The 95,422-nt window shown below is 62.7% G+C and carries 80 protein-coding genes and 2 pseudogenes (1 of these 82 cut by a window edge); 33 read left to right on the forward strand and 49 right to left on the reverse strand.

Features of this window, described 5'->3' with window-relative positions; translation table 11 throughout:
• Together AC1D2G_RS11500 and AC1D2G_RS11505 are read left to right on the forward strand one after the other, a co-directional pair.
• Positions 1–889: the 3' portion of a WD40 repeat domain-containing protein gene (locus AC1D2G_RS11500; RefSeq protein ID WP_477414014.1), read on the forward strand. 239 nt of this gene lie to the left of the window's left edge; 889 of the gene's 1,128 nt are visible here — the last part of the coding sequence; its start codon lies beyond the left edge, outside the window; it ends in the stop codon at positions 887–889.
• Between the two features lie 31 nt (positions 890–920).
• Entirely contained in the window at positions 921–1,094 is a 174-nt protein-coding gene (locus AC1D2G_RS11505; RefSeq protein ID WP_167458684.1) for a hypothetical protein, read from the forward strand.
• A 102-nt stretch (positions 1,095–1,196) separates the two neighbouring features.
• Here the strand turns inward: AC1D2G_RS11505 and AC1D2G_RS11510 are convergent, their stop codons facing one another.
• A complete protein-coding gene (locus AC1D2G_RS11510) occupies positions 1,197–2,624 on the reverse strand; it encodes a hypothetical protein (protein WP_477414016.1) in 1,428 nt (475 codons plus the stop codon).
• A gap of 550 nt (positions 2,625–3,174) precedes the next feature.
• Between AC1D2G_RS11510 and AC1D2G_RS11515 the strand changes: the two genes are divergently transcribed.
• From AC1D2G_RS11515 to AC1D2G_RS11525, 3 genes are all read left to right on the forward strand, one after another.
• The gene (locus AC1D2G_RS11515; protein WP_095080680.1) at positions 3,175–3,399 is read left to right on the forward strand and encodes a hypothetical protein; all 225 of its coding nucleotides are present in this window, start codon (positions 3,175–3,177) and stop codon (positions 3,397–3,399) included.
• Between the two features lie 452 nt (positions 3,400–3,851).
• Complete coding sequence (locus tag AC1D2G_RS11520; RefSeq protein ID WP_477414018.1) at positions 3,852–4,610, forward strand: LuxR C-terminal-related transcriptional regulator; 759 nt, start codon at positions 3,852–3,854, stop codon at positions 4,608–4,610.
• 385 nt (positions 4,611–4,995) lie between these two features.
• Entirely contained in the window at positions 4,996–6,417 is a 1,422-nt protein-coding gene (locus tag AC1D2G_RS11525; RefSeq protein ID WP_477414020.1) for a glutamate-1-semialdehyde 2,1-aminomutase, read from the forward strand.
• Between the two features lie 220 nt (positions 6,418–6,637).
• On the opposite strand, the gene AC1D2G_RS11530 is transcribed toward AC1D2G_RS11525, so the two are convergent.
• The 4 genes from AC1D2G_RS11530 to AC1D2G_RS11545 form a co-directional block, all read right to left on the reverse strand.
• Complete coding sequence (locus AC1D2G_RS11530) at positions 6,638–6,976, reverse strand: hypothetical protein (RefSeq protein WP_477301049.1); 339 nt, start codon at positions 6,974–6,976, stop codon at positions 6,638–6,640.
• A gap of 146 nt (positions 6,977–7,122) precedes the next feature.
• On the reverse strand, positions 7,123–7,776 hold the full coding sequence (locus tag AC1D2G_RS11535) for a PIG-L deacetylase family protein (RefSeq protein ID WP_095080666.1): 654 nt from the start codon (positions 7,774–7,776) through the stop codon (positions 7,123–7,125).
• On the reverse strand, positions 7,773–8,588 hold the full coding sequence (locus AC1D2G_RS11540) for a sugar phosphate nucleotidyltransferase (protein WP_477301052.1): 816 nt from the start codon (positions 8,586–8,588) through the stop codon (positions 7,773–7,775). Before AC1D2G_RS11540 ends, AC1D2G_RS11535 begins: the two co-directional genes overlap by 4 nt.
• Positions 8,585–9,880 (reverse strand): methyltransferase domain-containing protein, encoded by a 1,296-nt coding sequence (locus AC1D2G_RS11545; protein ID WP_477301054.1) that lies wholly within the window; start codon positions 9,878–9,880, stop codon positions 8,585–8,587. The genes AC1D2G_RS11540 and AC1D2G_RS11545 overlap by 4 nt, the downstream gene beginning before the upstream one ends.
• 353 nt (positions 9,881–10,233) lie before the next feature.
• Here AC1D2G_RS11545 and rfbC point away from each other — a divergent pair, with 353 nt between their 5' ends.
• Positions 10,234–10,785, forward strand: a complete 552-nt coding sequence (gene rfbC / locus AC1D2G_RS11550) for a dTDP-4-dehydrorhamnose 3,5-epimerase (protein WP_095080649.1) — start codon at positions 10,234–10,236, stop codon at positions 10,783–10,785.
• On the opposite strand, the gene AC1D2G_RS11555 is transcribed toward rfbC, so the two are convergent.
• From AC1D2G_RS11555 to AC1D2G_RS11575, 5 genes are all read right to left on the reverse strand, one after another.
• Positions 10,780–12,099 (reverse strand): DUF4910 domain-containing protein, encoded by a 1,320-nt coding sequence (locus tag AC1D2G_RS11555; protein ID WP_477414022.1) that lies wholly within the window; start codon positions 12,097–12,099, stop codon positions 10,780–10,782. The genes rfbC and AC1D2G_RS11555 overlap by 6 nt on opposite strands.
• Positions 12,100–12,104: 5 nt before the next feature.
• On the reverse strand, positions 12,105–13,166 hold the full coding sequence (locus tag AC1D2G_RS11560) for an NAD-dependent epimerase/dehydratase family protein (protein ID WP_477414124.1): 1,062 nt from the start codon (positions 13,164–13,166) through the stop codon (positions 12,105–12,107).
• Positions 13,167–13,445: 279 nt separating this feature from the next.
• Complete coding sequence (locus AC1D2G_RS11565) at positions 13,446–14,756, reverse strand: glycoside hydrolase family 140 protein (protein WP_477414126.1); 1,311 nt, start codon at positions 14,754–14,756, stop codon at positions 13,446–13,448.
• A 41-nt stretch (positions 14,757–14,797) separates the two neighbouring features.
• Positions 14,798–16,108, reverse strand: coding sequence for a DUF4214 domain-containing protein (locus AC1D2G_RS11570; RefSeq protein WP_477414024.1), 1,311 nt, complete (start codon positions 16,106–16,108; stop codon positions 14,798–14,800).
• Between the two features lie 282 nt (positions 16,109–16,390).
• A complete protein-coding gene (locus AC1D2G_RS11575) occupies positions 16,391–17,458 on the reverse strand; it encodes an acyltransferase family protein (protein WP_477414026.1) in 1,068 nt (355 codons plus the stop codon).
• Between the two features lie 320 nt (positions 17,459–17,778).
• On the opposite strand from AC1D2G_RS11575, the gene AC1D2G_RS11580 reads away from it, so the two are divergent.
• Positions 17,779–19,236 carry an oligosaccharide flippase family protein gene (locus AC1D2G_RS11580; RefSeq protein WP_477414028.1) on the forward strand — a complete coding sequence of 486 codons (1,458 nt, stop codon included), beginning with the start codon at positions 17,779–17,781 and terminating at the stop codon, positions 19,234–19,236.
• Positions 19,237–19,296: 60 nt separating this feature from the next.
• Here the strand turns inward: AC1D2G_RS11580 and AC1D2G_RS11585 are convergent, their stop codons facing one another.
• From AC1D2G_RS11585 to AC1D2G_RS11605, 5 genes are all read right to left on the reverse strand, one after another.
• Positions 19,297–20,232 carry a glycosyltransferase family 8 protein gene (locus AC1D2G_RS11585; protein ID WP_095080638.1) on the reverse strand — a complete coding sequence of 312 codons (936 nt, stop codon included), beginning with the start codon at positions 20,230–20,232 and terminating at the stop codon, positions 19,297–19,299.
• An 80-nt stretch (positions 20,233–20,312) separates the two neighbouring features.
• Positions 20,313–21,290, reverse strand: a complete 978-nt coding sequence (locus AC1D2G_RS11590) for a glycosyltransferase family 2 protein (RefSeq protein WP_477414030.1) — start codon at positions 21,288–21,290, stop codon at positions 20,313–20,315.
• 125 nt (positions 21,291–21,415) lie between these two features.
• Positions 21,416–22,732, reverse strand: coding sequence for a polysaccharide pyruvyl transferase family protein (locus tag AC1D2G_RS11595; protein WP_477414032.1), 1,317 nt, complete (start codon positions 22,730–22,732; stop codon positions 21,416–21,418).
• Positions 22,733–23,000: 268 nt separating this feature from the next.
• Positions 23,001–24,161 (reverse strand): glycosyltransferase, encoded by a 1,161-nt coding sequence (locus tag AC1D2G_RS11600; protein ID WP_477414034.1) that lies wholly within the window; start codon positions 24,159–24,161, stop codon positions 23,001–23,003.
• Positions 24,162–24,200: 39 nt separating this feature from the next.
• Complete coding sequence (locus AC1D2G_RS11605) at positions 24,201–25,478, reverse strand: glycosyltransferase family 4 protein (protein WP_477414036.1); 1,278 nt, start codon at positions 25,476–25,478, stop codon at positions 24,201–24,203.
• Between the two features lie 136 nt (positions 25,479–25,614).
• On the opposite strand from AC1D2G_RS11605, the gene AC1D2G_RS11610 reads away from it, so the two are divergent.
• Complete coding sequence (locus tag AC1D2G_RS11610; protein WP_477301075.1) at positions 25,615–26,805, forward strand: glycosyltransferase family 4 protein; 1,191 nt, start codon at positions 25,615–25,617, stop codon at positions 26,803–26,805.
• Here AC1D2G_RS11610 and AC1D2G_RS11615 read toward each other — a convergent pair.
• Positions 26,798–28,030: a glycosyltransferase gene (locus AC1D2G_RS11615; protein WP_477414038.1), complete on the reverse strand. Its 1,233-nt coding sequence runs from the start codon at positions 28,028–28,030 to the stop codon at positions 26,798–26,800. The genes AC1D2G_RS11610 and AC1D2G_RS11615 overlap by 8 nt on opposite strands.
• 245 nt (positions 28,031–28,275) lie before the next feature.
• On the opposite strand from AC1D2G_RS11615, the gene AC1D2G_RS11620 reads away from it, so the two are divergent.
• The 3 genes from AC1D2G_RS11620 (at position 28,276) to AC1D2G_RS11630 (ending at position 30,973) form a co-directional block, all read left to right on the forward strand.
• On the forward strand, positions 28,276–29,148 hold the full coding sequence (locus AC1D2G_RS11620) for a glycosyltransferase family 2 protein (RefSeq protein ID WP_477414128.1): 873 nt from the start codon (positions 28,276–28,278) through the stop codon (positions 29,146–29,148).
• Between the two features lie 14 nt (positions 29,149–29,162).
• Positions 29,163–30,473, forward strand: coding sequence for a polysaccharide biosynthesis/export family protein (locus tag AC1D2G_RS11625; RefSeq protein WP_095080625.1), 1,311 nt, complete (start codon positions 29,163–29,165; stop codon positions 30,471–30,473).
• A 263-nt stretch (positions 30,474–30,736) separates the two neighbouring features.
• Entirely contained in the window at positions 30,737–30,973 is a 237-nt protein-coding gene (locus AC1D2G_RS11630; RefSeq protein WP_477225777.1) for a hypothetical protein, read from the forward strand.
• A 12-nt stretch (positions 30,974–30,985) separates the two neighbouring features.
• Here AC1D2G_RS11630 and AC1D2G_RS11635 read toward each other — a convergent pair whose 3' ends face one another.
• The 3 genes from AC1D2G_RS11635 to AC1D2G_RS11645 form a co-directional block, all read right to left on the reverse strand.
• Positions 30,986–31,780 (reverse strand): sugar transferase, encoded by a 795-nt coding sequence (locus AC1D2G_RS11635; RefSeq protein ID WP_457155505.1) that lies wholly within the window; start codon positions 31,778–31,780, stop codon positions 30,986–30,988.
• Between the two features lie 121 nt (positions 31,781–31,901).
• Positions 31,902–33,785 carry a GumC family protein gene (locus AC1D2G_RS11640; protein WP_477225776.1) on the reverse strand — a complete coding sequence of 628 codons (1,884 nt, stop codon included), beginning with the start codon at positions 33,783–33,785 and terminating at the stop codon, positions 31,902–31,904.
• Positions 33,786–33,991: 206 nt separating this feature from the next.
• Complete coding sequence (locus tag AC1D2G_RS11645; RefSeq protein ID WP_457154860.1) at positions 33,992–34,327, reverse strand: hypothetical protein; 336 nt, start codon at positions 34,325–34,327, stop codon at positions 33,992–33,994.
• Positions 34,328–34,544: 217 nt separating this feature from the next.
• On the opposite strand from AC1D2G_RS11645, the gene AC1D2G_RS11650 reads away from it, so the two are divergent.
• The 4 genes from AC1D2G_RS11650 to AC1D2G_RS11665 all read left to right on the forward strand — a co-directional run bounded on the left by AC1D2G_RS11650 (position 34,545) and on the right by AC1D2G_RS11665 (position 39,916).
• On the forward strand, positions 34,545–36,065 hold the full coding sequence (locus tag AC1D2G_RS11650; RefSeq protein WP_477414040.1) for a phosphomannomutase/phosphoglucomutase: 1,521 nt from the start codon (positions 34,545–34,547) through the stop codon (positions 36,063–36,065).
• A gap of 27 nt (positions 36,066–36,092) precedes the next feature.
• A complete protein-coding gene (locus tag AC1D2G_RS11655; protein WP_477414042.1) occupies positions 36,093–38,399 on the forward strand; it encodes an AGE family epimerase/isomerase in 2,307 nt (768 codons plus the stop codon).
• 332 nt (positions 38,400–38,731) lie between these two features.
• A complete protein-coding gene (locus AC1D2G_RS11660; RefSeq protein WP_477414044.1) occupies positions 38,732–39,013 on the forward strand; it encodes a hypothetical protein in 282 nt (93 codons plus the stop codon).
• Between the two features lie 183 nt (positions 39,014–39,196).
• Complete coding sequence (locus AC1D2G_RS11665) at positions 39,197–39,916, forward strand: Crp/Fnr family transcriptional regulator (RefSeq protein WP_477225773.1); 720 nt, start codon at positions 39,197–39,199, stop codon at positions 39,914–39,916.
• Between the two features lie 255 nt (positions 39,917–40,171).
• On the opposite strand, the gene AC1D2G_RS11670 is transcribed toward AC1D2G_RS11665, so the two are convergent.
• On the reverse strand, positions 40,172–40,333 hold the full coding sequence (locus tag AC1D2G_RS11670; RefSeq protein ID WP_477414045.1) for a hypothetical protein: 162 nt from the start codon (positions 40,331–40,333) through the stop codon (positions 40,172–40,174).
• A 296-nt stretch (positions 40,334–40,629) separates the two neighbouring features.
• Entirely contained in the window at positions 40,630–41,127 is a 498-nt protein-coding gene (locus AC1D2G_RS11675; protein ID WP_245330955.1) for a hypothetical protein, read from the reverse strand.
• A 303-nt stretch (positions 41,128–41,430) separates the two neighbouring features.
• Here AC1D2G_RS11675 and AC1D2G_RS11680 point away from each other — a divergent pair.
• A pseudogene (locus AC1D2G_RS11680) lies at positions 41,431–42,200 on the forward strand (alpha/beta fold hydrolase).
• Positions 42,201–42,311: 111 nt separating this feature from the next.
• Here the strand turns inward: AC1D2G_RS11680 and AC1D2G_RS11685 are convergent.
• Entirely contained in the window at positions 42,312–43,298 is a 987-nt protein-coding gene (locus tag AC1D2G_RS11685; RefSeq protein ID WP_477301087.1) for an aldo/keto reductase, read from the reverse strand.
• Between the two features lie 162 nt (positions 43,299–43,460).
• On the opposite strand from AC1D2G_RS11685, the gene AC1D2G_RS11690 reads away from it, so the two are divergent.
• From AC1D2G_RS11690 to AC1D2G_RS11710, 5 genes are all read left to right on the forward strand, one after another.
• On the forward strand, positions 43,461–44,675 hold the full coding sequence (locus AC1D2G_RS11690) for an ABC transporter substrate-binding protein (protein ID WP_477225770.1): 1,215 nt from the start codon (positions 43,461–43,463) through the stop codon (positions 44,673–44,675).
• Between the two features lie 120 nt (positions 44,676–44,795).
• Positions 44,796–45,677, forward strand: coding sequence for a branched-chain amino acid ABC transporter permease (locus AC1D2G_RS11695; protein ID WP_095080594.1), 882 nt, complete (start codon positions 44,796–44,798; stop codon positions 45,675–45,677).
• Positions 45,674–46,711, forward strand: coding sequence for a branched-chain amino acid ABC transporter permease (locus tag AC1D2G_RS11700; protein WP_477414047.1), 1,038 nt, complete (start codon positions 45,674–45,676; stop codon positions 46,709–46,711). The genes AC1D2G_RS11695 and AC1D2G_RS11700 overlap by 4 nt, the downstream gene beginning before the upstream one ends.
• Complete coding sequence (locus tag AC1D2G_RS11705) at positions 46,708–47,430, forward strand: ABC transporter ATP-binding protein (protein ID WP_477414049.1); 723 nt, start codon at positions 46,708–46,710, stop codon at positions 47,428–47,430. Before AC1D2G_RS11700 ends, AC1D2G_RS11705 begins: the two co-directional genes overlap by 4 nt.
• Positions 47,427–48,146 (forward strand): ABC transporter ATP-binding protein, encoded by a 720-nt coding sequence (locus tag AC1D2G_RS11710; RefSeq protein WP_477414051.1) that lies wholly within the window; start codon positions 47,427–47,429, stop codon positions 48,144–48,146. The genes AC1D2G_RS11705 and AC1D2G_RS11710 overlap by 4 nt, the downstream gene beginning before the upstream one ends.
• Positions 48,147–48,157: 11 nt before the next feature.
• Here AC1D2G_RS11710 and AC1D2G_RS11715 read toward each other — a convergent pair whose 3' ends face one another.
• Positions 48,158–48,898, reverse strand: coding sequence for a FadR/GntR family transcriptional regulator (locus AC1D2G_RS11715; RefSeq protein ID WP_184871733.1), 741 nt, complete (start codon positions 48,896–48,898; stop codon positions 48,158–48,160).
• Positions 48,899–49,025: 127 nt separating this feature from the next.
• Between AC1D2G_RS11715 and AC1D2G_RS11720 the strand changes: the two genes are divergently transcribed.
• On the forward strand, positions 49,026–49,931 hold the full coding sequence (locus AC1D2G_RS11720; protein WP_457152744.1) for an NAD(P)-dependent oxidoreductase: 906 nt from the start codon (positions 49,026–49,028) through the stop codon (positions 49,929–49,931).
• 11 nt (positions 49,932–49,942) lie between these two features.
• On the opposite strand, the gene AC1D2G_RS11725 is transcribed toward AC1D2G_RS11720, so the two are convergent.
• From AC1D2G_RS11725 to AC1D2G_RS11735, 3 genes are all read right to left on the reverse strand, one after another.
• On the reverse strand, positions 49,943–50,824 hold the full coding sequence (locus tag AC1D2G_RS11725; RefSeq protein ID WP_477414130.1) for an AraC family transcriptional regulator: 882 nt from the start codon (positions 50,822–50,824) through the stop codon (positions 49,943–49,945).
• A gap of 211 nt (positions 50,825–51,035) precedes the next feature.
• Complete coding sequence (locus tag AC1D2G_RS11730) at positions 51,036–52,799, reverse strand: adenylate/guanylate cyclase domain-containing protein (protein WP_477414053.1); 1,764 nt, start codon at positions 52,797–52,799, stop codon at positions 51,036–51,038.
• A 103-nt stretch (positions 52,800–52,902) separates the two neighbouring features.
• Positions 52,903–53,082 carry a hypothetical protein gene (locus AC1D2G_RS11735; protein ID WP_477225763.1) on the reverse strand — a complete coding sequence of 60 codons (180 nt, stop codon included), beginning with the start codon at positions 53,080–53,082 and terminating at the stop codon, positions 52,903–52,905.
• Positions 53,083–53,182: 100 nt separating this feature from the next.
• On the opposite strand from AC1D2G_RS11735, the gene AC1D2G_RS11740 reads away from it, so the two are divergent.
• The 3 genes from AC1D2G_RS11740 to AC1D2G_RS11750 all read left to right on the forward strand — a co-directional run bounded on the left by AC1D2G_RS11740 (position 53,183) and on the right by AC1D2G_RS11750 (position 54,673).
• Positions 53,183–53,497: a hypothetical protein gene (locus tag AC1D2G_RS11740; protein ID WP_477414132.1), complete on the forward strand. Its 315-nt coding sequence runs from the start codon at positions 53,183–53,185 to the stop codon at positions 53,495–53,497.
• A gap of 68 nt (positions 53,498–53,565) precedes the next feature.
• On the forward strand, positions 53,566–54,138 hold the full coding sequence (locus AC1D2G_RS11745; RefSeq protein ID WP_477414055.1) for a hypothetical protein: 573 nt from the start codon (positions 53,566–53,568) through the stop codon (positions 54,136–54,138).
• A 46-nt stretch (positions 54,139–54,184) separates the two neighbouring features.
• Positions 54,185–54,673: a hypothetical protein gene (locus AC1D2G_RS11750; RefSeq protein WP_477414057.1), complete on the forward strand. Its 489-nt coding sequence runs from the start codon at positions 54,185–54,187 to the stop codon at positions 54,671–54,673.
• A 20-nt stretch (positions 54,674–54,693) separates the two neighbouring features.
• Here AC1D2G_RS11750 and AC1D2G_RS11755 read toward each other — a convergent pair whose 3' ends face one another.
• Positions 54,694–55,407 (reverse strand): SOS response-associated peptidase, encoded by a 714-nt coding sequence (locus tag AC1D2G_RS11755; RefSeq protein WP_477414059.1) that lies wholly within the window; start codon positions 55,405–55,407, stop codon positions 54,694–54,696.
• Positions 55,408–55,497: 90 nt separating this feature from the next.
• Between AC1D2G_RS11755 and AC1D2G_RS11760 the strand changes: the two genes are divergently transcribed.
• Positions 55,498–55,683 carry a hypothetical protein gene (locus AC1D2G_RS11760; protein ID WP_477414061.1) on the forward strand — a complete coding sequence of 62 codons (186 nt, stop codon included), beginning with the start codon at positions 55,498–55,500 and terminating at the stop codon, positions 55,681–55,683.
• A 54-nt stretch (positions 55,684–55,737) separates the two neighbouring features.
• Here the strand turns inward: AC1D2G_RS11760 and AC1D2G_RS11765 are convergent, their stop codons facing one another.
• Positions 55,738–56,286: a hypothetical protein gene (locus tag AC1D2G_RS11765; RefSeq protein WP_477414063.1), complete on the reverse strand. Its 549-nt coding sequence runs from the start codon at positions 56,284–56,286 to the stop codon at positions 55,738–55,740.
• 33 nt (positions 56,287–56,319) lie between these two features.
• Between AC1D2G_RS11765 and AC1D2G_RS11770 the strand changes: the two genes are divergently transcribed.
• A complete protein-coding gene (locus AC1D2G_RS11770) occupies positions 56,320–56,625 on the forward strand; it encodes a hypothetical protein (protein WP_477414065.1) in 306 nt (101 codons plus the stop codon).
• 90 nt (positions 56,626–56,715) lie between these two features.
• A complete protein-coding gene (locus AC1D2G_RS11775; protein WP_477414067.1) occupies positions 56,716–57,747 on the forward strand; it encodes a hypothetical protein in 1,032 nt (343 codons plus the stop codon).
• Between the two features lie 152 nt (positions 57,748–57,899).
• On the opposite strand, the gene AC1D2G_RS11780 is transcribed toward AC1D2G_RS11775, so the two are convergent.
• On the reverse strand, positions 57,900–58,685 hold the full coding sequence (locus AC1D2G_RS11780) for a FadR/GntR family transcriptional regulator (RefSeq protein ID WP_477414069.1): 786 nt from the start codon (positions 58,683–58,685) through the stop codon (positions 57,900–57,902).
• A gap of 7 nt (positions 58,686–58,692) precedes the next feature.
• Complete coding sequence (locus AC1D2G_RS11785; protein WP_477414071.1) at positions 58,693–60,132, reverse strand: FAD-binding oxidoreductase; 1,440 nt, start codon at positions 60,130–60,132, stop codon at positions 58,693–58,695.
• Between the two features lie 161 nt (positions 60,133–60,293).
• Between AC1D2G_RS11785 and gloA the strand changes: the two genes are divergently transcribed.
• Entirely contained in the window at positions 60,294–60,707 is a 414-nt protein-coding gene (gene gloA, locus AC1D2G_RS11790; RefSeq protein ID WP_095080570.1) for a lactoylglutathione lyase, read from the forward strand.
• An 83-nt stretch (positions 60,708–60,790) separates the two neighbouring features.
• On the opposite strand, the gene AC1D2G_RS11795 is transcribed toward gloA, so the two are convergent.
• From AC1D2G_RS11795 to AC1D2G_RS11810, 4 genes are all read right to left on the reverse strand, one after another.
• Positions 60,791–61,759, reverse strand: coding sequence for an ABC transporter permease (locus AC1D2G_RS11795; RefSeq protein WP_477414073.1), 969 nt, complete (start codon positions 61,757–61,759; stop codon positions 60,791–60,793).
• A gap of 153 nt (positions 61,760–61,912) precedes the next feature.
• Positions 61,913–63,415, reverse strand: a complete 1,503-nt coding sequence (locus AC1D2G_RS11800; RefSeq protein WP_477226407.1) for a sugar ABC transporter ATP-binding protein — start codon at positions 63,413–63,415, stop codon at positions 61,913–61,915.
• 5 nt (positions 63,416–63,420) lie between these two features.
• Positions 63,421–64,404, reverse strand: a complete 984-nt coding sequence (locus AC1D2G_RS11805) for an ABC transporter permease (protein WP_477414075.1) — start codon at positions 64,402–64,404, stop codon at positions 63,421–63,423.
• A gap of 154 nt (positions 64,405–64,558) precedes the next feature.
• Positions 64,559–65,641, reverse strand: coding sequence for a sugar ABC transporter substrate-binding protein (locus tag AC1D2G_RS11810; RefSeq protein WP_477414077.1), 1,083 nt, complete (start codon positions 65,639–65,641; stop codon positions 64,559–64,561).
• Positions 65,642–65,852: 211 nt separating this feature from the next.
• Between AC1D2G_RS11810 and AC1D2G_RS11815 the strand changes: the two genes are divergently transcribed.
• On the forward strand, positions 65,853–67,448 hold the full coding sequence (locus tag AC1D2G_RS11815) for a GMC family oxidoreductase (RefSeq protein ID WP_477414079.1): 1,596 nt from the start codon (positions 65,853–65,855) through the stop codon (positions 67,446–67,448).
• 5 nt (positions 67,449–67,453) lie between these two features.
• Here the strand turns inward: AC1D2G_RS11815 and AC1D2G_RS11820 are convergent, their stop codons facing one another.
• Positions 67,454–68,284, reverse strand: coding sequence for an NAD-dependent epimerase/dehydratase family protein (locus AC1D2G_RS11820; RefSeq protein WP_477414081.1), 831 nt, complete (start codon positions 68,282–68,284; stop codon positions 67,454–67,456).
• 158 nt (positions 68,285–68,442) lie between these two features.
• Between AC1D2G_RS11820 and AC1D2G_RS11825 the strand changes: the two genes are divergently transcribed.
• The gene (locus tag AC1D2G_RS11825; RefSeq protein WP_095080558.1) at positions 68,443–69,174 is read left to right on the forward strand and encodes a FadR/GntR family transcriptional regulator; all 732 of its coding nucleotides are present in this window, start codon (positions 68,443–68,445) and stop codon (positions 69,172–69,174) included.
• Between the two features lie 33 nt (positions 69,175–69,207).
• Here the strand turns inward: AC1D2G_RS11825 and kdgD are convergent, their stop codons facing one another.
• The 4 genes from kdgD to AC1D2G_RS11845 form a co-directional block, all read right to left on the reverse strand.
• Positions 69,208–70,140 (reverse strand): 5-dehydro-4-deoxyglucarate dehydratase, encoded by a 933-nt coding sequence (gene kdgD, locus AC1D2G_RS11830; RefSeq protein ID WP_477414083.1) that lies wholly within the window; start codon positions 70,138–70,140, stop codon positions 69,208–69,210.
• Between the two features lie 85 nt (positions 70,141–70,225).
• A complete protein-coding gene (locus tag AC1D2G_RS11835) occupies positions 70,226–71,053 on the reverse strand; it encodes an ATP-binding cassette domain-containing protein (protein ID WP_477414085.1) in 828 nt (275 codons plus the stop codon).
• Complete coding sequence (locus AC1D2G_RS11840; RefSeq protein ID WP_477414087.1) at positions 71,050–72,123, reverse strand: ABC transporter permease; 1,074 nt, start codon at positions 72,121–72,123, stop codon at positions 71,050–71,052. The genes AC1D2G_RS11835 and AC1D2G_RS11840 overlap by 4 nt, the downstream gene beginning before the upstream one ends.
• Positions 72,124–72,254: 131 nt before the next feature.
• Complete coding sequence (locus AC1D2G_RS11845; RefSeq protein ID WP_477414088.1) at positions 72,255–73,346, reverse strand: substrate-binding domain-containing protein; 1,092 nt, start codon at positions 73,344–73,346, stop codon at positions 72,255–72,257.
• Between the two features lie 184 nt (positions 73,347–73,530).
• On the opposite strand from AC1D2G_RS11845, the gene AC1D2G_RS11850 reads away from it, so the two are divergent.
• Positions 73,531–74,559, forward strand: coding sequence for an aldo/keto reductase (locus tag AC1D2G_RS11850; protein WP_477414090.1), 1,029 nt, complete (start codon positions 73,531–73,533; stop codon positions 74,557–74,559).
• Positions 74,560–74,627: 68 nt separating this feature from the next.
• Here the strand turns inward: AC1D2G_RS11850 and AC1D2G_RS11855 are convergent, their stop codons facing one another.
• Positions 74,628–74,783: a YjiS-like domain-containing protein gene (locus tag AC1D2G_RS11855; RefSeq protein ID WP_477414092.1), complete on the reverse strand. Its 156-nt coding sequence runs from the start codon at positions 74,781–74,783 to the stop codon at positions 74,628–74,630.
• Positions 74,784–75,019: 236 nt separating this feature from the next.
• On the opposite strand from AC1D2G_RS11855, the gene AC1D2G_RS11860 reads away from it, so the two are divergent.
• Positions 75,020–75,889 (forward strand): LysR family transcriptional regulator, encoded by an 870-nt coding sequence (locus tag AC1D2G_RS11860; RefSeq protein ID WP_477414094.1) that lies wholly within the window; start codon positions 75,020–75,022, stop codon positions 75,887–75,889.
• Between the two features lie 41 nt (positions 75,890–75,930).
• Here the strand turns inward: AC1D2G_RS11860 and AC1D2G_RS11865 are convergent, their stop codons facing one another.
• The 9 genes and pseudogenes from AC1D2G_RS11865 to AC1D2G_RS11905 form a co-directional block, all read right to left on the reverse strand.
• Positions 75,931–77,565: a tetratricopeptide repeat protein gene (locus tag AC1D2G_RS11865; RefSeq protein WP_477414096.1), complete on the reverse strand. Its 1,635-nt coding sequence runs from the start codon at positions 77,563–77,565 to the stop codon at positions 75,931–75,933.
• A 152-nt stretch (positions 77,566–77,717) separates the two neighbouring features.
• Positions 77,718–79,130: an HlyD family type I secretion periplasmic adaptor subunit gene (locus tag AC1D2G_RS11870; protein ID WP_477225746.1), complete on the reverse strand. Its 1,413-nt coding sequence runs from the start codon at positions 79,128–79,130 to the stop codon at positions 77,718–77,720.
• A 21-nt stretch (positions 79,131–79,151) separates the two neighbouring features.
• A complete protein-coding gene (locus tag AC1D2G_RS11875) occupies positions 79,152–81,458 on the reverse strand; it encodes a peptidase domain-containing ABC transporter (RefSeq protein ID WP_477225745.1) in 2,307 nt (768 codons plus the stop codon).
• Positions 81,459–81,673: 215 nt separating this feature from the next.
• Positions 81,674–81,850, reverse strand: coding sequence for a hypothetical protein (locus AC1D2G_RS11880; RefSeq protein WP_477414134.1), 177 nt, complete (start codon positions 81,848–81,850; stop codon positions 81,674–81,676).
• Between the two features lie 20 nt (positions 81,851–81,870).
• Positions 81,871–88,665, reverse strand: a complete 6,795-nt coding sequence (locus AC1D2G_RS11885) for a hypothetical protein (protein WP_477414098.1) — start codon at positions 88,663–88,665, stop codon at positions 81,871–81,873.
• A gap of 388 nt (positions 88,666–89,053) precedes the next feature.
• Positions 89,054–89,644: pseudogene (locus AC1D2G_RS11890) on the reverse strand (DUF4347 domain-containing protein); the annotation flags it as partial.
• Between the two features lie 3 nt (positions 89,645–89,647).
• A complete protein-coding gene (locus AC1D2G_RS11895) occupies positions 89,648–90,424 on the reverse strand; it encodes a DUF4347 domain-containing protein (RefSeq protein WP_477225743.1) in 777 nt (258 codons plus the stop codon).
• An 842-nt stretch (positions 90,425–91,266) separates the two neighbouring features.
• Entirely contained in the window at positions 91,267–91,446 is a 180-nt protein-coding gene (locus tag AC1D2G_RS11900) for a hypothetical protein (RefSeq protein WP_246461232.1), read from the reverse strand.
• Between the two features lie 20 nt (positions 91,447–91,466).
• A partial coding sequence (locus AC1D2G_RS11905) for a hypothetical protein (RefSeq protein WP_477414100.1) occupies positions 91,467–95,422 on the reverse strand: 3,956 nt, incomplete at its 5' end.

Genomic DNA, 95,422 nt, shown 5'->3' on the forward strand with positions numbered 1-95,422 from the left:
CCCATTGATCGCCACGGCGGCGTTCGGCGATGGCGACGTCCCCCTCGCCGCCCATGCGCATTCCGGCTTTCTGGTCGGCGCGGCCAGCGGCGAAGCGTTGCCTCTGACCGCCGGCGGTGAAGTCGCGGAACCCCTGGCCAGGATCGACGGGCCGATCGTGGCCATGGATCACAGCGCCCGGGCGACGCTGACGGCCGTCAGCAACGGAAAGGATGTCTTCCTGTCGAGCGGCCAGGGCGATGCGGTGAAGCTGAAACATGCCACGACATCGTCCATCGACGCCCTCGCGTTCTCGCCTGGCGGGAGACGCCTCGCCTGCGGCCTTGATGAGGGGCTGTCGATCTGGTCGGTCGAAGGCGACGCTGCCTTGATACGAGACATTTCTCTTTCATCGCGCCCGGTATCGATCCGCTGGAGCAACGACGGGCGCTGGTTGGCCTGCGGGCTTGAGACCGGCGGCTTTGCGCTGATCAGCCTGGCCGATGGCCGAGCCGATATCGTCTCGGGATTTCCATCGCCCGTTCGGACGGTGTGCTGGAGCGCGCCGGCAAATGCGCTGTTTGCCTCGGGTGCGTTCCGGATCGCCGGCTGGTCGATGACCGCCCCACCATTTGGCGGCGAAACCTCGGGCGCATTGGAGACGGGTCGCGCCGGGCTGGTTCTGGTCGAAGCGGTGGCGGCGCACCCCGAGAAGAAGCTGGTTGCCGCGGGTTACGCCAACGGCCGTATCATCGTCGCCCAGATCGGCTCGCGCGACGAGTTTCTCGTCAAGCCCTTGGGCAGCGCTGTCACCGCTCTCGCCTGGTCCGGCGACGGGCGGCATCTGGCGATGGGCACCGTCGACGGCACAGCCGCGATCGTCACCTTTCCCGCGCAGATGTTCAAATAGCGGACCAGTCCACATGAAACAGGAGGATGACATGCAGACCGAACTCACCGCCGAGGACGAGAGCAAGGACGAATTCTTCGAACGGCTGGCCAAACTGTCGGAGGAGATGGTCGCCAGGCATGGCAAGGATTTCAGCATGGGCGCGCTTGTGCTGGCCGCCCGCTGGATCGCCGAAAACCGGGTCGGCAAGCTGAAGACCAACTAGGCTGGCGGGACTGTCCGTTCCTCAGCCGACGAGGCGATCCCGTGGAGCGGAGCCGCCGGCGTTGCTACGTCATGGTTGCACCGTGCCAGACGGCGAGATCGTTCATGCTGCAGCTGCCGCTGTCTGATGCCAGGCGGTTCGCTCAAACGCAGTCAACGTACGCCGAGCATGGACCTTCGTGGCGCAAACCACGGCAAGTGCGATGAAGAAGAGGATGCCTGGATCGGCGCTGCCACCCGACAGTGAGCTGGCAATTATGCCGGCGAGGGAAGCATTCCTGACGCTCGTCACGACTGCTTCGGTTTCCGGGTCCACCCATTCCCGCATCCGTCCCAATCCGCCGACCAGGACGCCGAGCAGGATCGCCATCATCAGCGATCCGAACAGGCCAAGTTGGGAAAGGACTGCGATCGGCCAGCTCGATGCCCTGGAACTGCCGAAACCGACGCCAAGGCCGCTGGTGTCCAGGAAGGACTGCAGGCTCTTGACGTTCCAATAGGTGCGCTCATGGCCTGAGGCAGAATCCGCTTTGTTGATGATGGTGCTGTTGATCAGCCTGACGAAAGGCTCCAACGCTCCGGCATGGTAGAGGCTGACGCCCATGATGGCGACCACGCCAATCGCCATCAGAGCGGTTACCATTATGTCCTCGCGCTCAACCCGCCCCCTGAGGACTGAAACCAACATCGAGAAGGCGACCGGAAGGCACAGGAGGGTAAGACCGACGTAAGCGGTCGATGAAGTCGACAGAATGGTCAGGAAGAGCAGGATGCCCGCCAGCCACTGGGCAAGGCGTGACTTGGTCTTTCGCCAGTAGGTGTAGCAAAATGCCAGGCAGGCAAGGGAAACGCTGGCGAACGAAGAGGCCTCCGCAAAAGGTCCCGTGATCCGCACGAATCCTTGCTCGACCGCTTCCGTTATGAGTGCGTAATTGGCGGTTCTGATCGGTGCCAGCAAGTCTCCCAATCCTGCATTCTTGCCGATAAAATCGACCAGCCCCATGCCCGTGTGCAGACCGCACCACAAGAAGAAGCCGCGGCGGACTTGGTCGATCCTTTGGGAGTGGAGCAGCAGCACACAAAGCGCGATGGCGGTGAGCCCGCCAAGAATGAAGTAGCCCGTCTGTGAGGTGTTGGCCGAAACCGGGGCCAAGGACGCTTCTACGACAGCGCCTCGGGTTTTCGACTGCACGAAGACGGCGGTCTGTCCTGCGAAGAATCTTGGAAACAGCCATGCCCCGATGATTGCGTAAGCCATGAGGCTTGTGAGAACCCAGACCGGGCGGATGCTCCCGAATACACTTCCAAGATCGAGCCAGATGCGACGCCTGACTGTCACGGCCATGACGAGCAGGGCCGCAAACATGGTGTAGATCAGTGGGGACGACCCTCCTAGAAAGGTAAGCGTCACGATGGCGGTCGCACCGAACGCCTGGGACGCGATCAGGCCGATGATCAGCATTCCCCTGGAATAGCGTGCAACGGTCAAAATCGCCGCGCACACCAGCAGCCCGACCAAAGAGACCTGCATTGTTGATCGAGCCTCCCGCTTGGTTTGGCCCTAGACTCTGCGGACGCAGGAAGCCGTCCGACCACCCATCTTTCGGCAGATGGATATCGCGGGCAAGAGAGCCAAAGGACGTAGCCTGACACCCGCATCCGCAGGACGTGCAAGTGCTCCTCCCCGGGTGGGTGCCGAAGCGTGATCGTCCGCCCGGCGTACGCTCAAAGGTTGAATAGCTGAATGTCCCGGTCACGGCTGCTGCGTTGTAAAATTCACGGCGGCAGATCGGAGGATATGAAAGGAGTGCCTTTTCGTTTTCGAGCGAGGGGTGACCAGCAGGTCGGTGGGCTTCTTTGTTTCGCGATGGCAGTCCGGCCTACGCCTCCTGCAAACGGCTAACCCTCGGTCCGCGAACGCCTACTAAAGAACGCCTCGACCAAAGAAAATAGTAATCTTACAGTACGGTTGCAGGCTTGTTTTTGCTTTCAGTTGCAAAATCCTGTGTTAATGATGAAATTGTGGGAGCGCTGGGCAAAGGGCGGGTTGTTTGAGTTCCAGCACCAGGAGGAGAAGCGGTATGACCACTCAGGTTGTACAGAGCGTATTCGGTCCCAAGCAGGTCACGAAACTCAAGGAAGTTTACGAGCGGGCGCGGGTAGTGGAGGCAAATTATCCCGAGTCCCACATTGCCAGCAAAGCCGCCAAAAGGCTTATAGAGGCCTTCGAAACCGTGATCCACGTTGACGGGACGGTTCTGGATGTGAAGTGGCTCAGCGAGGCCAATCCCCAGGGAAACGCCTGAGACCAGGCCCCGTCTTGGGGTCTGTAAAGCTATATAGTGAAGGACTTCATTTCTCCCACGTCAGCCTGCCCGCAGGCGGATCCTGCTTGCCGTTCCAAATCAACCTCTTGGGACCTGGCTCGACGCGGGTTCCCCGCGTGGAGCTGCGCCATGGGAATGGCCGGGCCGTCCCATCCAAGGTCTCGCAGCGCTCGGGACCCACTGTGTACGTTTCATACACAGACTTAAAAATTTTACCGAAAATTAACCTAAGTTAGAGACTGCTTATGGATAGCCCATAGACTGCCCAAGCTGCTGTACATGTCGGCAGCCAAGAACTGCTCAAGGCTCCAGGTTGGGGTAACGGCCTGAAGCTTTAAAATGGGTTGGGTATCAAACTTTCAATTCAAGAGATGAGGGGCTTTGTTGGGCGCCGCTAAGCGGCTTTCGTTGGGGAAAGGGTGGGTATAAGTATGGGTTCAACAGTAGGACTGCACAACTACACTTCGACAAATCAATCGGGAGTTCCGTCTAGCGGAATAGAAAATGTCCACGAGCAGGTAGGCAAGCAATACCTTCTCATGCTGGACGGAAGGGCACTAGACCGCGAGTGTCTTGCATCGGCCCTCGAGGATCACGAACTCGGCATGGCGGTCGTCGCCATGGGCTCGATCGAAGAATGGCGCATGAAGAAGGGGGCAGCCCCTCCACTTGCAGCTATCCTCTTCAACCTTGGCGGCCGGAAGGTCACCGATCATGGCATCGCCGACGAGATCAGGCATATTTCGTCCGAGTTCAAGTCGGTCCCCGTGGTCATCCTGGCTGACACCGAAGACCTTGGACAGATACTGACGGCTCTCGAATGCGGCGCACGCGGCTACATTCCGACCTCGGTCGGGATCGACGTCTGTGTCGAGGCGATCAACCTTGCGGCAGCGGGAGGCATCTTCGTCCCGGCGAGCAGTGTCCTTTCCATGCGGCACCTTATAGGTACAGGTAGCCGCGACACGCAGCCTTTGACGGGCATGTTCACACTCAGGCAGGCAGAGGTCGCCCAGGCGCTTCGGCGCGGCAAGGCGAACAAGATCATCGCCTACGAGCTGAACCTGCGCGAAAGCACCGTAAAGGTCCACATCCGAAACATCATGAAGAAGTTGAAGGCCAGCAACCGCACCGAAGTGGCCTACAAGGTCAATGATCTCTTCGCAGAAGGTGCTCTGGCCGAAGAGTGATCGCAGACAATAAGACGACCCGCTTTGGCTAGTCCTGGCGGGTCGTATTCTTACCGCACTAAAGATCATTCAGTGAAGGTCGATGGATCGCCGATGCCGCGAATTGCGTCGGGAGCCGTCCGAGCTATACGGCCGCGCTCCGACGCGGATCGTTGCCCCTAACTCTCGACAGTGTGCCGCAGGTGGGCATTTGCGGAGTGCTCCGAAACGCCTCGATCCGTTGCGATGATCTGGTTCCGTAGCACCCTGAAAAACTGTTCCATTTGCTCGGTATCAGTCGGTGCCCGCGTTGTGTATCCACCATAAGTGCTAAGCGCTGACCTTATGGAGAACGCGAAATCCTGAGCCCAGCATGTAGACTTGCTGCCGGAATGGAGTGGTCGGCATGTCTGAGCAAAGCCTTCGTTTTCGCAAATCCGTCCGCCTGCAGGAACGTGGTCGTGAACTGATCCCGGGCGGTAGCCACACCTACGCAAAAGGCGAAGACCAGTATCCCGTCCTCGCGCCGGGCTTCATCGAGCGTGGTTTGGGATGCCATGTCTGGGACGTCGACGGGAACGAGTACATCGAATACGGCATGGGCAACCGTTCCGTCGGGCTGGGACACGCCTACCCGACCGTGGTCAGAGCCGTGGAGGCAGCCCTCCAAGGTGGATCCAATTTCACGCGGCCGGCCAGGATCGAGGTCGACTGCGCCGAGACGTTCCTGGAGCTCATCGGCGCGCAGATGGTGAAGTTCTGCAAGGACGGATCGGATGCGACTTCGGGAGCCGTTCGCCTTGCCCGCGCCTACACGGGTCGCGATCTCGTTGCCTGCTGCGCCGACCATCCCTTCTTTTCGACAGACGATTGGTTCATCGGGACCACACCGATGAATGCCGGAATTCCGGAGGCGGTCCGAAAGCTCACCGTCACTTTCCGGTACAACGATATCGCCAGCGTAAAGGATTTGTTCGACAGGCACCCCGGCAAGCTGGCCGCCCTGATCCTCGAGCCTTCCCGCGGCGACGATCCGGTGGACGGATTCCTGCATGAAGTCCAGCGTCTCTGCAGGGAAAAGGGCGCACTGCTCATTCTCGACGAGATGATCACCGGGTTCAGATGGCATGCGTCCGGGGCGCAGAAGCTCTATGGCATAGAGCCGGACTTGTCGACATTCGGCAAGGCGCTTGGCAATGGGTTTTCGGTCTCGGCCCTGGCGGGCAAACGCGAATACATGCGGCTCGGCGGCCTCGAGCATACGGACCGCCCAAGGGTGTTTCTGCTGTCGACCACGCATGGCGCCGAGACCCATGCGCTTGCGGCGGCGATCGCGACCATGCGGACTTACCAGAACGAGTCCGTGATCGAACACCTGCACCGTCAGGGGACGAAACTGAGGGCCGGGATCGCAGAGGCTGCCAGACGGCATGGGGTGGATGGCCACTTCAAGGTTGTCGGCCGTCCCTGCTGCCTGGCCTATGCCACGCTCGACCCAAACGGCAAGCCGTCACAGGCATACCGCTCGCTGTTCCTGCAGGAGACGATCAGGCGTGGCGTGCTCATGCCGTCTCTCGTCGTCAGCTACACCCACGACGACGCGGCCGTCATGAAGACGATAGAGGCCGTCGACGGCGCCCTGGCGGTCTATGCGCAGGCCCTGGAATCGGGAACGAGCCGTTTCTTGGTAGGTCGCCCCACGCAGGTTGTCTTCCGCCGTTATAACAATGGTGACAGCCGAGCTGAAATGACCGCTCCAGAGAGCCCTCCAGCCGCGAACAATGCGACCATGGGGCAATCCGAAGCCCGGCTCGCGGTAACATCCTGACGCCACGAAGGCGTTGCTTTCTCGTTCTCTTGGAGCAAGGACGGACCCTTATGCGGCAATCCCGCATTGTTTCCGCATGAGAGGATGGGACAGGATCTCACTTCCATTGCGGAAGCAGCAAGGTGCGGGCTTGTCAAGGCCCTTCAGGCGAGGTCGGCACAGGACGGGCCGAAGCCATCGCTGGCTTGCACAGGCGCCTTGCTGCCGCGGAATCCGCCGATCAATCTACAGCAGGAACTGGCTCGGGGAAGGTGTATATCCCTACCCATTTAACGGCTTCCTCGATCGTATCGAAGTTCTTGTGCAGCCCGCTCAGCAGGCCGAAGCCTGTCTCTAGGAACCACTTGCCTTTCGTGCAGTAGGCTTCCTCGTCGATCTGGGTAAGGACGGCGACCAGTTGGTCGGATTTCCACACCAGAACCCCGGATTCTCCGCCCTCGACCGTTCCGATGCGAGCTTCGCTGAAAGAGAATCCCGGCGCAATGATTGCATTGCCCATTTTGATAAAAATCCCTTCAATTTCAAAATGGAAGGCAGAAAAAGACAGAAGGTAAGCCATAGGACCGATGGCCAGCTTCTGTTGTATTTTTAACCCAGTGGTAGCGATTTAAGTAACAGATCGTCCGGTCAGTTCAACCCCCTTTTCACCCGTTTCATTCGGTCATCCACCATTCTCTTCTCGGCGAAAATATGTGTGAAAAGCCGCTAAAAAATCTTGACCTTTCGAAGCGTGAACGCCTCGGCGAAATGCTCGGGTGCCCGACATTCCATCCCGCGCAACCTGGCAAGGCCGGCGAATGTTTCGCGGTCGAACCAGTCCTTGGAGCGCTGCGTCCCGAAGTGCTCGTGAAGGAGTTCGATCTTGCGTTCCAGCACGTCGGCCGTAAGCGGCACGTAGGCGTTGGGCTGGCAAAGATCACCGTCCCATTTCGGAATCTCGTATTCGAGCACCAGATGGTCGCGGAAGACGTTCCAGGTCAGTTGGTTGACCTCCCGGTGGTCCTGATGGGCGTCGAACCTGGCGTGGGTCAACACCACGTCGGGATGAACCCGCGATCTTAGATCCACCAACCACTGCTTGATGGATCGACTATGGGTCGGAAAGTAGCTGTCTTCGAAATCGGCGACGTGGACTGTGGACGAGTGCGATCCCTGGAGAAAGGCCTCGGCCGAAGCCCTGGCTTCGGCAGACCGCTGGCCGCCGGCGCTCAGCACGCACCAATCGACATCCAGTTCGACCCCCGACGCGATCAGCCCGAGGATCGTACCTCCCGCACCGATCTCTATGTCGTCGGAATGGGCACCAAGGCAGAGGATCGAGAGTTTCTCCCCGCGACGTGCGAGGCCAAGTCCCCTCATGATGCAGCCATCACCATGCTGCGCCTGATTTTCTCCGCGGTGACCCTCCTATTCCAAGGCATGTCCCCCTTTTCGACCATGTCTTCGAGCGATTGCCAATCACGCAGCGTGTCCATCGAACGCCAGAACCCGTCGTGCTTGTACGCCATCAGCATGTTGTCATCGATCAATCGCTTGAAAGGTTCGATAACGAGTTCCTCGCCGTCACGCATGTAGTCGAAGATTTCGGGACGGAATACGAAGTAGCCGCCATTGATCCAGATCTCGGACGTCTCCGTCGTGCGGAACTCGCGCACGCGACCGTCTTCAGCTATGTCGGCCAAATGGTATGTCAGCGGCGCCCGCACGGCGAGGAAGCAGGCGATCTTGCCGCTGGCCTCGAACTTCGCGATCACATCGTCGAGGTCTACATTGGTCAGGCCATCTGAGTAGTTGGCCAGAAACATCTTCTCGTTCTTGACGTGATCCTTCGCAGCCCAGAGGCGTTCTCCGATGTTGCGCCAGATGCCCGTATCGAGCAGGGTGATGCTCCAGTCCTTGACCGTGTCACCCAGCAGCTTCACGTCCTGGCCTCCGTGCGTAACCACGCAATCGGAAAAGGTCTGTGGCCGGGTGTTCAGGAAGAAATCCTTGATGACGTTGGCCTTGTAGCCCAGGCACAGCACGAAATCGTCATGCCCGTAATCGCTGTACCACTGCATGACGTGGCGCAGGATCGGCTGGTGGCCGAGCGGAATCATCGGCTTTGGTATGCTTTCGGAATAGTCGCGGATCCGGGTCCCGCGGCCGCCGCAGAAAAGGACGACTTTCATCTCCGTAACTCCGATAGATCGATCACTGTCACAAAAGGAATTGGCACCACGAATTTCGCGCCCCAGGCGGCGACATGGTGCATCTGCTGAATGATCTCGTCCTTCAGGTTCCAGGGAAGGATCAGGATGTAGTCTGGCTTGGCCTCGTCGATCGCGTCGATGGGCTTGATCGGGATGTGCATGCCCGGCGTGAAGCGGCCGTGCTTGTAAGGATTGCGGTCCACCGTGAAGTCGAGGAAGTCGGTGCCGATGGCGCAGTAGTTGAGCAGCGTGTTGCCCTTGCCAGGCGCGCCGTAACCGCAAATCGTCTTGCCCTCGTTTTTGACCGAAACCAGGAACGCCAGGAGATCGCGCTTCGCGCGCTGCGCCTTGTAGCCGAAAGAGGCGTAGGTCGTCATTTCCGTAAGCCCATGCCTTTTTTCGCGCTCGAGGAGTTCGGCGACACTGTCATTCGTGGCCCGGCTGCTGTCCTCGTTGGCGAGATAAACACGCAACGAGCCGCCATGGGTGGGCAGTTCCTCGACGTCGATCAACCGCAGCCCGTGGCGGGCCGCCATCAGGTCGATCGTCAGCAGTGAGAAATATGAAAAATGCTCGTGGTAGATGGTGTCGAACTGGTTCTCCATCATCAGCCGCTCGATGTGCGGGAACTCGAGAGTGACCACGCCCTCCGGTTTGAGCAGGATTTTTATTCCCGCGACGAAGTCGTTGAGGTCGGGCACCTGCGCCAGGACGTTGTTGCCGATGATCAGATCGGCGCGGAGTCCCTCGGCCACCATCTGAAGTGCCAGCCGCACCCCGAAGAAGTCGACCCGGGTGGGCACGCCCTTCTCGACCGCCGCGCGCGCAACGTTGGCCGCCGGCTCGATGCCAAGCACGGGAACGCCGAGCGGCAGGAAGTGCTGCAGCAGGTAGCCGTCATTGCTTGCGAGTTCTACCGCGAAGCTGTCGGCGCCAAGCCCAAGTCGCTTCGTGATCGCTTCGCAATAAGCTTTCGAGTGGGCCACCCAACTTGTCGAGAAGGACGAGAAGTAGGCATATTCGTTGAAAATGGTCTCGGGGCTGACATACTCCTTGAGCTGCACCAGGTAGCAGCGCTCACAGACCAGGACATTGAGCGGATAGTAGAGTTCCATCTGGTCAAGCTGGTCGGCCTGCAGGAAGCTCTCGCAAGGTGGCGACATGCCCAGGTCGACCAGACTGTGGCGCAGGCGCGATCCGCACAGCCTGCAGCTGACATTGCGGCGTGCCGTGTTCTGGTCGCGAGCAATTTCGACAGCCTGAATATTCATTCCGTACCCCTCTGTCGCCCTGGTTTGAAAAAACGGAGACGCGGTGGCCTGACGATGAACCTGTGCCCGCCGCGCTCCGCAGGGAGTGCATCTTTTCAACGCAGGTTAGGACGGGGCGCCCCCCGAGTTCGATTTGCCAATCCGTTGGGTGTCTTAATCCTTATAGGGAAACGGCGGGGGCAATGACTGCGCAAGGACCTCCGAACGGGGTAATGCGGTCGGCCCGGCATACCGCGATCGGAGAAGCCACCTAAGGCTTAGGTAGCTCTTCCAGCCCAGGCAGTCGGTGCCGACAATCCGACCGCGGTGCTAGCCCGGCTAACTGGGCCCGGCTACTGGGGATTTAGGCAGACATGCGGTTTACCGAAACGGAGCTGAAGGGTGTCTGGCTGATCGAGCCGACACCGGTGGTTGACGATCGCGGTTCCTTCACCCGCACATTCTGTGAAAAGGAGATGGCCGATTGCGGGCTGGCGACGCGCTTTGTCCAGCACAGCCGCGCGCATTCGGTCAAAAAGGGAACACTCCGGGGCCTGCATTTCCAGGACGACCCGTACGCCGAGGTGAAACTCGTCTCCTGTGTCCACGGCGCGATTTTCGATGTCGTGGTGGACCTGCGCCCGAACTCGCCGACACGCTACAACTGGCTTGGCTTCGAGCTGACGCCCCAGAACATGAGGCAGGTCTACATACCAGCCGGGTTCGCCCACGGGCTGCAGACCCTTACGGACGATGCCGAGGTCTCGTATCTCATATCGCAATTCTATACGCCCCATGCGTCGACGGGCGTCCGCTACAACGACCCTGTCTTTTCGATAGCCTGGCCTTTGATGCCGACGGCGATGTCGGAAAGGGATAAGGCGTGGCCGTTGCTCAAGCAAAGAACGGCGGCTGGAGCCTTATGAAGGCGCGGCCAGCAGACCGTGATCCGACAGCATTCTGGCGGCGGCGGCCAGTTCCCTGAACGGCAGACCCGAGCGCTCCGCCATCGCGAGAAGCGAATGCTGGCCGTCGGCGAGATTGAGCACCCAAAGCAGGGACATCGAGGTTGCTCCCGAAGACGCCTGCCCGCCCAGGGCGGCGTAGAGGCCGCGCCTGCCGAGTTGTGGTTCGCCCTTGGGGCGGAGGTTCAACGGCGTCCAATCCCCTTCGACGATGTCGATCACGTCCGTCAGGATACGGAAGGAATCCTCCAGGTACTCCGGCTTGATGAAGTCGAGATTGTCAGCTGAGGTGTGGTATTCGGGGAAGGTGCCGTGGACACTCCGCTGGAACATGCCGACCGGAAGATTGAAGCCCGGCGAACAATATTGCCTCTCGTCATAGCCGTAGGGGGAGAAATCCATCAACTTTGCCCCGGCTTCACGCCCCAGCACGTGAGCCATGGCGCGATCAATGACGGCATCGCCACGACGGCTGCGCTTGTATGCAGGGCGTCCCGCGTCCCCCACGCATGACAGCACCAGACCGTGTTCGATGAGATGTGTCCGGCCCTCGTTGCGAGACAGCCACGTGATCGACCCGATCGTGCCCGGAGCGAACAGGAAGCGGTAGCTGTATCGTGTTTTTCTTGCCTTCATGCTTTTCGCAAGGGTTGCCAGCAGGGCAAGGCCCGAACAGTTGTCGTTGGCCAATGAGGGATGGCAGATGTGCGCCGAAAGAAGGAATTCCCGCTCGGTCTGCCCGCGGTGCAGGTATTCGCCGTAGGTGAGGCTGCCGTCCTTGAGCTCGGCATCGATCTCCACCCGGTAGAGACCGTCGGGCATTTTGGCGACACGCTCGTAGGCGACGCAGAAGCCCCATGTCGGGGCGTAGTAGGAGGTGCGGTAGGGGATTACTCCCGGCTGGTCCGGCAGCGTGTGGATATGCGACATCAACTCGTTGAGCGGCAGGATCCCCTTGAAGGGTACGCTGTAGTTGACGACGTGCAGGTTGGAGTCGGCAAAATCCACGACCGTTTGTCCGTCCGGGCCAATGATGCTGGCCGAGCGGACGTTCCATTCCTTTGGAACAGTCCAGTCGAACACCTGCGTGCCGGTGGGCACCTCATGCCGGTCCAGGTCGACGTGCCCCGACAGGATATCCAGCGTCTCCCGCACACCGTCCCCGGTGATGCTCCTGCAAATCGGAAACAGACGTTCGGCCAAGGCATAGATTTCCTGGCCGAGGTCGGTGGGAGACGGCGGCGCGCCGAGTCCCTCGGGGGTTATGTGTTCCATTCCGGTTAGCTTGCCGCTGCCTCCAGCTTTCGCGAGGGTTCAGTGACCCGCATCCGCTCGTCCAGAAGCCGATTGGCCAGAAGATACCGGATGTGGCCGATACGCTGGAAGCGCGGTCCTTCGAATTCCTCGAGAGTGACATTGGACTTGCCGTAGGCCTGGTAAAGTTGCTCGGCGCCCTTGCGCGCATCCCACTGCGGCTTGAAGGCAGGAAGGGAGCGCGCGATCTTGCCGAAGTCGACGCGGTAGGACCGCTTATCGGGTCCAGCATCCGACGCGAATTCAAGCCGGCAGCCCGGCACGACTTTGGCTACAATCTCGGCTATGTCGCGGATCCTGTAATTGTGGTCCGTTTGTCCCACATTGAAGGCCTCGTTATGGACGACCTCGCGCGGCGCTTCCAGTCCGGCGATGAACGCCCTGGAAATGTCCTCGATGTGGACGATCGGCCGCCACGGTGTCCCGTCCGACTTCAGGAGGATCACGCCTTTGGTGACGGCCCAGGCGACCAGATTGTTCAGCACGATGTCGAAGCGGAGCCGGGGGGACACGCCGTAGGCGGTGGCGGGCCGGAAATAGGTCGGAGAGAAGCTGCTGTCGGCCAATTCCGAGATATCCCGCTCCGAAAGCACCTTGGACCAGCCGTAGGGCGTGACCGGGTTCAGCTCGCCCGTTTCATCGACCATCCCCTCGCCCGCCTGGCCGTAATTGCTGCACGACGAGGCGAAGAGGAAGCGCGACACGCCGGCCTCCTTGGCCGCCTTCGCGAAACGAACGCTGCCCTTGTGATTGATCTCGTAGGTGATATCCGGATCGAGGTCGGACAGCGGGTCGTTGGAAAGAGCCGCCAGGTGGATGACGGCATCGAAACCCTCAAGGTCGCGCGCATGCACGTCCCTGACGTCCTTTTGGATGGAGGGAACGGAAGCCTGCTCTCCGCCCGAAGCAAAGGTGCAGCGCCGGTAGAGATCGCTGTCGTAACCCGTAACCGAATGCCCCGCGCGGAGCAGCATAGGCACCATCACCGAGCCGATATAGCCTTGATGGCCCGTTACCATGACTTTCATCGCACACCTTTCCCCAACGGATATGATCGCGCAGAGGCTACTTGGGCTGAAAACAGTGAGGGAGAACGCCAATAGGCGATCAGGATGGCCCGTTGGACGAAGCCTTGCCGGGCGCTACCTCTTTCGGGTGGTGCGCGCCTAATCCTTTCGGCGATCGGCATGAGCCGGATCCACCCCAGTTGGCGAACGCCGCTGCCTCGCCTTGCTGTCTCGGCGCACACCTGGCCTTCGCAGACTGCGCGCAGCTTGTGCACGGCGTTGGCCTTGCTCCATAGGACCCTAAGGCGTGAGTTCCAGAATCCAGTCCGGGTAGCCGCGGCTGTTTAGCTCTGGCGGCTTGAAAGCTGTGCGCTCCGCCTTGAAAGGGGAACCTTCGACATCCGTCAATTCCCCGCTTGTGGGATCGCGCCAGCGGGCGTGGACGATAGTCTCCGAAAGCTGCGCGAGGTCGACGGTGACGGCCTCGTTGCTGGGCATGTAGACGACGGCGTAGGAGCCGTCCTTGGCCATCGCGGCGACCGCCCTCCCCATGTCCTTGCCCATGCCATCGACAAGTAATCTGTTCTTGCTGTCGGGTTCGAGCAGCCACCATTTTATCGACGAGATGAAGGCTATAAGCACCTCCATGCTCTTTGCGCCGGGACTGTCGAGGGCCTCCTTCCACTCCATGGTCTGCCGATGGAGGCCGGGCCCCTCGAAATGCCATATCGGGTTGTTGCCATAGAGATGCCCGAATGCGCCCGAGAGGATCGCCTGGTAAGCCTGGACGCGGATCCGGTACTCGTCGGCATCGTATTCGAATTCGTAGGCAGTCTCGATCAGGAAGAAAGGCATACCCCTGGCGAGATCGTACTCCCTGATCGCTGCCGTATAGACCGGGCCATAGGTGAAGACGTTGTTCACCTTCAGCCAGGTTTCCTGACCCCAGAAATCGAGCGGCGCTGTATCGGAATGGCCATGGAAAGTGCTGAGAGCATCGGGGTCCTCGTCCATGATGCCTTTGGCGAGAGCCCTGACCAGATCCTTGTCCGCAGGATTGTAGTCGCCGCCGTTGACCCACATGATGTTATCGAAGCGTCGGTAGCGACGTCCAACAAAATGGCCATAGGCCGCAAGCTCCCCTGCCCCTGCAGCCGCCATTTCCTGATACCAGCCGTCACCGCCACCGCCATATCCGAGATATGCCGGAGCGAGCAGCACCAGGAAACCAAGATCGCAAGCCCTCTGCAGGATGCGATCGGCATGGGCGAAGTATGCCTCGTTGGGAACAACGAAATCTTGGTTGTCGGCGAATGGTCTGTCGCCATACGCGTCTGCAGGCGCGTTGCGGGAAAATCGGTGCTCGATGAGGTTGACCAGCACGGTGTTGAACCCGCGAGCCTTGCGGTCCTCAAGGTAGAGGTAAGCGTCCTCGTCCGTCAGGTCGCCGATCAGCGACCAGGGCGAGTCTCCGTGCATGAAGAACGGATGACCTTCCCTGTCGACCGGGTAGTTTTTTCCGGATTCGATCCGCAGAGGAAACTTTGTCCCGCCAGAACGCTCACAGGCCAAGCTTCCGGTCGCCATAGCCGCCAAAAGGGCGCCGGCCATCAGAACAGATTGGAGGCGCACTGCCTTGACGCTCCTCTTGCTCACCCGGGGGGCGGCGCTGCGGACACTTCGCGGGTGGCAGCGTGTTGGGATCTGAATTCCGATGAATCGATGATGCCGAAGGCCAGGTCCTCGCGTGTCATGGTCCCCGCGCGCAGTTGCCGGGAATAGGTTTCTATCCCGTAATCGTCAGCGGGACGGTTGAGAAACAGCATGTAAAGGAACCCGATGTAGGCGCGGTCCGTAAGGCCAATCGTAGCATAGCTGGTCTGGAACTCGTCCGAGCGCATGAGTTCCACGGCCATTCCACCGATCGTCCTGTCCCCGCTTTCAAGAGCAGCCGACCACTGATCCACGCTTTCGGTGTCGCCCTCACGCCCAAGCACGAGGCAGTAGGCGAGGCTCGCCTGCCTCACATATACGGACTTGTTCGCGGCCGTCGCCTCTGGGTCGCACTCCCGATGCGGCTTGGGCAGCGGCTGCGGGCCGCGGGTGAAGTCACGCACCGTCTTGTAGGCGGGTTTCGGCTCGCCGACCCTCCATTTGCCTTCGGGTGCAGCGGTGAGCCTCACCAGTCCCATATTGGCTTCGAAGCCGGGGGCCCAGTAGGTCTCATCGAACAGTTCGTAGATTTGCGCGGCCTCGACCTTGTACTTCTCGTTGAGCTCGCGAAGCCGCGTCATTGTCTGCTTGATACCATCGGCCTGCTGCCGCTCGCCGCGCTGACTTCCATTGGGACTGTTGAATTCGGTGACCCAGATCGGCTTGCCGTATGCCGAGATTTCGCGGAAAGCCCATTCCGGGTCGTCGCCGTACATGTGCCAGACCGAGATGTCCCAGGCGATCCCGTCCTGCTTCATCCGCGCGAACGCGCCGGTGTGGCCCCATCCGGCGGTGCCAATCGCCTTCCTGATGCCTGGATCGACCTCTGTCATGCCGTCGGACAGACCTTTGAGGACGGCGCTCACCTTCACCCAGCGCGGGCCGTAGTAATCGAGCGCTCCCGTTCCTCCTGCGGGTCCCCATTCACATGGATATTGCGAGCCGTCGTCGCGTTTCTCGCAGGGCTTGATGATGGCGTAGTTCTCCATTTCGTTGCCAAGTTCCCAAACGCGGATATCGCTCTTGAACCTGGTGCCAAGGGCGATCGCCAGTTTCCGGGTCTTCCCGTAGAGCTCTTCCGGAGTATCCTTGTCCAGGTCGATGCCCGCGGGGGTGATCAAAGGCAGGATCTCGATCCCTCTGGTCTTTCCGGCGTCGACAAGGGCGGCAAGCGTATCTGCGTTGTCTTCGCTGGTTATGTTGACCCTGTATGATTTCAGGCCGAGATTCTTGACGAAGTCGAGCTGCAACTCAACCGGGATGCCCGGATAGGCGGTTATCGGATGGCCGTTGACGCCCCAGAGGACTTCTGCGGAAGCAGGCGCAACGGTCACCAGCAGGCAGGCCGCAGCGGTTGCGAAACGAAAGGACATGGCAACAGCCTCCGCTGCCCGATTTCAAATTCAGCCCGGATTGTCCGGCATGTGATCGGGGGAAGCAATTTGCTCATACGGGTGAACAGGGTACTTACACTACCCCTTTCGGAGACGGCTCCTTAGGCCCGTGTCGTCAACGGACAGCCGCCGGTTGGATTACCTTGGCAAACTGCCAGCCTCCAGCGGCGGCGGCCTCCGCTGAAGTATTGGGACCTTCCGTACCAGCTCCAGAATTGGCTTTTCCACATAGAGATGCGTCAGAACACCGACAATAAGGCACAAGCATATGATCATAGGAGCGAAGGAAACCTGCGATACTCCCCCAACGAATGTCGCCTTGATTAGCCAGCCATACCCCAGCATGACAAAGATGTGGGTCAGGTAGATGGCATAAGATGCATCCCCAAGCAGGATCACTCCCCGGCCGGCCTTCGATCGCGGTCGCTTGGTCTTGAGGAAGGCCCCCACTATCAACGTTGCTGGAAGGCCCCATGCGATGACCCGCAATATGGCTGTATCGCCGGGATGGCTAACGAAGACTGGAGAAACAATTATCAAGAAAAACCCGAGCGCGCCGAGTGCCGGCGGATATTCCCATTTACTTCTTGAGATAAACAATAGCGCTATGGCAATACCGAAGCAAAACTCAAGCACGATAGGGCTAGAGATAAATTCAGAAAAACTCGAATCCTGAATCCAACGCCCCAACACAATTCCGCAGATCATAAGTAAAACTGTCGAGATGGACGTTTGAATAAGCTTCCCAAAAATGAGACATATCGCGAATGCGACATAAAAATACATCTCATACGAAAGCGTCCATGCGACAAATATTAATTTGTCTCCTGGAAGCAAAAATATGGAATTTAATATTGAAAACTCGCCTATGTTTTTGTGCTTCAAAAACCCAACCAACGATATCGCCAGTATCCCAGCGCTGCAGATCCAATACAACGGGAATATTCTTCTCGCCCGTTTGATCATGAAACGCCCAGGTGTATCCGCAGCCCGACCAGGCGGAAAGCTCACATACACCATGATGAAACCGCTAATTACGAAGAAAAGATCTACGCCTGCCGCACCGAAGGTCGCCATCCAAACCGGGCTGAACCGCCCAGCTTCCGATCCATCGGACATGTCGAGGGTGTGGCGAATGACGACGCCCGAGGCTGCGATCGCACGGAGCATTTGCAGTCCATACAGTTCGCGATCCTGCTGGTCCATCCCATCCGGTCCTATGAGAAAGAGGGGTCACTGACCCTACGTCTAACCGGCCTTAATACAAGGCATCCCTCCGACGTGGCCCTACTACGTCCGACGAATGATCCCTGCTTGCTCGTTCGGCAAATATTCCGCCAACCGACCGCCCCGGCGACTTCAGCCGCTGGCGGGCCGGCTCAGGCGCAGACGGAGCACTTGGGTTTGCGCTACCGCTTTAGGCGGCTGTATTCCTCGCCTATTGGACGCCATGACTTTCGACTGGGTTTGTCCGACTATCCGTCGGGACGCAGGCGGCGGGTCGCCTCGGTCGGGAAGGTACACGCATGCTTTCGGTAAAACGCGCATTGCTGATGAGCGTGGGCGAACGCTACGTGCTGCTCGTGACGAACTTTGCCACTGCAGCCTTGGTTTCCCGGATATTGACGCCCAAGGAGATCGGGGTGTCGGTGATCGCCATGGCCATCATGGCGATGGCCCTGTCCCTAAGGGAGTTCTCCAGTGCGAGCTTCCTCATCCAGCGCGAGGAACTCAGCCGTGAAGATATCCGCGGCGCCTCTACGGTAATGTTCATCCTCACCGGGGTCATCGCCGTCGCTCTCGTCGTCGTTTCCCCTCTTCTGGCCTCGTTCTACAGCGAGCCGACCCTCATCCCCTACTTCAGGGTTGTCGCGGCCTGTCTCTTTCTCGACACCTCTTTGACGCTGATAACCGCTCTGCTGCGGAGGGAAATGTCCTTCGGCAAGGTTGCGGCCATCGACATAGTGGCAGCGGTCACGAATTCCGCGGCCACGATCATCCTGGCACTGGCGGGCTTCAGCTACATGAGTTTCGTCTGGGCGTGGTTGATCGGCAGCGGTCTTGCCGCAGGCCTCGCCTTCGCCCTATGGCCCCATTTCTGGATGTTCAAACCGTCCCTCGCCAACTGGCGAGGAATGGTTTTGTTCGGCGGATACAACGGCGCCATTGCCATTCTTTTCCGCATCTTTGATGCGCTGCCCCTACTCCTGCTCGGCCGCTTCATATCGCCGAATGCTGCAGCCTTGTTCAGCAGGACGCTCTGGATCGGCCAGATCCCCGACAAGCTGGTTATCGGAGGCGCCATGGCGGTCGTGCTGCCCGCCTTTTCGGCCGAGGTCAGGCAAGGCAGGGATTTGAAACGTCCCTATCTATCCGCACTTTCCCTCATCACCGCGCTCCACTGGCCGGCGCTCCTCGTGCTGTCGGTTTTGGCGTACCCGACCGTGAACATCGTGCTCGGCCACCAGTGGACCGAGGTCGCACCGCTCGTGCAAATCGTCGCAATCGCGTTGCTGTTCTCCTTCAGTTTCGAACTCAATTACCCCGTAATGGTTGCGATGGGGGCGATCCGCGACTTGTACATCCGCGCGCTGATCGCCTTCCCAATTTCGGGCATTCTCCTCGCCGCAGCCATTGTCTTCGGCGGATTGCAGGCAGCCGCCTGGTGCATGCTAGTGACTGTTCCCTTCCAGGCATATATTGCCCTGAGCTTCGTCCGGCGCAGCCTGGGACTTGGACGTATGGAGATCGCCGCAGCGCTTGGCAAAAGTGCTGTCGTTGCCTTCGCGAGCGCGGTGCCCCCCCTCGCAGCCGTGGGGATTTCCGGTTCCGGTTTCGACCTCTCCAATATGGAAGCCATTGTGGCGGGACTGTTGGCGTTCGGGGGATGGTCGGCTGGATTGATCATCACCCGGCATCCCCTGCTCGATGAGATCATCAAGATTTTCCCGGGACTCCGGCGGGCACGGGTTTCGGTAGGTTGATACCGAAACTTATCCGAGATCCCGCGCCACCAACTCGCGGCAAGTCGACGGGAGGACTGCTCAGACGGAGGGCCCCGGAAGCTGTCCAATGAGCCTGGAAATTCTGATCCGATACGCTCTCCTGCGCAATCTGTTGACCTTGTAGGTTAACCCCAGATACGCAGGGGGAATATTCAGACCGAGTTCCCCGCAGTTGCAAGATATACGGCCGAGTACAGACCGTTCCTGGCTGTCGATGCGATGTGCCACCGCCGGCAGGAATTTCTCCGGCCCCGTATAGTGGCGGATCAACGCCCGATCCCAATAGCTTGTCTGGAATGCCGACTTCTGCACGTTGAACTCCACGGGAAGCGTCTCCCATGCACCTTGGGCCGCGATGTTGAAGGCGCATTGGTCGATATGGGTGCATGAGCCGTCCCAATAGGGACAGAAGTACGCGTGCGACTTTAGAGCGGACGAGAACCGTTCGGGAATTCCCGACCCAATCCATCGAGACACATCGATGGCCATAAAGCCGGAATTGAAGTAACGCCGTTCGAGGCCATGCTTGTCGCAGTTCTCAAAGAATGCGCGGTTGTCGAGACCTGTGCAGATGGAAAGGTCGGGCACGGCCGCGAGAGGTCGCGTCGTCGGGGCGGCAGCTGCCAGATCAAGAGGCCGCACGGCCAGTGTATCATTGTCGAGGTAACAGACGACATCGTGATCGCCCGAGACGGCGGCGATCGCTGCGGTTTTTTCATAGGCAGTCGATGTTATGTGGCCATGACCGGGTAAACCCCGGTCGACCGTCGGAAGGCTGTGGGTCGCCAGCCGATGACCCTTCGCCTGGAGGATCCTGAGCACCGTCGGCGGGGGGGCCGAGCTGAACCCCGATTGCACGATATGGATGTCTATCCCCCGTGCATGATTTAATCCCAACGCCACCGCGCTGGCATAGGTGAGGTCATCACGCTTGCCGTCGGTCAGGTAAACGACCCCGATGCGCTTTTCGGTCATGCGTTATCCTCTACACGGACGGCATCCGATCCGAGGCTGAACCAGCGTGATGGCAGCCACATGGCCGGTCACATCGTTTCTCAATGCCGGCTCCAGGCCTCCGCCAGGCGCGTGCGGATGTGGCCTAGCGGATTGGGCATATGGGCCAGGTAGTCTACAGGCGGAATGTAGGCCAAGCTTGGCGAGAGCTGAGCCGCAAATTTAAGCAGATCAAGACCGGCTGCTCGCTCACCGCGCGCGATGTGTGAAAGGCCGGACCAGTATGCGCGCTTTCCGAGGTTTCGGTAAACGCCCCTGCGCAACCGTTCCACCCCGGGCACGGAGGCTGCCTCGTGCGAGAAAAAACTATCGAAGGTGAGTTTCTTCTCGATCATGTCCCGCTTGAAGTCCTGCCAGAATATGGCGGATAGATTCGCGCCGTGCACGCGCCGTATTCCGTGAATCGCCTTTGTCAGCGCTGCTCTCCGGCCCAGCGAGAGCCGCAGGAACATTTCCAAGTCCTCGCTGAACGATATCTCCGGCCTGAAATGGCCAACCCGTTTGAGGTCGGCGGTTCTCATCACCGCTGCGCCGCCTCCAAACAACACCTTGCTGGGAAGCGACCGTTCCAGGGCGAACGATTCCATGGACAGAAATCGCCAGTCATGTGCGTCTGAATTCTCCACGGCCGGGAAGGGCCGGTCCTCATGCCAAACCAGTTCGCCTCCACACGCAAAGGAAACATCGGGTTCCCGCTCAAGAACCGACAGGGCACGTTTAAAACAACCCTCGACGAGTAGATCGTCGGCACAAAGTATCACAAAATACTTCGAGACGGCCCAATCGATGCCCTCATTGCAGGATGCGTGCAACCCGAGATTTTTTTTGCGTGCGATAACCGTTACCCGCCTGTCATGGCTTGCCAGTTCATTTGCAACATCGACACTGTCGTCGGTTGACGCATTGTCAACGATCAGAATCCTGATGTCTTCTACTTTCTGGCGCACGATGCTCTGGACGGACTGAGGCAAGTAGCGCCCGTAGCAGTAATTTGGAATCACAACGTCGATTAGTGGCATTGATCAACCTTCACGAATTTGTTGAACGTGGGAGCATCTGCTCATCTGTTTCACCAAGACGGCGATCCGACCTTCGGTGTCGCTTTCATGGATTCTTGCGTCGTCCATGCCCGCCGCTCTCAGCTTCACGACAAGATCGGACGAGACACCGCATGGGCGAAAACTTGTGTTCGAAGAAGAACCTCCTGGTCCAAAAGTTGTTGCCGGTATCGCGAAACCGTTTCGCGAACTTCCTGCGCTCGCAATTCCCGCTCGGCAAGGAGTGCGTCCAGCCGCGACTCCAGCCATTCGACGCTGAAGGTTTCGACGCTGGTGCAAAAGGCCGATAGACCGGTGTCGGCAGCAAGTGCGTCGTGCTTTTCGAGGTATCCGAGAGATATGACAGGGAGCCCGACCCGCAAGGCGCAAACAACATTGTGAAATCGGGTGGCGACCACGACGTCAGTCGTCTGCATTTGCGCCATGACGTCGTGCAGCGATGCAGACCGACTGAAAACCACCCGGGCCAAATCAGCGTCGGACAGCCGGCCGCGGAGTCGCTCGATGAGATCGACCACCGCAACCTCGTCATTGTCCTGGCCCAGGATAAGTCGAATGTCGAAGCCTCGTGTCACAGTGCGTGCGACAAACTCCGCGAGCTTGGCAAGGTACGTCTCATAGATCGAGTCATCTCCACCCGTGCGACCGCGGTAGTTCATCACGCCCACGCCAACAACAGTGGTCTCGGAGACCTCACGCTCGACGTTCAGGATTGGTAGTCCGAAAGCAAGATCGGGAAAAACCCGGTCGTTCGCAACATCAACCCCGAGGCTTCCGACGAATTCGCGTGAAATCCTATCGCGAAACGAACGATATGACGCGCAGCGGGCAGTCCAGGCGAAGAACACGCGACTGAGGGGGTGGTAAGCAGGCCCGGCGCCGATGCTCGCAAATGCGACCACACAGCCCCTTAGCCGCGCCATCAGGAACCACTTAAGGAAAACGTAGGGCATTCCAAACGGAGTGTCGCCAAAATCATCGAAAGCGCCAGTTCCGGGCAGTATGACAGCATCAAAGCCACGAAGTTTGCGGAAGGCGCGGACCGGTCCCCACATTTTGTAGGGCACTCGACCGAGCATGCGGTTCGCCAAGTCGAGCCAACGCGACTTGATGGCCGGCCGCGTCAATCTGATGGTCTCCACGCCGAAGGCTTTCTCGACGGATTCGGGCCATGTGCAAATCACGGAAAGTTCGGCCTCGGGGCAAATCCGCCTGAGCGTGTCGATCATTGCCTCGAGTGAGCCGTCATTGCCGAAGTTGCCGACGCCAAACTGCCCTAACAGGCCAATCCGAATTCGCTTGGTGTTTGGCACTGCATGCGCGTGGTCGTAGCCATTGACCCATCGATGCGATCGGAGCTGAGGCTCAAGCACGGTTTCAGTTTGCGTTTTTTGGGACTGCATAAGAACCCGTGGCTTTCAAGTGAGTGATTGAGTGCAGTGCACTATAGAACCACCTGTCCGTTTCTTCGCCTCAACCTATGGGCTGAAGAACACCTCTTTTTGGGTGTGTCAGCGCCTGCGGGTGGCCGGGTGTCCGGCAATCGAAGCCTTGTCCGGCGGCGCACCTTATGAGGCTGATCTGCGCCCAAAAAGCCGGTTGACCCGACCCGCTGCGGGATACCATCGCCGCAAAAATCCGTCAGCTATGCGAGCCATGCAAGGTAACGGGCTAGCCGAGCATTTCAGCCAATGGGCTTTGTGCTGCGTCTGCGATCAGCAAATCGCTCCATTGCTGGAGAAACCGATCCTTGGTTGCAGCTGACGCCGTGTTGCGCAGCGAGCGGCTTGTTTCCGCCTTCTCCGCAGGGCTTCGGGAAAGTGCTTTTCGCATCGCGTCCGTGATCGCCGGCGGATCGTTCGGCGGCACCTGCAAGCATTGGCCTCCCACCGCCTCCACGAGCGCACTGTCCGCGGACACTATCGGCAGCAATCCCATGTAAGCCGCCTCCAGTGCCGGCATCCCGAAACCCTCGAGAAGGCTCGGCAGCACGAATGCCTCGGCGTTTGCATAGAGCCAGCGCAGCTGTGCATCGGGCACGTAGCCCATGAGCCTTACTCCGGCGATGGATCCCGCGAGCTCCGCAGTCTCTGCATGACCATCGCCGCGCGACCCACACAAGACGTATTCTATTCCCTCACGATGGAACCCACCGTCCCGATACGCCTTCAGGGCGGCGATCTGGTTCTTGCGGGTTTCGAAAGCGCCCACGGTAAGAAAATACCGACCGCTCAAGCCGGAGATTGCTTCCGCCGGGCCGTCAAACAGTTCGGTGCGCAGATACAGCGGGATTGTCGTCAGGAACCGGAAACCGGAGCCAAAAAGAGACTTGAATTGCTGTGCAGAGAAATTGCTGACGAAGACGACCCCCGGCTTGATGCGCCGGATCTTCTCGTAAGCGAGGTGGTAGTTGGCGCAAGTCCGTTCGCCGTAGAGGTCTTTGTGCGTCAGCGGACCGACATCGTGGCACAGGACGATATCATTCTCGGTCAGGCGTGACCTCAGGACGTAGAGCGGATCCAGGAACAGCCGGAAGCCACGCTCTTCGACCCCGTCACGGATCAGGAGAAACTCGCTGTCGCGGAGCCAGTTGATTTCCAGCATCATCAGCCGGGCGACTATCTTGCGGACAAGACCCTCGGGAGCGAAGGAACCGAGCCGCCAGTAGCGGACCCTGGCCTGGCTCGGGACAAATTCCCCGGTGAGGTCCTTGGCAATGTGGTAGGCGCCAGTCCTGTTCAGGATCGACAGGGAGTTGTCGAAAAGAAGCAAGCTGGCGGATGCCTGTCTGCTCGCGGCGCGTAGGTCGTGCGGGTCGGGCCGCTCGTTCATCGTGCTCTCCTGGAGATCAATCCTTGTACTGGCTGCCGGTCAATTGCCGTACTCCCCGAAATCGGCGTCGACCTGAACCATGAGTTCGAGGTATTTCCACGCTATCCACCGCCAGGAATAACTGCTCGCCCTCGCGTGCCCCTTGGTGACTAGCCGTTGCCGCAAGTCCGGGGCAAGCATCAGCAGGCGGATGGCTTCGGCCCATGACTGGACGTCGTCGGGATCGGCATAGAGGGCCGAATCCCCGCAGATTTCGGGAAGACACGGCGAGGTCGAGGCCACGACCGGGCAGCCCGAAGCCATCGCCTCGACAGCGGGCAGCCCGAAGCCCTCGATCCGTGACGGGAACAAGAAGCACAGGGCGCCTTCGAGCGCCTTCTTGAAGTCGTCATCCCCTATGCGGCCAGGGAGGATGATGTTTCCGGGCATTTCCGGGACGTACCTCAGGACCGTGGTCTCGTCGACATCGCCTGGCATCCAGAGGTCGAGACCCATCCCGTCGAGGAGTGGGGCCAGCCTGGCGAGAAGCCCCATGTTCTTGTATTCCTGGTCCCGCCTGCCAAGGCAAAGGACATACGGCCTGCCCCGGTCGACGACCAGAGACGATCTCGCGGCATCCCATCTCTTCGCATGGTCGCTGCCGTTGTAGGTGACGACGATGTTTTGCTGTGGCGCGATCCCGAAATCGACCAGATGGCTGCGCGAGAGTTGCGAGACCGTGGTGATGCGGGCGGCCCGCCTGCCGAGTGCCGGCAGGATCAGGCGGTGCGCCCACCGGAACCCCCGCGCGTAGCTCGACGGCATGAGCCTGGTGTGCATGTCGTGGATGCACGCGATCTGGCGCCTCAGCACGACCGGAGCAAGGTTGCAGAAGCTCAGCAATCCTCCGGGCACATGCCAGGGCAACTGCGCCTGCACCCAGAATTGGGGAAGTCGCGGCCTGTTGAATTCGGGAACGACACGCACGGAGATGGCATCGAGGCTGAGAGGTTCGGAAAGCGGGCGCGGCACCACGAGATCGATTTCCAGGTCGCGACCGAGGGGATGCCCTTCCGAAATGAGGGCGTCGAGAGCCAAGGTGACCTCGCGGGCGTAACGGGCCACTCCAGTCGGCCGAAGCGTCGTGAAGTCTCCGTTTATCGTCCAGCGTCGTCTCGGCGCTTCCGGGTCCACGCACACCGCAGCCGAATGCCCGATCAGGAATTCGGCGCCGTCGGCAGCAGATCTGGCCAGGGGTGTATCGGCTCGGTGTCCATTCACCCGTCTGACCCGTCGTGGTGGCGGCGACTCCGTCGTGTCGAACTCGAGTTTGCCCATGTCCCCCTTCCCCGGTCCTTCCCGCACCTTGGGCCAGACTAGCATCCCCGGGGGCACCAAGGCCCTCAAACGTTTGAGGTAGGCACGCTGTCCGACCTCGCCTATCCGGATGATTGCCGCTTAGCCGGATGACCCGATGGCCATGGTGACCTGGCGTCTTTCCGGCTCCACATTGATGGTTCGAAAGGGGGACGACATGGCGCGGCGTTGGACCATCAATGGGCGTTTTCTTTCCCAGCCGACAACAGGTGTCCAGCGTTATGCGCGCGAGGTCGTCCACTCTCTCGACGCCTTGATCGCGGAACAGGAGCCGCTCGCCCGCGGCCTGGAACTCAGTCTGCACTGTCCGCCCGGGTCCGGGGACATCCCGCTAGCTTTCATCGAACGTCGCGAGATCGGCCGCACGAGCGGGCATGTCTGGGAGCAGGTGCAACTCGCCTCATCCCTCGATGGCAGCGGACTGCTCAGCCTCTGCAACACCGGGCCGCTGCTTTCCCGCAAGCATATCGTCTGCATCCATGATGCAAATGTCTGGAACGCCCCGCAGAGCTACTCCCTTGCCTTCAAGCTTCTCTACAGGAACCTGTTGCCCGGCCTCGGCAAGACGGCGTGCGGAATTTCTACAGTTTCCAACTACTCCCTGGATGAACTGGTTCGCCGCGGCGTCATCCCGGCAGAACGGGCTTTCGTCGCGCCGAACGGCCATGAGCATGCCTTGCGATGGAAGCCTGAACACTCGGCACAGACACGGCTGGCGGCCTCGCGGGAAACCGTTGTCCTGATCGGCAGTGCCGCGCCCCACAAGAATGTGGATCTCCTCCTGAACATGGCTGATCGTCTTGGCGAGGCCGGCCTCAGAATAGCGATCGTCGGCATGTCGGATTCGCGCGTCTTCAGGTCAGGGACGGCCAGGACCGAAGCTCGAAACATCCACTGGCTCGGCCGCGTTTCCGATGGCGAATTGGCGGCCCTGCTCAGGGACTCGCTATGCCTGGCTTTCCCCTCGCTCACCGAGGGCTTCGGTCTCCCGGCCCTTGAGGCGATGGCCGTCGGCTGCCCCGTGGTGGTTTCCGACCGCGCCAGCCTGCCTGAAGTCTGCGGCGGCGCAGCCCTGTTTGCACCTCCCGACGACCCGAACGCATGGTTCGACAGTTTCGCGCAGCTTCGCGGTTCCCAGGCCTTGCGACTGCAGATGATAGGCAAGGGAAGGGCGAGAGCCTCGGCATACAGCTGGAGGGCGACGGCCTTGCGTTATCTCAAGGCGATGGCGGCCGCGGACGGCGTCGATGCGGAAGCGAAGATCGTCAGGGCTCGCGAATTCACATGATCTCGTGAAGTGCCTGGACGGCCCCGAGTGATTCCAGGATCGCGCGGTCGAAGTTTTCCTCGGAAAAGCGTCCGGCATTCCTGGCGCAAGCGCGGGGTGTGATGGCATGGCTGTTCGCTTCGAACCGTTCGACGGCCTCCTTGAGGTGCTCGACGGTCTGAGCCTTGAACAGGACCCCTGTCGGCTCGGGGGATGATCCCAGGCGCTGTACGATGTCGACGGCCCCGCCGCGGCCGAAGGCGACCAGCGGCGTCCCACAGGCCTGCGCCTCGGCCAGCGCTATGCCGAAATCCTCGCAGCCCGCAAAGACCATCGCCTTCGCCCGCGCCAGGGTGTCCACATAGTCTTTCCGGGGCAGGTAACCCGAGAAGGTGATGTTGGGACCAGCAAGCGCCCGCAAGCTGGCTGATTGCTGTCCTTCGCCAACGATGACCAGTCGCCGCGACGGCATCTCGTTGAAGGCCCGGATGACGAGGTCGGTGCGCTTGTAAGGGGCGAGGAAGGACGCCGAAACGTAGTAATCGTCCTTGTCCTCCACACAAGGCAGTTCCCCCAGTGAGACCGGCGGGAAAACGACGCGCGCCGCGCGCCCGTAAATATGCTGGATTCGGGAGCGGACATAGTTCGAATTCGCCAGCATCAGGTCCGGACCGTGCGCGGTTCTCGTGTCCCACGTCCTCAGGCGATGCAGCATGTACCGATAGAGCATTCCCTTGGGCCCGAAGCCAAGCCGCCCTTGCTGAAGATACGAAAACTGCTCGTCCCAGGCGTAGCGGACGGGGCTGTGCACATAGCATAGATGCGGCTGGTCCGGCCTGGTGATCACGCCGCGCGAAAATGCGGCCGAAGACGAGATCACCGCATCGTAGCCTGTCACGTCGAACTGTTCGATCAGGAAGGGACAAAAGAAGAAGAGTGATCGATAGAATTTCTGGACCATCGGGATCCGGTTGGCCGCGGACGTATGGAATTCCACGTCGTGGAAATATTGCTCCTTCACCTCGGGCGGCAGGAAATCGAAAAGCGTAAAGACTTCTGCATTGGGGAACTGCTTGCAGATTTGCGCCAGAACCCGTTCCCCTCCCCGGAAATTCGGACACCAGTCATGAACGACCGCTATCCTCGCATACCTGTCGACGCCGAGCCCCGGCGCGGCCGGGAACTCCTCGATGGGCACATCGACCTTGGCCGCGACCGCCAAATCGGAAGAGCGTTCGTGGAGCATGGTTCCCCCTAGCCTCGTCAGGCCAGCAGTCTCCATTCCATCTTGTTGCCCCGGCAAGTTGTACGATCGGTTACAGGCTGTTCCGGACGCATGCCTATCTAATACTTATGGCTGTGGGTCGTTTACAGGGATACTCCGAAAGCCTGTGTCCGGGGGTAGGCCAAGCTCGTTCCGTCACCTTTTATGCAGGCTGTTTCGGTCCCCTCGTCGGTCTAGGTTCGGCGGGAACCGAAACTGGATCGAGCATGAGACTCGCAGTGATCATCCCGACCCTTGGCCGCCGCGGACAGGTCGCGCGCTTGCTTCGGTATTTGGGTGACCAGACGAGACTTCCTGACGAGGTCATCGTGTCTGCGCCCGACGCCACGCATGTCGAACTGCCGGAAGATTGTCCTTTCCCCTTGTCGCTCGTTTTCGGACCGATGGGATCGTCTGCCCAGCGGAACACGGCTCTCGTACCTTCCCTGGCGCGCTTCGACATCATCACATTCTTCGACGACGATTTCGTTCCGTCCACCGAATACCTGGCGCAGGTCGAGAAAGCTTTCGTGGAGAATGACGGATGGGCGGTGGTGATGGGCATGGTCGTCAGGGACGGGGCCACGAACGCCGGCCTCACCTGGGAAGATGCCGAAGCCGCCTTGCGGGAAGCCCGGGGCAAAAAACATGATGGGCCACCGGTGGTCGATCATGTCGGTGCGTACGGATGTAACATGTCCTTCCGGTCCTCGTTTGTGGGAGATTTGCGCTTCGACGAGCGCCTGGTCCTGTACGGCTGGCAGGAAGACATCGACTTCACCAGCCAAATGAGATCCAAAGGCCGCGTGGTCTGCGTCACCGCAATCACGGGCGTCCACCTCGGTATCAAGTCAGGCCGGGTCAGCGGAAAGCGGTTCGGCTATTCCCAGGTTGCGAATGCGATCTACCTGATCAGGAAGGGCTCCGTTCCGGCCTCCTTCGCGCTTCCCCTGATGTTCAGGAATATTGCGGCCAACCTCGCAAAGAGCCTGCGGCCCGAGCCGTATATCGATCGCAGGGGCAGGCTCAGGGGCAACATGCTGGCGATCCTGCACATCGCCATGGGACGAATCGAACCCGAATACATCCTGAAAATCTGACGGCGGGAAAGACAATGCGGAAATGGCTTTTGACGGTGGCGGCGGCTTCATTGGCGGCAGCAGCTGCCTGCCCCTTGCCGACGATGGCTGCCGAGTATCTCCTCGGCCCCCAGGACAAGGTCAGGCTCAAGGTTTACGAATGGCGCGCATCACGCGACGTGATCTTCGAATGGACGGCTCTCAACGACAGCTTCGTTGTCGGTGCCGACGGCACGCTCTTCCTTCCATTCGTCGGCCAGATACGAGCGCAAGGCACCGCCCCCGGCGACCTCGCCCGTGCGATCGGCGACCGCCTGATGCAGCAGATGGGACTCGGCCGCCAGCCGGATGTCGCCGTCGAGATTGTCCAGTACAGGCCGTTCTACATCGTCGGCTACGTCACGCAGCCCGGCGAGTTTCCCTTCAGGCCCGGACTGACGGTCTTGCAGGCGATGGGAATCGCCGGCGGCCTGCGAACACGCGAGGAGGACATGTCGAGGCTCGAGCGTGAAGTCATCGCGGGCCAGGGCGACGTGGGTCTGCTGGCGCTGAGCAACGTCAGTCTGCTCGCCCGCAAAGCGCGGCTGGAATCGGAACTGGCTGGCAGCGACGACATCGCCTTCCCTGCGCAACTGATGGACAGAGCTTCGAACGAGACGGTCGCGGTGGCGATGGAGCAGGAGCGCAAGATCTTCGCTGTCCGCAAGGACGCCATGGCGACGCAACTCCGTGCGCTGCGCGAACTCAAGGATTTCCTCGAAAAGGAACTGACCTCGCTCGGCCAGCAGATGGCCTTCCACGACCAACAGATCGAACTCATCCAGAAGGAACTCGCGGGTGTTTCGGCCCTTGTCCAGAAGGGGTTGGCGGTTGCACCGCGGGAACTCTCTCTACAGGGAACGGTCGCACAGATGCAGAGCGACAGGTTGGTTGCCGAGACCTCGCTTTTGCGAGTCAGGCAGGAGATAAGCAAGACCGACATCGAGATCCTCAACCTCGCCAATAGCCAAGCCAGCGAAGTCGCCGCTTCCTTGCGCGAGACGCAGCTGCAGCTCAACGAAGTGACCAGCAAGGCCAACACCGCGGTGCAGTTGCTGCACGATACCGAGGTCACGGCACCTGCTCTGCTCGCCCTTAGAGAGCGCGGCGAACGGGCCAAGCCGATCTTCAAGATCGTGAGGATGACGGACAGCGGCTCGCAAGAGCTCACGGCTGAGGAAACGACGCCGATCGAGCCAGGCGATACCGTGAAGATCGATATCCCCCCGCCCCCGTCCGGCTTGGCTGCCCTCCCTGCAGGCGGCAGCGTGCAGGCAGAGACGCTCCCGATTCAGGGCACCAACTGATCAAACTTGCATGGTTCAGTGAGGTCCTCACCCGTCGCACCCATTGGCGTGCGCTTCGGAAGCTGAAATTGCGGCTGGAAGCCGCCTGCAAGCACGAAGAACAAGGGCGCAAGAAAACTGGGGGCTATGCCTAACCGGATCGTCTGCGCAATACCCTGGCACTTGCCATGCACTTTGAGGCCGCATATCAGTGAGCACACGCTGACGAAACCTTCCCTGCCGCAGTGAGTCGATCAGTGCTGCGGGTATCACTGGAGATTTCGGTGCTCATGAGTGTCGTGGCTGTATCGGCGGGGGGCGTTCTGTTGGGACTGCGGTTCAAGGCTCCCGCCCTGATCGCGGCTACCGCACTGCTTGTGATCGGAAGCTTTGCCTGGAATGGCCTTGGGTTGCCCGGCCATGTGACCGTCACCAAATTCCTGATCCTGGCATTCGTATTGGCTTGCGCCTACATCGTCGGCCTGTCGCTGTCCGTCCACTGGAAGCGGACGGAAGGGTGAGCGGTCGGGACTTCAGGCAGCCCTGTCGAAGCGCATCACTGCGAAAATCGTCCTGAACAAGATCACGATGTCGAGCCAGATCGACCAGTTCCGCACATACTGGCTGTCGAGCGCCACGCGGTTGGCGTAGTCCATGCTGCTTCTTCCGCTCACCTGCCAGAGACCGGTGAGTCCCGGCCTTGTCCGAAGGTATTCCCCCAGGTGGTCGCCGTAGCGTATGAGTTCGTCCTTTACGATGGGCCTTGGGCCCACGCAGCTCATGTCGCCACGGATGATGTTGAAGAGCTGGGGGAGTTCGTCGAGGCTCGACTTACGCAGCATCCACCCAAGCAGCGTGACGCGAGGGTCGTTCCTGATCTTGTGGGTCTCTTCCCACTCCTTGCAGACATGCGGGTTGGCTTCGAGATATGCTTTCAGAACTTCTTCCGAATTGGCAACCATCGAGCGGAACTTATAGCAATCGAATGGCTTTCCGCCGAACCCGATACGGCTGTGCGAGAACACTGCCGGGCCTCCTGCCGTGATCCTGATCAGCAGGGCAACGACGATCATCACAGGCGCAGCCATGACAAGCGCCGTGCCCGCTATGACCAGATCCATGAGCCGCTTCAGGAGACCTCCGATGGGAGGGTTCGTCGTTCCCGTCCTGATGGCGGGCGACAGGTCTGTCAATACTGCCCCGGCACTGTTGTGGTCGGGCGCAGGAACAACGTGCAGGACTGCCGTTCGGCTGTCAGCCGCCACGGGAAGAGGCGGCTGAACCCAGATCGGGGTTCCCTGATGCGACTCGAAGGTGTTTGTTGACATGGGACGGTTGCTGTTCGAATTGTTCCGATCACTCTTCCAAGGTCGGGGCTTGTCGGCAAGAAAGGCAAAGGAGGTAGCGTGACGCTCCAGGGCTACCCCCTAATCCCAAGGAATGATCCCCCTACACGCTTTTGCGACCTCCGAGGGAGGAATGTCTCGCCACCAGTTTCATGCGGGGCTTGGACTTCATCGCGCGGGCCTTCGTCAGGAGCACGCCCAGGATGGGCGTCCTGCTGGCCTGCAGCGTCCTGACGAGTTCCCGCAGCGTTTGGACATGTGTCTTGCCCCACTGGGCAACGACGACGACGCCATCCAGGACGGATCCGACAATCAGTTCGTCGGCTCCCGAGGCAAGCGTCGGCAGGTCCAGGATGACAATGTCGTAGGCAGCAAGTTCGTAGGCGGCAAGGTCGCGAGCGGTCAGATCCAGGAGGAACGCCTCCATGTTGCTTGGTGACAGCAGGTGCCTGGCATCCACCACCGAACTTGGAAGCAAGTCGAACGGCCGCCCAGGAGCGCGGACGATATTAAGCCGGACGGGGTCCTGGCACGGTTTGTCGAGGGCGCCCGACGGGCCGAGCAGCCGCGTAGTCAGTGTCGGTCGCCTGATGTCGGCGTCAATTACCAGCGTCTTCAGCCCGGACATCGAATACAGCGTGGCAAGATTGCTGGCGACTGAGCTCTTCGAACTGTCGTTGGATACAGCCGTCAGCCCAAGCAACTTGATCGGGCGGCTGGTTTCCGCAAGGCTGATTTCGGTTCGCACTTTCCTGAGACTGTGGCTGTATCTGGAGTGCGGATATCTTGCGACTTCGTCGAGGTGGCCGGATTCCCTTCTCTTGGTGGTGGGCGGCAGCTCTCCGACGCATTCGACACCCAAATTCTCCCGGATGAGTCGTGCTGACCTGATGGTCCAGTCGAACGTATGCCTCACAAACGAAAGTCCGATGCCGAAAATGAGGCCGGCAACCGCCGCGAAGGCCAGCATCAGCTTCGGCCTTGGAGTGCTCGGATAGAGCGGCGCCGTCGCAGCTGTGATCACCCTTGCGTCGGCGACCGGGTACGACTGCTGGCTTACCGAGTTGGTGTAGGCCTGCAGGAAGCTCTCGTACATCTTCTGGTAGGTTTCAGCAGTCACCTCGAGTTCTTCGAGCGTCGGCACTGCGTTCGCCCCACCTTCGTCCGTGGCTTCACCGCCGACGCTGTAGTCGTGCCGTGACCGGAACTCTTGCGCCTTCGCCATGGCCTCGTTCATCTGGGTGCGCAGTTGCTTAAGGCGCATCTCGAGCCACGCGCCGCCTTCCCTTGCCGCGTCGGCCTTGGTTTCGATCTGCTCACGCACGAAGGCATCGGCCGTGGCGTTCGCAACCTTGGCTGCACCTTCGGCATCGAGAGAGGTGAAGGATATGTCTATCGCGTAGGAAACGCCGACTCTGCGGACGTCGAGGCCGTTGCGGAAAATCAACATGCTGCGCCGGGACTTTTGGTAATCGGTCAGCGTCACGGGTGTTTCAGGCACGCCTTGGCCAAAATGCTGCGCAAGCGACGTCAGCCAGGCGCTCTTCCTAAGCTCGGAAGCATCGAGCAGGACTGATCCTATCTTCTTGAATCTCTCCCGCAAAGTCGGAGTCTGCGGACGGTTGAACTGGGGGTCGTCGACGAGTTTCAACTGGTCGAGGACCATCGCGGCGATCTTTTCCGACTGCATCACTGCTATCTGGCTTTCCACCTGGGCGGTGTCCAACGACAGATCTACTTCGCCACCCTCCTGCAAGTGTTGTGGCAATTTCGGCTCGATCAGAATCTGCGCGCTGGCGATGAAAGTTGGGTCGGTGGTCGAATTGTAGAACCCGGCCACCAAGAGAGCCGCAGCAAGGCAGGCGAAGATGGTTCCAACGTAGTGCCGCAGAAATTCGGTTATGTCGGAGAGGCCAATAAACTCCTGACTGACGGAAGCCTGCTGGTCCGCTGCCGGAGGCCATTGATTGGGAAACATGCGGTTCATTCAAATTCTCCTGCAGGCGTGCGGGAAATCCTGCGCGCACGCCGTCCCCATGCAGGCGGTTCCCATGCAGGCGGTCCCCATGCTGGCGGTCGATGACATTCAGCCGATGTTTTCATTGAAAGCTGAGGCCCCTCGATCCCAGACTTGCCGCGAAAAGACTACGCCTGCGTCAGGGAAGGTTAAACGCCGCCAATTGGCGTAGGGACCTACGCCCTATGGGAAGGGAGAATGCCCGGCAGCCCTGCTCTGGTCCTGTCGACAAAAGACTTCTGCTGTTCCAGCAAGGCCTGCCGTCCGCGGCTGAGTGCCAGGTCGCGCGCAAGGGAATCGATCCGCTCGGATATGCATTCGGGGCTCTCGCCATTTTCCATGGCCTCCAAAGCGAACGCGGCGCAGTCCGTCATCCTTTCCACGGACGGACGCAGTGCCGCGGATTCCCTTTCGATTTCCACTTGAATGAGCTCAAGAAGCCGAGCCAGGCGACCGAACCGCCTTTCGTCGACATCCTCGCGGAACGGGTACTTGAATGCGGTCAGCGGCATCTTGCAGCCCACCTTTCTCGTCGGCGCCCGAGCAGGACGCACCTTATAGAATACAAGACCTCATTGCCTGGACGAGACATCCTTTCGGCCATCGGCGGTCATGCTCCTATTGGATGAGGGGGTGCAAACCAGCGCGTTAGGGCTACTCGAATTCATGAAGGGGGCTGCGTCCGGCAGCGTGCTAGGACTATTCGCCTGTAACTGCTGAGCGGAAACCGTGACCGTGACCATAGTCGGCCAAGCCAGGCCAAACACATTCGCCTTCGAAACCAGCGCCCTGGTCAAAGCCACTGGCTTCCGGGAATACGACGCGCGCTGGTGGTTCGGGCAGCCAGGTTCGGACAAAGAACCCGAACTCAATCTGATGGGCGTGCAGGCGATCGGCATGGGGCTCGGCACCCTGATCCGCCGAATGGGTGTTGGCCCGGACATCGTCACTGGCCATGATTTCCGCAGCTATTCCATGGCGATCAAGATGGCGCTGGTCTCCGGCCTGATGGCGGCCGGCGCGCGCGTCAAGGACATCGGCCTGGCACTTTCTCCCACCGCTTATTTCGCCCAGTTCGCGCTCGACGCTCCGTCGGTGGCCATGGTGACGGCCTCCCACAACGAGAACGGCTGGACCGGCGTGAAGATGGGAGCGCAGAGGCCTCTGACATTCGGGCCTGATGAGATGACCGCTTTGAAAGCGGTCGTGCTGGACGGCGATTTCGATCTCATAGGCGGGGGAAGCTATGAATTCGTGTCCGGATTTCGCGAGAGATACATCGAAGACCTGACTGCAGGAAGGAACCTCGGTCGAAAGCTGAAGGTGGTGGCGGCCTGCGGCAACGGAACCGCCGGTGCTTTTGCACCGCAGGTTCTGGAAGGCATCGGCTGCGAAGTCATCCCGCTGGACGTCGAGCTCGACCACACGTTTCCGCGTTACAACCCCAATCCCGAAGACATGCAGATGCTGCACGCGATCCGGGACAAGGTTCTGGAGACGGGTGCCGATGTCGGGCTCGGCTTCGACGGCGACGGCGACCGCTGCGGCGTGGTCGACAACGAAGGCAACGAGATTTTCGCGGACAAGGTTGGCGTCATGCTGGCGCGGGACATCTCCGGCCTGCATCCGAAATCCGCCTTCGTCGTGGACGTCAAGTCGACGGGCCTTTTCATGACGGATCCCGTCCTCCTGCGGAACGGTGCAAGGACGGATTACTGGAAGACCGGGCACTCCTACATCAAGAGGCGCGTTGCCGAACTCAATGCCATCGCTGGTTTCGAGAAGTCGGGGCATTTCTTCTTCAACCCGCCGATTGGACGCGGCTACGACGACGGGCTCCTCACCGCGATCGCCGTCTGCGAGATGCTCGACCGCAACCCGGGTAAGACACTCGCCGACCTTTACCACGATCTGCCGCTGACCTTCGGCACCCCGACCATGTCGCCCCACTGTCCGGACGAGGTGAAATACGGCGTGGTCGCGAAAGTTGTCGGGGAATTCACGAAAATGAAGGGGGACGGGATCGAGTTCGCCGGCCAGCCGCTGGCCAATCTCGTCACCGTGAATGGGGTGCGTGTGGTTGCCCAGGACGGCACATGGGGTCTGGTCAGGGCTTCGTCGAACAAACCGGAGATTGTCGTCGTGGTGGAAAGCCCCGTCTCGTCGGAACGACGTCGCGAGATGTTCGAGGCTCTCGATGCCGTGCTGCGCCGCAATCCAGAGGTCGGAGCCTACAACCAGACATTCTGATGGGTATTGGCTGAGAGGAATTGGACCATGCCGGACCGGATCGTAAGTTTCGTCATGAGCGGGGGCGTCGGCTCACGGCTGTGGCCGCTTTCGCGCGAAGACAATCCCAAGCAATTCCACGACCTTTCGGGCGACGGCTCCATGCTTGCGAAGACTGTTCGACGCCTCAAGGCGCGGCCGGACGGTGAGACGCCGATCTACCTGATAGCGTCCGAACGGCATGCCGACCGCGTCATCTCGGACATTGCTCCGCTCGGCCTGAACGGCGGCAGACCGATCTTCGAGCCGGTCGGCCGCAATACCGCCGCCGCGGTCGCCATAGCCACCCTGCAGACGATCTCCGAACATGGCGCCGACACGCTTGTGCTGGTGGTCCCGTCCGACCATCAGATATCGACGGAAGCGCAATTCTGGGAAACCGTCGAGGCGGGCGTGCCTGCCGCCGATGCAGGAAGTATCATCGTGTTCGGCATCAAGCCGACGCATCCCGAAACCGGATATGGCTACATCGAGGCCACGGCAAATGGTGACCGAGTAGCCTCCGTTTCGCGTTTTGTCGAAAAGCCAGACGCCGAGACGGCCCGCCAATACCTGGCGTCGGGACGATTCTACTGGAACGCCGGCATCTTCCTTTTCCGTGCCGACGCCATGCGGCAGGCCTTTCTCGATTTCCAGCCGGACATCTGGGAGACTGCGGAACGGGCCTACAAGACAGCGCGGACCGAGGTCTCGGGTCTGTACCTGCCACAGGGCTTCTACCTGGCTGTCCCCTCGACGTCGATCGACTACGCGATCATGGAGCATGCGGGCGACATCGCGATGGTCACGGCTTCCTTCCGCTGGAACGACCTTGGATCTTGGCAATCGCTGCTGGAAGCCAGCCCGACCGACGGCGACGGCAACGTCGTCATGGGCGACATCGTCGCCATGGATTGCGGCAACTCCTACCTCAGAAGCCAGGGCAGGCTGCTGACCGTCGTCGGAATGAAGGATGTAGCAATAGTGGCGACGCCGGACGCGGTGTTCGTCGCCCCGGTCAGCCACAGCCAGCACGTGAAGAAAGTCGTCGAACAGCTGGAGAAGAGCGGACGCCTCGAAACGAAATTCACCGCCTCGGAAGACCGGGTCATCATCAGCGGCTCATGGCGCAAGCGTGTCGAACACTGGCTCTTCGAAGAAACCCTGCCACTGTGGTCCACCGCCGGTGTCGACGATGTGCATGGCGGCTTCCACGAGGCTCTCGGCTTCGATGGAAGGCCGTTGGGCAAACCCAAGCGCATGCGGACGATGGCTCGCCAGATCTATGCTTTCGCGGTGGCCAAGGAACGCGGCTGGACTGGACCGGCCGACAAACTCATCGACCACGGTATCGACTTCATCGCGAAATACGGCCGCACCGACCGCGGCGGCTGGGTGCGCACGCTCAATGCCAACGGCAGCGTGGCTGACCCGACCGAGGACGCCTACGATCATTCCTGCGTGCTCCTGGCGCTGGCTCATGCTCATCGATGCGGCCATCAGGACGCCCTGCGGCTTGCACAACAGACATTTCATTTCGTCGACACCCATCTCGAGGACGACAGCCTGAGCGGGTTCCTCGAGAGCCCCGGCTCCAACGGGGCACGGTTTTCGAACCCGCACATGCACATGCTGGAATCCTTTCTTGCCTGGTACGGCGTCACCGGCGACCGCGCCTATCTGCGTCGGGCGGCACGCGTCATCGATCTCTTCCGGTGCCATTTCTTCGACCAGGAAAGCTGGACGCTTGGGGAATATTTCGACGTCGATTGGCTGCCCTTGCCGGGAGACAAAGGACAATGGACCGAACCAGGGCATCATTTCGAATGGGCCTCGCTCCTTGTCGAGTTCGCGCGGGCGAGCGGGCAAAAAGACCTGGTCGCCTACGCCAGGAAGCTCTATTCATCGGCGGTCGCCAGTGGATTGAACCGAGCCACAGGTCTGGCCTACGCGGCCGTATCGCGGCAGGGAATGCCTCTCGACCGGTTCTCCCGCAGCTGGCCGCAATGCGAAGCCGTCAAGGCAGCCGCCGCCCTGGACGGCATTGGCGGGCCTGATCTGAAACCCGAGATCGAAGCTCGTGTCGCGCGCCTGTTCAGATGGCATATCGATCCCGCACCGCTTGGCTTGTGGGTCGACAGGATCGACGAGCGCGGAAGATCAGTAGCGACGGAAGTCCCGGCAAGCATCTTCTACCATCTGGTGACGGCGTTGATGCAGTATCTGGACAAGACCGGTGGACAGGTCGAGCCTTTCCCGCGTCCAGCTTTGGACGTGGGCAAGCCAGGTCTGAAGCAGGTCCTCAGCCGCCGCTAATGCGCCGATCCTGGGATACGATGTTCGTGCCACTGTGGTCGTGTACGGCGAACCAAAGCGACGCCAATCCAAAGAGGCTAAGAGCAGCTATGCTTTCTCCTGCGTCTGCTTGTAACCACGGTAGCCCAGAGGTGGTAGGGAGGTAGTAACTACGGCTAATTCGGTATCCCATGCCTCTGTGTCGTGGCTGCAAACCGGGATAGTATGCTTACAGGATGCCTCAAAGAGAGGCATTGGGCGACCTCTTCCGATCTTGGAGTTGCGGCTAACTCGTCGAGGCGTTGTAATTTTGAGCCTATGAACCTTCATGTCCGAACGGTTGAGACGCAACTATGGCAAAAAAAAAAGCGCGTGCCAGGCCCAGCGGTGACCTTCTAAAACTGCTTGCTACCAGGCCGAGAGCGGTGGCGCTTGCCGCGCTGCACGTGAGTGAATCCGTGCTGCTGGAACTCGAAGCATCCGAGCTGTTGTCAGCGGCCGAGATCAGAGGATTGCTGAAGGACGCGTCGACGACGTTACGAAATGCCGCCGATCAGGTCGACAATCGCAGCTGCCTCATTGCCAGCGAAATCGTCGACTCCATGCGGGAAAGTTTCAAGAGAAACAAAACCTAGTCCTGCCGCCACGTGCCAATTTCGTAGCGTGCCGGCGGCGAGTCGGTGGAACCTGCGCATTTTCATCGAAAAGCGCCGTCGCTACACCGATCGATAGTTTGCCATCAACGGATACTCATCACATCAAATTTGATGTACATTCCATCAGAGGGAGGTATTTTGGGGCATTGGGCGGGGCTATAGATGACGTACGCTTCACATCCTTTTTCGCGCGGGAATGAAAATCGTCCATCGTATGTCGGACTTAACGACGACGATGCGGCGCTTATCAAGACGTTGGGATTCACGCCGAAGCGCTATCTGGCGGAGACGGTCATCGTCAATCAGGGCGAGGACAGCGATCGCATGTTCATAGTCGAGTCGGGCTGGGGCTGTAGATCCCATGAACTCGCCGGCGGGCAGCGACAGATCCTGGATTTTGCACTGAGAGGCGATATCGTCCTGCCTCAATCGTACTCGGGCAGCGCTCTTGAAACGTTCGTGGCTCAAACCGAACTTACGGTGCTGGTGGCTTCGACCAAGACATTTACCCTTGCCGCCATGCAATCGCCCCATCTCTTCTCCCTTGTTCTCGAAACCCTCGTGCACAACGGAGCGGTTCTCGCTCAACATCTCACCAATGTAGGACGACGCAGCGCCTTGGCGCGGACAGCGCATCTCTTCCTCGAACTGAAGGCGCGTCTGGAACGGACCGGCTCTGTTACCCAGAACAGCTTTGAATGCCCTCTCACCCAGTACGATCTCGCCGACGCTCTCGGCCTCACTCCGATTCATGTCAATCGAATGCTGCGGGAACTGCGCGAGCGCAAGTTTCTCGAGTTCCGCCAGGGCCAGGTGCGCGTGCTCGATCAACCGGGCCTGACGAAGTTTGCTGGATTCGAGCACGAATATATCGAAAGCTAGGGCGTATCGGCATACGACGCCTGGTCCCTCGAAGTCTCCCGTCGAGAACGCAAGTGTCAGGGATAGCGGGCACCAAGCCGCCATGTGCGTCGGCGGCACCCCACTGCGGGGTCCACCAGTGTCCGGCCCTGCTTCCGCGATAACACCATAGGCGCCAGCGGTCCGTCTGTTAGATTATTCGGGTGGCGGACCTGTTCCGCCTGGCCGGCGCCTTTACCCCAACCAGGCCCCCCGCCCAACAGGTGCCGGCCATTTTCAGTTTTCGCTTCTTGGCGTGATCTCTTCGGTCCGCACCTCGTCTCCGATCTCCCTGGCGAGATCAAAGGCCTTCGCCTCGTCCTTCGTCGTCAAAACGGTACGCCAGCGAGGCTTCTCGAACACGCTCGCGATGCAGGTCGTCACCGGTTTGTCGATCATTGCCGGACCGTTGCGTTCCCTCGTTCGGATGGCTTCACTTTACATTAGCGGAGGCGCATAAATTATCCAGCCGGCGGCATTGTTCCTCACAGGCATTCTGTCGGTTAGGCCCGGTGTCCTAGCTCATCCCAACAGAAGGGATGCCGGGCCGCTCTCATCAAGCCGCGGGAAGAAGGCATGTGACACGACGATGGCGTCTGTTGCGCCCTTCACGGTGACCATCGGAACGCTTGAACAGTCCGCGAGGAACCGGAAGACGATCCGCAATCAATGCGGCCGGTTGGATGGTTCTGTGATCATTGCTTGATGAACGGGCCCGTGTAGGTCTGGCCGGCAAGCGCAACGGTTCCGGCCAAGGTTCCTTCGGGCAGCATCACAAGACTGACGTCCGCGCCATTCGGGAGGCGCTTGAGCTTCAAAGTATTCCCCGAAATTCTTCCAGCGCCGGCTGCCTCTCCGGGACTGTTGTCGCCCAGATTGCCCCACGCAACGGTGGCCGTCACATCGCCTCTGGGAGAAATCGTCTGCACAGCGACTTTGGCTTCGGACGTCCCCTCCAACCGTCCAGCCCACATGCCCGAGAATGCGGCGTACTTTGCAGGAACGCCCTTCGCTGGCGGGGTGATCGTTGTGGATTGATCCATTGTGGCCGAACCAGGAGCAGCAGCGGCGGGATCCAAGGTAGATAGGGGAGCAATGGCCGCAGGTTCAGGAGCGGCCGATTGCGGCGCTTCAGGAGCCGATTGGCACGCGGCCAGGATAAGTGCCGTGAAGCCCAGCATCGTGTTCCGCATTCAAGCTCTCCGCCTCGTTCCCAAGCCATCGGCGGGCTACAGACCCGCCGAATTATATGTCATTCTACGCCACCGCCCCACGCATCGAAATAGCCGGGCGAACCTGTGGATAGTCGCGGGGACAATGCATTCCTGAAGGAGGCAGCCCGTGGCAGGCGATCACGAAGCGGTGACGTCTGTAATGAAGGCGCAGTGGGCTGCGAAGATTGGACGTGAGCGCCGCACAAAGCGCTTGCGACTCGTCTCGGCCGAAGTTTCGGCACAAACCAGATCCCCATCTGCCAACCGCCCAAGGAATTCACGATCATGATAAATCGGCGTACTTCTCCACCGCACTTGTCGCCGGGGTGGCGACGGGCCTGTTGGCCGGCTCCCACAAGTCGCAAGCGCAGACAGGCCCCAAGGCCCGCAATGTCGTGCTGGTCCATGGCGCTTATGCGGATGGCTCGTGCTGGTCGGAAGTGGTTGGCATCCTGCAGCAGGCCGGCTTCAGGGCAACCGTCGTCCAGCACCCGCTGACCACGCTGGAGGCGGGCGTCGATGCAACGCGGCGAGCGATCGCGCTCCAGGATGGACCGACGATACTTGTCGGGCATTCCTTTGCCGGCATGATCATCACCGAGGCGGGCATGGATCCCAAGGTTTCCTCGCTCGTCTATGTCGCGGCGCGCGCACCGGACGCGGGCGAAGACTACACGGCGCTTGCCAAGACCTTTGCGGCGCCGCCTGCCTCCGCTGGCCTTATCTGGTCCGAAGGCTATGGCAAGCTCAGCGAGGAGGCTTTCCTGAGGGATTTCGCCGGCGACATTGCTCACGAGAAGGCGCGCATCCTCTATGCCGTCCAGGGGCCGATCTCGGACCAGCTTTTCACCGGAAAGACGACGCAAGCGGCGTGGCGCTCGAAGCCAAGCTGGTATGCCGTCTCGACCGAGGATCGAACGATCAACCCGGATCTCGAGCGCTTCATGGCAAAGCGCATGAACGCAAAGACCATCGAGGTGAAGGCAAGCCATTTGTCGCTGATCTCTCACCCGCAAGAGATCGCCCAGCTCATCTCGCAAGCCGCCGGGTAGCTCAGCTAGGCGAAGTCGGCTGGGGCGGGGAAACTGATGGAGGGCGAACACGCCTGCCCCAGCCATAAGGTCCGCCGCGCCGTGAACTGACGAGGGCTTGCGGGCCTTCGATCACCAGCGCTGGTGCACATGGGGCTTGATGTCCTGGTCGTAGATATCCCGGATCTTGCCCATGAGTTCATCCGACAGCGGGGGAAGGTCCGCCGCTTCGGCATTGGATATCGCCTGCGCCGGATTGCGGGCGCCCGGGATGACCACCGTGACCGCGTCGAACATCAGGATCCAGCGCAGGGCGAATTTGGCCATCGTCGTGTCGCCGGAAACCAGCGGCCGGATGCGCTCGACCGCCGCCAGCCCGACCTCATAGGGCACGCCCGAGAAGGTCTCGCCGACGTCGAAGGCCTCGCCATGGCGGTTGAATTTGCGGTGGTCGCTGTCCTCGAATTTGGTATCGGCCTTGAACTTGCCCGACAGCAAACCGCTGGCCAGCGGGACGCGGGCAATGATCGCCACATCGTTCTTTTTCGCCAGGTCGAAGAACAGTTCCGCCGGCCGCTGGCGGAATGCGTTGAAGATGATCTGGACGCTGACGACGCCGGGATACTGCATCGCCTTCAACGCCTCCTCGACGCGCTCGACGCTGACGCCATAGTTGCGGATCTTGCCTTGCTCGACGAGCCGGTCGAGCCGCTCGAAAACTTCCGGGTGGTAGTAGAGGTCGGTCAGCGGGCAATGCAGTTGCACCAGATCGAGCGTGTCGGCCTCGAGATATCTCAGGCTGCGGTCGATCCAGTCGGTCAGGTTCTTCTGGCTGAACCCCTCGACAGTTTGCTGCGGCAGGCGCTTTCCGGCCTTGGTGGCGATGAACGGCCGCTCGCCGCCGCGCTCCTTCATCACCCTGGCAATGAGTTTTTCGGAACGGCCGTCGCCATAGACGTCGGCGGTGTCGATGAAGGTGACGCCGGCGTCGAGGGCGGCATGCAGGGCGGCCACCGCATCGTCGTCATTGACTTCGCCCCAGGCGGCGCCGATCGCCCATGAGCCAAAGCCGATCTCGCTGACGTCGCGGCCGGTACGGCCGAATTTCCGTGACTGCATGTCCTGTTCCTAACTGCGGCTTGGTGGTGATTCCTGATCTGCGGGCCGCCTTTTATCGCATGGCAACGCGATTGACATCCCCGTTCGTTGGATTTACCAGATAACAGGGTTGTATGACAACCCGGTAAGACTGCAATGATTTGGAGTCGGGAGGATCTCAAATTGAAAACCGTTCTGAAAATGGGCGCGTCGGCGGCCTTGTGCCTTGGCGTGCTTGCTCATCCGGCACTCGCCGAGGACAACATCGTCAAGATCGGCGTCGTCGCGGCGGAGTCGGGCTCGTTCGTTTCCGCCGGCCATACCTTGCCGGCGGGCGTCGGACTGGCCGTGAAACAGATCAACGACGCCGGCGGCATCAATGTCGGCGGCAAGAACTACAAACTGGAAATGGTCAAACGCGACGACCGCACGGATATCGCGACCGCAATCGCCGCCACCCAGGAACTGGTGCGCGACGTGAAGGTGCAGGCGATCTTCGGATCGGAAACGCATGACTTCACCCTGGCCATGGCCAAGATCACGCAGCCGGCCAAGATCATCCATTTCGCCGGCAATTCGACGCTGGCGAAAATCCTGACACCGGACTCGGTCAAGCCGGGCGGCGAGGATCATTATCTCTTCCAGTCCGAGCCGCAGGAGTTCCAGCGGTCCGGATCGACCGCGCGCGGCGTGCTGACCCTGCTCGAGCCGCTGCTTGGCTATAAGCCGAAGAAATCGGTCATGATCGTCGGCAACGACGCCACCGGCCAGTTCCTGTCGTCCTACTATTTCAAGGCGCTGAAGGCCGAGGGGCAGGACGTTCCCGACATCATCTTCTATCCGCCTGACACGACCGACTTCTCGCCGTTCCTGACCCGCGCCAAGAGCCTCAATCCGGATATCATCCACTTCTGGTACAATGGCGATTCAACGCTGACGGCGCTGCCGCAGGCGCTCGAACTGGGAGCCGCCAAGAGCTATTTCCTGTTCGGCGTCGACCCCGGCATCTGGAAGGAAAAGCAGCTTTCAGCCGACGTGCCGGTGGCGATGAGCTGCGTGCCGGTATGCTGGGGCGAGTCGTCCAACCCGAAAGCCAAGGCCTATTTCGACGCTTACTTCGCGGCCGGCGCGCCGCACGGCGTGACCTCGTCGGTGTCGCTGCTTTACCACGACTATGTCCACTTCCTCGCCGAAGCGTGGGAGAAGGCGGGCAGCTTCGATCCGGACAAGACGGTCGAGGCGCTATTGACGCTGCACCATCAGGGCGTGGTCTCGGATGATCTGACCTTCAATCCAACCCATCAGGTCACCCATGCCACCGAGGTCTGCGCCGCGGCACCCGGCGGCGCCATCTCCTGCTCGATGCAACAGCCACCGGCTGAAGCACCGAAGAGCTGATCTGGCGAACCTATCTTGAGTTGGCGGCGTCACTCACGCCGCCAACCTCTCCTTCTCAGAAATGCAGGCAGGGCTTGAAAGCCGGCCACCACGTGAAAAGCGCCATCACTTCGACAGAGAATGCGAGCCGTGGACATTTTCATCCAGCAGATCCTCAACGGGCTTTCGATCGCCAGCGTCATCACGCTGATCGCCATCGGCGTCACCCTGATCTTCGGCCTGACCGGCATCATCAACTTTGCCCATGGCGAATTCCTGATGATCGGCGGCATCGTCACCTGGCTTGCGGTCAGCGCCGGCCTCGGCTTCCCGCTGGCGGTGGTGCTGGCGATCCTGGCGGTCGGGCTGATGGGCTACATCCTCGAGCGCGGCCTTTTCCGCTTCACGCTGGAGCGACCGACCAATGGCTTCATCGTCTCGCTCGGCCTCATCGTCGTGCTGCAGCATGTCGTCGTGCTGTTCTGGAACCCCAACCAGAAGAGCATTCCGCGCCCGCTGACCACGGTCTGGGAGGTCGGCGGCGTGCGCATCGCCTCGGTGCGGGTCATGGTCATCGCGATCACCATTGCCGTGGTGGCACTCAGCTTCCGCATGATCACGGCCAGCCGCTACGGCCGCGCCTTGCGGGCAAGCGTCGAGGACCGCGACACCGCGGCCCTGATGGGCATTCCGGTGCGCCGCTACATCACCGGCGTGTTCGTGCTCGGCAGTGCGTTGGCCGGGCTCGGCGGGGCGCTGCTGATCGCGCTGTTTCCGATCACGCCGTTCACCGGCGGCACCATGGTGATGAAGGGCTTTGCCGTGGCGCTGATCGGCGGGCTCGGCAACATCTACGGCGCCGTCGCCGCAGGGCTTATCCTCGGCATCGTCGAAGGCTTCAGCGCCGGCTACGGCTTCTCGCAATGGACCGATGCCTACTCCTTCGCCCTGATGATCCTGGTGCTGATCGTTCGCCCGCATGGCCTGTTCGGCGGCACCAGCGGACCCCGGATGGCGTCATGACGGCAGGCCTCCACGAGGATCGCGCCGGTTCCGGCCTCAAGGCGTTGCGATCGCTGCTGCCGGTGCTGGTCATCCTGGCATTGATCGCGCTGGTGCCGTTGTTCTCGCCGAGCAACCGCTTCCTGTCGCTGGCGATCTCGGCCGGCATCAACGTGATCGCGCTCTACGGCCTGTCGGTTCTGTTCGGCCAGACCGGCATCCTGTCGATGGGGCACGCGGCGCTGGTCGGCGTCGGCGCCTATGCGGCGGCGATCCTGGCGCGGGACTTTGGCGTGGGGTTTTGGGCAGCACTGCCGGCGGCGGCCTTGGCAAGTGCCGTGTTCGCGATGATCGTCGGCATTCCGTCGCTGCGCGTCGGCGGCCATCATTTTGTCATCATGACCTTTGCCTTCGGGCAGTTGCTGGCCATCGTGCTCACCAATGGCGGCGACTATACGGGTGCGGCGACAGGACTTGACCTCGCCGGCCCGGTCACCCTGTTCGGCGCCGATATGAGCGATTTGACGCGCTACTACCTGATGGTGGTGGCCTTCGTGACGGCCGCGGCGGTGGCGAGCTGGGCGATCATCAACTCGTCCTATGGCCGCACGCTGCGCGCCATCCGGGAGAACGAGAAGCTTGCCGCCTCGCTCGGCATCAATGTCGGACGGCACAAGATCGGCGCCTTCGTCGTCAGCGGCGTCTTTGCCGGCATCTCCGGCGTGTTGCTGGCCTATTTCCTCGGCCACATCTCGCCGTCGCAGTTCTCCTCCTTCCCCAGCATCTATTTGGCGCTGATGGTCATGATCGGCGGCGCCCGCCTGATCGAGGGACCGCTCGCCGGCGGCATCCTGGTCGCCTTTCTGCCGGAAGTGCTCAACCTCGATCCGGTCCAGTCGCGCATCGTCTACGGCGTCTGCCTGATCGCGGTGATCATGCTTTTGCCCGACGGCCTGATCGGCGGCATCGTGCGCGCGCTTCGTGCAGTGTTGTCAGGCAAGCCGAAACAGGAGACGGAACAGCGCAACGCGGCGCCCTCGGAGGCGCGGCGATGAGCCCGATCCTGGCGATCAGCGGCCTGAGCAAGCAGTTCGGCGGCGTCACAGCTCTGGCCGGTGTCGACCTCGCCATCGAAGAGGGTGAAATCCTAGGTGTCGTCGGTCCGAACGGTTCGGGCAAGACGACGCTGTTCAATGTCGTCACCGGCGTGCACCGGCCGAGCGGCGGCACCGTGCTGTTTCGCGGTCAGGACATCACCGGCCTCAAGCCGTATGCCATATCGCGGGCCGGCATCGGCTACACCTTCCAGCAGGCGATGGCCTTTGCGGGACTTGGCGTGCTGGAGAATGTCCGCATCGCCGGTGAGCATGTCGGGACTGGCAGCATCGCCAACCCGTGGCCGACGCCGCAGGCGCTGCTCGACTTCGTCGGGCTGAGCGCGGTTGCCAATGAGAAGGCCGGCGTGCTGCCGTTCGGCAGCCTGCGCCTGCTCGGCCTTGCGCTGGCGCTCGCCACGCGGCCGTCGCTGCTCCTGCTCGACGAACCCGCCGCAGGCCTCAACGACCGCGAAACCACCGCTCTTGTGGGTCTCGTCCGCCAGCTTCCCGGCCACGGCATATCCGTCTGCGTCATCGACCACGACATGAAGCTGATGCAGATGCTGTGCCGACGCCTTGCCGTGCTCGACTTCGGCTCCAAGATCGCCGATGGGCCGACCGAGACGGTGCTTGCCGATCGCAAGGTGCTGGAAGTCTATCTGGGAGGCGATCTGTGAACCTGCTCGCCGTTTCCGATGTCGTCACCGGCTATGGGCCGACCATCGTCAACCGCGGCGTCTCGCTGACGCTCGGGGCGGGCGAGATCGTCACCATCCTCGGCCCAAACGGCGCCGGCAAGTCGACACTGCTCAAGGCGATCGCCGGGCTGATCCGGCCGCGCGCCGGCAGCATCTCCTTCGACGGTACCGAGGTGACCGGGCTTGCCGCCGATGCCATGGCCAGGCGCGGCGTGGTGCTGGTGCCGGAAGGGCGCAAGATCTTCGTCGAGATGAGCGTCGAGGAGAATTTGCGTCTTGGCGCCTATGCGCGCCGCGACGATGCCGCCGTGGAGGCCGATTTCGAAACGATGCTGGGCTTCTTCCCGATCCTTGCCACCAAGCGGCGCGACAAGGGCGGCTCGCTGAGCGGCGGCCAGCAGCAGATGCTGGCCATTGCGCGCGGGCTGATGACGGGGCCGCGCGTGCTGCTGCTCGACGAACCGTCGCTCGGGCTGTCGCCGCTGCTGGTCAAGGAGATCAAGGCGATCATCCTCGGCATCGGCGAGCGCTTCGGCGCTTCTGTGCTGCTGGTCGAGCAGAATGCCGGCCTGGCGCTCTCCGTCGCGTCGCGCGGCTATCTCATGCAGAACGGCCGCATCGTCGTCTCGGGACCCATCGCCGAATTGCGCGACATGTCGCTGATGCGCGAACTCTATCTCGGCGTGGCGGGATGAGCGGCAAGTGCTCAGTCGTGGCTTGCCCTGTCGCGCAACTCCTCGAAGCGGGCATAGCTCTTGGTCAGATGGCTGCGCATGGCGCGCCGTGCCGCGTTGGCATCCCTGGCCTCGATTGCGGCGAGAATGGCGCGGTGCTCGCGCTGCATGCGTGCCAGGTATTTCTCCCGCTCGGGCAGGGTCATCCGGTCGAGCCGTATCCATTGGCGCGGGATCATGGCGCTGCCGAAGGTGTCGAACAGCCGGGTGAAATTGGCGTTCTGCGTCGCCGCGAGAATGGCGCGATGGAAACCGAAATCCTCTTCCGAGCCCGACCCGCCGGCGCGCACCGCCGCCTCCAGCGCGTCCAGCCGCGAACCCATCTGCTCGAGCGCCGCATCGCTTCGCCGCTCGGCGGCAAGCCCGGTCGCCTCGACCTCGATGCCCATGCGCAGTTCGAGCACGCGCAGCACCTCGTCGATCGATTCAAGATCGTCCGGCAGGATGGAAAAGGTCCTCGGCAGCGGATCCTTGGCGACGAAGGCGCCGAGGCCCTGGCGCGTGGTGATCAGGCCACGGGCGCGCAGTGCGGCGAGCGCCTCGCGCACGACTGTGCGGCTGACGCCGGTGGCGGCGACGATCTCCTGCTCGGTCGGCAGGCGCTGACCCGGCGCCAGGTCGCCGGATTCGATCTGCGCGATCAGCGTGTTGACGAGCCCGGTCCGCAGATTGGGCGCTTGCGGTATGGCATCGAAAAGCATGGGCTCCGCCATCGGGGGATACGGCCTCCGGTCCGATTCTTCGGCAACGGCCGATTCTTCTTCAAAGGATTGCATCGACAGGTGCCCGCCGCAAGGTGACGAAATGCGGCCCGCCAACGTGGGCCATTTGGAGGATTGCATGAAAGAACGCATAGGCTTCATTGGTCTGGGCAGCATGGGCGCCGGCATGGCCGACAATCTGCTGCGCAAGGGCTGGCCGCTGGCGGTCTGCGTGCATCGCAGCCGCACCGCCGCCGACCGGCTGATCGCAGCCGGCGCCACCGAAGCGGCAAGCGCGCGCGCGCTCGCCGCCGCCTGCGATGTCGTCATCCTGTGCGTCACCGGTTCGCGCGAGGTCGAAATGCTGGTCAAGGGGCCGGATGGCCTGGCCGCGGCAGGCAAGCCGCTGCTGGTCATCGACTGCTCGACCTCCAATCCATCCTCGACGACAGCGCTTGCGGCTGACCTCGCGGCACTTGGCGTGACGCTGATCGATGCACCGCTGGCGCGCACGCCCAAGGAAGCGGCCGAGGGCAAGCTCGACGTCATGGTCGGCGGCCCAGCCGAGGCGATCGCCCGCGCGCGGCCGGTGCTCGAGGCGTTTGCGGCGCGCGTCGTCCACACCGGCCCGACCGGCAGCGGCCACACGATGAAGCTGCTCAACAATTTCGTCTCGATGGGCTATTCGGCGATCTATTCGGAAGCGCTGACGCTCGGCGCCAAGGCCGGGCTGACGCCGCAGGTCTTCAACAGCGTCATTTCGGGCAGCCGCATGGATTGCGGTTTCTACCAGGCCTTCTTCGATTTCGTGCTGACCCGCAACGAGAACGCCCAGCGTTTCGCCATCGTCAATGCGCTCAAGGACATGACCTATCTCGCCTCTTTCGCCCAGGCCGCCGATGTCGCCAACCCGATCGGTGCGGCGGTGCGCAACGGCTTTGCCACCGCGGTCGCGACCGGCCATGGCAAGAAGTTCGTGCCGGCGCTGTCGGATATCATCGCCGGCCTGAACGGTGTCTCGCTGGTGGAGCCGCCGGAGATGTGATGGGAGCGGTTCTATTTCAGCGGCAGGAATAGCTCCGCGACCGTCTCATGCTCCGGCACCTCCGGGACGAAGCTCAGCCGCTGGCAATAGATCGGGAAGTCGCGCGCTTCCTCGCCGCTGGCCGGCAGCCAGTCGCGATAGAGGTAGAGTGCGGCAGGCTCCAGATTGTGGGTGTTGCCGACGACACGCAGCACCGCGCAGCGTCCGCCGGGGATCACGCCCGCCTTCATGTGTTCGTCGTTCGCCTCGATCGGTTGGCTGGTCCCGACACAAAGGTCCACGCTGTAATCGGCAGGCGACGCAGGACGCCTCTCGGAACGCCAGACATTGAAGGTCGGACTTGTCCTGGGATGCAGGCCGGCGGCCTTGCGCCAGGCGATGAACCGCTGGATGGTGGCGCCGAGCATCGCAGGGTCGCCCCGATGCTGCATGATCGCCACCGGCGTCGGGGCCACATCGCGGATCGTCACGTCGTCGGTGGTAAAAGTCTTCTGCATGAGCTTGCTCCTGGCGTTGTCGAGAGGCCCGAAGGCCGCAAGCCACGGCTCCCATTCGGGAGACTTCCGGAACGACGACGGCGATTGCCCGAACCGTTGCCGAAAGGCGCGGGCGAAGGCATCCGGTGCGTCGTAACCGGCATCCATCGCTATGTCCGTGACGCTTTGGGCATCCGTGTAGGCCAGCCGGTACGAAGCGCGCTTCATGCGGGCGAGTTGGACATAGCGATGCACCGACAATCCGAAAGTGGACATGAACTGCCGGTGGAAATGGTATTTCGAGAACGCCGCGACGCCGCTCAACGCTTCCAGGCCCAGATCGTCGTCCAGATGCCGGTCTATGTGGTCCAGCACCCGCTGCATCCGGGCATGGTAGTATTCAAGTGCCGCCTTCACCGTCTCTTCCTCCGTGGCGACACCAGCTACGCCCTTCGGCATACGGCGCGCTCGACCGATCTTGCGATTTGGCATGGCTGCCAGCACGGCATACGGGCAAGCCCGCTCTGCGTGAACGGCGGAGCATGGGTCGGCGATAGGCAGACGAAGACACTGCGATAGGAGCCGACCCTCACCGGGTACGCCGATGGCGAAGCGCCAGCTTTTCGTCTTATTCCCGCATGCCGGCCTTGCGCAAATTCTCGCGAAGGTGTTCCAGATCCCCGGAACTTTTGTAAGGCGTCATTTGGGGGCCAGTTCGCCCAACGATTGTGGCTGCCGGGTCTATTTGATTGATCCGCGCCACGGCCATCTTCGCTTCGGTCATATTCCCCAATGCAGCGTGACTGGCTGCCAAATAGAGCCAGCGGTACACCGTGTCGATTATCATTAAGCTACGCAAAGCCGTGACTGCTTCATGGTATTGTCGGGAGTCGAAATAAATCTGGCCGAGCTGTACGACGTACCACTCGGGATGGCGAGGATTAAGCCGCAACGCCTTTTGTGCTGCGTCGAGGCCTTCGGTGGTTCTTCCCGCGCAACTCAGGCAGTAGCCAAAGTCCATGAGAATGTCTGCATCATTGGGATTGAGATCAAGGGCGCGGTGAAATGCTGCAATGGCAGGTTCGTACTGCCCGCAATACAAGCAGTGTCCTGCGAGAGCGTAGTGGCCCCACGCTTCAGCGTCGTCGCGTTCGATGGCGAGATTGGCGTAGCGCAAAGCATGAGCCAACGAGGACTCGGGGTTCTCGCTAAATCCATCGACTACGTCCATCATGTGCGTCCAGGCAACCTTCGCAAAGGCCTTGCCAAATTTGGGATCCCGCTCACCGGCCTTGCGAAAGAGTTCGCGTGCACGCTGATTGCCCTCCTTGGTAATATGGCCCATAGCCTCCATACCCCGCACGAAGTAGTCCAGCGCTTGAAAGTTCCGCGTCCCAGCGACTTCCGGGCGCTCTTGCCACGCCTTTAACAGTCGGCCTCCGTACGCTGTGGCCAAACTGCCAATTATTCTTTCGGTGACATCGTCCTGCACGGAAAAGATATCGTCGACGCCCCGGTCGTAGCGTTCTGCCCAAAGGTGCCCCCCGGTCTTGCCGTCAATGAGCTGGGCCGTAATCCGGACGCGGTCCTTCGACCTCTGGACGCTGCCCTCCAGGATATAGCGGGCACCCAGCTCCCGGCTGGCATCCTGTATCTTCGTGGCTTTGCCCTTGTAGGCGAACGTCGAATTGCTCGCGATGACGAAAAGATCGCGAAACCGAGACAATCCGGTGATGACGTTCTCTGTGATCCCATCGGCAAAGTAGTCCTGCTGACGGTCGTCGCTCATATTGACGAACGGCAGCAACGCGATGGAGGGCTTGTCCGAAGGCGAAGGCTGCGCGATAGGGACTTCGGCAGGCACATCCAGGCGCACTGCATAGGCTCGAACGGGCCGCTCGACATTCCTAAGTGTCTGGTCGCCAATGTCATCGAACTGAAGATCGAGGCGACTTCCAAGATGGTCTCGCACCGCCCCCGAGACCGTGACACCGCCTGCCGGAGCTATGCCTTCAAGCCTGGCCGCAATATTCACCCCATCACCGAACACATCATCACCCTCGATGATTACGTCTCCGACGTTGATCCCGATCCGGTATTGTATTGCCCGGGTTTCGGGTATGGCTCCGTTTCGGTCCGACATGGCCCGCTGGATATCGACCGCACAAGCCACGGCGTTGACGACGCTCGGAAACTCGGCGAGGACGCCATCGCCAGTCGTCTTGAAGATGCGGCCTTGGTGCTCGGCCATCTTGGGGTCGATGAGGTCGGCTCGTATCGTCTTCAGTTTGCCAAGTGTGCCGGCCTCGTCGCTGCCCATCAGGCGCGTATAGCCCACCACGTCAGCGGCCAGGATTGCGGCAAGACGGCGTTGGACGCGTCCCTCGGCCATTCGCGAAATTGTCCTTCAAGCGCAGCAGAACCGGGATTGTACGGGCGACGGCTGGCCGAGTCCACGAGCCGGAACATCGCCCTGGCCATTTGCGGTCCCTCCTCTAGCGGCTTGCTCTGCGCGGGGCCGAGAGCGCGTCGAGCCGCTCTTGAAGGTGCCCGTTGAGCACGATCATTTCCTTGAGCGCCTTCATCACGTCGCCCTTGTAGACTGCGATGAAGTCCTCGGCATGGGCCTGGAGGGCGGCCTCCTGACGGCTGTTGAGTGTGACAATGCGATCCACGGCAATTCCTCCAAACGCTGCATGGCCGCAGTGAACAAAAAGGGAACGAAAATGTCAAGAGCGAATTGACTCGGCGAGGAATAGGTTCCTATTTTTGGCCATGCCGGAACAGAGCAGACGACCGCGCCGCCTTGTGCAGACCTTGTGCCGAGCGCATGAGGTCGGGCAGCTGATCCGCGTCCGCTGCATCAACTGCAACATCACCCGCCACTACCTGCCGGGGGACCTCGCCAAGCTCGTCGGGGACATTCCGTTTTGGGACGTGGCCCGGCACATGCGTTGCGAGCGGTGCAAACGCCGCGAGCTCGACGTGGATATCCTGCTGCCAAGCGCATTGGAGGGCATGAAGATACGCGTCAGGCGGCTTGTCGAAATCCGCATGGTGCGGCGGGTGATCTGGAGAGACGAGGATTAATCGACACGTGCTTTCGCTTGGAGATCGGATAGCAACGGGATATCTTGGTCGCTGGGTTGGAGGGGGAAATGTCAAAAGTCATAGCTGCTGTGGCTCTGGCGGTCGCCATATTTGGATGGGCTACAGACTCTCAAGCCGCGAACGCATCCCGAGAGAAATGCACGTGCGATGCGAAACCGGGAACTATTCAAGACAATGGTGCTTGGGTGGACAATGCGACCGCCTGCTGGTCAACAGTCGATGAGCAACGAGAGTGGTGCAAAATTACCGTGCAGGCCATTGAGGGCGATGAGAGACAGAAAGCCATCATCAATGAGCTTATCCGGACAAAGGACGATCCAGCAGACCTGATCGCTTTCTTGCAGACCCAGGCCCAGAGTTCGATCAAATCGAATGGTGATCAATCCTCGGACGAATTTGCCAAGGCTAGGTCGGAACTACCAGCGGTCATGAAGAGCTTCGATGCGCTGACGGCGGCTTGCATTGACGGGTTTCTTCATCACGCCAAAGACCACCGGCCTTTCAAAGACATTGATGAAGGCGCGTTTGCATGCCACATCGGCGAAGCGACGGGGTGGCTAAGGATGTCGTACAGAATCGGTGAAATTCAGTTCGTTTTTATGATCGCCCCTGATGCCTAAGTGGGTCAAGAGATGGTGGAAATGGCTAACTGCCGGAGCCGGTGGCGTGATCATTCTCGCAATCGTCGGCGGCCCACTGGGGGATCTCGGTAGTCAACTTGTATCCTCGGCACGTGAGTTCATTTTTCCACCGTCACAGGATATCACACTCGATTTCAATGATGTCTTGTCGTGCTCGCAGGGTAAGCTGGTCGATATCCGGAAGATGTTCGACGATCCAAACATACCGCTTACGAACGGTGCGGATATGCTGACGATTTGCGATACAGAATCTTTACAGACGACTCGGCCGGGCTTGATTGACGCCTTACGAATGCGGTTTCCCGGTTGCCTCGTCTGGCGGGGCAAGGACAGTGGTGGACTCATTATGGTGCGCAAGGGCGAGGCCGTGTGCGCCCTGTCAGGCGGCAAAGGCTTTGTCTGTGATGGCGCGATGGGCCGGCACTCCTCAGGAACCAATGCCACCGGGGATTCGGTTGATCCGGTTAGACCATGCCCGGACTCGACCTTGCGGCGGTTTGGGTTCCAGTCCTGATTCCACGTCCACCTCGACCTCTACAATAGTGATAGTTGACCGTCCGGTCCGCCAATCCGCTGCGGAAACTTGATCTGCGTGGCCGGCTTCTCGACAATCACCAGGGCATCGTCCGGGGCCGTGCGCTGCAGCCGCCTCGCTTCCGACCACGGTGCTGTCAGCCACGTCTCGGTTTCCTCCTGCGTGCTCAGGATCACCGGCATGGCTTTCTCGTGGATCGGCTTGATGAGGGCGTTGGGCGCGGTCGTCATGAAACCGTAAAGCTCGAAGTCGCCGGGACCATCCTTGACCTTGCGCACCCCCTGCCATGGCGTCCAGAGCCCAGCGAAGAAGAACAGCGGGCGATCCTCATTGAGCGCGAACCAATAGTTCCGCTGGATGCCCGTCTCGGGGTCCTTGTCGCCGGGCGTCGGGCTCGGCTCCGCGAAACTCGTCACGGGCACCACGCAGCGGTTCTCGACGCCGACATACTGTTGCCAATGGCCATACTGTGGATTGCGTATGTTGGTGGTGCCGTAGTCGGCCTTGCCCTTCATCCGCTCGGCGGGTGTCGGCATGCCCCACAGAAGGTTGGCGAGCTCGCGCTGCCCGTCCAGCGCGTTGCGCACCACCGGGGCGGGTTGGTTGGGATAGATGTCGATGGACGGCTCGAGGTTGCCCAAGATGTCCCGCAAAGTCCGGGTCCACTGGCGGATAGCTTCTTGCGACGTGGTGATGTTGTAGAGGTTACACATGGCCGCACTCTGCCGCGAGAGCGGTCCTGCGACTAGTCGAAATCGGCGCGGCGGTGCGCAACGGCTTCGCCATCGAGGTCGCAACCGGCCATGGCGGGAAAGTTCGTGCCGGCATTGTCCGATGTCATCGCCGGCCTGAACGGCGAAGTGGTTGATCAGACCGGCAAGCGTGCGCCCGGCAAGAGCTTCACCATGGTAGAACTGATACTTGAGTACATGACGGCTTTGATCGGCAGCGCGGGCGCGTCGACGTGGACACCGCAGTTAGGTTGCTGATCCCGAACGTGCCGAAATTCCCAAGTGGTGAGCGATGCAGGTCAAGCGGCCACGTCATACCGTTGAGTGATGACCAACTTCACTGCTAGCTGGATTATTGAATACCGGCGTGCATTGAGCAATGGCCGGGTTATCAAGAAGGGCAAGCCAGATAAAGAAAGCAGCGATGTGTAGAGCGATCACCGCACCGTCTTTGGTTGCTTTCGCTACATAAAGCCACGGTGTTGTGGTACTCAGCCCCCGGGGGGTGGTCGCTCGATGTGGATTTTCAGAGTAGTTCGCGATGTTCTCGCGTGGCTTGGTTTTCTCGCCGTAATCGCGGTCGCTTTGCCTTTCCTTATAGGCCCAACCTGGTGCTCGGGCGACGGGTGTTCGGTACAAGGCTGGTTTGGTGCTTTGAGCGGTTGGGCGGCCGCCATAGCCGTGGCTTGTACGATCAAGCTTTTGTGGAAGCAGACCAACGAAGCGGCGAGGGCGGCTGACATCGGTCAGCAAGCGTTGGAGCATGCGCAGCAAATCAGCAAGGCGCAACTGCGAGCTTACATATTCCTGATTACGGCAAAGTTCAAAGATGACGATGGCAAGGTTCAGCTCGTGTTCCAAAACACTGGCAGCACTCCCGCACGAAACATGAAATTGAGAATCGAAGCCACGATTACCAGCAACGCTGCCAATACGTCTGTACCTATAGTTGATCCTGGCTCGGATCACGGTCCTCTAGCTCCGAACGATACTTTTACTTACGTGGCTCCAATGCTTGGACCTAAGATCGTGGATCGAGCTCGTTCCGGCAAAGAAGCGATCGTCTTCGATGGGGTGCTTAACTATGAGGATGTGTTCGGCGAGCCACGCACAACGCGCTTTCGTTGCTTCACCTATGCCGAGAACGGAAAGATCGCAGAGAACATGAACTCGGCCATTGCCGGCAGCTTTTTTGACTAGGATAGACGTCCCCAAATGCCGCTTTGGTACCGCGGCGTGCCCTTGGCAATTTCAACGCGAAATACTTATGTCTTGTTCGGGAGGGGCATCATGAACAAATTCGACGAAATGTTGCGGCGTGACGATCTGTGGTTTCAGGTCGCGATCACTGTCGCTGTATTGGTTTTTTTCAGCGTCGGGATCGGCACCTTGATCGCCCTCTTCGCAGGCAGCACCGATGCTATCGGGGCTCGCATCGACATAGTCTACAAGCTCGGCCTCATCGGAGCAGGTCTTATCACTTTTTGCACAGTGGTTTGGCGCGGCCTGCTGGCGACGCAGCAGGTCGACGCTCAGCGAAAACAACTCGAAAAGTTGTCCGCGCAGATTGTCGCCACGGAAAACAGCAACTTGGCGGCCCTGCTGCAGAAAGGTGCTGAATTGATTGCCGAAACCGACAAGCCGGCGAGAGTCACGGCCGGCATAGCATCCTTGCGCGCGGTCGGCGAAGGGCCAGATGATAAGTTCGCAGTGCAGGCGATGGATATTCTTGCCGACTACATCCAGCAGCGCCATCTGCGCGTCTTCAGTGATCAGGTGGGGCGATCTGCAATCAACGCGCTTGCGATCGTGCACTACAAGACCAAGCGGGTCTCGACCAGAAGTCTCGATTTCACTTTTGACCCGGAGCACGAAGACCCCGAGAACGATGTTCGTTTTGACGTCATCGCCGGCGTCACGAAGATCACCTACAGGGGCGGATACTTTGAAGGTTCGGAATTGACCGAGGCCGCGTTTGGGGGCGCGATCGTCGACCTGAACAGGGTCAGAATCAATGAGGGCCACGTCGACTTTAGATGCGTGAATTTGACGAGGTGCTTTCTGAGGGAGGTATCGATTCTTCGCTTCGATTTACGATGGATGTATAACAGTGAACTTACCGATTGCGACTTCAGCGACTGCGACGTCTATACCCCATTTCTCTTCCCTGATCTGAGAGCCGGGAGAAACTATTACCGACCGTTCCATGAGCCTAAGAGCGACATGCTCGATATGGATTGGTCGACCGTGTTGCACGAGGGGCAACCGCTCGCTGAAGAGGTCGATCAAGACGAGTCGATATTCGGCCTGCCTTTGGACTGAGCGGATCATGCTGCCACCGCCTTCGTGGCGGACGGCTTCTTCGCTGGGCCCCGATTGCTGCGCAATCTTCCTGGCCTTTGTTGGACCCGCCTCGTCAGAGCGCGGAAACGCCGAGCCGTGCAGCCGATAAAGCGCGGGTCTGGGCGGCACCGTTATCCAGCAGCCTGCTTGCGGATAGCCTTCCTCAGCCTCGCGTGCCGCACCGGAGCTGTTGGCGCTGCCTCCGTCTCACCATCATGCAACCCCACCCGCAGAGCCGCGCCCGCCAGGTGGTCGCGCATGGCTGTCTGCGCCGCCTCGGCGTCGCCGGCGCGGATGGCGGCCAGGATGCGCTCGTGCTCGCCGAGCGTGATGCGGGCCATGTCGTCCGATTTCTGCTGGTTGCCGGCGGCAAGGATGCTCTCGCGCACCCGCTCGGACACGAAGACCAGGAACTGGCCCATATAGGCGTTGCGCGTCGCCTCGGCGACGGTGCGGTGGAACTCGAGGTCGCTGCGCAGCCAGGCGACGCTGCCATAGGGGGCCGCGCGCATGCCGGCCAGCGCATCGCCCATCGCGGTGAGATCGGCTTCGGTGCGCCGCCTTGCGGCAAGGGCTGCCGCCTGCACTTCGAGGATGCCGCGCAGCTCGAACAGGTTGCGGAAGGAATCGGCGCGCTGCAGCGCCTCATAGTCGATGGTCAGCACCGTCGGGTTGGTGCTCTCCACGACGAAGGCGCCGCGCCCCTGCTGCGACCAGATGCGGCCTTCCGAGCGCAGCCGGGCAATCGCCTCGCGCACGACGTTGCGGCTGACGCCGAAGGTGGTGGCCAGCGCCTGCTCGGTCGGCAGCTGGTCGCCGGGCTTCAGGCGCCCCTGCGCGATCTCGCGCGAGATGGAACTCGCAACCAAAGTGGAAAGGTGCGGACCGCGATTGACCTTGTCGAGCTTCAGCGTCATCGCTCACCTATAGACCATGATTGGCCTTGCTTGCCAGAATGCGGCCATTGCTCAGGATATGGCGCGGATCGAAGGCTTGCTTGATGCCGGCCGCCAGATCAAGTGTGACCGGATCGATCCGCTCGAGGAACGCCTTCTGCTTGACCCGGCCGATGCCGTGTTCGGCGCTGATCGAGCCGCCATAGCGGTCGACGACGGCAAAGATCTCGGCTTCCGCCTCTTCGAACAGTTGCTCCACCGCTTGCGTATCCATGCCTTCCGGCGGCACGACGTTCAAATGGATGTTGCCGTCGCCGACATGGCCGTAGGTGACGGCGAGCGCGTCGGGCCGGGCGCGCTGCAATTCGAAGAGCGCATCGGTGACGAAATCGGCGAGTTTGGAGATCGGCACCGACACGTCGGTGCGCAGATAGCGGCCGCCCCTGCCCTGCCGCTCGACCATGATCTCGCGATAGAGCCATAGCCGCTCGGCCTGCGCCCGGGTCGATGCGACGATGCCGTCCTCGACGATGTCGGCGACGCCGCCGAGAAAACCCATGAGCATGGCGGACAGGTCGATAAGCCCGCCGGAGGAAACCTCGATCAACACATAGGCCGGATAGGCTTTTGCCAGCGGATCGGCAAAATCCGCGCCCTCGCGCATGGTGATCTCGATGCCCTGGCGCAGGATCAGTTCGAAGGCGGTGAGCAGATCGCTGCAGTCGCGCCGCGCCCGCGCATAGAGCGCCATGGCGTCCTCGACCGAGCGCAGGCCGACCAGCGCCGTCTCGATCTGCGTCGGCTTGGGAAACAGCTTCAGCGCGGCGGCGGTGACGATGCCGAGCGTGCCTTCCGAGCCGATGAAGATCTGCTTGAGGTCATAGCCGCGATTGTCCTTGCGCAGCACCTTCAGCCCGTTCCAGATCCGGCCATCGGCCAGCACCACTTCGAGGCCGAGCACCAGGTCGCGCGTCATGCCATAGCGCAGTACGTTGAAGCCGCCGGCATTGGTGGCGACGTTGCCGCCGATGCGGCAGCTCCCCTGCGCCCCGAAGGTGATCGGCAGCAGGCAGTCGCACTCTGCGGCGGCGCGCTTGGCATCCTCGAGGATGCAGCCGGCCTCGACCACCATGGCGAAGTCGATCGGGCTGATCGAACGGATCCGGTTCATGCGCTCCAGCGAGATGACGATCTCGCCGCCATCCGCCGCCACCGCAGCACCGACGAGGCCGGTCAGGCCACCTTGCGGCACGACCGGGATTCGCTCCGCATGGCAGTGCCGCATCAGCGCCGACATCTCCTCGACCGAGGCCGGACGGGCAACCGCCAGCGGGCGGCCGAAATGATCGCCCGACCAGTCGCGGCTGTAGCGCGCCAGGTCTTCGTCGCTGGTCAGCAAGCCGCCATCCGGCAGCACGCCGGCCAGGGCCGATAGCAGCGATGCGGAAATGGGCGGCACGACATTCATGACCTGGCTCTGGACCCTCTGGGAAAACGACTAGACAACCACCTTGCTTGTCGTGTTATCATACAACCCTGATTTAGAACATCAAGCGAAGCCATGCTCCCGCCAGCTGTTTGATGCGGACGGTCAGACCAGCCAATCACCCGACACGGAGGACTTTCCCAATGAGCGACGCCCCGGGCTTTCGCTATATGCACACCATGATCAGGGTGCTCGACCTCGACAAGTCGATCGCCTTCTACACAGAGGTCCTCGGCATGACCTTGCTGCGCCGGGAGGACTATCCCGGCGGCAAGTTCACCAACGCCTTTGTCGGCTATGGGCCGGAGGACAAGGAAGCCGTCGTCGAGCTGACGCTGAACTGGGGGCGCGAAGAGCCCTACGAGATCGGCACCGGCTTCGGCCACCTGGCGCTCGGCGTCAACGACATCTACGCCGTCTGCGCCGAACTGGAAAAGCGCGGCGCCAAGATTCCGCGCAAGCCCGGGCCGATGCAGCACGGCACCACCCACATTGCTTTCGTCGAGGACCCGGACGGCTACAAGATCGAGCTGATCGGCCTCGACACCATGCAATGACCTGAGCCGGCGGGGCCGCATCGCGCCTTTGATGCGACCCCGTCCGGTCCGCGCTTGCTTGGGAGGCGGTGCGGATGGATCTGTCACTTGATGACCGCGATCTTGCTGCGGTCGATGGTGATGGCGACGGCGGCGATGAGCACCGCGCCGAACACCATGTTTTCCAGGAAGATGTTGACGCCGACGAAGGTCATGCCGATGCGCACGATCGAGATGATCAGCGCCCCGACCGCCGTGCGCGCGACGCCGCCCAGCCCGCCGGTGATGGCGGTGCCGCCGACGATGACGGCGGCAATGGCCGGCAGCAGCAGCTGGTTGGCAAGGACCGGCGAGCCGCTCGACAGCCTGGCTGCCAGCACGACGCCGGCGATTGCGGCCAGCATGCCGGAGGCGGCGAAGGCGATGATCTTGGTGCGGTCGACATTGATGCCCGCCGCCCAGGCGGCCGGCTCGCCAGCGCCGACGGCGATCGCCTGGCGGCCAAAGCGCGTGTAGCGCAGCGCCAGAAAACTGGCGATGCCGATGACCGCCGAAATCAGCACCACCACCGGCAGGCCGGCGACCGTGGCGTTGATCCAGGCGGTGTTTTCGCGGCCGCCTTCCTCGATGGTGATGGCGCGGCCGTCGGACACCCACAGCGCGAAGCCGGTGACCACGCCGCCGGTGGCGAGCGTCGCCACGAAGGAGGGGACGCGCAGCTTGACGTGGACGATGCCGCTCAAGGTACCGAAGGCGAGCCCGGACAGGATCGCCACCGGAAAGGCGGCCAGCCCAAGCGAAGGCAGCAGCTGCGCCAGGATGACGCTGGCCAGCGAGGCGACCGCCTGGATCGACAGGTCGATGCCGCCGAGCAGGATGGCGAAGGTGACGCCGGTCGCCAGGATGAACAGCACGGCGGTGTTGGCAAACAGAAGCGCCACGGTCTCGCCGGTGAGAAAGCCGGGCGCGGCGATCTCGATGATCAAAAGCAGGGCGACAAGCAGGACCAGAGGAATGGCGCCCTGCGTCCACTTGCTTTCGAAGATGCGCCGCAGCGAAAAAGCTTCATTCATCGGCCTGCCTCAGAGACTGTTTCGAAACTCGCTCTGGCGAGTCATATGATGGTGGTTTCGAGAACCGGAGCGCAGCGGACGTTGGTCCGTGAGCACCGGAAGCGCAGAAAACGCCTTCAGATGGCCGCCAGAGCAGAGTTTCCAAGCGGTCTCTCATACCATCGCCCGCAACAGTTCCACCTGGTTCGGCTTGTTGCCCGGGCTGGCGTCGAAACGCGCGGTGATCTCGCCGTCGCGCATCACCAGCACCTGGTGCGACAGGCCGATGGTTTCTTCCAGCGTGTCGGAAATCAAGAGGATCGCGACGCCTTGCGCGGAGAGATCGCGGACCAGTTCGTAGACCTCCTCCTTGGCGCCGACATCGAGGCCCCGCGTCGGATGGTCGAGCACGAGGATGCGCGAGCCCGCCGTCATCCAGCGCGCCAGCACCACCTTCTGCTGGTTGCCGCCGCTGAGCTTGCGGCAGGCGGCATCGGGGCCCGGCGCCTTGATGCGCAACCGCTTGATCCAGTCGGCGGCGAGCCGCCGCTCCTTGCCATAGTCGATCGCACCATGGCGCATGACGCTCGACAGGTCGGCCAGCGAAATGTTCTCGGCGATCGACAGGAACATCACCAGCCCCTCGAGCCTGCGCTCGCGCGGCACATAGCCGATACCCCTGCGCACCGCAGGCTCGGGTGAAGCGAAACGCACCGCGTCGCCGGCGATTTTCATTTCTCCGGCATCGTGCTGGAGGAAGCCGCCTATGGTGCGCGTCACCTCCTCGCGGCCGGAGCCGACGACGCCAGCAATGCCGACGATCTCACCGGCCCTGATCTTGAGGTCGACGCCGTGATAGGCGCCGTTTGCCCCCAAGCCCTTTGCCTCGACCATGACCGTCTCGCGCGGCGCCTGCTGGCGGGCCTCACGGTAATATTCCGCCTGCAGCCCGCGCCCGACCATGATCTCGTGCAGCTCCGGCGCGGTGACATCGGCCGCGCGATGCTCGGCGACGACCGCACCGTCCTTCATCGTGTAGACGCGGTCGGAGATCGCAAGCACCTCGTCGAGACGGTGCGAGACGAAGACGAAGCTGGCGCGGGATTTGAGCGAGCGCACGCGGGCGAACAGCACATCGATATCGGCGGCGTTGAGCACCGAGGTCGGCTCGTCGAGCAGGATGAGCAGCTGCCGCTCGACCACTTCCTCGAGCGTCAGCGCCTTGGCCAGCTCGACCATCTGGCGCGCGGCGAAGGTGAGCTCGGAGGTGCGCGCGGTGACGTCGATGTCGATGCCGATCTTGGCCAGTTGCCGGCGCGCCGCCGCGTTCATGGCGCGCCAGTTGACGATGCCGAAGCGGGTGAAGCGGTCTTCCTCGCCGAGATATATGTTTTCGGCGACCGTCAGATTGAGCACCAGCGATTGTTCCTGGAACACCATGCCGATGCCATGCCGTGCCGCGTCGCGCGGGCTGCGCATGCGCAGCTGCTCGCCGTCGAGGGTGAGGCTGCCGCCGTCCGGCCGGTAGCTGCCAGCCAGCACGCGCATCAGCGTCGACTTGCCGGCACCGTTCTCGCCGATCAGCCCGACCACTTCGTTCGGCCGGACCTCGATCGAAACGTCGCGCAGAGCCTGGACGCCAGGAAAATTCTTGATGATGCCGGAAGCGCTCAGCATGGCGGTCACTTGACTATCCTGAGGCGGACGCGGTCGAGCGACAGCGCCACCGCGGCGATGATCATCAGGCCCTGCACCGTCTGCTGGATGTAGGGCGAAATGCCGAGCAGGATCATGCCGTTGGCGAGCACGGTGACGATCAGCACGCCGATCAGCGTGTTGACGACGCCGCCTTCGCCGCCGGTCAAGGCCGTGCCGCCGACGACGACGGCGGTGACCGCGGCAAACAGCCGGCCGTCGCCGATGACGGCATGCGACTGGCCGAGCTGTGCCGCGGCAAGCACGCCGGCAATGCCGAAGAAGAAACCGGCCAGCGCGAAGGCGGTGATGCGCACGCGCACCACGTTGACGCCGGAGAGCTTGGCGACGTCCTCGTCACCGCCGATGGCCAGGATGTGGCGTCCGAGCTTGGTGTGATACTGGATGACGGCGGCGAGCAGGAACGCCCCGGTGGCGACCCACACCGCCAGCGGCAGGCCGAGGAACCGGGCCAATGCCAGCTCGCGGATCGAGGCATCGTTGAGACGGATCGCCGAGCCGCCGAGCATATAGACCGACAGGCCAAGGCCGATGAACCACATGCCGAGCGTGGCCATGAAGGACGGGATGCGCAGCATGGTCTGGACGAGGCCGCTGGCGAAACCCATGGCGGTGCCGGCGACGATGGCGGCCAGTACCGCCCACCAGCCATGGTCGTTGCCGTTGCTGTCATTGGCGGCGAGCAGCACCACCACCATCGCCGAGACCGACAGCGTGCCCTCGACCGAGAGGTCGATGCTGCCCATCAGGATGATGAAGGTCAGCCCCATCGCCAACGTCAGCGGCACGGCGGCGGAGTTGGCGAGGCGCACCAGGTTGCGCAGCTCGATGAAATTCGGATTGGCAATGGCGATCAGCAGGCAGAGCACGACCAGCACTGCCAGCGGCCCCAGGCTGCGCCAGCGCCTGCCGCCGAACATGGTGGCGATGCGGCCGGGGAGAAATGTCATAAGCGTCGTCCGCTCGATGTCCGAAACGGACTTCAGGGGTTCTGTATGGATTGTCAAGAAACCGCTTCCCGTCTGCTGATGACCATCGCCGGTGCGATGCACGACGACTATAAAGGGGAGCGGGCCGCCAGGGAGCAGCAGCCCGCCCCGGTGGTCAGGTCCGGATGGCTCCGGTCACCCGACCCCAAAGATCGTTCCAGTCGATCTCCGGCTTGGCGTCGACATTGGTCTTGTAATATTCCTCGACATTGTCGTGCGAAATCAGCACCGCCTTGCCGTAGAATTCGCGGTGTTCCGGCGGCTCCTTGACCGGGTCGAACTTGCCGATCTTGGCGTTGTAGCCGATGGCCAGACCCATGCCGCCCTGCCAGAACGGATCCGAGGTGACGGTGCAGGCGAACTCGCCGGTGCGCACCGCGTCGACCGCCGTCTTGATGCCGTCGACACCGACGATCGGCACCTTGCCGGCAAGGTTCTCGGCGCGCAGTGCCTCGAGCGCGCCGGAGCCCATGTCGTCATTGGCGGCCCAGATGCCCTTGATGTCGTCGCCGAAGCGGGTGAGCAAATTGCCCATCAGGTCGAAGGCTTCGGTCGATTTCCAGTTGGCGACCTGGAAGTCGAGCAGCTTGATGTCGGGATTGGCGGCGAGCGCGGCGTCGAGGCCCTTCTTGCGCTCGATCGCCGCCGTGGTCGAGATCAGGCCGCCGAGGGCGACGATGCCGCCCTTGCCGCCGATGGTCTTGAACAGGATCTCGGCGATGGTCTTGCCGCTTGCAATGCCGTCGAACTCGATGTGGGAAACATAGTTCGGGTTGAAGTCCTTGGGATGCAAATCCGCCGGCTTGTTCCATTGCGTCACGACATAGGCGCCGGCCTTGGCGCAGGCCTCGACGATCGGGCGGGCATCAGGCGTGTCGTTGGGATCGGAATTGAGCACCATGTTGCCGCCGGTCTTGGCCAGCATGGCCTTGATGTCGGCGATGCCTTTCTCGCTGTTGCCTTCCGAAACCAGCGTGACGTGTTCGAGCCCGGCCCATTTGGCGTAGGCCTCAGCGCCGGTCTTCCACACCGCGTGGTAGGGGTTGGACAACGAGCGGATCGACGTCACCAAAGTCGGCTTTTCCTGCGCGCGCAAAACCTTTGGCATGGCGAACGCCGCCATGCCGGCGGTGGCGCCCATCATCAGCGTCCGGCGGCTGACCGCGCCGGAAAGCGTGAAACCTGTCCTGTCCTTCATGTATCGAACCTCCCGATTGAATTCTGTTTCCCGCCCGGCGGCTTGCGCGGGGAGCGCGGCCGGGCCTCCGATCGACGGGTTGCCAAGCTCCTCACTTGTACGACAACCCTTCAACACGGCAACCATACCCTTTCTCTTGACGCGGCACAAGGGACTTGAGATCGTCGCGCACACGAGGGGGCGCCGATTGTGCCCACATGAGGGAGCGAGAATGCCGGATTACATCATCGTCGGCGGCGGCTCGGCCGGTTGCATTCTGGCTGCCAGGCTGAGCGAGGATCCCGACCTGTCCGTCGTCCTGCTGGAGGCCGGGCCGCGGGACACCGATCGCTACATCCATCTGCCGGTCGGCTTCTTCAAGATGACGGCCGGGCCGCTGATCTGGGGCTATGACACGGCGCCCGGCAAGGCGATCGAGGGCCGCACCATGGTCTATCCGCAGGCGCGCGTGCTCGGTGGCGGTTCCTCGATCAACGCCCAGGTGTTCACCCGCGGTTGCCCGCAGGATTACGACGGATGGGCGGTCGACGATGGCTGCAGCGGCTGGAGCTACGCCGACTTGCTGCCCTATTTCCGGCGCTCCGAGGGCAACGACACCTTCGCCGGTCCGCAGCACGGCACAGATGGCCCGCTCGGGGTTTCGAGCGGCGCGCCGCATCCGCTGACGCGGGTCTTCGTCAAGGCGGCGCAGCAGGCGGGTCTTCCCTTCAGGGCCGATTTCAATGCCGGCCAGCAGGAAGGCACCGGATTCTACCAGACGACGACGCGTCAGGGGAAACGCAGCAGCACGGCGGTCGCCTATCTCAGGCCGGCGCTCGGCCGCAAGAACCTGACGCTGCGCACCGACGCCACGGTCAGCCGCATCGTTGTCGAGAACGGCCGCGCCATCGGCGTCGAGATCGTCGCCAATGGCAGTACCGAATTGTTGCGCGCCGGGCGCGAGGTGATCGTCACCGCCGGCGCCATCGGCTCGCCCAAACTTCTGATGCTGTCCGGCATCGGCCCGGCCGAGCATCTCAGCACGCACGGCATCGAGGTGATCCACGACCTCGCCGGCGTCGGCCAGAACCTTCACGATCACATGGATGTCGATGTCGTCGCCGAACTCAACGGGCCACACGGCATCGACCGCTACAAGAAGAAGCGCTGGCAGGCGGTCGCCGGCCTCGAATACGCGCTGTTCGGCAAGGGACCGGTGGCCTCGAACATCGTCGAAGCCGGCGGCTTCTGGTGGGGCGACCGTGCGGAGAAGACGCCTGACATCCAGTTTCATTTCCTGCCTGGCGCCGGCGTCGAGGAAGGCATCGGCTCGGTGCCCGGCGGCAATGGCTGCACGCTGAATTCCTACCACGTTCGCCCCCGCTCGCGCGGCAGCGTCACGCTGAGGTCAGCGGATCCGCGCGATCCGCCAATCATCGATCCCAACCCTTTTGCCGAACGCTACGACCTGGAGCGCGCCGTCGACGGCATCGAGATCAGCCGCGAGATCCTGTCCCAGCCGGCCTTCGCCAAATATATCAGCCGGGAGCATCTTCCGGGTGCGGCAACCAATGGACGCGCGGCGCTGGAAGCCTTCGCCCGCGAACATGGCCGCAGCGCCTACCATCCGGTCGGCTCCTGCCGGATGGGCGGCGATGCGCAAAGCGTCGTCGATCCCGAGCTTCGCGTGCGCGGGCTTCAGGGCCTGCGCGTCTGCGACAGCTCGGTGATGCCAAGCATCGTGTCGTCAAACACCAACGCCGCAGTGATCATGATCGCCGAAAAGGCCGCCGACATGATCGCCGGGCGAGCCCGGTTGCCGGCGTAAGCAGCTCACTCGTCCGGGAACATCGAACGCGGCGGGAAGTCGGCGCGGCTGTAGTCGACGACGATGAACTTGCCGCCCTGGTATCGCTCCACGACCGGGTTGTCCGTCACCTTGCCACGCACGCGCTCGGCCTGGCTGTCGGAACTGTCCAGCGGCGTCCAGCCGATCTTTTGCCTGGCATCATGCCGCCAGAAACCGCGGCTGTTGTTGGACTGTCCCCAGACCACCGAGCAGCCGACATGCTCGGCCCCGGCGCAGCGCTCGATCAGGCTGACGAAATCGCCGTGGGATATCCAGGTCGACAGGATGCGTTCGTCGGGAACTTCCGGCAACACCGAGCCGATGCGGATCAGCACACTTTCGACCGCATGCTTGTCCCAGTAAAGCCGCGCCAGCATTTCGCCATAGGCCTTCGACAGGCCGTAATAACCATCCGGGCGCAACAAGCAGTCCTGGTCGAGAATCTCGGTCCGCTCATAGAGGCCCACCGCATGCACGGAGGAAGGAAAAACCACGCGTGCCTTCTGGCTGCGCGCCGCCTCGTAGATGTGGTAGCTGCCGCGCAGGTTGGGGCCGAGCACGGTCTCGAAGGACTGCTCGGTGGATATGCCGCCGAAATGCAGGATCAGCCCGCAGCCTTGGGCAAGATCGTTCACCGCCTGCTGGTCCTCGAGATCGACACGATCGAAACTTGCGTTTTGCGGCAGCGGGATTGGCAAGGGCGCGACATCGGTCAGCCGCAAGGTCCAGCCCAGTTCTGCCAGCCTGACCGAAAGCAGGCGTCCAATCGTGCCGGATGCCCCGGTCAGCAGCACTGGTTTGTCGGAGAGAGCCAATCCCTGTCCTTTCATGATAGGGAAATCGGGAGAGATGTTCGTGCCGGCTCGGCAAGGCGAACGGCTGTTGGGCGGTTCAAGCGCCCCAGCAATGTCATCATATCACCATATAAATAATCGGTTGCCAAGAACAGCGGTTCGTTTATTGCTTGGTGGCGATGAAACGTTCCTTTGGCCTTCCCCCTCAGATCAGCCGTACGGCGCAGGTGGCCGACTGGTTTGCGCGCGAAATACGCGCCGGTCATCTGACCAGTGGCGAGAAACTGCCGACCGAGCAGGAACTGATCGCGCAATTCGGAGTGAGCCGTACGGTGATACGCGAGGCGATGGCCTCGCTGCGCTCGGAAGGGCTGGTCGTCAGCCGCCAGGGTTCGGGCGTGTTCGTCGCCGACCACGAGGCCAACACCACATTTCGCATCGTCTCCGACGAACTTCGTTCGCTGACGGAAGTCCAGAACGTGTTGCAGCTGCGGCTCGCCGTGGAACTCGAAGCCGCCGGCATCGCCGCCGAGAAGCGCAGCGACGACGACCTTGCCCGCATGCGCGATTGCCTTGTCGCCATCGACGCGTCGATCGCTGCCGGCGACAGCGCCATCGAACCGGATTTTGCCTTCCACCGGGCGATCGCCTCGGCCACCGGCAATCCCTATTTCGAGCGCTTCATGCATTTTCTGGGACCCGTCATCATTCCGCGCCAGTCGATCCGCCCGCGGACTGAGACGCCGGAGCAGCGGCGGCTTTATCTCGAGCAGGTCCAGACGGAGCACCGCCGCATCTATCAAGCCATCGAGCGGCACAATGTCGAGGCCGCCCGCTTCACCTTGCGCGAGCATCTGGAGGCGGGCCGCGAGCGCTATCGCCGCATGGTCGACGGTTCGGTCAGCTCGTAGCACGGCCACACGCCTGACCTTCATTCCGTGATCTCACGCCAGCTCTCCAACCGGCATGCGGCAGGACTGCATGAGCGCCGCGAGCTGCCGTTCTTCATCCACTGTGAGGTCAAGCAGCGGCGACCGGACCGGTCCACAGTCGATCCCGGCAATGCGCGCGCCGGCTTTGACGATCGAGACGGCATAGCCGGCGCGCCGGTTGCGGATGGCGAGATAGGGCAGGAAGAAGCTGCGGATGAGCTCGCCGACCTCGGCCATGCGGCCGGCGCGCAAGGCGTTGAAGAAACGCAGCGCCATCTCGGGAGCGAAATTATAGATCGCCGACGAATAGGTCGTCATGCCTATTGCCGCGGCCGCACTGGCATGGACTTCGGCCGTCGGCATGCCGCCGATGAAGATCAGGCGGTCGTCCATCCGGTAGCGCAAGGCGGTGAGAAGCTCGATATCGCCAACGCCGTCCTTGAGCCCGATCAGGTTCGGGCAATCCTGCGCCAACCGGTCGAGGGTCTCGGGCGTCAGCACCGCATTGTCCCTGTTGTAGGCGATCACGCCGATACCGACCGAGCGGCAGATGGCGGTCAGATGCCGGCGTAGGCCTTCCTGCTCGGACTTGACCAGATAGGGCGGCAGCACCAGCAGGCCGTCGGCGCCGTTGGCCTCGGCTGCCTTGGCAAACTCGACCGCCATATGCGTGCCGTAGCCGACGCCCGCCAGCAGCGGCAGGTGGTCGGGAACCTCATCCGATGCCGCCCGCACGACACGCTTGTATTCCTCGAGCGTCAGCGAGAAGAACTCCCCCGTGCCGCCGGCGGCGAAAAGCCCGCTCGCTCCGGCAGCGCCCTGCTGCGCGACATGGGCGCGATAGCCCGCTTCGTTGAAGGCGCCGGCATCGTCGAAAAAGGTCAGCGGAAAGGACAGCAGCCCGCGGCCAAGGGATTTGGTCAGCTCGGTCGGTGAGAACGTCAAAACGAGTACTCCGTGTGTGGGGTCGACAAATCGGCTTGGACGGTTTGGCCGGCAGGAATTTTGGCAGCCGTGGCGTTGGGTGGGTTCATACGATGCCGGGCCGGACTTCGGCCGCGGCGGCGTCGATCGCCTTGCGGCCGAGGCCCGACTTAACGATGCGGATCAATTCCTCCTCGCTGGTGTCGGCGGTGGAGGCGTCCAGCGCGACCTCGCCCGAATGCAGGAAGTTGATGCGGTCGCAGACTTCGAAGATCTGGTTGTAGTTGTGGACGATCAGGATCACCGAGACCTGCCGCTGCTGGCGCAGGTTCTGGATCAGGCCCAGGACATGCGCGCTCTCGCGCACGCCGAGTGCCGCCAGCGGCTCGTCCAGCACCAGGATCCTGGGCGACGAATAGATCGAGCGGGCAACCGCGATGCACTGGCGCTGTCCGCCCGAAAGGAGGTCGACGGTGCTGTTGACGCTGGGAAACGAGATGCCCAGCGTGTCCAGGTAGATCTGCGCCTGTTCGCGCATCTTCCTGTTGTCGAGCAGGTTCAGCCCCAGGATGCGCTTGTGGTATTCGCGGCCGAGGAACATGTTGTGGAAGACGCTGAGGTCGCCGATCAGCGCAAGGTCCTGGTAGACGGTTTCGATGCCCTGGGCGCGTGCGTCGCGCGGCGAGGCGAAACGCACTTCCTTGCCTTGCGAGACGATCGTGCCGGTGTCGGGCTGGTGAAATCCTGACAGGATCTTGATCAACGTCGACTTGCCCGCGCCATTGTCGCCGACCAGGGCCAGGACCTCGCCCCGGCGCAGCTTGATCGAGACGTCGACCAACGCTGTGACGGCGCCGAAACTCTTGGAGATGTTGGACATTTCCAGGACGACTGGCGCATCGGGCGCGAGCGGCGGAATGGTCTGCGTGTTCATAGGCGCCTCCGTGTGCGCAGCCGGTCGACCTGGATGCTCAGGATCATCGCCGCGATGATGGCGGCGCCCAGATAGATGTCGGAAACGGTGGCCTGGGCACCGATCATCACCAGGCCGTTGTTGAGCGAAGCGACCACGAACGCGCCGATCAGCGCGCCGATGACGGTGCCGGAGCCACCCAGCAGCGAGGTGCCGCCGATGACCGCGGCCGCGATCGCCTGCAAGGTGAGGAAGGGGCTGCCGGCCTGCGGGTCGGCTGAGGTAAACTGGGCGGTGTTGATGATGCCGGCGAAGGCCGCGCAGCCGCCGGCGATCATGAAATTATAGATCTTCATGCGGTCGGTGCGCACACCGATTTCACGCGCGCCGATGATGTTGCTGCCGGTCGCAATCGTGTGCAGGCCAAAGGTGGTGCGGTTCAGCGCCAGTGCCAGCGCCAGCACGATCAGCACCGCCCACAGGAAGGGCGTGAAGGCGGTCACGCCATGCCAGGAGAGGAGCGCATCCGACGGCTGGTAGAGGCTCTGCCCGAAGATCGCGTTGAACGGCTGCTCGACCGGCGCCACGATCGGCTGGCTGTTGTAGATCGAGACGACGATGCCTTGCAGGAAGAACAGCATGCCGACCGTGGTGATCAGCGACGGCACGCGGAAACGCACCGTGATGATGCCGTTGATGGCGCCGACCAGCACGCCGATCAAGACGCCGACAACGGCGCCGACGGCCAGCGGCACGCCCCAGGTGACTGACATCAGCGCCATGACATAGGGCGCGATCGAGAAGATGGCGCTCAGCGAAAGGTCGATCTCGCCGGTGATCATCAGCATGACTTCGGCAGCGGCGATCAAGCCGAGCCGGCCGGTGTCGCGCAGCACGACGCTCATGAATTGTGGCGACAGGAATCCGCCATCGCTGCCGACCTGGAAATAGACCACAAGCACGATGGCGACGACGGCGATGCTGGCCTCGCGATAACGGGAAAGCAGGATGAGCAGCCTCTCCGTCGTCGTCTGCGGAACCTTGACGCCAACGGCGCCCTTCCCGGCTTTTGCGGTTGCGATTGGCGGCACTCTTGTCTTCCTGATTTCGAATTCTGGGCGGGGATCGGCGACGGGCAAGCCGGCGGCAGTCAGCGGCGCCCTCGCCACGTCATCGGACAATGACGTGGCGAGGGCAGGAGTTTTCGCTTGGCTGAACTGCGTCAGGTCGGCTCGACGTCGCTGCGGCCCTCGAAGCGAGACTTGCCGACATAGGCGTCGACGTTGTCCTTGGTCACATAGGCCTGGCTGGTATCGCTGTTGGCCGGACCGACGAGACCGCCCGACAGCTTGTAGAGATACATCTGCTGGACCGGCAGGAAGCCCTGAAGATAGGCCTGCTGGTCGGTGGTGAAGTTGACGTCGCCGGACTTGATGAAGTCCAGCGTCTGCGGGAAGAGGTCGAAGCCGGCCACGGCGCCGCCGGCTTTCACCAGGCCATATTTGTTGGAGATGAAACCGCAGGCGTACGTATCGGAACCGCCGGTGCCGAACATACCCTTCACGTCCTTGTGGCTGAGATAGTAGCTCTCGACGCGCGAGATTTCGGTTGCCGGATCAGGCCCGGTGTTGACGACATCGTAAGTGACGCCGCTGCCGCTGTCCTTGATCGCCTGGATGTAGCCATCGAGGCGCGGCTGTGTGTTGAGCGAGCCGGGCACGCCGATCGACAGCATGACGTGGCCGCCCTTGGGGATCAGCTTCAGCCACTTCAGCGCCGAGTTGTAGCCGGACTGATAGAGCGGCTGGCCGACATAGGACAGCCGCTTGTTGGGGCTGCCGACCGGCACGTCGGCGTTGAAGGCGACGACCGGAATGCCGGCCTGGGCGGCCATGTCGGTGGCGGCGTCGAAGGCGGTCGGATCGACCAGGCAGACGGCGATGCCGTCCGATTTCTGCGCAATCGCGGTCTGCATGGCGCTGACCATCTCGGAGACGACGTTCTTCTGCGAACCCGTCCACTGGTAGCTGCAGCCAAAGGCGGCACAGGCGTCCTGGATGCCATAGACGGTCGGGGTGAAGAACTGGTCGAGCGTCACATGGCAGACGAAGTGGAACTTGTAGGGCTTCTTCGGCAGGCCAGCCGATGAATCCGCTGCCTTGGCGGCGCTGACACCGCCGGCAAGTCCGGCACCCGCCAATCCGCTGGCCAGGCCGGCGGCACCGAGGCCGAGTTTGCCGGCCAGCGCAAAGGCACTGCGCCGGCTGATGGCGGCATTGACCGTCTCCATCTGATTTTTCGTTTCGTCGTCCACTTTGTTCCTCCCTCTTCGTTTTGCGGGCTTGCCCACATTTGTCGTCTGGTTACATTGTTATATGACAACTTTTGTGTCAATGCTTTTTCGACACCGGATTCACGACCGGCCTTTCGCGGCCCGAGCGTGGTGCGGGAAGCCGCTTGGCCGGCACGAAGAACAGCAGCGATCACAGGAAGAGAAAATGGCTGAAATCGAATTCAGGGCTGTCGCGAAGAACGACCTGAAGGTGACGACGATCGGACTCGGCGGCACCGGGCTGGGCAATATGTATCGCGCCGTCGACACCGACGCCGCGGTCCAGACGGTGCACGCGGCCTATGACAATGGCATCCGCTATTTCGACACAGCACCCGTCTATGGCTTTGGCGTCAGCGAGACCCGGCTTGGGCTGGCGGTCAGATCCTTACCCCGCGCGGACATCGTCATCTCGTCGAAGATCGGCTACGACCTCGTGCCGATCCCGCCCGAGGAGCTTCAGCCGGCGCTGTGGGACCAGCCCGGTTCATTCCGCGCCGAGTTCGACTATTCGCGCGACGCCGTGATGCGTTCGCTCGAAGGAACGCTGAAGCGCCTCGACACCGACTATGTCGACATGGTCTCGATCCATGATCCGGACGAAGCCATTCATTTCGACCCCGGCGAGGATCCCTATGCCAGGAGCCGTTTCAGGGAAGCGATGGACGGCGCCTATCCAGCGCTCGACGAATTGCGTTCGCAAGGCGTCATCAAGGCGGTCGGCGTCGGCATCAACCAATGGCAGATGCTGTCCGACTTCGTCGTGGCGGGTGCGTTCGACTATTTCCTGCTCGCCGGCCGCTACACCTTGCTCGAGCAGGAGCCGCTGGCGACCTTGCTGCCGCTGTGCGAGCAACGCGGCACCAGGATCATCATCGGCGGGCCCTACAATTCCGGCATCCTGGCCACCGGCGCCGTCAAGGGCGCAACCTTCAACACCAGGCCGGCGCCTGAGCCGGTGCTCGAGCGCGTCCGCCGCATCGAGGCGATCTGCATGAGTCACAAGGTGTCGCTGCCGGCGGCCGCGCTTCAGTTCCCGCTCGGCCATCCCCTCGTATCAAGCGTCATTCCAGGCGCGCGATCAGCCGACGAGCTGAAACAGAATCTGGCCTACCTGCGCGAGGACATTCCGCCGGCTTTGTGGGCCGATCTCAAGCAGGCCCGGCTGATCGAAGCCGGCGCACCGGTACCTTGAGCGTTCAGCACGGCATCGATCTCGGCCATCACCGCGGCTCCATCATCTGCATGCCCCCCTCCACGATCTCAAAGACGCTGGCTGGCTTGGCGGGCGCGCTTGCGGATCTCCTGACGGGAAATGCCGGCATCCGCCAGCGTGCTGTCCGACACATGCCTCAAGCGCGCAAGCGTCTGGCGATAGGCCCGCCAGCGGGCGAAACGGCGTCGAAGGTGATCCAGCATGATCGTCTCCTTTTGGCGCGCGGATGGCCAGCGCGCATGGTTGGTCGAAAGCGCAAAGCATCCGTGCCAAGCGCATGCGCGATCGAAGGGGTTGCACTGGCTTGCTGGCCAGCCGAGGTGCTTGGGCACGGTCCCGCCAGGCAGGATTGTCCAACGCCTCCAAGGCCTGCATGCTTGCGTATGATGCCCGCTTCGCGCTACAGCCAGGGTCGCAAGGAGTTTTTCATTTCTGCAAAATGGATATCGGCTGGGACGATCTAAGGTTGTTTCTCGACGTTGCGCGGCTGGGTGGCCTCAGCGCGGCGACAAGAACCACGCGGCTCAGCGCAGCCACGCTTGGACGACGCGTCACCGCGCTCGAAAAGCAGATCGGCGAACCGCTGTTCGTGCGCCAGCAGACCGGCTACCGGCTGACCCCGGTCGGCGAAGAACTGCTGCGGCGCGCCGAGGACGTCGAGGCGGCAATGCAGTCGCTGACCCGCTGGCGGGAGGGAAGCCTGCCCGACCGCATCGTCCGCGTCTCGGCTGGGCCTTGGACCTCGGCCTTCGTCTCCGCCCATATCGGCGAGATCTGGACGGTCGATGACGGCATCAGGGTGGAACTCGTCACCACCACCGACCGGGTCGATATCGGACGCCGTGCCGCCGACATCGGCATCCGAAGCGAGCGCCCGACCGAACAGTGGCTGGCCGGCCGTCTAAGCGGCAAGGTCGCCCACGCCATTTATTCCGGACGCCACCTGATCAACGGCATCGCCGCCGGGCTGTTCGTCGGCGTCACCGGCGAAGGGGCAAACATTGCTTCGGCGCGCTGGCTGCAAGCCCATCATGGCGACCGCATCGCGGTGCGCGGCAACAACACCCATTCGGTGCGCGAACTGGTGGCCGCCGGCGCCGGCCTTTCGGTCTTCCCGTGCTTCGTCGGTGACAGCGATCCGCGGCTGGTTCGCGTCGCCCACCCTATCCCCGAACTCGAAACAGACCAGTGGATCGTCACCCATCACGAGGAGCGTCACGCCCCGCCGGTGCGAAAGGTCGCCGACCGGATCGCCACCTTGATGCGGGCGCACCAGCCACTGTTTCGCGGCGAGACGCCGATCCGGTAAGCGCGTCGTGTGGCAAACCTGTAGCGACCGCCACACCAGCCTCAAGTCGAGGCGAACTCGGCGAGTTCGTCGACGGCTTCCTGAACACCTTGTGCAGCCGCTCGCTCGAACCACACACGACCGGCTGCCGGGTCGTGGTCCCCGGCAAGGCCATTGGAAAGATAGCGCCCGAGCATGAGTTGGGCCTGGCCGTGTCCCCGCTCGGCGGCGGCCGTGAACCATTTCTGCGCTGCCGCCGGGTCGAGTGACAGGCCCTGGCCGCTCCCGTACAGGGCGCCGATCGCAAACATCGCCCCGACGTGGTCGGCGGCGGCTGCCCGCTTGAACAACTGCGCCGCAGCCACGGGCAAGGATGCGCCGCCGCGCCCATTGAGGAGCATTTCGGCAAGCGCCACCTGCGCGTCGACCATGCCGGCGTTGGCCGCCCGCTCAAACCAGAGGCGGGCCTGTTTCTGGTCGGCGGCCACGCCGCGCCCATCCTGTAGCATGCGCGCATACGCATATTGCGCCTCGGCCACGCCTTCGGCCGCGCGCCTCACCCATAGCGCCGCCTGCTCCTCGTCCTTTCGCACGCCGACGCCCTGGGCAAAGCAGAGCCCGAGGTTGAAGGCTGCAACCAGATCGCCCGACGAGGCGGTCGCCTCGAACCATCCGGCAATACTGGCGCGGTCGCGGTCGTCAGGCTCGCCTGCCCCTTCGAGGACCAGATTGGCAAAGTCGACCTGCGCTTCCTGATTTCCCGCATTTGCGGACGTGCGCAGCCAGCGCGCTCCCTCCTCGACGTCCTGGGCGACACCGTTTCCCGAGAGATAGAGCGATGCCAAGGCGCGGGCGGCGGCCTGATGGCCTGCATCGGCCGCGCGTCGATACCACGTCGCGGCCTCCGCATAGTCCGGCTGCGAACTCTTCACATACCGATCGCCGAGACGGTAGGCTGCCTCGATATTTCCCGCCAATGCGGCGCGCCGCAGCCACGCCTCGCCGGCCGCGATATCCTGACCCGCAAGGCCACCGTCGATGAGCCCCAATCCCAACCGGAACTGGGCCGAGGGAAGGCCTTTCTCGGCAGCGAGCTGATACAGTCGCGCCGCTGCCGCTCGATCGACCGGCACGCCACGCCCATGCTCGGTCAGCACCCCAAGGAGGTAGATTGCGGTGGGCAGGCCCGCGTCGGCAGCGCGTCGAACCTCGGCGGCAATCTTGTCCGCCTGCCCAGGTTGCCTGCGCCGGGCGAGCGAAAGAGCAAGGCCCAGGCATCCCTCGGGGCAGCCGGCGGCCGCGGACTTCTCATACCAGCCATGCGCCGCATCGAGGTCGCGCATCGCTTCGGGGCCTCTGCTGAGGATATAGCCGAGGATTGCCTGCCCGGTCGCGGAGCCGGCTTCGGCTGCTTTTTTCGCGAGACCGAGCGCCGGCGCGAATTCCGGCTGCCGCGAGGAATCCCGCTCGAACAGGCTTTCCGATCCGATGCGATTGCCGTCGGGCTCCTGTGTCGCCAGTCCAGCCACGTAAAGCGCGGCGAGAAGCGACTGCGCATCGGGGCTGCCGTGATCGGCCGCCCGCCGCAGCCAGCGCGCGCCTTCCGACCGGCTCGGCGGCACACCCAAACCTTCGAGATAGCAACGAGCGACCCGGTATTCGGCCTCGGTGATGCCGGCGCGCGCGGCAATTGCCATCAGCGGAAAGGCTTCTGAAGGCTTGCCGCTGTCGGAAAGCTTTATCGCCCGGCGCAACACCAGCGCCGGCGGGGCAAGGGCAGTCAGCCGGTCAAGGATTGCCATCGATGCGAGAACTCATACCTCCGTTTGTCGCGGCACGGCACCCAAGCCTATGGCTCCCGCATCGCTTCCTGGCCTACGGGGAGCATGGCGCCGAGAATGTACTTGAGCACGGTGCGGCGGCCGACCTTGACGTCGGCGGTCACCGGCATGCCGGGGCTGATCGTGAAACTGGCGGGCACGCCATGGAGGGCGACCTGGTCGATGGAAATCTGCGTGCGATAGAACAGGTCAGTGTCCGATGGCAGCATGGCCAACGAGCTGTTCGGGTCGCGCGCTTGTTCGCGAGCCGAGAAGGAATCCGGGCTGACCGCGCGCACAGTGCCATGAGCCAGGCCATATTGCGAATAAGGAAAGGTGTCGAACTTGATGGCCACGGGGTCGCCGACGTGGACGAACCCACTGGTGCGACCGACAATGTTCGTCTCGATCTCCAGCACCGCGTCGTCCGGCACCAGCGTGATCAATCGGTCGCCGGACTGCAGGATCGAGCCGACGGAGACCTTGGCTACCGACTGGACGATGGCGTCCGCCTCGCTCTTCAGCTCGACCAGTTGCTTGCGCAGCTTTGCCTTGTTGAGAAGCTCGCGGGCGTCCGACATGCGCGATCCCGCCTCAGACAGGCCCTGCGAGACTTCCGCGCGCCAGCTCTGGATGTAGCCATCGCGGTCCGCGGACACCGTCGCCTGCTGTCGCTTGGCGGCTTCCGATGTCTGCAAGGCGTTGCCGAGCGCCCGGGACATTTCCGCCGAGTTGTCCTCGGCCAGAAGCGTGTTGAGGCGGCTCCCCACCTGTCTTTCTTCCAGTTGCTTGCGCATCTGTTCGATCGAGGCCGCGACGGCCAGCCGCTGGCGGTAGCCGTCAGCATCGGACTGGGAACGCGAGATCACGGAACTGAGTTCATCGCTCTGCCGGTCGAAACTCGACAGCTTGGCGTCGTAGACGGCTTTGCGGCGATCATAGATCGACGCCTGCAAGGTCCAGCTCGGGTCCAGGCCGTCATAGTTGAAGGGCTTGCCGTCGGCCTCCGCCTTCAACCGCGCCACTTCGGCCTCAAGCGTCGAAACCTGTGTCGCCAGCGCGGTGAGGTCAGCCGAGGCGAAGGTCGCATCGAGGCGCGCAAGCGTTTGACCGGCTCGCACGCGCTGTCCTTCGCGTACCTCGATCGAGCGCACGATGGCTGTCTCGAGCGGCTGCACCACGATGTTTGGCGATTGCGAGACCACAAGCCCTCTGGTGGTGACGACCTGATCGACCGGTATGATCCCTGCAAGTGTTATCAGGGCGATGACCATGCTCAAGATGATGTAGACGATGCTGCGCGCCATTCGCGGAACAGGCGCATTGGCGATAGCCGTCGACGGCCACTGGAATTCCAGGATGGCGGGCATCGTCGGATCGCTTGGTTCTGTCCGGCGCCGGCGGGCGGGAAGGCTGGATTGGGTGATGCTGATGCTGCTCATGGGGCGCCCCGAAGCCGATGCTCAAACAAGTCGCGGCGGCACGGCGGCCAGACGACCGTGACGGCTGTCGAGATGTCGGTTCTGCTGCAACCAAAGCTGGCGGTAGAGCGCGCATCGTTCGAGCAGGGTCGCGTGCGGCGCGACATCGAGGACCTTGCCCTGATCCATGACCAGGATCTGGTCGCACTCGGTCAGCGAGGCAAGCCGGTGCGAGACAATAATCATCGTGCGGCCCTTGGCGATGCGCATGAGATTGGCGCTGACCACCGCCTCGCTCTCCGGGTCAAGCGCGCTGGTCGCCTCGTCGAGGATCAGGACGGTCGGATTGTGGATGAGCGCGCGCGCGATCGCCAGCCGCTGCTTTTGACCGCCCGACAGGTTGGGCGACCCTTCCTCGATATAGGTGTCATAGCCGTTCGGCATGCGTTCGATGAATTCTTCGGCGCCGGCAAGGTGGGCGGCTCGCATGGCATCCGAAAGGGTCAGGCCGGGGCGCCCGGCGATGATGTTGTCGCGAATCGACCCGCGGAACAGAAAATTGTCCTGGAGGACCACGCCGAGCCCCTGGCGAAGGTGACGCAGGTTGATTTCCTTGAGGTCGACGCCATCCAGCTTGAGAAAACCGCTGTAATCGCGATTGATCCCCTGCAGCAGCCGCGCAACCGTCGATTTTCCCGAACCGCTACGCCCGACGATGCCGAACATCGTCCCTGCCGGAATGTCGAAGCTGACCCGGTCGAGCGCCGGCGTCTTGGTGCCGAGGTAGGAGAAGGTCAGGTCACGGAAACTGATCTCGCCAACGAGCTTCGGCCTTAGGCCGGTGGAATTCGAACTGCTTTCCAGGGGTCGGTTGAGGACGGATCCTGCTTCGCCGATTGCCGCCCCTACCTCCTCGAAGTCCTCGACCAGTCGAGCAAGACCAACGAGAGGCTGCGCGACGCGTTGGGCGATCATCATGAATGCGAACAGGCTGCCGATCATGTAGCCAGAGGTGTCGCTCATCGCGAGATAAGCGCCGATCAACATGGTTCCGAGGACCATCACACGCTCGATTGGCGTGACAAGCGTCTGCGGCCAGTTGGCGAGTTGCCCGAAGGCAAGGCGGGCCCTGCCCGCGTCCGCCACCCGCTCGTCCCAAAGCGCCTTGCGTTGCGGCTCCAGACCGAGCGCCTTCACCGTCTTGATGCCGACAACGGTTTCGCCGAGCGCCGCCGACTTCCAGGTCTCCGCTTCAACCACCTGCTGGTAGCTGCGGCGCAGGGGTGCGAGAAAGGCGAAGATGATCAGCATGATCACGCCCGCGCAGGCAAGCACGATCCAGCCAAGGGTGGCGTTGATGTAGAACATCACCGGGATCAGCACGCAGAGCGTGATCAGATCGAGGAACGTGCTGAGGAGTTTTCCGGTCAGGAACTCGCGGATGCGATAGATCTGCGCGAGGTGATACATCGTCTGGCCGGCCGGATGACGCTCGAAATAGTCAAGTGGCAGACGCAGGAGCCTGCTGAAGACATGCAAGTTCAGTTTGGTGTCCAGCCTGGCGCCGACGACGTTGATGATCAGCCTTCGGGCGTGACCGAGGAGCGTCTCGTAAACGAACAGGACGGCGATTATGGCCGACAGCAGCACGAGGGTCGAAACGCTGTTGAACTGCAGCACCTTGTTGACCAACGTCATGACGATGATCGGCGGCAGAACGGTAAGGACGCTGAGCGTGAACGAGGCGATACCGATGTCACGCATGGAACGGCTTTCTTGCCGTACCAGGTCGATCAACCAGCGAAGGGTGAAAGGCGCATCGGCCGCGATGTAGGATCGCGCCGGACGCAACAACACCGCCTCACCCGTCCACACCTGCGACAGCCGCAACTCGTCGATGGCGATGGCTTCGTCATCATCTGGCGCGCCCGCGCTCTTGAGGAAGACGACCTTCCGCTCCGGGCTGGCCCCGGTGAGCAGACCCGCGCCACCGTCATTGAACAGCAGGACGACCGGCCCCGTGTGCTCGAAGCGCAGGAGATGCGACCAGCGGATACGAAGCGCGCGCGACCACATGCCGCCGTTCTGGGCCCATTGCGAGAGGTCAGCCGCGTTCGGGACCGGGCTTGGGATGGCCGCCCTGAACTCGTTGGGGTCGAGTTCGACGCCATGATAGCGCGCGACCCGCAGCATCGCCTTGAGGCGCGGCTGGATCCGGTCAAACTCGGCGGGTCCGCCGGGAATCCTGGCCGCGTTTTCGCCGTCCGCCCTGCCCGTCGCGACTTCGGCTTCGGTGCCGGCACGGATCGGGACCGGCTGGTTTTCGGCATTCACAGGGACGTTCACCATAGACTTCTCATCCGGTACGCAGGGCGAGGTTCAACAATGCCCGGGCCGAGGCGTTTCAGCCTCGGTTTCCCGCAATGCCCCACTGTACTCCGAACTGATCGGCCGCGCGACTCTCATGCCACTCCTTGTCTTGAGATGATGAACGCGCGAATCCGCTCTCCCGCGAGATCCGCGCGCACGTTTTTCTGTCGGTCGTCTCTCTTCAAGGTTCTTGCTCACTCGTGCGGCTTCAAGAGATCCTTCAGGGTCTTGGCGGTGTGGTCGTTGCTGGCGAAGCCGGCGCCATGCTTTGTCTGGTCCGAGCTGAGATCCGTGCTCGCCCCCGACGGCTTGTTCTGGTTCTGGCCAAATCCGCTAATCGTCTTGAGGACATTGAGCAGGTCTGTCGTCACGGATGTGGACGCCAGGCCGATCAGGTTGCGGAACGACGCATGGCTGCCGTGATCACTGTTGCCATGTGTCGAGCCCGACTGCAGGAATTTCGCAGCGTCCTTGAGCCCGAGCGACTCGAACGTGACCTTGCCGGCGTGACCGTTACCCGGCTTGCCATCGTGGTCATGCTTGTTGTGTCCGTTCCCTGAATTGCTGCTGTTCTTGTGGTCGTTGTCGTGGCCGTGGCCGTTGCCATTGCCATTGCCATTCCCGTTGCCGTTGTTGCCATGATGGCCATGGTGACCATGCTGGTCATACTTGTCATGATCACCGCCCCAACCGGTCGCACCAGTCGGACCAGGCGCACCTGTGGAACCGGTCGAGCCCGCCGCTCCGGTCGAGCCGGTTGCACCGGTATGGCCGGTCGCACCCGTAGAACCCGTGGCGCCTGGATCTCCCGTTGCTCCAGTCGCGCCGGTCGCCCCGGTTGCCCCGGTAGAGCCAGTCGCACCGGTAGAGCCTGTCGAGCCGGTATGGCCGGTCGCACCCGTCGAACCCGTTGCTCCAGTCGCGCCGGTTGCTCCGGTCGAGCCGGTATTACCAGTCGCACCGGTCGAACCAGTGGCGCCAGTGGTACCAGTATGACCCGTTGCTCCGGTTGCCCCGGTAGAGCCAGTCGCGCCGGTAGAGCCTGTCGAGCCGGTATGGCCGGTCGCGCCCGTCGAACCCGTTGCTCCGGTCGAGCCGGTTGCACCGGTAGAGCCAGTATGACCAGTCGCACCAGTCGAACCAGTGGCGCCGGTCGAACCAGTATGACCCGTTGCTCCGGTTGCCCCGGTAGAGCCAGTCGCACCGGTAGAGCCTGTCGAGCCGGTATGGCCGGTCGCACCCGTCGAACCCGTTGCTCCGGTAGAGCCGGTTGCTCCGGTAGAGCCAGTATGACCCGTTGCTCCGGTTGCCCCGGTAGAGCCAGTCGCACCGGTAGAGCCGGTCGAGCCGGTATGGCCGGTCGCGCCCGTCGAACCCGTTGCTCCGGTCGAGCCGGTTGACCCGGTATGACCAGTCGCACCAGTCGAACCAGTGGCGCCGGTAGAGCCGGTATGACCCGTTGCTCCGGTTGCCCCGGTAGAGCCAGTCGCACCGGTATGGCCGGTCGCACCCGTCGAACCAGTGGCGCCAGTGGAACCAGTATGACCCGTTGCTCCGGTTGCCCCGGTAGAGCCAGTCGCACCGGTAGAGCCTGTCGAGCCGGTAGAGCCGGTCGCACCCGTCGAACCCGTTGCTCCAGTCGCGCCGGTTGCTCCGGTAGAGCCAGTATGACCAGTCGCACCGGTCGAACCAGTGGCGCCAGTCGAGCCGGTTGCTCCGGTCGAGCCGGTATGACCAGTCGCACCAGTCGCACCAGTCGAACCAGTGGAACCAGTATGACCCGTTGCTCCGGTAGCCCCGGTAGAGCCAGTCGCACCGGTATGGCCGGTCGCACCAGTCGAACCCGTGGCGCCGGTCGAGCCGGTTGCACCGGTGTGGCCAGTCGCACCAGTCGAACCCGTGGCGCCGGTTGCACCAGTCGAACCCGTAGCACCTGTAGAGCCCGTCGCTCCGGTATCACCAGTTGCGCCGGTGGAACCCGTAGCACCTGTGGCTCCGGTTGCACCGGTCGAGCCAGTAGCTCCGGTATCGCCGGTTGCACCGGTTGAACCCGTGGCGCCTGTAGAGCCCGTCGCTCCAGTCGAGCCGGTTGCTCCGGTATCGCCAGTTGCGCCTGTGGAACCCGTAGCACCTGTGGCTCCAGTTGCCCCAGTCGAACCTGTGGCACCGGTAGAGCCCGTCGCTCCGGTATCGCCGGTTGCTCCAGTCGAACCTGTGGCACCGGTATCGCCGGTCGCACCAGTAGCCCCAGTTGCCCCAGTCGAACCTGTGGCACCGGTAGAGCCCGTCGCTCCGGTATCGCCGGTTGCCCCAGTCGAACCCGTGGCGCCTGTAGAGCCAGTTGCTCCAGTCGAGCCCGTCGCGCCGGTATGGCCGGTGGCGCCCGTCGAACCCGTGGCGCCGGTCGCACCAGTATGACCCGTTGCTCCAGTCGAGCCGGTTGAGCCGGTAGAGCCGGTATGACCAGTCGCACCAGTCGAGCCCGTCGCGCCGGTATGGCCGGTGGCGCCCGTCGAACCCGTGGCGCCGGTCGCACCAGTATGACCCGTTGCTCCAGTCGAGCCGGTTGAGCCGGTATGACCAGTCGCACCAGTCGAACCCGTAGCGCCGGTATGACCCGTTGCACCCGTGGCACCTGTAGAGCCAGTTGCACCGGTCGAGCCCGCAGCGCCGGTAGAGCCGGTCGCACCCGTCGAGCCGGTTGCGCCGGTCGAACCAGTCGAGCCAGTCGCACCCGTCGAGCCGGTGGCGCCAGTCGAGCCGGTGGCGCCGGTATCGCCGGTCGCACCTGTGGCTCCAGTTGCCCCAGTCGAACCTGTGGCTCCAGTATCGCCAGTGGCGCCTGTAGAGCCAGTTGCGCCGGTCGAACCAGTCGCACCAGTCGAGCCGGTGGCTCCGGTCGAGCCAGTCGCACCAGTCGAACCCGTTGCACCAGTGTCGCCAGTCGCACCTGTCGAGCCAGTAGCGCCGGTCGAACCAGTCGAGCCAGTCGCACCCGTCGAGCCGGTCGAACCAGTCGAGCCAGTCGCACCCGTCGAGCCGGTGGCGCCAGTCGAGCCGGTGGCGCCGGTATCGCCGGTCGCACCTGTGGCTCCAGTTGCCCCAGTCGAACCTGTGGCTCCAGTATCGCCAGTGGCGCCTGTAGAGCCAGTTGCGCCGGTCGAACCAGTCGCACCAGTCGAGCCGGTGGCTCCGGTCGAGCCGGTATCGCCAGTCGCACCAGTCGAACCCGTTGCACCAGTGCCGCCAGTCGCACCTGTCGAGCCAGTAGCGCCGGTCGAACCAGTCGAGCCAGTCGCACCAGTCGAGCCGGTGGCTCCGGTCGAGCCGGTATCGCCAGTCGCACCAGTCGAGCCAGTGGCACCCTTCGAGCCGGTTGCTCCGGTCGAGCCAGTCGAACCCGTTGCACCAGTGTCGCCAGTCGCACCTGTCGAGCCAGTTGCGCCGGTCGAACCAGTCGAGCCAGTCGCACCAGTCGAGCCGGTGGCTCCGGTCGAGCCGGTATCGCCAGTCGCACCAGTCGAGCCAGTGGCACCCGTCGAGCCAGTTGCGCCGGTCGAACCAGTCGAGCCAGTCGCACCAGTCGAGCCGGTATCGCCGGTCGAACCAGTGGCACCCGTCGAGCCGGTTGCTCCCGTCGAGCCAGTCGAACCCGTTGCACCAGTGTCGCCAGTCGCACCTGTCGAGCCAGTCGAGCCGGTCGAACCAGTCGAGCCCGTCGCTCCGGTCGAGCCGGTATCGCCAGTGGAACCCGTATCGCCGGTCGAACCTGTGGCTCCGGTTGCCCCAGTCGAACCAGTGGCACCGGTAGAGCCCGTCGCTCCAGTATCGCCGGTTGCTCCGGTTGAACCCGTAGAGCCCGTCGCGCCGGTATCACCAGTTGCGCCGGTGGAACCCGTAGCACCTGTGGCTCCGGTTGTACCGGTCGAGCCAGTAGCTCCGGTATCCCCGGTCGCACCTGTGGCGCCGGTTGCTCCAGTCGAACCTGTGGCTCCAGTATCGCCAGTGGCGCCGGTATCACCAGTTGCGCCGGTCGAGCCGGTATCGCCAGTCGCACCTGTCGAGCCAGTTGCGCCGGTCGAACCAGTCGAGCCAGTCGCACCCGTCGAGCCGGTGGCTCCGGTCGAGCCGGTATCGCCAGTCGCACCAGTCGAGCCAGTGGCACCCGTCGAGCCTGTCGCTCCGGTCGAACCAGTCGAGCCAGTCGAGCCAGTCGAGCCGGTGGCTCCGGTTGCACCGGTCGAACCCGTTGCGCCGGTATCGCCGGTGGCTCCGGTTGCTCCAGTCGAACCCGTTGCGCCTGTAGAGCCAGTCGCTCCCGTATCGCCAGTTGCCCCAGTCGAGCCGGTGGCGCCCGTATCGCCGGTCGCGCCTGTGGCTCCGGTTGAACCGGTCGAGCCAGTAGCTCCGGTATCGCCGGTTGCGCCGGTCGAACCTGTTGAGCCCGTCGCTCCGGTATCGCCGGTTGCACCCGTGGCTCCGGTATCGCCGGTTGCCCCAGTCGAGCCCGTGGAACCCGTATCGCCGGTCGCACCTGTGGCTCCGGTTGAACCGGTCGAGCCAGTAGCTCCGGTATCGCCGGTTGCGCCGGTCGAACCTGTTGAGCCCGTCGCTCCGGTATCGCCGGTTGCACCCGTGGCACCGGTGGAGCCCGTGGCTCCGGTATCGCCGGTTGCCCCAGTCGAGCCCGTGGAACCCGTATCGCCGGTCGCACCTGTGGCTCCGGTCGAGCCAGTAGCTCCCGTATCGCCGGTTGCGCCTGTCGAACCCGTGGCGCCCGTATCGCCGGTCGCACCTGTGGCTCCGGTTGAACCCGTGGCACCGGTATCGCCGGTTGCACCGGTAGAGCCAGTGGCTCCGGTATCGCCGGTCGCACCTGTGGCTCCGGTTGCTCCAGTCGAACCTGTGGCTCCAGTATCGCCGGTCGCGCCTGTCGAACCCGTGGCGCCCGTATCACCGGTCGCACCTGTGGCTCCGGTCGAGCCAGTAGCTCCCGTGTCGCCGGTGGAGCCCGTGGCGCCGGTATCGCCGGTTGCCCCAGTCGAGCCCGTGGAACCCGTATCGCCGGTTGCACCTGTGGCTCCGGTTGCTCCGGTCGAGCCAGTATCACCGGTGGCGCCGGTCGAACCCGTGGCGCCGGTATCGCCGGTCGCACCTGTGGCTCCGGTTGCTCCGGTCGAGCCAGTAGCTCCCGTGTCGCCGGTTGCGCCTGTCGAACCTGTGGCTCCCGTATCGCCGGTCGCACCTGTGGCTCCGGTTGCTCCAGTCGAACCTGTGGCTCCCGTATCGCCGGTTGCGCCTGTCGAACCCGTGGCGCCCGTATCGCCGGTCGCGCCGGTTGCACCCGTAGCGCCAGTATCACCAGTGGCGCCGGTCGAACCCGTGGCGCCAGTATCGCCCGTGGCGCCAGTCGAACCCGTGGCGCCCGTATCGCCGGTCGCACCTGTGGCTCCGGTTGCTCCCGTCGAACCCGTAGCTCCCGTATCGCCGGTTGCGCCGGTCGAACCCGTGGCGCCGGTATCGCCGGTCGCACCTGTGGCTCCGGTTGCTCCAGTCGAACCTGTAGCTCCCGTATCGCCAGTGGCGCCTGTCGAACCCGTGGCGCCGGTATCGCCGGTCGCACCTGTGGCTCCGGTTGCTCCAGTCGAACCCGTGGCGCCCGTATCACCAGTCGCACCTGTGGCTCCGGTTGCTCCAGTCGAACCTGTGGCTCCCGTATCGCCAGTTGCGCCTGTCGAACCCGTGGCACCGGTATCGCCGGTCGCGCCTGTGGCTCCGGTCGAACCYGTGGCTCCCGTRTCGCCRGTSGCGCCGGTYGAMCCCGTSGCGCCRGTATCGCCGGTCGCACCTGTGGCTCCGGTTGCTCCAGTCGAACCCGTGGCTCCCGTATCGCCAGTGGCGCCGGTTGAACCCGTCGCGCCGGTATCGCCGGTCGCACCTGTGGCTCCRGTTGCYCCAGTCGAACCTGTGGCACCGGTAGAGCCCGTGGCTCCGGTATCGCCGGTTGCGCCAGTCGAACCTGTTGCGCCGGTATCGCCAGTTGCCCCTGTCGAGCCGGTGGCGCCCGTATCGCCGGTCGCACCTGTGGCTCCGGTTGCTCCGGTCGAACCTGTGGCACCGGTAGAGCCCGTGGCTCCGGTATCGCCGGTTGCGCCAGTAGAACCGGTATCACCGGTCGCGCCTGTGGCTCCGGTATCGCCGGTTGCACCAGTCGAGCCCGTATCGCCTGTGGCGCCGGTTGAACCCGTGGCGCCGGTATCGCCGGTCGCGCCTGTGGCTCCGGTTGCTCCAGTCGAACCTGTGGCGCCCGTATCACCAGTCGCGCCCGTATCACCGGTTGCGCCCGTGGCTCCAGTTGAACCTGTGGCGCCGGTATCACCGGTCGAGCCAGTTGCGCCGGTATCGCCAGTATTGCCAGCGGCGCCTGTCGAACCCGTTGCGCCCGTATCGCCAGTCGCACCTGTGGGTCCGGTTGCGCCGGTCGCACCCGTGGCGCCAGTATCGCCCGTGGCGCCAGTCGAGCCAGTAGCTCCAGTCGAACCTGTGGCGCCCGTATCGCCGGTCGCACCTGTGGCTCCGGTTGCTCCAGTCGAACCCGTAGCGCCGGTATCGCCAGTCGCGCCAGTAGAACCCGTGGCGCCCGTATCGCCGGTCGCGCCGGTCGAACCTGTTGAGCCCGTCGCTCCAGTATCGCCGGTCGCACCTGTGGCTCCGGTTGCGCCGGTCGCACCCGTAGCGCCAGTATCGCCCGTGGCGCCAGTCGAACCTGTGGCACCGGTATCGCCGGTTGCACCTGTGGCTCCGGTTGCTCCAGTCGAACCTGTGGCGCCCGTATCACCAGTCGCGCCTGTGGAACCCGTGGCGCCCGTATCGCCGGTCGCACCTGTGGCTCCGGTTGCTCCGGTCGAACCTGTGGCGCCCGTATCACCAGTCGCGCCTGTGGAACCAGTGGCGCCCGTATTGCCGGTCGCACCTGTGGCTCCGGTGGCGCCAGTCGAACCTGTGGCGCCAGTCGAACCCGTGGCACCAGTCGCACCTGTGGCGCCGGTCGATCCTGTAGCGCCCGTGGCGCCGGTCGCACCTGTCGCGCCCGCACCTGTCGAACCCGTTGCGCCGGTCGAACCCGTGGCGCCGGTGGCACCCGTCGCGCCCGCACCCGTCGCACCTGTGGCGCCGGTCGGGCCAATGTTTGTTCCGGCAGATGAAGGGGTTACCGCAAAGACACCGTTGCCGGCAATGGCGTCCGCACCGGCAACCGTAACCGCACCAACGCCAGAAGCCGGAACCGTAAAGGTTCCTGCCGCAACTTGGGTAAAATCCTGATTGGAGTTGTTACCCGACTGTGGGACGAGCGCAGTAATTGTATATGTTGTCGCCACTCCAGTCGAAGGAACGTTTATTAAAATCGCAACTGACGAGAAGACGGGAGGAGAGCCACCGACCGCCCTAGACGGAAGCGAGAAGCTGCCAACAATAACGCCGGTAGAAGTGGTGACATAGTATTCAACAGCAAAGACTGCACCGGTTGTATCAAGCGTCCCATTAAGGGTAACTTCCACGCTCAAGATGCCCGAATAGCTCGCGACCCCCGCCGTCGTCAGCGGCGCCGTTTGCCCGCCCGCCAGCTCCCATTGTCCACCCAGGGACGCCGCGCCGACCAAAGCGTTGGCGGCGCCGACATACACCCCGGTAGCATCCTCGAGGCCCTCGACAAACGCCTCACCCGCCGCGCCGCGACCCGTCTCGCAGCTCCACAGCCGCAGGTCGCCGTCTTCGGCCAGGGCCCGGCCGATCGCGGCCAGGTCCCCGGCGTCGCGCGCCAGCGTTTCGCGCGACCATTCGCCGGCCGCGAAGGCGACGCGCCCAGGCGCGCCGTGGGCGATGATGTGCACTGCCGCAAGGCCTTGGCGGCCGGCCAGCGCCGCCGCCATCTGTGCGGCCGCCGGCCGCGCCGCGTCGAGGAGCACCGGCTGCACGCCGGCCCGCAGCCCGGCAAGGATGGCGGGTATGTCGGCGACGGCGGGATCGATGAACAGGACTTCGGGCTCGAACGTCATGGCTCGCCCGCTCTGAGGGTATGCGGGCGAAACCTTGTGTGTCGATGCGTAAAGGCCCAGCGCGGCGGCCGGGCTATGGAAGGGATCCGAGGTGAGGTCCTTCAGCATGGCTCACCCCTTCGGCCCGACGGCGCCGGATGGACGCGCGGGCACATCCACAGTGAAGCCAGCCGAGGTGAACTTGCCGCTTTCGTCAAAGACGCCGACGTCGAGGCTCGTCGCTCCACCCGGCACCCTGACGGCGATCCGGAAGGCGTTGTTCGCTATGTTCGGCAGATTGAGGTTGCCAACAATCGTGCCGTGGTCCCTGTCGACCACGAAGTAGGTCGTCGAGCCGCCGGTCATGCCGGTTGGGATCAAGCCGGAGATCGTGATCTCGATCGCGGCAAGCACTGCTGCGTAGCCCATGATACCCTCCTCCGTCAGCGGCGCCCGCGCCGCGGTGTTCCTTGTCAGTTTCCATCGTGCGCCGAGCGTCGGCGACCCAACCAGGTCGGTGGCGGCCGCAACCGGCGCCCCCGCCGCGCGCGCCAGCGCATCGACAAAATCGGCTCCGGCAGCGCCGGCGCCCGCGTCACAGCTCCACAGAAGCAGCTCGCCGGAGCCACCCAATGCCTGGCCGATCGTGGCGAGATCGGCCTCATCGTGCTGCAGCGTGCGCGCCGACCAGTCGCCGGCCGCAAAGCACACCCGCCCGGGCGCGCCGTGCGCGATCACGTGCACGGCGTCGAGGCCGTCACGAGCTTCGAGCGCCCGTGCCATCTGGCGCGCGGCCGGGGATTTGGCATCAAGCACGATCGCCTCGACCCTTGGCCTCAAATTGCCGAGGATCGTGCCTAGATCGGATACCGAGGGATCGACGAAAACGAGTTCGGTGGCGCTGGCCATGGCGAGATCCCGTTGGTTCCAACTGGGTTCAAGCTGAGAGCATCCGCCGGCGACGCCCGGCACGACGGGGTCGGGCGCGCGGGCAGGCCGCGCGGTGCTGAGGCTTTCATGGAGGGCGGAACAGCGGCGGCCAAGCTGCCAGCCGCCGGCTGCGGCGGTCCGTCGCCGCTGTCGGATTGCGGGCCTATCGACGCCGGAAATCGCTCCGCGCCGGGCCCAACTCGCACGCAATCTCACCCCACCCACGACACACTCCCGCCACTGGTCACGCCGACGGATCGGCGTCCAAACGCGAGGGAACTCTGGAACGGGAAACCTGTCCGCCTCCGTGGGCGGGCAACGTTGACGCGGCTTTCAAGGCGCGCTCAAAGAACGCGCCTCCATCATCGCCCGCGATGTGGCTTAACGACCCCCAGATCCTTCCCCAAAACTTCGCAGGACGTCGGCAACCCTACCGCGCGACCTGCGGACACACCCCGTGTCACACATTAGTAAAATCGAAAATTAGGGATTTGTAAACTATAAAGTGGAGATTTGGTGAATGGCCAGGAACAAGATGGCCGAACTTGGCCAGTATCGAAGAGCCGAAGCCGCGCGGATTCTTTTTGAAAATCGCAGGCTTGGCGGCTTCATTTCCGTTTGCGCCGACTTACTAAAAATAATCGCCTCGCCAGGCCGATCCGCTGCCCTCGCCGGAAGCCAGAGATGGCCGGCGGGGGGCTTTCCGCAAGACGATGCCGCACCGACAAGAAGTGGAAACGCGCGAACTTCCAGCGAAGTCCGCGCGCCCCTTTTTCAAACCTGGACCAGTCTCCGGACGTGGTCCATTTAACTTTCCTTACTTACTCATGCGGCTTCAAGAGATCCTTCAGGGTCGTCTTGATGGAATGATCGTCGCTGGCGTAGCCGGCGCCATGCTTGGTCTGGTCCGAGGTGAGATCCGAGCTCGCCCCCGACGGCTTGTTGTGGTTCTGGCCAAATCCGCTCATCGTCTTGAGGACATTGAGCAGGTCTGTCGACACCGATGTGGACGCCAGGCCGATCAGGTTGCGGAACGACGCATGGCTGTCGTGATCACTGTTGCCATGTGTCGAGCCCGACTGCAGGAATTTTGCAGTGTCCTTGAGGCCGAGCGAGGTGGAGGTGACGCTGGCTTTGTGACCAGGGCCGTTTTCGGCATTGTTGTGGTTCCCGGAACCACCAGGTGCATCCTGATCTCCATTGCCAAAGCCGTTATTGCCATTGTGGTCATGATCACCTGTTCCACCGCCCGAGCCCGTGGCTCCGGTAGCACCTGTCGAACCAGCCGTACCTGTTGCTCCGGTCGAGCCAGTCGCACCTGTTGAACCAGTAGCACCGGTCGAACCGGTGGCTCCTGTCGAGCCCGTTGCACCAGTGTCGCCAGTCGCTCCGGTCGAACCGGTCGCTCCGGTATCGCCGGTCGCACCCGTGGCTCCGGTTGCTCCGGTTGCTCCAGTATCACCGGTGGCGCCAGTCGAACCCGTCGCTCCGGTGTCGCCGGTCGCACCCGTGGCTCCGGTTGCTCCAGTCGCTCCGGTGTCGCCGGTGGCGCCGGTCGAACCCGTCGCTCCGGTATCGCCGGTCGCACCCGTGGCTCCGGTTGCTCCAGTCGCTCCGGTGTCGCCGGTGGCGCCGGTAGAACCAGTCGCACCAGTATCGCCGGTCGCACCCGTAGCTCCAGTGGCTCCGGTCGCTCCGGTGTCGCCGGTGGCGCCGGTCGAACCTGTCGCTCCGGTATCGCCGGTCGCACCCGTGGCTCCAGTGGCTCCGGTCGAGCCAGTCGCTCCGGTATCACCGGTGGCGCCGGTCGAGCCCGTCGCTCCGGTATCGCCGGTCGCACCCGTCGCTCCGGTATCGCCGGTCGCACCCGTGGCTCCAGTGGCTCCGGTCGAGCCAGTCGCTCCGGTATCGCCGGTCGCACCCGTGGCGCCGGTCGAACCCGTCGCTCCGGTATCGCCGGTCGCACCCGTGGCTCCAGTCGAGCCAGTCGCTCCGGTATCGCCCGTTGCACCCGTGGCTCCAGTTGCTCCAGTCGCTCCGGTATCACCTGTGGCGCCGGTTGCACCGGTCGAGCCCGTTGCACCTGTGGCTCCAGTGTCGCCAGTCGCTCCGGTCGCTCCAGTCGCTCCGGTATCGCCCGTCGCACCCGTCGAGCCGGTGGCTCCGGTCGAGCCGGTATCGCCAGTTGCACCTGTCGAGCCCGTCGCACCAGTCGAGCCGGTGGCCCCGGTCGAGCCGGTATCACCAGTTGCACCTGTCGAGCCAGTTGCGCCGGTCGAACCAGTGGCACCCGTCGAGCCTGTCGCTCCGGTCGAGCCGGTTGAGCCTGTCGCTCCGGTCGAGCCGGTATCACCAGTTGCACCTGTCGAGCCAGTTGCGCCGGTCGAACCAGTGGCACCCGTCGAGCCAGTTGCGCCGGTCGAACCAGTCGAGCCAGTCGCACCCGTCGAGCCCGTGGCTCCGGTCGAGCCGGTTGCTCCAGTCGAGCCGGTCGAGCCAGTCGCACCAGTCGAGCCTGTCGCTCCGGTCGAACCGGTATCACCAGTTGCACCTGTCGAGCCAGTTGCGCCGGTCGAGCCAGTGGCACCCGTCGAGCCTGTCGCTCCGGTCGAGCCGGTTGAGCCTGTCGCTCCGGTCGAACCAGTGTCGCCAGTCGAGCCAGTCGAACCCGTTGCACCAGTGTCGCCAGTGGCACCTGTCGAGCCAGTTGCGCCGGTCGAACCAGTCGAGCCAGTCGCACCCGTCGAGCCGGTGGCCCCGGTCGAGCCGGTTGCGCCGGTCGAACCAGTATCACCAGTTGCACCTGTCGAGCCGGTGGCTCCAGTCGAGCCGGTTGCTCCAGTCGAGCCGGTCGAGCCCGTTGCACCAGTGTCGCCAGTGGCACCCGTCGAGCCAGTTGCGCCGGTCGAACCAGTCGAACCCGTCGCACCAGTCGAGCCGGTGGCCCCGGTCGAGCCGGTTGCTCCAGTCGAGCCGGTCGAGCCCGTCGCACCTGTCGAGCCGGTGGCCCCGGTCGAGCCGGTATCACCAGTTGCACCTGTCGAGCCAGTTGCGCCGGTCGAGCCAGTGGCACCCGTCGAGCCTGTCGCTCCGGTCGAACCAGTCGAGCCAGTTGCACCAGTCGAGCCGGTGGCCCCGGTCGAGCCGGTTGCTCCAGTCGAACCAGTCGAGCCAGTCGCACCAGTCGAGCCGGTGGCCCCGGTCGAGCCGGTTGCTCCAGTCGAACCAGTCGAGCCAGTCGCACCAGTCGAGCCGGTGGCTCCGGTCGAGCCGGTATCGCCAGTTGCACCTGTCGAGCCAGTCGCACCCGTCGAACCAGTTGCGCCGGTCGAGCCAGTTGCGCCGGTCGAACCAGTCGAGCCAGTCGCTCCGGTCGAGCCGGTATCACCAGTTGCACCTGTCGAGCCGGTCGCACCCGTCGAGCCAGTGGCACCAGTCGAGCCGGTGGCTCCGGTCGAGCCGGTATCACCAGTTGCACCTGTCGAGCCAGTTGCTCCGGTCGAGCCGGTTGCTCCAGTCGAGCCGGTCGAACCTGTCGCTCCGGTCGAACCGGTGGCGCCAGTCGAGCCAGTCGAACCCGTTGCACCAGTGTCGCCAGTCGCACCTGTCGAGCCAGTTGCGCCGGTCGAACCAGTCGAGCCAGTAGCACCAGTCGAGCCGGTGGCTCCGGTCGAGCCGGTTGCTCCAGTCGAGCCGGTCGAGCCAGTAGCACCAGTCGAGCCCGTCGCTCCGGTCGAGCCGGTATCACCCGTTGCACCTGTCGAGCCAGTTGCTCCGGTCGAGCCGGTAGCACCTGTCGAACCGGTGGCGCCGGTCGAGCCAGTCGCTCCGGTATCACCCGTGGCGCCGGTCGCACCTGTGGCTCCGGTTGCACCAGTCGAGCCAGTTGCCCCGGTATCACCCGTGGCGCCGGTCGAGCCAGTCGCTCCGGTGTCGCCGGTTGCGCCGGTCGAGCCAGTCGCTCCGGTCGAGCCCGTTGCACCCGTGGTTCCTGTTGCACCGGTGTCGCCAGTCGCACCTGTCGAACCAGTCGCTCCGGTCGAACCGGAGGCGCCGGTCGAGCCAGTCGCTCCGGTATCACCCGTGGCACCAGTTGAGCCAGTCGCTCCGGTAGAGCCCGTTGCACCCGTGGTTCCTGTTGCACCAGTGTCGCCAGTGGCACCTGTCGAACCAGTTGCTCCGGTCGAACCGGAGGCACCAGTTGAGCCGGTCGCTCCGGTAGAGCCCGTTGCACCCGTGGTTCCAGTTGCACCAGTGCCGCCAGTCGCACCAGTCGAACCGGAGGCGCCGGTCGAACCAGTCGCTCCGGTATCACCCGTGGCGCCGGTCGCACCTGTGGCTCCGGTTGCGCCGGTGGAGCCCGCGGCTCCGGTATCACCGGTGGCACCAGTCGAGCCGGTCGCTCCGGTAGAGCCCGTAGCACCCGTGGTTCCTGTTGCACCAGTGTCGCCAGTCGCACCTGTCGAACCCGTCGCTCCGGTCGAACCGGACGCGCCGGTCGAGCCAGTCGCTCCGGTATCACCCGTGGCGCCGGTCGCACCTGTGGCTCCGGTTGCGCCAGTGGAGCCCGCGGCTCCGGTGTCGCCCGTCGCGCCAGTCGAGCCGGTCGCACCTGTCGAACCAGTCGCACCTGTCGAACCGGCGGCGCCGGTCGAGCCAGTCGCTCCGGTGTCGCCCGTCGCGCCTGTAGAACCCGTGGCGCCAGTGGAACCTGCGGCGCCGGTATCACCTGTGGCTCCGCCTGCGCCAGTCGCTCCCGTGGAGCCGCTCGCGCCCGTGGCTCCGGTCGAGCCGCCTGCGCCAGTCGAACCTGTTGCACCCGTGGCGCCGGTATCACCTGTGGGTCCGCCTGCGCCAGTCGCACCGGTCGGGCCGCTTGCGCCAGTCGCACCCGTCGGGCCGCTTGCGCCAGTCGCACCGGTCGGGCCGCTCGCGCCGGTCGCACCGGTCGGGCCGCTCGCGCCGGTCGCACCGGTC

The sequence above is a fragment of the Mesorhizobium sp. P2_C7 genome (assembly GCF_056404515.1).

What these genes read in the sequence shown, in the direction of transcription:
- AC1D2G_RS11505 (WP_167458684.1), top strand. Translation starts at nt 921, where the DNA reads ATGCAGACCGAACTCACCGCCGAGGACGAGAGCAAGGACGAATTCTTC.
- AC1D2G_RS11510 (WP_477414016.1), bottom strand. Translation starts at nt 2,624, where the DNA reads ATGCAGGTCTCTTTGGTCGGGCTGCTGGTGTGCGCGGCGATTTTGACC.
- AC1D2G_RS11515 (WP_095080680.1), top strand. Translation starts at nt 3,175, where the DNA reads ATGACCACTCAGGTTGTACAGAGCGTATTCGGTCCCAAGCAGGTCACG.
- AC1D2G_RS11520 (WP_477414018.1), top strand. Translation starts at nt 3,852, where the DNA reads ATGGGTTCAACAGTAGGACTGCACAACTACACTTCGACAAATCAATCG.
- AC1D2G_RS11525 (WP_477414020.1), top strand. Translation starts at nt 4,996, where the DNA reads ATGTCTGAGCAAAGCCTTCGTTTTCGCAAATCCGTCCGCCTGCAGGAA.
- AC1D2G_RS11530 (WP_477301049.1), bottom strand. Translation starts at nt 6,976, where the DNA reads ATGGCTTACCTTCTGTCTTTTTCTGCCTTCCATTTTGAAATTGAAGGG.
- AC1D2G_RS11535 (WP_095080666.1), bottom strand. Translation starts at nt 7,776, where the DNA reads ATGAGGGGACTTGGCCTCGCACGTCGCGGGGAGAAACTCTCGATCCTC.
- AC1D2G_RS11540 (WP_477301052.1), bottom strand. Translation starts at nt 8,588, where the DNA reads ATGAAAGTCGTCCTTTTCTGCGGCGGCCGCGGGACCCGGATCCGCGAC.
- AC1D2G_RS11545 (WP_477301054.1), bottom strand. Translation starts at nt 9,880, where the DNA reads ATGAATATTCAGGCTGTCGAAATTGCTCGCGACCAGAACACGGCACGC.
- rfbC (WP_095080649.1), top strand. Translation starts at nt 10,234, where the DNA reads ATGCGGTTTACCGAAACGGAGCTGAAGGGTGTCTGGCTGATCGAGCCG.
- AC1D2G_RS11555 (WP_477414022.1), bottom strand. Translation starts at nt 12,099, where the DNA reads ATGGAACACATAACCCCCGAGGGACTCGGCGCGCCGCCGTCTCCCACC.
- AC1D2G_RS11560 (WP_477414124.1), bottom strand. Translation starts at nt 13,166, where the DNA reads ATGAAAGTCATGGTAACGGGCCATCAAGGCTATATCGGCTCGGTGATG.
- AC1D2G_RS11565 (WP_477414126.1), bottom strand. Translation starts at nt 14,756, where the DNA reads ATGGCCGGCGCCCTTTTGGCGGCTATGGCGACCGGAAGCTTGGCCTGT.
- AC1D2G_RS11575 (WP_477414026.1), bottom strand. Translation starts at nt 17,458, where the DNA reads ATGGACCAGCAGGATCGCGAACTGTATGGACTGCAAATGCTCCGTGCG.
- AC1D2G_RS11580 (WP_477414028.1), top strand. Translation starts at nt 17,779, where the DNA reads ATGCTTTCGGTAAAACGCGCATTGCTGATGAGCGTGGGCGAACGCTAC.
- AC1D2G_RS11585 (WP_095080638.1), bottom strand. Translation starts at nt 20,232, where the DNA reads ATGACCGAAAAGCGCATCGGGGTCGTTTACCTGACCGACGGCAAGCGT.
- AC1D2G_RS11590 (WP_477414030.1), bottom strand. Translation starts at nt 21,290, where the DNA reads ATGCCACTAATCGACGTTGTGATTCCAAATTACTGCTACGGGCGCTAC.
- AC1D2G_RS11595 (WP_477414032.1), bottom strand. Translation starts at nt 22,732, where the DNA reads ATGCAGTCCCAAAAAACGCAAACTGAAACCGTGCTTGAGCCTCAGCTC.
- AC1D2G_RS11600 (WP_477414034.1), bottom strand. Translation starts at nt 24,161, where the DNA reads ATGAACGAGCGGCCCGACCCGCACGACCTACGCGCCGCGAGCAGACAG.
- AC1D2G_RS11605 (WP_477414036.1), bottom strand. Translation starts at nt 25,478, where the DNA reads ATGGGCAAACTCGAGTTCGACACGACGGAGTCGCCGCCACCACGACGG.
- AC1D2G_RS11610 (WP_477301075.1), top strand. Translation starts at nt 25,615, where the DNA reads ATGGCCATGGTGACCTGGCGTCTTTCCGGCTCCACATTGATGGTTCGA.
- AC1D2G_RS11615 (WP_477414038.1), bottom strand. Translation starts at nt 28,030, where the DNA reads ATGCTCCACGAACGCTCTTCCGATTTGGCGGTCGCGGCCAAGGTCGAT.
- AC1D2G_RS11620 (WP_477414128.1), top strand. Translation starts at nt 28,276, where the DNA reads ATGAGACTCGCAGTGATCATCCCGACCCTTGGCCGCCGCGGACAGGTC.
- AC1D2G_RS11625 (WP_095080625.1), top strand. Translation starts at nt 29,163, where the DNA reads ATGCGGAAATGGCTTTTGACGGTGGCGGCGGCTTCATTGGCGGCAGCA.
- AC1D2G_RS11635 (WP_457155505.1), bottom strand. Translation starts at nt 31,780, where the DNA reads ATGTCAACAAACACCTTCGAGTCGCATCAGGGAACCCCGATCTGGGTT.
- AC1D2G_RS11640 (WP_477225776.1), bottom strand. Translation starts at nt 33,785, where the DNA reads ATGAACCGCATGTTTCCCAATCAATGGCCTCCGGCAGCGGACCAGCAG.
- AC1D2G_RS11645 (WP_457154860.1), bottom strand. Translation starts at nt 34,327, where the DNA reads ATGCCGCTGACCGCATTCAAGTACCCGTTCCGCGAGGATGTCGACGAA.
- AC1D2G_RS11655 (WP_477414042.1), top strand. Translation starts at nt 36,093, where the DNA reads ATGCCGGACCGGATCGTAAGTTTCGTCATGAGCGGGGGCGTCGGCTCA.
- AC1D2G_RS11660 (WP_477414044.1), top strand. Translation starts at nt 38,732, where the DNA reads ATGGCAAAAAAAAAAGCGCGTGCCAGGCCCAGCGGTGACCTTCTAAAA.
- AC1D2G_RS11665 (WP_477225773.1), top strand. Translation starts at nt 39,197, where the DNA reads ATGACGTACGCTTCACATCCTTTTTCGCGCGGGAATGAAAATCGTCCA.
- AC1D2G_RS11670 (WP_477414045.1), bottom strand. Translation starts at nt 40,333, where the DNA reads ATGATCGACAAACCGGTGACGACCTGCATCGCGAGCGTGTTCGAGAAG.
- AC1D2G_RS11675 (WP_245330955.1), bottom strand. Translation starts at nt 41,127, where the DNA reads ATGCGGAACACGATGCTGGGCTTCACGGCACTTATCCTGGCCGCGTGC.
- AC1D2G_RS11685 (WP_477301087.1), bottom strand. Translation starts at nt 43,298, where the DNA reads ATGCAGTCACGGAAATTCGGCCGTACCGGCCGCGACGTCAGCGAGATC.
- AC1D2G_RS11695 (WP_095080594.1), top strand. Translation starts at nt 44,796, where the DNA reads ATGCGAGCCGTGGACATTTTCATCCAGCAGATCCTCAACGGGCTTTCG.
- AC1D2G_RS11700 (WP_477414047.1), top strand. Translation starts at nt 45,674, where the DNA reads ATGACGGCAGGCCTCCACGAGGATCGCGCCGGTTCCGGCCTCAAGGCG.
- AC1D2G_RS11705 (WP_477414049.1), top strand. Translation starts at nt 46,708, where the DNA reads ATGAGCCCGATCCTGGCGATCAGCGGCCTGAGCAAGCAGTTCGGCGGC.
- AC1D2G_RS11715 (WP_184871733.1), bottom strand. Translation starts at nt 48,898, where the DNA reads ATGGCGGAGCCCATGCTTTTCGATGCCATACCGCAAGCGCCCAATCTG.
- AC1D2G_RS11720 (WP_457152744.1), top strand. Translation starts at nt 49,026, where the DNA reads ATGAAAGAACGCATAGGCTTCATTGGTCTGGGCAGCATGGGCGCCGGC.
- AC1D2G_RS11730 (WP_477414053.1), bottom strand. Translation starts at nt 52,799, where the DNA reads ATGGCCGAGGGACGCGTCCAACGCCGTCTTGCCGCAATCCTGGCCGCT.
- AC1D2G_RS11740 (WP_477414132.1), top strand. Translation starts at nt 53,183, where the DNA reads ATGCCGGAACAGAGCAGACGACCGCGCCGCCTTGTGCAGACCTTGTGC.
- AC1D2G_RS11745 (WP_477414055.1), top strand. Translation starts at nt 53,566, where the DNA reads ATGTCAAAAGTCATAGCTGCTGTGGCTCTGGCGGTCGCCATATTTGGA.
- AC1D2G_RS11755 (WP_477414059.1), bottom strand. Translation starts at nt 55,407, where the DNA reads ATGTGTAACCTCTACAACATCACCACGTCGCAAGAAGCTATCCGCCAG.
- AC1D2G_RS11760 (WP_477414061.1), top strand. Translation starts at nt 55,498, where the DNA reads ATGGCGGGAAAGTTCGTGCCGGCATTGTCCGATGTCATCGCCGGCCTG.
- AC1D2G_RS11775 (WP_477414067.1), top strand. Translation starts at nt 56,716, where the DNA reads ATGAACAAATTCGACGAAATGTTGCGGCGTGACGATCTGTGGTTTCAG.
- AC1D2G_RS11780 (WP_477414069.1), bottom strand. Translation starts at nt 58,685, where the DNA reads ATGACGCTGAAGCTCGACAAGGTCAATCGCGGTCCGCACCTTTCCACT.
- AC1D2G_RS11785 (WP_477414071.1), bottom strand. Translation starts at nt 60,132, where the DNA reads ATGAATGTCGTGCCGCCCATTTCCGCATCGCTGCTATCGGCCCTGGCC.
- gloA (WP_095080570.1), top strand. Translation starts at nt 60,294, where the DNA reads ATGAGCGACGCCCCGGGCTTTCGCTATATGCACACCATGATCAGGGTG.
- AC1D2G_RS11795 (WP_477414073.1), bottom strand. Translation starts at nt 61,759, where the DNA reads ATGAATGAAGCTTTTTCGCTGCGGCGCATCTTCGAAAGCAAGTGGACG.
- AC1D2G_RS11800 (WP_477226407.1), bottom strand. Translation starts at nt 63,415, where the DNA reads ATGCTGAGCGCTTCCGGCATCATCAAGAATTTTCCTGGCGTCCAGGCT.
- AC1D2G_RS11805 (WP_477414075.1), bottom strand. Translation starts at nt 64,404, where the DNA reads ATGACATTTCTCCCCGGCCGCATCGCCACCATGTTCGGCGGCAGGCGC.
- AC1D2G_RS11810 (WP_477414077.1), bottom strand. Translation starts at nt 65,641, where the DNA reads ATGAAGGACAGGACAGGTTTCACGCTTTCCGGCGCGGTCAGCCGCCGG.
- AC1D2G_RS11815 (WP_477414079.1), top strand. Translation starts at nt 65,853, where the DNA reads ATGCCGGATTACATCATCGTCGGCGGCGGCTCGGCCGGTTGCATTCTG.
- AC1D2G_RS11825 (WP_095080558.1), top strand. Translation starts at nt 68,443, where the DNA reads ATGAAACGTTCCTTTGGCCTTCCCCCTCAGATCAGCCGTACGGCGCAG.
- AC1D2G_RS11835 (WP_477414085.1), bottom strand. Translation starts at nt 71,053, where the DNA reads ATGAACACGCAGACCATTCCGCCGCTCGCGCCCGATGCGCCAGTCGTC.
- AC1D2G_RS11850 (WP_477414090.1), top strand. Translation starts at nt 73,531, where the DNA reads ATGGCTGAAATCGAATTCAGGGCTGTCGCGAAGAACGACCTGAAGGTG.
- AC1D2G_RS11855 (WP_477414092.1), bottom strand. Translation starts at nt 74,783, where the DNA reads ATGCTGGATCACCTTCGACGCCGTTTCGCCCGCTGGCGGGCCTATCGC.
- AC1D2G_RS11860 (WP_477414094.1), top strand. Translation starts at nt 75,020, where the DNA reads ATGGATATCGGCTGGGACGATCTAAGGTTGTTTCTCGACGTTGCGCGG.
- AC1D2G_RS11865 (WP_477414096.1), bottom strand. Translation starts at nt 77,565, where the DNA reads ATGGCAATTGCCGCGCGCGCCGGCATCACCGAGGCCGAATACCGGGTC.
- AC1D2G_RS11870 (WP_477225746.1), bottom strand. Translation starts at nt 79,130, where the DNA reads ATGAGCAGCATCAGCATCACCCAATCCAGCCTTCCCGCCCGCCGGCGC.
- AC1D2G_RS11875 (WP_477225745.1), bottom strand. Translation starts at nt 81,458, where the DNA reads ATGGTGAACGTCCCTGTGAATGCCGAAAACCAGCCGGTCCCGATCCGT.
- AC1D2G_RS11895 (WP_477225743.1), bottom strand. Translation starts at nt 90,424, where the DNA reads ATGGCCAGCGCCACCGAACTCGTTTTCGTCGATCCCTCGGTATCCGAT.